Source organism: Sagittula salina (assembly GCF_017813235.1).
GTDB lineage: Bacteria > Pseudomonadota > Alphaproteobacteria > Rhodobacterales > Rhodobacteraceae > Sagittula > Sagittula salina.
The window spans coordinates 1-83171 of sequence record NZ_JAGISH010000016.1 but is presented as its reverse complement, the minus strand read 5'-3'; the positions used below and the strand labels follow the sequence as shown (position 1 = coordinate 83171).

At 65.2% G+C, this 83171-nt stretch carries 82 protein-coding genes; 34 read left to right on the top strand and 48 right to left on the bottom strand.

The genetic code is table 11. The features are described 5' to 3' along the window. Positions 1-60 precede the first annotated feature (60 nt). From gfa to J5474_RS20010, 11 genes are all read right to left on the bottom strand, one after another. Positions 61-696: an S-(hydroxymethyl)glutathione synthase gene (gene gfa / locus J5474_RS20060; protein ID WP_209363408.1), complete on the bottom strand. Its 636-nt coding sequence runs from the start codon at positions 694-696 to the stop codon at positions 61-63. Between the two features lie 114 nt (positions 697-810). After that, positions 811-2040, bottom strand: a complete 1230-nt coding sequence (locus tag J5474_RS20055; protein WP_209363407.1) for a BatD family protein — start codon at positions 2038-2040, stop codon at positions 811-813. Continuing rightward, on the bottom strand, positions 2037-2711 hold the full coding sequence (locus J5474_RS20050; protein ID WP_209363406.1) for a tetratricopeptide repeat protein: 675 nt from the start codon (positions 2709-2711) through the stop codon (positions 2037-2039). Before J5474_RS20050 ends, J5474_RS20055 begins: the two co-directional genes overlap by 4 nt. Further along, positions 2708-3586, bottom strand: a complete 879-nt coding sequence (locus J5474_RS20045; protein ID WP_209363404.1) for a vWA domain-containing protein — start codon at positions 3584-3586, stop codon at positions 2708-2710. Before J5474_RS20045 ends, J5474_RS20050 begins: the two co-directional genes overlap by 4 nt. Next, complete coding sequence (locus tag J5474_RS20040) at positions 3583-4542, bottom strand: VWA domain-containing protein (protein ID WP_209363432.1); 960 nt, start codon at positions 4540-4542, stop codon at positions 3583-3585. The genes J5474_RS20045 and J5474_RS20040 overlap by 4 nt, the downstream gene beginning before the upstream one ends. Beyond that, positions 4535-4879 (bottom strand): hypothetical protein, encoded by a 345-nt coding sequence (locus J5474_RS20035; RefSeq protein ID WP_209363402.1) that lies wholly within the window; start codon positions 4877-4879, stop codon positions 4535-4537. Before J5474_RS20035 ends, J5474_RS20040 begins: the two co-directional genes overlap by 8 nt. Beyond that, on the bottom strand, positions 4876-5778 hold the full coding sequence (locus J5474_RS20030) for a DUF58 domain-containing protein (RefSeq protein WP_342454073.1): 903 nt from the start codon (positions 5776-5778) through the stop codon (positions 4876-4878). The genes J5474_RS20035 and J5474_RS20030 overlap by 4 nt, the downstream gene beginning before the upstream one ends. Beyond that, entirely contained in the window at positions 5775-6725 is a 951-nt protein-coding gene (locus tag J5474_RS20025) for an AAA family ATPase (RefSeq protein ID WP_209363400.1), read from the bottom strand. The genes J5474_RS20030 and J5474_RS20025 overlap by 4 nt, the downstream gene beginning before the upstream one ends. Positions 6726-6833: 108 nt before the next feature. After that, entirely contained in the window at positions 6834-7790 is a 957-nt protein-coding gene (locus J5474_RS20020) for a hypothetical protein (RefSeq protein WP_342454072.1), read from the bottom strand. 184 nt (positions 7791-7974) lie between these two features. Further along, positions 7975-8658 (bottom strand): response regulator transcription factor, encoded by a 684-nt coding sequence (locus tag J5474_RS20015; protein WP_209363398.1) that lies wholly within the window; start codon positions 8656-8658, stop codon positions 7975-7977. A gap of 10 nt (positions 8659-8668) precedes the next feature. Further along, positions 8669-10228 (bottom strand): sensor histidine kinase, encoded by a 1560-nt coding sequence (locus J5474_RS20010; RefSeq protein WP_342454071.1) that lies wholly within the window; start codon positions 10226-10228, stop codon positions 8669-8671. A 169-nt stretch (positions 10229-10397) separates the two neighbouring features. Here J5474_RS20010 and J5474_RS20005 point away from each other — a divergent pair, with 169 nt between their 5' ends. From J5474_RS20005 to J5474_RS19975, 7 genes are all read left to right on the top strand, one after another. Further along, positions 10398-10610 (top strand): hypothetical protein, encoded by a 213-nt coding sequence (locus J5474_RS20005; RefSeq protein ID WP_209363396.1) that lies wholly within the window; start codon positions 10398-10400, stop codon positions 10608-10610. Between the two features lie 80 nt (positions 10611-10690). Then, positions 10691-11929: a lytic murein transglycosylase gene (locus tag J5474_RS20000; protein WP_209363394.1), complete on the top strand. Its 1239-nt coding sequence runs from the start codon at positions 10691-10693 to the stop codon at positions 11927-11929. A 54-nt stretch (positions 11930-11983) separates the two neighbouring features. Beyond that, a complete protein-coding gene (locus J5474_RS19995; protein ID WP_209363392.1) occupies positions 11984-12772 on the top strand; it encodes an oxepin-CoA hydrolase, alternative type in 789 nt (262 codons plus the stop codon). 151 nt (positions 12773-12923) lie between these two features. Further along, positions 12924-13634, top strand: coding sequence for an ABC transporter permease (locus J5474_RS19990; protein WP_209363390.1), 711 nt, complete (start codon positions 12924-12926; stop codon positions 13632-13634). Continuing rightward, the gene (locus J5474_RS19985; protein WP_209363388.1) at positions 13627-14364 is read left to right on the top strand and encodes an ABC transporter ATP-binding protein; all 738 of its coding nucleotides are present in this window, start codon (positions 13627-13629) and stop codon (positions 14362-14364) included. The genes J5474_RS19990 and J5474_RS19985 overlap by 8 nt, the downstream gene beginning before the upstream one ends. A 24-nt stretch (positions 14365-14388) precedes the next feature. Then, positions 14389-15201, top strand: a complete 813-nt coding sequence (locus J5474_RS19980; RefSeq protein ID WP_209363385.1) for an ABC transporter substrate-binding protein — start codon at positions 14389-14391, stop codon at positions 15199-15201. A gap of 43 nt (positions 15202-15244) precedes the next feature. Then, a complete protein-coding gene (locus J5474_RS19975; protein WP_209363383.1) occupies positions 15245-16114 on the top strand; it encodes a helix-turn-helix transcriptional regulator in 870 nt (289 codons plus the stop codon). A gap of 225 nt (positions 16115-16339) precedes the next feature. Here the strand turns inward: J5474_RS19975 and J5474_RS19970 are convergent, their stop codons facing one another. The 10 genes from J5474_RS19970 to J5474_RS19930 all read right to left on the bottom strand — a co-directional run bounded on the left by J5474_RS19970 (position 16340) and on the right by J5474_RS19930 (position 26358). Beyond that, on the bottom strand, positions 16340-17668 hold the full coding sequence (locus J5474_RS19970; RefSeq protein ID WP_209363380.1) for a sigma-54-dependent transcriptional regulator: 1329 nt from the start codon (positions 17666-17668) through the stop codon (positions 16340-16342). Further along, positions 17669-17797, bottom strand: coding sequence for a hypothetical protein (locus J5474_RS23020; RefSeq protein ID WP_280842534.1), 129 nt, complete (start codon positions 17795-17797; stop codon positions 17669-17671). After that, positions 17794-19047 carry a c-type cytochrome gene (locus J5474_RS19965; protein WP_209363378.1) on the bottom strand — a complete coding sequence of 418 codons (1254 nt, stop codon included), beginning with the start codon at positions 19045-19047 and terminating at the stop codon, positions 17794-17796. Before J5474_RS19965 ends, J5474_RS23020 begins: the two co-directional genes overlap by 4 nt. Beyond that, a complete protein-coding gene (locus J5474_RS19960) occupies positions 19047-20207 on the bottom strand; it encodes a formate dehydrogenase subunit gamma (protein ID WP_245216611.1) in 1161 nt (386 codons plus the stop codon). The genes J5474_RS19965 and J5474_RS19960 overlap by 1 nt, the downstream gene beginning before the upstream one ends. Positions 20208-20470: 263 nt before the next feature. Beyond that, positions 20471-21064, bottom strand: a complete 594-nt coding sequence (gene fdh3B, locus J5474_RS19955) for a formate dehydrogenase FDH3 subunit beta (protein WP_209363374.1) — start codon at positions 21062-21064, stop codon at positions 20471-20473. A gap of 13 nt (positions 21065-21077) precedes the next feature. Then, positions 21078-24056, bottom strand: a complete 2979-nt coding sequence (locus J5474_RS19950; RefSeq protein WP_209363372.1) for a formate dehydrogenase subunit alpha — start codon at positions 24054-24056, stop codon at positions 21078-21080. Positions 24057-24258: 202 nt separating this feature from the next. Next, the gene (locus tag J5474_RS19945; protein ID WP_209363370.1) at positions 24259-24444 is read right to left on the bottom strand and encodes a twin-arginine translocation signal domain-containing protein; all 186 of its coding nucleotides are present in this window, start codon (positions 24442-24444) and stop codon (positions 24259-24261) included. Between the two features lie 77 nt (positions 24445-24521). After that, positions 24522-25124, bottom strand: a complete 603-nt coding sequence (locus J5474_RS19940; RefSeq protein WP_425342903.1) for a TorD/DmsD family molecular chaperone — start codon at positions 25122-25124, stop codon at positions 24522-24524. Then, positions 25121-25825 carry a DUF3306 domain-containing protein gene (locus J5474_RS19935; RefSeq protein ID WP_209363368.1) on the bottom strand — a complete coding sequence of 235 codons (705 nt, stop codon included), beginning with the start codon at positions 25823-25825 and terminating at the stop codon, positions 25121-25123. The genes J5474_RS19940 and J5474_RS19935 overlap by 4 nt, the downstream gene beginning before the upstream one ends. Next, the gene (locus J5474_RS19930) at positions 25822-26358 is read right to left on the bottom strand and encodes a DUF3305 domain-containing protein (RefSeq protein WP_209363421.1); all 537 of its coding nucleotides are present in this window, start codon (positions 26356-26358) and stop codon (positions 25822-25824) included. Before J5474_RS19930 ends, J5474_RS19935 begins: the two co-directional genes overlap by 4 nt. A 371-nt stretch (positions 26359-26729) precedes the next feature. On the opposite strand from J5474_RS19930, the gene J5474_RS19925 reads away from it, so the two are divergent. Further along, the gene (locus J5474_RS19925; protein ID WP_209363366.1) at positions 26730-28667 is read left to right on the top strand and encodes a 4Fe-4S binding protein; all 1938 of its coding nucleotides are present in this window, start codon (positions 26730-26732) and stop codon (positions 28665-28667) included. A gap of 2 nt (positions 28668-28669) precedes the next feature. Here the strand turns inward: J5474_RS19925 and J5474_RS19920 are convergent, their stop codons facing one another. Then, positions 28670-29422, bottom strand: a complete 753-nt coding sequence (locus J5474_RS19920) for a cytochrome c family protein (protein WP_245216603.1) — start codon at positions 29420-29422, stop codon at positions 28670-28672. Positions 29423-29478: 56 nt separating this feature from the next. On the opposite strand from J5474_RS19920, the gene J5474_RS19915 reads away from it, so the two are divergent. From J5474_RS19915 to J5474_RS19890, 6 genes are read left to right on the top strand one after another with little or no spacing between them, the layout of a single operon-like run. After that, entirely contained in the window at positions 29479-29682 is a 204-nt protein-coding gene (locus J5474_RS19915) for a DUF6494 family protein (protein ID WP_209363364.1), read from the top strand. Then, positions 29683-30732: an Mrp/NBP35 family ATP-binding protein gene (locus J5474_RS19910; RefSeq protein ID WP_209363362.1), complete on the top strand. Its 1050-nt coding sequence runs from the start codon at positions 29683-29685 to the stop codon at positions 30730-30732. Beyond that, entirely contained in the window at positions 30729-31433 is a 705-nt protein-coding gene (locus tag J5474_RS19905; protein ID WP_209363360.1) for a biotin/lipoate--protein ligase family protein, read from the top strand. Before J5474_RS19910 ends, J5474_RS19905 begins: the two co-directional genes overlap by 4 nt. Further along, positions 31430-31999 (top strand): DUF6505 family protein, encoded by a 570-nt coding sequence (locus J5474_RS19900; RefSeq protein ID WP_209363358.1) that lies wholly within the window; start codon positions 31430-31432, stop codon positions 31997-31999. The genes J5474_RS19905 and J5474_RS19900 overlap by 4 nt, the downstream gene beginning before the upstream one ends. Before the next feature lie 20 nt (positions 32000-32019). Continuing rightward, on the top strand, positions 32020-34017 hold the full coding sequence (locus J5474_RS19895) for a sensor histidine kinase (protein ID WP_209363356.1): 1998 nt from the start codon (positions 32020-32022) through the stop codon (positions 34015-34017). A gap of 1 nt (position 34018) precedes the next feature. Further along, on the top strand, positions 34019-34555 hold the full coding sequence (locus J5474_RS19890) for a DUF2478 domain-containing protein (RefSeq protein ID WP_209363354.1): 537 nt from the start codon (positions 34019-34021) through the stop codon (positions 34553-34555). Here the strand turns inward: J5474_RS19890 and J5474_RS19885 are convergent. The 4 genes from J5474_RS19885 to J5474_RS19870 form a co-directional block, all read right to left on the bottom strand. Beyond that, positions 34500-35627: a helix-turn-helix domain-containing protein gene (locus J5474_RS19885; RefSeq protein ID WP_209363352.1), complete on the bottom strand. Its 1128-nt coding sequence runs from the start codon at positions 35625-35627 to the stop codon at positions 34500-34502. The two genes, J5474_RS19890 and J5474_RS19885, sit on opposite strands and share 56 nt — an antisense overlap. Positions 35628-35895: 268 nt before the next feature. After that, positions 35896-36843 carry a plasmid partitioning protein RepB gene (gene repB / locus J5474_RS19880; protein ID WP_209363350.1) on the bottom strand — a complete coding sequence of 316 codons (948 nt, stop codon included), beginning with the start codon at positions 36841-36843 and terminating at the stop codon, positions 35896-35898. A 1-nt stretch (position 36844) separates the two neighbouring features. Then, positions 36845-38026 carry a plasmid partitioning protein RepA gene (gene repA / locus J5474_RS19875; RefSeq protein WP_209363348.1) on the bottom strand — a complete coding sequence of 394 codons (1182 nt, stop codon included), beginning with the start codon at positions 38024-38026 and terminating at the stop codon, positions 36845-36847. Between the two features lie 385 nt (positions 38027-38411). Next, a complete protein-coding gene (locus J5474_RS19870; protein WP_209363346.1) occupies positions 38412-38927 on the bottom strand; it encodes a GNAT family N-acetyltransferase in 516 nt (171 codons plus the stop codon). A gap of 215 nt (positions 38928-39142) precedes the next feature. Between J5474_RS19870 and dctP the strand changes: the two genes are divergently transcribed. The 7 genes from dctP (at position 39143) to J5474_RS19835 (ending at position 46962) form a co-directional block, all read left to right on the top strand. Next, a complete protein-coding gene (dctP, locus tag J5474_RS19865; protein ID WP_209363345.1) occupies positions 39143-40141 on the top strand; it encodes a TRAP transporter substrate-binding protein DctP in 999 nt (332 codons plus the stop codon). Between the two features lie 54 nt (positions 40142-40195). After that, positions 40196-40795, top strand: coding sequence for a TRAP transporter small permease (locus tag J5474_RS19860; RefSeq protein WP_209363344.1), 600 nt, complete (start codon positions 40196-40198; stop codon positions 40793-40795). After that, positions 40792-42087, top strand: a complete 1296-nt coding sequence (locus tag J5474_RS19855; protein WP_209363343.1) for a TRAP transporter large permease — start codon at positions 40792-40794, stop codon at positions 42085-42087. Before J5474_RS19860 ends, J5474_RS19855 begins: the two co-directional genes overlap by 4 nt. A 25-nt stretch (positions 42088-42112) precedes the next feature. Then, the gene (locus tag J5474_RS19850) at positions 42113-42892 is read left to right on the top strand and encodes an HpcH/HpaI aldolase family protein (protein ID WP_209363342.1); all 780 of its coding nucleotides are present in this window, start codon (positions 42113-42115) and stop codon (positions 42890-42892) included. A gap of 207 nt (positions 42893-43099) precedes the next feature. Then, positions 43100-44788: an FAD-dependent oxidoreductase gene (locus J5474_RS19845; protein ID WP_209363341.1), complete on the top strand. Its 1689-nt coding sequence runs from the start codon at positions 43100-43102 to the stop codon at positions 44786-44788. Then, positions 44785-46560, top strand: coding sequence for a thiamine pyrophosphate-binding protein (locus J5474_RS19840; protein WP_209363340.1), 1776 nt, complete (start codon positions 44785-44787; stop codon positions 46558-46560). Before J5474_RS19845 ends, J5474_RS19840 begins: the two co-directional genes overlap by 4 nt. 36 nt (positions 46561-46596) lie before the next feature. Continuing rightward, positions 46597-46962, top strand: a complete 366-nt coding sequence (locus tag J5474_RS19835; protein WP_209363339.1) for a cupin domain-containing protein — start codon at positions 46597-46599, stop codon at positions 46960-46962. A 3-nt stretch (positions 46963-46965) separates the two neighbouring features. Here the strand turns inward: J5474_RS19835 and J5474_RS19830 are convergent, their stop codons facing one another. Continuing rightward, positions 46966-47925: a LysR substrate-binding domain-containing protein gene (locus J5474_RS19830; protein WP_209363337.1), complete on the bottom strand. Its 960-nt coding sequence runs from the start codon at positions 47923-47925 to the stop codon at positions 46966-46968. 134 nt (positions 47926-48059) lie between these two features. On the opposite strand from J5474_RS19830, the gene J5474_RS19825 reads away from it, so the two are divergent. The 5 genes from J5474_RS19825 to J5474_RS19805 all read left to right on the top strand — a co-directional run bounded on the left by J5474_RS19825 (position 48060) and on the right by J5474_RS19805 (position 54967). Further along, a complete protein-coding gene (locus tag J5474_RS19825) occupies positions 48060-49325 on the top strand; it encodes an ABC transporter substrate-binding protein (protein WP_209363335.1) in 1266 nt (421 codons plus the stop codon). Positions 49326-49394: 69 nt separating this feature from the next. Next, the gene (locus J5474_RS19820) at positions 49395-50273 is read left to right on the top strand and encodes a branched-chain amino acid ABC transporter permease (protein WP_209363333.1); all 879 of its coding nucleotides are present in this window, start codon (positions 49395-49397) and stop codon (positions 50271-50273) included. 1 nt (position 50274) lies between these two features. Then, a complete protein-coding gene (locus tag J5474_RS19815; protein ID WP_209363330.1) occupies positions 50275-52800 on the top strand; it encodes a branched-chain amino acid ABC transporter ATP-binding protein/permease in 2526 nt (841 codons plus the stop codon). Next, positions 52797-54227 (top strand): aldehyde dehydrogenase family protein, encoded by a 1431-nt coding sequence (locus J5474_RS19810; protein WP_342454070.1) that lies wholly within the window; start codon positions 52797-52799, stop codon positions 54225-54227. Before J5474_RS19815 ends, J5474_RS19810 begins: the two co-directional genes overlap by 4 nt. A gap of 23 nt (positions 54228-54250) precedes the next feature. After that, complete coding sequence (locus J5474_RS19805; RefSeq protein ID WP_209363328.1) at positions 54251-54967, top strand: SDR family NAD(P)-dependent oxidoreductase; 717 nt, start codon at positions 54251-54253, stop codon at positions 54965-54967. Positions 54968-55290: 323 nt separating this feature from the next. Here the strand turns inward: J5474_RS19805 and J5474_RS19800 are convergent, their stop codons facing one another. Next, the gene (locus J5474_RS19800; protein WP_209363326.1) at positions 55291-57495 is read right to left on the bottom strand and encodes an NADP-dependent isocitrate dehydrogenase; all 2205 of its coding nucleotides are present in this window, start codon (positions 57493-57495) and stop codon (positions 55291-55293) included. Positions 57496-57820: 325 nt separating this feature from the next. Between J5474_RS19800 and J5474_RS19795 the strand changes: the two genes are divergently transcribed. Next, the gene (locus J5474_RS19795; protein ID WP_245216602.1) at positions 57821-59224 is read left to right on the top strand and encodes a polysaccharide biosynthesis/export family protein; all 1404 of its coding nucleotides are present in this window, start codon (positions 57821-57823) and stop codon (positions 59222-59224) included. A gap of 63 nt (positions 59225-59287) precedes the next feature. Beyond that, positions 59288-60055, top strand: a complete 768-nt coding sequence (locus J5474_RS19790; RefSeq protein WP_209363324.1) for a metallophosphoesterase family protein — start codon at positions 59288-59290, stop codon at positions 60053-60055. 171 nt (positions 60056-60226) lie between these two features. Here J5474_RS19790 and J5474_RS19785 read toward each other — a convergent pair whose 3' ends face one another. From J5474_RS19785 to J5474_RS19755, 7 genes are all read right to left on the bottom strand, one after another. Next, entirely contained in the window at positions 60227-60820 is a 594-nt protein-coding gene (locus J5474_RS19785) for an ABC transporter ATP-binding protein (protein WP_209363322.1), read from the bottom strand. After that, positions 60817-61563, bottom strand: a complete 747-nt coding sequence (locus J5474_RS19780; RefSeq protein WP_209363412.1) for an ABC transporter permease — start codon at positions 61561-61563, stop codon at positions 60817-60819. The genes J5474_RS19785 and J5474_RS19780 overlap by 4 nt, the downstream gene beginning before the upstream one ends. Before the next feature lie 42 nt (positions 61564-61605). Continuing rightward, positions 61606-62571, bottom strand: coding sequence for an ABC transporter substrate-binding protein (locus J5474_RS19775; protein WP_209363320.1), 966 nt, complete (start codon positions 62569-62571; stop codon positions 61606-61608). Between the two features lie 99 nt (positions 62572-62670). Beyond that, on the bottom strand, positions 62671-62928 hold the full coding sequence (locus J5474_RS19770; protein ID WP_209363317.1) for a PepSY domain-containing protein: 258 nt from the start codon (positions 62926-62928) through the stop codon (positions 62671-62673). 32 nt (positions 62929-62960) lie between these two features. Next, entirely contained in the window at positions 62961-63395 is a 435-nt protein-coding gene (locus J5474_RS19765) for a hypothetical protein (protein WP_209363315.1), read from the bottom strand. A gap of 11 nt (positions 63396-63406) precedes the next feature. Further along, complete coding sequence (locus J5474_RS19760; protein WP_209363313.1) at positions 63407-64375, bottom strand: YVTN family beta-propeller repeat protein; 969 nt, start codon at positions 64373-64375, stop codon at positions 63407-63409. An 8-nt stretch (positions 64376-64383) separates the two neighbouring features. Further along, on the bottom strand, positions 64384-65571 hold the full coding sequence (locus tag J5474_RS19755; RefSeq protein ID WP_245216601.1) for an ABC transporter substrate-binding protein: 1188 nt from the start codon (positions 65569-65571) through the stop codon (positions 64384-64386). A 155-nt stretch (positions 65572-65726) separates the two neighbouring features. On the opposite strand from J5474_RS19755, the gene J5474_RS19750 reads away from it, so the two are divergent. Genes J5474_RS19750 through J5474_RS19735 form a run of 4 tightly spaced genes read left to right on the top strand, consistent with a single transcriptional unit; the run spans position 65727 to position 68518 of the window. Further along, positions 65727-66230, top strand: coding sequence for a DUF3280 domain-containing protein (locus J5474_RS19750; protein WP_209363311.1), 504 nt, complete (start codon positions 65727-65729; stop codon positions 66228-66230). Continuing rightward, the gene (locus J5474_RS19745; RefSeq protein ID WP_209363309.1) at positions 66227-66778 is read left to right on the top strand and encodes an SRPBCC family protein; all 552 of its coding nucleotides are present in this window, start codon (positions 66227-66229) and stop codon (positions 66776-66778) included. The genes J5474_RS19750 and J5474_RS19745 overlap by 4 nt, the downstream gene beginning before the upstream one ends. After that, positions 66741-67703: a YVTN family beta-propeller repeat protein gene (locus J5474_RS19740; protein WP_209363306.1), complete on the top strand. Its 963-nt coding sequence runs from the start codon at positions 66741-66743 to the stop codon at positions 67701-67703. The genes J5474_RS19745 and J5474_RS19740 overlap by 38 nt, the downstream gene beginning before the upstream one ends. Further along, a complete protein-coding gene (locus J5474_RS19735) occupies positions 67700-68518 on the top strand; it encodes a quinoprotein dehydrogenase-associated SoxYZ-like carrier (RefSeq protein ID WP_209363305.1) in 819 nt (272 codons plus the stop codon). Before J5474_RS19740 ends, J5474_RS19735 begins: the two co-directional genes overlap by 4 nt. Before the next feature lie 46 nt (positions 68519-68564). Here J5474_RS19735 and J5474_RS19730 read toward each other — a convergent pair whose 3' ends face one another. From J5474_RS19730 to J5474_RS19700, 7 genes are all read right to left on the bottom strand, one after another. Further along, positions 68565-69140, bottom strand: a complete 576-nt coding sequence (locus J5474_RS19730) for a PQQ-dependent catabolism-associated CXXCW motif protein (protein WP_209363303.1) — start codon at positions 69138-69140, stop codon at positions 68565-68567. Continuing rightward, on the bottom strand, positions 69137-69988 hold the full coding sequence (locus J5474_RS19725; protein ID WP_209363410.1) for a substrate-binding domain-containing protein: 852 nt from the start codon (positions 69986-69988) through the stop codon (positions 69137-69139). The genes J5474_RS19730 and J5474_RS19725 overlap by 4 nt, the downstream gene beginning before the upstream one ends. Beyond that, complete coding sequence (locus J5474_RS19720; protein WP_425342904.1) at positions 69972-70505, bottom strand: c-type cytochrome, methanol metabolism-related; 534 nt, start codon at positions 70503-70505, stop codon at positions 69972-69974. The genes J5474_RS19725 and J5474_RS19720 overlap by 17 nt, the downstream gene beginning before the upstream one ends. Before the next feature lie 126 nt (positions 70506-70631). Continuing rightward, a complete protein-coding gene (locus J5474_RS19715; protein ID WP_209363298.1) occupies positions 70632-72434 on the bottom strand; it encodes a methanol/ethanol family PQQ-dependent dehydrogenase in 1803 nt (600 codons plus the stop codon). Between the two features lie 123 nt (positions 72435-72557). Next, the gene (locus tag J5474_RS19710; RefSeq protein WP_209363296.1) at positions 72558-72953 is read right to left on the bottom strand and encodes a c-type cytochrome; all 396 of its coding nucleotides are present in this window, start codon (positions 72951-72953) and stop codon (positions 72558-72560) included. Between the two features lie 26 nt (positions 72954-72979). After that, the gene (gene fghA, locus J5474_RS19705; protein ID WP_209363294.1) at positions 72980-73807 is read right to left on the bottom strand and encodes an S-formylglutathione hydrolase; all 828 of its coding nucleotides are present in this window, start codon (positions 73805-73807) and stop codon (positions 72980-72982) included. A gap of 8 nt (positions 73808-73815) precedes the next feature. Continuing rightward, the gene (locus tag J5474_RS19700) at positions 73816-74943 is read right to left on the bottom strand and encodes an S-(hydroxymethyl)glutathione dehydrogenase/class III alcohol dehydrogenase (RefSeq protein WP_209363292.1); all 1128 of its coding nucleotides are present in this window, start codon (positions 74941-74943) and stop codon (positions 73816-73818) included. A 168-nt stretch (positions 74944-75111) separates the two neighbouring features. Between J5474_RS19700 and J5474_RS19695 the strand changes: the two genes are divergently transcribed. Next, positions 75112-75729 (top strand): hypothetical protein, encoded by a 618-nt coding sequence (locus J5474_RS19695; protein ID WP_209363290.1) that lies wholly within the window; start codon positions 75112-75114, stop codon positions 75727-75729. Here the strand turns inward: J5474_RS19695 and J5474_RS19690 are convergent, their stop codons facing one another. After that, the gene (locus tag J5474_RS19690; protein ID WP_209363287.1) at positions 75730-76761 is read right to left on the bottom strand and encodes a quinoprotein relay system zinc metallohydrolase 2; all 1032 of its coding nucleotides are present in this window, start codon (positions 76759-76761) and stop codon (positions 75730-75732) included. It lies immediately after the preceding gene. A gap of 125 nt (positions 76762-76886) precedes the next feature. Here J5474_RS19690 and J5474_RS19685 point away from each other — a divergent pair, with 125 nt between their 5' ends. Beyond that, positions 76887-77696 carry a quinoprotein dehydrogenase-associated SoxYZ-like carrier gene (locus tag J5474_RS19685; RefSeq protein WP_209363284.1) on the top strand — a complete coding sequence of 270 codons (810 nt, stop codon included), beginning with the start codon at positions 76887-76889 and terminating at the stop codon, positions 77694-77696. Positions 77697-77731: 35 nt separating this feature from the next. Here J5474_RS19685 and J5474_RS19680 read toward each other — a convergent pair whose 3' ends face one another. From J5474_RS19680 to J5474_RS19660, 5 genes are read right to left on the bottom strand one after another with little or no spacing between them, the layout of a single operon-like run. Continuing rightward, entirely contained in the window at positions 77732-78037 is a 306-nt protein-coding gene (locus J5474_RS19680; RefSeq protein WP_209363409.1) for a hypothetical protein, read from the bottom strand. Between the two features lie 56 nt (positions 78038-78093). Then, the gene (locus tag J5474_RS19675; RefSeq protein ID WP_209363282.1) at positions 78094-78768 is read right to left on the bottom strand and encodes a hypothetical protein; all 675 of its coding nucleotides are present in this window, start codon (positions 78766-78768) and stop codon (positions 78094-78096) included. Positions 78769-78783: 15 nt separating this feature from the next. Next, positions 78784-81081, bottom strand: coding sequence for a PAS-domain containing protein (locus J5474_RS19670; protein ID WP_209363280.1), 2298 nt, complete (start codon positions 81079-81081; stop codon positions 78784-78786). A gap of 13 nt (positions 81082-81094) precedes the next feature. Beyond that, positions 81095-82258: an FIST N-terminal domain-containing protein gene (locus J5474_RS19665; RefSeq protein ID WP_209363278.1), complete on the bottom strand. Its 1164-nt coding sequence runs from the start codon at positions 82256-82258 to the stop codon at positions 81095-81097. Positions 82259-82297: 39 nt separating this feature from the next. After that, on the bottom strand, positions 82298-83023 hold the full coding sequence (locus J5474_RS19660; protein WP_209363276.1) for a response regulator: 726 nt from the start codon (positions 83021-83023) through the stop codon (positions 82298-82300). Positions 83024-83171: the final 148 nt, after the last annotated feature.

Below are 83171 nucleotides of genomic sequence, written 5' to 3'. Positions count from 1 at the left end.
GGGAAGAACAAGGGTGAAATTGCGGGCAAGTGCCCGCAATCACGGCGTTTCATCAGGCTGTCAGGACAGCTTGCCGTTGGCCTTGGCGATATGGGTCGCAATCGCGTCCATCAGCGGCGGCGAGAGGCAGTCGTATGGAGTCAGGCCCAACTCGGTCAGGCGGCCGCGGATCTCGTCCATGCGCTCTGGCCGCACGCCCGATTCGATGATCGAGGAGACGAATGCCGCAAAGGTCGGCGCGGCCCAGCCGGTCTTGTCCGACAGTTCGGTATGTACGAAGTCGAGCCCGTGGAAGGGGTGCTCGGTGTTCTCGATCCGGCCGTACATGTGCACGCCGCACTCGCGGCAGGCGTGGCGCTGGATGGCCGCCGAGGCGTCGACGATGTCGAGCTTGTCGCCGTTTTCCGTCACCTTCACCTGGTCACGTGCCACCACAGCCACCTGGCTGAAGATCGCGCCCGCGGGTTTCCAGCACTTCGTGCAGCCACAGACGTGGTTATGCGCGGTCTGCGCGGTCAGCTGGACCACCACCGGGTTCGACTTGCACTTGCAGGTCAGCTTGCCACCGGCGAACCCCGGCGTTTCTGCCGGAATGCCGTTGTCCACCTGCGGGTGGATCTTTACATGCGTGTACTTCGGCGCGCTGGCAGCGGCGTTGTCCGCGCCGCCCCGGAAAAAGATGTCCAGCAGTCCCATATTCAATACCTCCCGTTTGGCCCGTCGCGCGGGCCGGTTCGGACGCTCCTCTCCCAAAGCGCCTCGCGTCAAGGGTGAGCAAAGGACCCGAGTCGCGCAACGCAGCTTTAGGTCTTAAGTCACCCGCCCGGTGACGGGACGGGCGACAGGCTCCGAAACACGAGTCGGAGCGCGCCGTCGCGCCCGCAAGAACGCGCTGGCAAAGCACCGGACACCGGGCGCCGCCCCGTCGCGCGCGAACACAGCCCGGTCGAGCCCATTCAGCACGTCCGCCTCGGCCCCGGTGATCCCGTCACGCAGCATCAGCGCGCGAGCCGCGGCGCGCGCTTCGGCCAGATCGCGCGCCCGCAACAATCGCCGCGCCAGCGGGTCCAGCAAGGGCACCCGTCGTGCCAGCGCCGGGAAATCTGCCTGCCGTCCGCGCAGCGCATGACCCAGCCCCCCCGCCACAGTCAGCGCCATCAGCACCGCCAGCGGCCAGCCCGGCAGCCGCGCGGGTGCCACTGGGGCGGGCACCGGCGGCAGGGCGGCTGCATCGTAGGCGATGCGCTGCGCCGTGATCGTCACGTCCCGCATCACGCGGTTCTCCGTATCGAAGTAACTGAAGCGGATCGGCTCCACGATTGCGGAACGATCGTTGGTCGGCTGGATCGTCCAGCGCCAGAAGGCATATGTCACTGGCCCTAGCGGCGTCAGTTCCGCCATCCGCCGTTCCGGATGGGCAAAAATCATCGCGGAGGGCGACTGCAGTTCCGGCATCGGTGGAATCATCTCCGGCGTGGCGCCGAGCGCTTCGATGCGGATGACCCGCAGCACGCCCTCCCCAGGCTTCAGCTGGTCGGGAGTGTTCGACCAGGTGTCCGCGATCTGCAACCGCCGCACCGGAAACCACCAGTCGCCGTCTTGTTGCACCGGGGCTGCGGCGACCTTCACCGTCACCGGCTCTGACGTGATGTCGTGGTCGAACCAGTCATCGCTTTCGTCGGTCAGCGTAAGGTGGTGGGTGAAGGCACCGATGGTCAGCGTGCCCGCCCGTTCAGGGTACAGCGCCATGCGCCGCTCCAGCACCTTGACCTTCTGGCCATTGATGCGTTCCTCATACCAGTAATCGGGGCCAAGTTGCGTCCAGTTGAAGCCCTCGAGCTTTGGTTGCTCCAGCGTTTCGCGGGTGACGTGACGGCGGTACACACCCCGGATCAGGATCATCACCATCTCACGCGTGTAGGGTATGGGGCCTTCGTTCTGAACCGTGACCGTCAGGGACAACTCATGCGGCGCGACGGTGCTGCTTTGGGCCTGCAGGGTTACGGGCCATAGGAAGAGGAGAAGGGCGAGCCATCTCATCGCGGATCCTCCGGGTCGGGCGGGGCAAGGCCTGCCGCCTCGCGCCGCTTGCGCTCCAGTGCGATGCGCGCCTTCATGTATTCGCCGGGCACATCGGAGAGCTGCTCCAGCCAGCGCTCGTCGGCCAGCATGAAGCGGTCGTCAAAGACTCGCCGAACGCCCTGCCGTCCACGGGTGTCCAACTCGACCAGCCCCAACATGGTGTTGTTGTTCGTGACCGCGTCGCCCTTGCCAGCGCCCCGCGCGTTGCCCTGTGCAATGGGGGCCGGGGCCACCGGGCCTTCGCCGCGCTCCGCAAACAGTCCCAGCGCGGCTGGGTCGATTCCAAGCCCCGCGTAATAGCCCGCGATAAGGTCGAAATTCGCCCGCGCATCGGCGTCGCCGCCGTGGATGACGCGGTCGTAGGCCTCCAAGGCCTCGGCGTAGCGGCCTTGGCGTGCAGCGGCGGTGCCCAGATTGTAAAAAGCCCGAGCCTGCACAAAGGCATCTTGCGACTCCGGGTAACGGCCCGCGCGGTACAGCGCCGCACCCTTCCACTCCGGGTCAGAGAAGGTGGCCGCCGCAAGCGCCGGGAGGCGCGCGGCAAGCAGGAGCCGCCCAAAGGGGGCGGTCCCGCCGACAATCAGCGCCAGCGCGAAGCAAAGCGCGGTCAGAAGCGCCAGAAGCCTCACGGCTGCGCCCTCCGGAACAGCCACAGCAACGGCACCAGCGCCAGCGCCAGTAGCCAGCGCCCCAGGTCGCGCCAGTATAGCAGCGGGTAGTCCTGTGCCATACGCTGGGCGCGCCCCTCATCGGCAAGGAAGGCGGCAAAGGCAGTCGTGTCTTCGGGAGAAAAGACGTGGCCCTGCCCCAACTGCGCCAGCGTCTCCAGGTCCGCCCCCCCCATCGGCACGACAGAAAGCCGCGCGCCCCGGTCCGCAATCCTCGCCGCGAGGCTCAGGGCCTCCGGTCCCACGCCTGCGCCATCGGAGAACAGGATCACATCGCCCTGCAGCACCTGGGCCTGTTCCAGCAAGCTCAGAGCCAGCGCCAGTCCGCGTTCCGGACGGCTGCCGGGGTCGGGCACCGTTTCGGCGTCAACAAGCGACAGCGTCTGCCCCAGTTGCCGCAGATCCCCCGTCACATCGGAAGCCACGTAAGCATCGCCCGCATAGACCACCAGTCCGCCGGGTCGTGTGCCTAGCGTGGAAAGCCCGTGCCGCCCCATGGCGACGATCTGCGTCCAGTCCGGGCTCTCGGTCGCGCTGGTCGACGCGTCGAGCACAAGGATCGCGGCATCGAGATTGCGGAAAGAGACCGCGTCGCGCCGCTCCACCGCCGGGCCAGCAAGGCCCAGCACCACCAGCCCGGCGGCGGCCAACACCGCCAGCGGACCCGTGTCGCGGCGGTCGCCCTCCACCTGCCCCATCGCGGCCAGCGCGCGCAGCAGGCGGGGGTCGGCGGCCTTCACCCAGTCGCCCAGCCCCAGCTCCCGCCGCAGCATCGCCCAGCCAAACGCCGCGAGTACCGGCAAGGCCAGCAGCCATTCGGGGCGCAACAGCGTCATGCGGCCCCCTCCCGCCACGCATGGAACAGCGCAAGGAGCGCGCCGAGCGCCGCCGGCCAGATCCAGAGCGCGCGCCAGACTTCGGCGGAGAGGCCATCGCTCTCCGTGGCTTCGAGCGCGTCCAACGCCTCCGCCACCTCGATGAGGTCATCGGTCGTCTTTACCCGGAAACTCTCACCGCCCGAAATATCACTGATGGAACGCAGGGTCGCCACATCCACCGCGCCGTTGTCATGCGCGGCGACCTCCGTCACATCCTTTGGCCCCAGCGCGATGGTATGCACCCGCACGCCCATGCGCGCCGCCAGTTGCGCCACGCCGCGCGGGTTGGTCGCGCCAGCGTTGCTCTTGCCGTCCGAAAGCAGGATGACGATCCGGGTCGCCGCATCGCTGTCGACCATGCGCTTCAGCGCCAGTCCCAGCCCATCGGAAACATTCGTTGCCCGGCCCGAGACGCCGATTTGCGCTTCTTCGATGCGAGCGGTGATGCCTTCGACGTCGTAGGTGAAGGGCGCGGCGTAATAGGCTTCGGACCCAAAGACGATCAGCGCCACGCGATCACCCGCCCGCCGCCGCGCGAAATCGGCACCGACGGTGGTGACGGCCTCGAGCCGCGTGACCGCACGGCCATCGAGGTCGAAATCGTCGCGTACCATGGAGCCGGAAAGGTCGAGCACGATGGCAAGGTCGCGGCCGGAAACCTTCAGCGCGGGAACCGGGTCCAGCAGGCGAGGCCCCGACAGCGCCAGGACCAACAGCGCCCATGCCGCCCACGCCAGCGCCTGCCGGGGGAGACGCGCAGGCGGGGTGGTACGGCCCGCAGCCATCAGGACCCGGGCGATTCCGTCCGGCACCACCAGTGCCGCGCCGCGTACCCCGGCAGGCGGTAACAGTCGCGCGGCCAGCCATGGCAAGGGCAGAAGCAGCAGCGCGAGTGGCGTGGCGAGGTCAATCATCTGCAAGCGCGGCCTCCAACGTCGCGTTGTCCGGCGCGTCGCGGGTATAAAGCCGGGCGCGAATGGCGTCGTAACGGTCCGGATGATCCGCTTTCAGGCGGCGGAGCAGGCAAATGCGGCGGGCACCTGCCTCATTCGGCAGGGTCAGCGTGGCGCGGGCAGGGCGGCGGGCCTGTGCCAGCCACCGCCAGAGTGCGGCAAGCACAAGCGACAGCAGTCCCGCCAGCGCCAGCGTGGCCAAGACTTCTGCCCACGGGCCGCCCGCTGCCGCACCGGGTAGACGAATGTCGCGCAGCCCGGACTGCAGGGTGGCCTCGGTGATGGTGCCTTCGTTCATGGTGCGCGGTCCGCCGGAAAGGCCGCCGCGATGCGCCGGGCCATGTCCTCCACCGGCCAGCCCGCGTCCAGCCGCAGTGCGGCGCGGCCCCCGATCCGCTCCACCTGCGGTAGCGGCGCGGCCTGCCCGCCCAGCGTCAGCCGCAGCCGCCGCCCGTTGGGCAGCCGGATCGGATAGCGGCCCTTCGGCAGGCCGGCGGGATCAGCGTCGGTGACTTGCAGCAGATGCACGGCCCGGTGCCGCGCGAGGGCAGAAAGCGCTTCCCCCAACCCCTCAGCCCGATCAAAGCCCGAGGCAAGAACGATTTCCCCGCCGCGCGGCGCCAGCCGGTCGGCGCGGTCCAGCGGCAAGGGCGCCTCCCCCGGCGCCTTCAGCGCCGCGGCGTGGGCCTGCACAAGGCCACCAATCACGTCCAGCATCCCGCGGACCCGCCCCCGTGGCCGCACGCCGAAAGGCCCCTGTCCGGTCAGCGCCAGAAGGCCGACCCGGCCGCCGTCTTCCACTGCCTGCCAGCCCAGCAGACACAGCGCCTCTGCCGCCGCGACAGAGCGGAAAGCGCGCGATACCCCCCAGAGCATCGGCGCCCGAAAGTCGGCTACAAGAAGCGTCACCCGGTCGCGTTCGTCCATGAACTGCCGGACGTGCAATTCGCCCGTGCGCGCGGTGGTGCCGCGATCAAGGTGGCGCAGGTCGTCGCCCGGAACGTAGCCGCGCACGTCGGCGACCTCCTGCCCGTGACCCTTGCGTTTGGTGACATAGCCGCCCGGCAGATCGGCCAGCACCGGCTCTGCCCGCGCCCGCAGCGCCACCTGCCGTAGGGCGATCAGCGACGGCGCATCCAATGTGACACCGGGCGTTTCCGCCAGCGCCGGGCCCGGAGACTGGCGGTGCGCGCTCACAACGGCTCTACCTCGCGCAGGATGCGGGCGACCACCTCGCGGGTAGTCAGCCCCTCGGCGGTGGCCCGCCACGACAGTACCATGCGATGCGCCAACGCATCCGGAGCGAGCGCCTCCACATCCTCCGGTAACGCATGATCGCGACCGCGCAGGTAGGCGCGGGCCTTCGCGCTTGCCGCCAAAGCCAGCGAGCCACGCGGCGAAACCGCATGGGCCAGCGTCTCCCGCGCGGGTCCGTCGCGCGTGGCCATCACAAGCCGCACGATGTAGTCGCGCAATTCGGGCGCGAGGTGCGTGGCCATGGCTTGCCGCCGTGCCTCGGCCAGCACCTGAAGCGTCAGTTGCGGCGACTGCGGCGCGGGACTGGCACCTTCGGCCTCCACCAGATCGAGAATGCGCCGTTCGGTTTCCGCATCGGGCAGCGTCAGCACGACATACAGCAGGAAACGGTCAAGCTGCGCCTCAGGCAGGGGGAAAGTTCCGTCCTGTTCGATGGGATTCTGCGTCGCCACCACGAGAAAGGGATCGGGCAGCGGGTGGGTTTCGTTGCCCGCAGTGACCTGATGCTCTGCCATGGCTTCGAGCAGGGCGGATTGCACCTTGGGCGGGGCGCGGTTCACCTCGTCCACCAGCACGAGGTTGTGAAATACCGGCCCTCGCACGAATTCGAAGGTGGCGGTCTGCGGGCGATAGACCGGGGTGCCCGTGAGATCCGAGGGCATCAGGTCCGGCGTGCATTGGATGCGGGCAAAGCTGCCCTCGATCGCCTCGCTAAGCCATTTTACCGCGCGGGTCTTGGCCAGCCCCGGCGGTCCTTCGATCAGGATGTGGCCGCCCGACAGCAGCGCGATCAACAGGCGTTCGATCAGCCGCTCGTGCCCGATCAACCCGTGGGAAAGATGTTCCCACAGAGGACGCAGCCCCGCAGGCGTGGTCTGAATGTCCATGAATCCTCCCTGCCACGCTTCGTTCTTCACCCCGCGCGGTCTGTCGCCAGTCTAGCGCGGGCGTACCGGTTCGACCTATTCACCCGATGGTCGTAATTTCCGCCGGGCTCACTCACTCCAGGCGCGGCACTCCGGATCGAGAACCTCGGAAAAACGCGGGTCGGCCAGTGTGTCGCGCGCTTGCGCGTCAAGCCGGTCGAACCGCGTTTCGATCCAGTCGAGAAAGGCCGGGTCGGTGGTCTGATCCACCGGCGCCTGCGCCACCGCGTACATCATGAACACGTCGAAGGCGCATAATCGTTGCGGGTTCGACCGCAAGAGCGCGCGCATGAAGGCAGCCGACCCCCACGGCAGGCGATGGATGTTCAGAGGCACTTCCTGAAGCTTTGACAGGAAGCGCGGGCTGCGATGAAAGGCAAGGACGTCCATCCCGAAGGTGAAGCTCTGGAACATTTCCTCGAGCAGGATAGAGCGGAAATAGCTGCGGGCCAGGGGGTCGTTCGCGGTGCCCTCGCCCCCCTGCTGGACAAGGATATGCGTGGCAGCACCACGCCTGCCAAAGAAGGTCTGCGCCTGCCCCGGCGAGGTCGCGGCATAGTCACGCCCGCGCGGCAGGCCAAGATCATAGGTCGCATTCAGCCAGTCCAGATCGGCGGACAACGCCCGGTTCGGCGGCCAGCCTGAATAGAGCCGCAGCACCACTGTGCGGCGCGGCCCGCACAACTGCGCCTCGGGCCCGGCGTAGCGCATCGGCAGCGGGCGCCCAAAGACCTGCCGGGCCAGCGCCGAGAACCCGCGCAGCGTCGCCAGCGTCTGCGGGTCGGGGCGTTCGCCCACGATACACAGCGCAGAGCCCGCAAAATCGCGTCCGTTGATGTGTACCGGAATCGACAGGTCGCGACGCGTCATCGCCGCGCGCAACTCGTAGATCCAGCCGGTGCGCGCCAGCGCGAGGTAGCCCGCGCGGTCGGCGGTTGCACTATCCGCCGCCCCTGCGGGCAGGGTCAGCGCGATCGTCAGAAGGATGGCCGACACGAAAGGCATGACGTGAAGGTAGCGCAGCACGCACGCGGGTCCAAATCACGTCCTCGAAAGACCTAGAGAAGATTCGATAGGCCAAGAGCAAGGTCTGCCGCCGTCAGGGGGGAGAAACAGCGGCAACCCACGGGAGGGTATCTGCCCGCAATCCTGCCGGGCTGCTTCGGAAAACGGAATTCTTATTTTCTGAGAACGTGTTCGACGATGACCCTCAGGCGTCTCCGACCTCTGGCGGCGTCCCCTCGAGGCAGAACCCGCGGTTGCGCAGGGTCCGGATGGAGAACCCGAAATCCGCCGCCGCCAGCTTTTTGCGAATGTAACCGATGTAGACGTCCACCACGTTCTCCGCCCCTGATCCTTCGGCCGCCCAGAGCGCATCAAAGATGGCACCGCGCGGCAGCGGTTCAGCGCCCGCCTCCAGAAGTAGAAGCAGCAGTTCCGATTCGCGTTCCGTCAGCACCGCTTCCGCGTCGGCCAGTCGCAGCGTGCGGTCGGCCGGGGTAAACCGCGCCGCGCGCGGGCGGCGCGTCTCGGCCCGCCGGGCCTGCACGCGCAGCCGAGCCACCAGTTCGGCAAAGTCGAAGGGCTTGACCACATAATCGTCGGCCCCCGCCTCCAACCCTTCGGCGCGGTGTTCCACGTCCGAGAGCGCCGAAAGCATCAGGATCGGCAGCATGGCGCCCTTTGCGCGCGCGGACCGCACCACGTCGATGCCGCTGTCCTGCCCCAGCATCACATCCACGATGGCAGCGTCGAAATCACCATCCGTCAGTCGGTCGAGCGCGCGGTCGGCGCGGTTCTCCGTCTCGGACTCGTAGCCGTGCAGGGTCATGCCACGCGCCAGCGCCGAAGCGATGCCGGGATCGTCGTCCACGATGAGAAGTCTGAGCGTCATGACAAGCGTCCTAGCGCGGATCGGCGGGCAGGCGAAGCACCACCTTCGTTCCGGGTGCGTCTCCGATCGGCTCCGCCACCGGGCTTTCGATGGCAACTGAACCGCCGTGTTCTTCAATCACCCATTTCGCCAACGCGAGCCCAAGGCCAAATCCCGCCCGGTTCGGCGTCCCTTGGGTGAACCGGTCGAACAATCGCTCCTGCGCGGCCGCCGGGATGCCGGGACCGTTATCGGTGACGCTGAGCATACCGTCCGGCTCCGCCGCGACCGTGACGGCACCGCCATCACGGGCGTGGCGCAGCGCGTTGCGGATCAGCCCCACCAGCACCTGCCGCAGCCAGTTGCGATCCGCCGTCACGGTGCCGTCCACCGCGTCGACGGTGAGCGCCACGCCGGCAGAGGCGCATTCGGCGCTTACCTCCTCCGCCGCCTCGGCCAGCAGCACGCCCAGCGGCACCGCCTCCGGCGAAAGCGCCAGCACACCGGAATCCGATCGGGCCACGCGCAGGAGATCGTCGATACGCCGGTTCAGCCGCGCGGCGCGGGTCTCGATGGTGTCAAAGACGTCGCGCGCGCCGGGCACCACCTGTCGGCCAAGCTGCGCCTCCATCAGGATGACGGTCAGCGGCGTGCGCAGTTCGTGGCTGATATCGGCAAACAGACGGCGGCGGCTTTCATCGATCTCCGACAGGCGGGCGTTGGCGGCGCTGAGAGCTTCGGTCCGCGCTTCGATGATCTCGTTCAGATGTGCGCGGTCGGCGGCCACTTCCGCCTGCCGGTCCGCCAACAGGCGGGCGGCTGCGTCGGTTTCGCGGTACAGCCTACCGATCTCGTCCGCCCGCGTATCGGGCAGCGACAACGCGAAATCCTGCGCCCCGATCCGCCGCGCCGCGTCGCGCAACAGGTCCAGACGGCGGAACTGCGGTTGGATCAACCCGGCGTAAAACGCCACCGCCATGGCGACCGACAACGCCGCCAGCCCCACCGCGATCCACGTCAGCCGTGCCCGCAGCGTTTCGATCCCCGCAAGCGTTTCGCGCCGGAACAGCACTTCGGTGTTGACCGCCTCGTTCAGCAGCGGGTCAAAGCGGGAGGCAAAGCTGTCCACCCACGCCCTGAGCGAAATCGGGTCCATGTCCCGCCCCAGCCCCCTCATCGTCTGGTCGACCGAGGCTGCCATGCGAGCAAGCAGCAGGCTCTGCGTGCCGAACCGGCTCTGTGTGTCGAGGTCAAGCCGCTCCGCATCGCTCACGGCCTGTTCGAGATCGCCGTTAAGCGCGGCAAAAGTTTCGCGGATACCCGCCGCCACCGGGTCCAGCCGGTCGGCACGGGTTTCAGGCGACAACCCGCGCTGCACCGCCTCTGTAGCGACGACAAGAAAGGTGGAGACCTGCGTCGATAACGTGGAATAGCGCGCCATCCGCGCCTCCGCCTGCAGTGCCGCCTGCATCCGCACGCCAACCTGCGCCATACCGATCAGCAGGACCAACGCGGTCAGAACCGTTGCAGCGGTCAGCGCCACCGCCCCGGCCGTCAGACGGGTTTTCAGCGACATCACGCGTTCGCTCACGCCTTCTCCAATTCTGCCCGTTTTCCGTGCATCTGCCAGTGGATTGCGAATTTCTGCATCGCAGCATAGCGACAATTCGTGGCACCGTTCGGTCTGTTAACCTGACCTTTCCTCAGGTTGCTGCAACGTGAAATTACGACCAAAGGATGTATTGGACGAGGAAACGCACATGATCGAACTGATTTTTGTGGCCTGCATGTTCGGGGCGCAGTCACAGTCGGCCAACTGCCAGGAACGCAGCCTGCTTTTCACCGATGTCACCCCGATGACCTGCATGATGGGCGCTCAGCCGCAACTGGCGCAATGGGTGAACGAACACCCCGGCCAACGCGTCAGAAGCTGGAAATGCCGCCTGGTCAATCTGGCCGAGCGCGAGGCCTGAGGTCGTCCATCGGCGCGCGCCGGGGTGGCAATCGCAGGACAAGGGGCTAGGCTCTTCGAAACCCTTCGGAGTGATGACCTTTGGCCCTTCGCGCGATCCTTCTGGCATTCCTCGTCTGCCTTCATGGCCTGCCCATCCGTGCGCAGGATCGTGCCGCTGTCGAGCATCAGTTCCGCGGCTGGCTGGAACAGACCATATGGCCGACCGCGCGCGGCAAGGGTGTAAGCCGCGCGACATTCGATTCTGCGTTCGACGGCGTCAGCCTCGACTGGGATCTGCCCGACCTTGTCCCCCCGGGGCAGAAGGCGTCCACCCAAAGGCAGCAACGACAGTCGGAATTCGGCAGTCCGGGCAAGTATTTCTCTCGCGGGGGGCTGGTCGCCGCGACGGAGCAAGGCCGCCGCATGGCAAGGATCCATGCCGCCGCCCTGACGCGGGCCGAGAAAGCCACCGGGGTGCCGGGGCGAATCGTCCTCGGCATCTGGGGGCGCGAATCAAACTATGGCCGTGCCGCGATCCCGCACAACGCCTTCCGCGTGCTGGGGACAAAGGGCTTCATGTCCACTCGCGCGCCTTATTTCACCGAGGAACTCATTGCGCTCCTGCAGATCGCGGAGGCGGGTCATGCGCCGGAAAGCGCCATGAAAAGCTCATGGGCTGGCGCGCTCGGCCAGCCGCAATTCATGCCGACGAATTTCCTGAAACACGCCGCAGATGGCGATGGCGACGGGCACGCCGATATCTGGCGGTCGGAGGCGGATACCATCGCCTCGATCGCGCGCTACCTTGCGGCGCATGGCTGGCAGGCCGGGCGCGATTGGGGTTTCGAGGTGCGCGTGCCCGAGAGCATCAGCTGCACCCTGGAGGGACCCGACCAGGGTCGCCGTATCGCCGATTGGGCCGATCGGGGGATCACCAGGGTTTCCGGCCGCCCCTTTCCGGCGCATGAAATGAAGGGTGCGGGTTTCCTGCTCATGCCCGCCGGGCGGCATGGTCCCGCCTTCATCGTGACGCCGAATTTCTATGTCCTGAAAGATTACAACATGAGCGATCTCTACGCGCTTTTCGTTGGCCATGTCGGCGACCGTGTCCAATATGGCGTGGGCGACTTTGCCGCGCCCTGGGGCGCTGTGGGCGGGCTGTATCGGTCCGATGTTGCACAGATGCAGCGCGCGCTGGAGCGTATGGGCCACGACGTCGGCGGCGCGGACGGACTGCCGGGGTTCAGGACACGGCGCTCTATCGGGCGCTGGCAGGAGGCCACGGGCCAGCTCGCCACGTGCTTTCCCGAGGCCGCCATGAAGCGCGCGCTACGCTGAGCTTGCCTTCCCCGCCTGCGGCGGGTCTTTTGCGCGCAAAAGGAGAGGGTTCACATGTCCGACACGCAGATCAGGGTAGACCGGCAGGGTGCCGTTCTTGTGCTGACCATTGACGGCGCGCGTAGCCGCAATTCCATATCGCGCCCGCAGTACGACGCCCTTCGCGCCGCAGTGATCGACGGCGTGGACGATGGCGCCCGGGCCATCGTGCTGACCGGGGCGAACGGCTACTTCTCTTCGGGCGGCAACATCAACGCGCTGAAGGACAGCGCCCAACGCCCACGAAGCGAAGCCTCCGGCAACACCGACGCGTTGAATGCGATGATTCAGGCCGTGGTCGCGGCGCCGGTCCCCGTGATCTGCGCCCTCGAAGGCGGGGCGGCTGGCGCGGGTGCGTCTCTGGCGCTGGCCTGCGACATGATCCTCGCGGCGGAGGGTGCGAGCCTTGTCATCGCCTACGTCAAGGTAGGGCTGACCCCTGACGGCGGCGCGACACATTTCCTGCGCAGCGCCCTGCCCCGCCAGATGGTAATGGAGATGTGTCTGCTGGGCCGCCCCATGCCGGTGGAGCGGCTGGAACAGGCAGGCGTGGTGAACGCGGTGGTTGCACCCGGTGCGGCACTGAATGAGGTGCTGGCCCTCGCACAGCGCCTTGCCAACGGCCCGGCGGCGGCCATGGCGATGATAAAACACGAGGTGAACACGGCCCCGACGCAGGGTCTGGCAGAGCACATGGCGCTGGAGGCCGAATGTATCAACCGCGCCCGCTTCGGTGCAGAGGCAGCGGAGGGGCTTGGGGCCTTCCTGGGCAAACGAAGGCCGGACTTTTCAGATCCTGCATAATTCTGCATAATTTACGGATTACCCTCAAGCCCCAGCCACATTGGCCGTACGAACAGGCCGACCATTTCTGTATATGCCCAAGGCTTCCCTTGCGATACTCCGGTCAAAAACCCTACTCTGGCACCGAAGACCAGAGAGGATTCCGAAAGATATGCAGGACTTCGGCGACGCCTTCGCGCTTGCCTTCGGGTTGGTTCTGAACCCGACTTCCGACCTGCTGGAGATCGTCGGCCTATCGCTGCGTGTCAGCCTGTCTGCCTGCCTGCTCTCCTGTCTGATCGGCCTGCCCTTGGGCGCGCTATTGGCCGTCACGCGGTTTCGCGGGCGCGGCGCGGTTCTGGTGTTGCTGAACGCGCTGATGGGGCTTCCGCCGGTGGTCGTGGGCTTGCTTGTCTACCTCGCTCTGTCGCGGGCCGGGCCGCTCGGCTTTCTCGGGCTGCTCTACACCCCGACGGCGATGATCCTCGCGCAGGCGGTCTTGATCACACCCATCGTCGCGGCGCTGTCGCGGCAGGTGCTGGAGGGGCTGAACGACGAATACGCGGACCAGTTCCGCTCTCTTTGCCTGACGCGCTGGCAAAGCATGGCGGCGCTCATTCGCGACGGGCGCACGGCGCTGGTCACGGTGGCGCTGGCCGGCTTTGGGCGCGCGGTGGCAGAGGTTGGCGCGGTGATGATCGTCGGCGGCAATATCGACCACCTGACGCGGGTGATGACCACGGCAATCGCGCTTGAAACCTCGAAGGGCGAACTGGCCCGCGCTCTGGCATTGGGGATTGTTCTGATGGTGATCGCGCTCGCGGTGAATGCCGCAGTGCAAGGCCTCAGGACGCGGACCGAGGCAGAGGCCGCCCATGCGTGACCATACCTTTGCCCCGCTGGATTGCACCACAGAGCCGATGCGGCTGAATATGGAAGATGTCCACCTTTCGCTTGGCGGGCAACCGGTGCTGGATGGGCTGACGCTTTGTCTCGACCGGCCCGGCATAACGGTGCTGATGGGGCCGAACGGCACGGGCAAGTCGCAGGCACTGCGATTGATGCACGGACTCGCGCGGCCCGACACGGGACAGATCCTGTGGAACGGGCACCCCGCGTCGGAGATGACGCAGACACAGGCGCTGGTTTTCCAGAAGCCGGTACTGCTGCGGCGGTCCGTGCTGGCCAATATCGACTTCGTGTTGAAGGCGCGTGGTGGCGACAGGTCCCGCGCGGCGGCGCTTCTGGCGCATGTCGGGCTGGCGGCCAAGGCCCAGCAGCCTGCCCGCGCGCTATCCGGCGGGGAGGCGCAGCGGCTGGCGCTGGCGCGGGCGCTGGCGCTCGACCCGAGGGTGCTTCTGCTGGACGAACCCACAGCGAGCCTCGACCCAGGATCGGTGCTGGCCATCGAGCGCATCGTGCTGGCCGCGCGAGACGCCGGTGTGAAGGTGGTGCTGGTCACCCATGATACCGGACAGGCGCGCCGGCTGGCGGACGAAGTGGTCTTTCTCCACCACGGCCGCGTGGTCGAACACGCCGAGGCTTCCGACTTCTTCCCCCGGCCGCAGACGGCTGCGGCGCGGGATTTCATCAACGGACGGATTGTCGTCTGACCATGTAACCAACCGGGAGATATCATGACTTTCAGAAACTTGACGCTGGCAGCGATGCTGGCGACGGCCCCGCTTTGCGCGCAGGCCGAAGAGAGCATCATCGTGCAGTCGACCACATCGACGGCAAATTCGGGACTGTACGATTACCTGCTGCCGCTCTTTACCGGCAAGACCGGGATCACAGTGAACGTGGTCGCCGTCGGCACCGGGCAGGCGATCAAGAACGCTGCAAACTGCGACGGCGATGTGCTGTTGGTACACGCGAAACCGGCAGAGGAAAAGTTCGTCGCCGAAGGCCGCGGAACGCAGCGCACCGACCTGATGTACAACGATTTTGTCGTTGTCGGCCCTGCGGCTGACCCCGCGGGCATCGCGGGGTCGCATGACATCGAGGCGGCGCTGAAGTCAATTGCCGACGCAGGCGCGGCCTTTGCTTCGCGCGGGGACGATTCCGGCACCCACAAGGCGGAAATGCGTTTGTGGCAGGCGGCGGGCGTGACGCCGGACGGCGACTGGTACCGGCCAACGGGGTCGGGCATGGGCGCCACGCTGAACACCGGCATCGGCATGGGCGCCTACGTGCTGACCGACCGCGCGACGTGGATCAACTTCGGCAACAAGCAGGATTACCAGATCGCCGTCGAAGGCGACGACGCGATGTTCAACCAGTACGGCGTCATCCCGGTGAATCCGGCACGCTGCCCGGCGGTAAAAGTCGACGCGGGGAAGGCCTTCTCCGACTGGCTGCTTTCGCCCGAGGGGCAGGAGGCCATCGCGGGATACAAGATCGACGGTCAGCAGCTGTTCTTTCCCAACGCACCCAAGGTTGCTAACTGAAGCCATGGCGGGCACTGCCCCGCGCGGGCCGTGGGGCAGTGCAATGACCGAACATGAATTCCTGACCGTTCCAGAGCTGGCCGATCTGCTGCGGCTGAAGGAGCGCAAGATCTACGACCTCGCCGCAACCGGCGAGGTTCCCTGCACGCGCGCCACGGGGAAACTGCTGTTTCCCGCCGCGGGCATTCGGGCATGGCTCGACGCCCATTCCGAGGGCGCGGTATCCAAGGCACCCCGCCCCGGCGTGGTGCTGGGCAGCCATGACCCGCTGCTTGACTGGGCGATCCGCGAGTCGCGTTGCGGGCTGGCGACATACTTCGACGGGTCATCAGACGGGCTTGCGCGTTTCCGGCGGCGCGAAGGGGTGGCGGCGGGCCTGCATCTGCTGGATCCCGACGGACGCGAGTGGAACGTGCCGCGAGTCGCAAGGGAGTGCTCCGGGCAGAACGCGGTTCTGGTCCGCTTCGCCGCGCGCGAACGCGGGCTGGTGCTGGGCCGCGACGTGACGGGGATCGCCGGGATGGCGGACCTCGCCGGGCGCCGCGTGGTGCCGCGCCAGCCGGAGAGTGGCAGTGATCTGCTGTTCGGCCTACTGGCGGCAAAGGCCGGGCTGGACATGGCGCGGGTAGACCTAACCGAGGTTACACGCACCGAGACCGAGGCCGTGCAGGCGGTGGCGCGCGGCGATGCCGAGGCAACGCTTGGGCTGCGGTCCGTGGCGCGCGACTTTGGCTTCAACTTCGTGCCGCTGATCGAGGAGAGATTCGACCTGGTGGTGAACCGCCGCGCGTGGTTCGATACGGGCATGCAGCGGCTGATGGTGTTCTGCCAGTCCGAGGCCATGGCAGAGCGCGCCGAGCGCATGGGCGGCTACGACCTCACCGGGCTCGGCACTGTGCGCTGGAACGCCTGAACGCGTGGGCGGAGGCCGCATCGCGCGAGCACGCCATTATCCCGGACATCGCAAGGATGCCGCGACCCGCAGTTTCCGGGTGTGGGGCGCGCCTTTCGCGGCGCGGGCGTTATCCCCGCAGATTTCGCGTTTGCCGCGCCTTGCGCGGCGGGGGCGCTGCCCCCGCACCCCCGGAGGTATTTGCGAAGCAAAGAAGCAGGGGGCGGGGTTGCCTGAAGCGCGCGATCATTCGTCCCAGGCGGTCACCTTGCGGTCGATGGTCTTGCGCGAGACGCCGAGGCGCCGGGCAGCCTCGGCGCGGTTGCCGTCGCAGAGGTCGAGCACGTGCAGGATGTGGCGCTGCATCACCTGGTCGAGGCTCTCGATGGCGCGCGGGCCGGTGACGCGGCTGTCGCCAGCGAACTCGGGCGGGAAGGCACCGAGGATCACCGAGCGCTCCACCGTGTTGCGAAGTTCGCGCACGTTGCCGGGCCAGTCGTAGCGCCGCATCTTCAGCAGCGTGTCGGCTGGCAGGTCGAGCGCGGGAAGGCCCAGCGTGGTGGAGAACTGCTGCATGAAGAGGGCGGCGAGTTCGGTGATATCTTCCGAGCGGTCCTTCAGCGGCGGCATGTGGATGCGTACCACGTTGATGCGGTGATAGAGATCGGCGCGGAATTTTCCCTCGCGCACGGCCTCTTCGAGGTCGGCATTGGTGGCGAAGGTCAGGCGCAAGTTCAGCGGGAAGTCGCGTTCGGCCCCGATCGGGCGCACGCGCTGGTCCTCCAGTACGCGCAGAAGCGCCGCCTGCACCTGTTCCGGCATCTGCGCCACCTCATCGAGGAAGAGCGTGCCGCTGTCGGCCAGCAGGAAGAGCCCCGGCTTCAGCGTGTCGCCGGGGCCATTGATGCCAAAGAGCTCCTGCGCGATGTGGTCCGGCGCGATGGCGGCGCAATTCACCGGCACGAAGGGGCGGTCGCGGCGGTCCGACAGGCGGTGCAGGGTGCGCGCGGCCAGTTCCTTCCCCGTGCCGGAGGCGCCGGTGAACAGCACCGGCGTGGGCAGCGGCGCGAGCTTGCGCAGGAGCGCCTTTACCTCTGTCAGAGCGGCGGAGGTGCCCAGCATCTTGCCGCTCTGCCCTTCGGCATTCAATTCGTGGCGCAAGAGTGTGTTGTCGCGCCGCAGGTACTTGCGATCAAGCGTGCGCGCCACAGCGCCAAGGATCTGGTTGGCGCGGAAGGGTTTCAGGATGAAGTCGCTCACCCCCGCCCGCAGCGCGGCGATGGCGGTTTCGAGGTCGGCGTAGGCGGTGATCAGGATGGTATCCGCCATGAAGCCAAGCTTGCGCTGTTCGCAGACCCATTCCAGCCCTGTCTTGCGCGGCATGACATTGTCCAGGATCACCAGGTCGAAGTGGCTTTCGTCGAGCTTCTGGGTGGCCTCATCGGGCGAGGCGGCCAGTTCGACCCGCTTGACGCGCGGGCCGAGGGTCTTGAACAAAAAGTTGCGCATCCCCGGTTCGTCGTCGATCACCAGGACCTGCGCCCCTGCAAGGTCGCTGCCGTAGTCCTCTGCCATTCAGTTCAGCCGGACGGAGGCGTCTTCTGCGTGGGTTTCGGCGGTGGAGAATTCCAATGTGTTGAGAACATACCACGCGCCAAAGCCGATCAGGGCGGAAGCGAGGATACCGAGGAACATGGCTTTCATGGGGTGCCTTTCGTTGTGGCCTGCCTGAGCCAGGCGATCAGGGCGGCGCGGTCGTCGCCGCCGGTTATCACCTGCATCGGCATCTTGGAACCGGGGATGTAGTGGTCGGGGCCGCTATCGAACAGGGCGTCGATGGTTTGGTCCGTCCAGATGATGTCGGACCCGGCAAGTGTATCCGAATAGGGGTAGCCCGGAACGCTGCCCGCCTGCCGGCCAAAGACGCCGTGTAGCGTCGGGCCCGCCTTGCGGCTGGGGCCGGGGGTGACGGCATGGCAGATGGAGCATTTGCGCATGAACTGCCGTTCGCCGTTGGGCATGGTATCGGCCGCCCGCAGAAAACTGCGTTCGCCCGAAATGCCGGGAGCGAAATCGTCGAGCGCCGCGACCGGCCAGCCGTAGGCCACATCATCGAGCCCACCGGCCCAGACTGTTTCGCCGTCGGGGGAGAAGGCCAGTGCCCAGACCGGGCCCTGCCGCGTGGCGCGGAAATCCTTTGTTATGGACCAGTCGCGGGTATCGAGGAGCATGATGTAGCCGTGCCCGTCACCCACCGCGATCCGGTGCGTGGTCTCATGGTAGGCCATGGCGAGGATCGGGCGGCGGTCAAGCGTGATATCGGCGATGTCTTCGCCCTCATGCGTGACGACGCGGGTGCCACCGTCGACCGCACCGTAGGCGATCCAGTCCCGCGTCACGATCACCTCGTTGATGCCGAAGCCGTGCGAGAGGATCTGCCGCTCTTCGCCGCTGCTCAGGTCATAGCGCATGAGCAGGCCATTGGAGGTGCCCGCAAGGAGCACTGTCGGCCCGTCGAACGCCACCGCGTTGACGCCGCCGGGGGCCTCCAGCAGGCGGCCCTCCCCCGTCGGGGACCAAAGCCCGATGGTGCCATCCCACGACGCGGCGGCGATCTGGTCGCCATTGGCGGCCAGCGCCGTGACCTTGCCCTTGTGCCGTCCCACGATCCGGGGCGTATCGCCCCAGAGCCGGACAGAGAAATCATCCCCGGCCGACACCGGACCGGCATCCGAGAAGAGCACCGTGTTGACCGCCGCCGCGTGCCCTTCGAGCCAGCGCGGTGCGCGCTCGGACCACAGGCCCACGGAGTTGTCGAAACTCGCTGTAGCCACCGCGCCTTCGGGTGACACGGCGATACCCATGATCGGGCCGCCGTGTCCCTTCAGCGTGGTGAACTCCTGCGCCTGCGCCGCCGAGGCGCAAAGCAGCAGGAGCGCGCTCACCCAGCGCATCACTCGGCGGGATGCGCCTTGCCGGGCGCCTCCGCCTCCTTCGCCTTTTTCTTGGCGTACCAGATGGAGTGGTGCTGCTCCGCCCAGTTTTCATCCACTTCGCCGGACCCCATCGCCTCGAAGGCACCTTCCATGCCGACGGAGCCGATGTAGATATGCGCGATGATGATTGCCATCAGGACGAAGGCCACGATCGCGTGCCACAGCTGGGTCAGCTGCATTTCCTCCTGCGGGGCCAGCGCCACCGGCAGCGGATCCCTCCCCAGCAGCGACGGCACGCCCAGGTCGTTGAGCAGCAGGAAAGTGCCGTTGAACAGCGGCATATCCATCGGGAAGAGCAGCGACAGCCCCGACAACGAGATCGAGCCGCCGAAGAGCACCACGGACCAGAAGATCATCTTCTGCCCGGCATTGAACTTCTTCGCTGGCGGGTGATTGTTGCCAACGATGCCACCGAACTGCTTGAACCAGATGATGTCCAGCTTGTCGGGGATGTTGTGCCAGACCCACAGCACGAAGATCAGCCCCACGCCGAGCATGAAGGCCCAGCCGACATTGTTGTGGATGTACTTCGACCCCAGCAGCAGGATCGAATTCGCCTCATGTCCCATGATCGGGATCAGGAACTTGCGCCCGAAGAGGGTGAAAATTCCGGTGAAGGCCAGCAGGATGAAGGACGCCGCCGTCATCCAGTGCACGAAGCGTTCGAAGCCCATGAAGCGGGTCACGGTCTTGCCCGTGCGACCACCCTCGATACGGACGCGGCCGCGCAGAAGGAAGAAGACCCCGAGCAGGCCGATGGTGCCGAGCAGGAGCCAGCCGCCCCAGGTGCGCAGAGGGCCTGCGCGGAATTCGAGCCAGCGCATACCGCCGGACTGGATCATCACCGCTCCCACCTCAGTGTGGGTGGAGACGGTCGGATCTTCGAGCCGGTCGTAGCGAATGGCGCGCCACAGATCGGGGTCCGAAGAGGTCCCCAGCGGCGCAAGGTTCGGCGGCGGTACGGCATCGCCACCGATGTTGTCCGAGCGGAAACTGTCATCGATGGGCAGCCCTTCCTGACGGCGCAGGATGTCCTCCAGCGTTTGCGCGCCGCCCGTTTCCTGTCGGGCGGCAATCAGACGGGCCTCTACCTCGTCGACGTCGCGCGCGGGCGTCATCCACCATGCGGTGAGGGCGATCACGAGGATCAGCAGGACGAAGACGAGTGCTTCTCCGGTGCGGGTTTTCATGCGTTTCCCCATAGGCGCGCGGTCCCATCCGACCGGTCTCACGCCATAAAGGGCGAAGTCCCGTAAGACCCCGCCGGTACGTTCACTTTGGCGATGCAGGCCGGGGATTTCCCCGGCCCACCTGGACGGTCTGGGCCGTCATTTCGTTTGTCCGGCGGCAGTATCGGCCACCGCCGGACACGCGGGCGGGATCAGCCGCCCTTCTGGTCGTAGGCCGTGCCCCAGCCCCACGCGCCCGAGCCGAAGCCGCGGGCCACGACACGCTCGCGGTAGATGGCCGACACGACGTCGCCATCGCCCGCCAGCAGGGCCTTGGTGGAACACATCTCTGCGCAGATGGGCAGCTTGCCCTCGGCGATCCGGTTGCGGCCGTACTTCTGGAACTCCGCCTTGGAGTTGTTTTCCTCCGGGCCACCGGCGCAGAAGGTACACTTGTCCATCTTGCCACGGGACCCGAAGTTGCCTGCCTGCGGATACTGCGGCGCGCCGAAGGGACACGCGTAGAAGCAGTAGCCGCAGCCGATGCACAGATCCTTGGAGTGCAGCACCACACCGTCATCGGTCTGGTAGAAGCAGTCCACCGGGCAGACGGCCATGCAGGGCGCGTCGGAACAGTGCATGCAAGCGACCGAAATCGACCGCTCACCCGGCTTGCCGTCCTGGATCGTAACCACGCGGCGGCGGTTGATCCCCCAGGGAACCTCGTGCTCGTTCTTGCAGGCGGTGACGCAGGCGTTGCATTCGATGCAGCGCTCGGCGTCGCAGAGGAACTTTGCTCTTGCCATGTTTCTCTACTCCTTATGCCGGCATGATCTTGCAGAGAGTGGCTTTGGTCTCCTGCATCTGGGTGACAACGTCATAGCCATAGGTCTGTGCCGTGTTGGTGGATTCCCCCAGAACGTAGGGGTCTGCGCCTTCCGGGTACTTGGACCGCAGGTCTTCGCCCTGGAACCAGCCGCCGAAGTGGAAGGGCATGAAGGCCACGCCTTCGCCCACACGTTCGGTCAGCATCGCCTTGACCTTGACCTTGCCGCCTTCCGGACCTTCGACCCAGCACATCGCCCCGTCACGCACGCCGAGATTGTTCCCGTCGCGCGGGTTGATCTCGACGAACATGTCCTGCTGGAGTTCAGCAAGCCAGGGGTTCGAACGGGTCTCGTCGCCGCCACCCTCGTATTCCACCAGTCGCCCGGAGGTGAGGATGATCGGATAGTCCTTCGAGAAGTCGTTCTTCTGGATCGACGCGTAGAGCGTCGGCAGACGGTAGAACTTGCGGTCCTCGTAGGTCGGGTAGTCTGCAACCAGATCGCGCCGGTTGGAGTAGAGCGGCTCGCGGTGGAGCGGCACGGGGTCGGGATATTCCCAGACCACGCAGCGCGCCTTGGCGTTGCCGTAGGGGGCGCAGCCGTGCTTGATCGCGACGCGCTGGATACCGCCGGAAAGGTCGGTCTTCCAGTTCACCTTGCCGATGGCCGACTTCTGGTCGTCCGACATGCCGGCAAGCGCGGAAGTGGTGCCGTCGTCGCTGGTGCCAATGTCGCCCTCGACACCCACGACGGAGGCGATCACCTTCACCTCGTCAGCGGTCAGGTCGCCGTCCCAGCCAAGGTCCATCAGCATCTGCATGGTGAACTCGGGGTAGCCGTCCTGAATTTCCGAACCGGGGTTGTAGACCCCTTCGGCCAGCAGGTTCTGACCCTCACGCTCGACACCGTAGCGGGCGCGGAACGGCAGGCCGCCATCCTTCACCGGCGTGTCGATGTCGTAAAGGTTCGGCGAACCGGGGTGGTTCATCTCTGCCGTGCCCCAGCAAGGCCAGGGCAGACCGTAGAAGTCGCCGTCCGCCGGGCCACCCAACGCCTTCAGGGTCGTCTTGTCGAAGGTGTGCTGGTTCGCCATGTGGGTCTTCAGGCGCTCCGGCGACTGGCCGGTATAGCCCACGGTCCACATCCCCTTGTTGATCTCGCGGAGCGTGTCCTCGATGTTCGGGGTGATGCCGTCGTCCTCGATTGCGATGTTACGGAACAACCGGTCGTGGAAGCCGAACTTCTTGGCGAACATGCCCATGATCGTGTGATCGGGCTTCGATTCGAAGATCGGTGCAACAATGCGGTCGCGCCACTGGATCGAACGGTTCGACGCGGTGACAGACCCGTAGGTTTCGAACTGCGAGGCCGCCGGCAGCAGGTAAACGCCATCCGTCCGGTCGTGCAGCACGGCCGAGACCGTCGGATAGGGGTCGACAACCACCAGCAGGTCCAGCAGCTCCATCGCCTTCTTCATCTCGACCATGCGGGTCTGAGAGTTCGGCGCGTGGCCCCAGAAGACCATGCCACGGACCTTGTTCGGCTGGTCCATGTTCTCGGCGTCTTCAAGCACACCATCGATCCAGCGCGAAACCGGGATGCCGGTCTCGTACATCAGATCCTTGTCCTTGCCGTCGGCGCCCTTCATCTTGCCGAACTGGCCGTTCAGCCAGTCGAAGTCCTCGTCCCAGACGCGCGCCCAGTGCTGCCAGGACCCCTTTGCCAGGCCGTAGTAGCCCGCCAGCGTGTGCGAGAGCACACCGAGGTCGGTCGCGCCCTGCACGTTGTCGTGGCCGCGGAAGATGTTGGTGCCGCCACCGGACACGCCCATGTTACCCAGAGCGAGCTGCAGGATGCAGTAGGCACGGGTGTTGGACGATCCGTTGGTGTGCTGCGTGCCGCCCATGCACCAGATCACGGTGCCGGGACGGTTGTTCGCCATGGTACGCGCGACGCGCTCCAACTGGCTGCCGGGGACGCCGGTAACGCGCTCGACCTCTTCGGGGCTCCACTTTGCCACCTCGGCACGGATCTGGTCCATGCCCCAGACGCGGGTGCGGATGAACTCGCGGTCTTCCCAGGAGTTTTCGAAGATATGCCACAGCAGGCCCCAGACCAGAGCCACGTCGGAACCGGGACGGAAGCGGACGTATTCATCCGCATGCGCCGCCGTCCTGGTAAAACGCGGGTCGCAGACGATCAGCGGGGCGTTGTTCTGCTCCTTCGCCTTCAGCACGTGCTGCAGCGAAACCGGGTGTGCCTCGGCCGGGTTGCCGCCAATGATAAAGATCGCGCGGCTGTTGTGGATGTCGTTGTAGGAGTTCGTCATCGCGCCGTAGCCCCAGGTGTTCGCAACACCCGCGACCGTGGTCGAGTGACAGATCCGCGCCTGGTGGTCGACGTTGTTCGTCCCCCAGTAGCGCGCGAACTTCTGGAACAGGTAGGCCTGTTCGTTGTTGTGCTTGGCGGAGCCGAGCCAGTAGACCGAATCCGGGCCGCTTTCTTCGCGGATCTGCATCATCTGGTCGCCGATCTCGTTGATCGCGTCCTCCCAGCTGATGCGGACCCACTCGCCGCCGACCTTCTTCATCGGATACTTCAGGCGGCGCTCACCGTGGGTGTGTTCCCGAACCGAGGCGCCCTTGGCGCAATGCGCACCGAGGTTGAAGGGGCTATCCCAGCCGGGCTCCTGCCCGATCCAGACGCCATCCTGCACTTCGGCAACGACGGTACAGCCCACCGAACAGTGGGTGCAGACGGATTTCACCACGTCGACCTTGCCGGTGGCGGCGGTCGCAGCGCTGGCCTGCTGGACGCTGCCGCCCGTGGCCGCAATGGCAGCAAGGCCACCAATCGCAAGACCGGAACCGCGGAGGAATCCGCGCCGGTCGACCGAGGTTTTCGCCACCTCGGAAAGGATCGAAGTCCGCTGGGGGCGTCGCGCTACCCCGTTGGTCTTTTTCCTGAGCATGTTTCTATCTCCCATAGCGTGGCTATGCGCCACGCAGGACACTAAGGGGCGGAACAGTCGGGCCTCACGCTACCAGTCGTTCCACCGGCGGGATGCGTCGTCCGGGATGGGTCCGGGCGCAGCCTTCGTCTTGTTTGGCGCGCAGCGGCTCCGGCTTGCGGGGCTGCACGCGGTGCGGGGTCTGGCGCCCCGCTCGCCACGCTCAGAAGCGCGCGGCGGCGTAGTAGGCGCGGGTATGCGCGGTGTCCTGCATCGTGTCCGATGCCAGATCGACCGGCTGTGCCGCTTCGGCTTCCGTGCCTGCAGTGGCGACAGCCACGGCGGCAGCGGGCGCGGCCGAGCCTGCCAGCTTGAGAAAATCGCGGCGCGAAGCCTCTTTTTCCTTCATCTTTCCCTCCATTCTGGTTCCGGTGCCCTGGCCTTCCTCCCCTGGCACCGCTCGTTGCGCGTGGGTCTCCCCACGCATTATCCGAGGCGGAAGGCCTCTGCCTCGATCTCCATGAAGATGCGTCCGACGGTGCCGACCGGGGTGTAGAAGACCGACCCCTTTGCCCCTTCGAGGTCGCCAAAGAAATGTCCCGCCCACGACGCGATGTGGCGGTTGAAGAACTCTTTCTGCTGCGCCAGCGACGCGGGCGACCCAAAGCGGCCGACGATAAGGGCGCCCATCATCTCCATCAGCGACGCGATGTTGTCTTCGGGTTCAAAGACATTCTCCGCCCGTGCCAGCCCGTGCCGGGTCATATCCTGCCGCAGCGCGGCTAGCGGCTTCTCGTTCAGAAAGCCGGTCATGTAGTAAGAAGCGTAGGGCAGCAGCTCGCCACGCCCGAGGCCAATGAACAGACGGTTGTATTCCGACGTCACGCTCTTGGGCTTCGTCACCCTCGCCATCTTCGACAGCGTGGCGATGGCCTGGCCCAGCGGGCTGTCGTCGCCCTCCAACTGCGCAGTCTGCACCAGCAGCATCTCGTCCGGCGGACCGGAAAGGATCAGGCCAAGGAAGTTGTAGAGATCCGCGCGCAAGCGGTCCTCTTCGGCGATCACGGGGGCGGTTGCGGTCATCGTCATCCTCTGGTCTCCTCCGCATCAAAGCGGAAGCGCATCCGGCGCGGGGCCGGAGCGGGCGTTGTGTCGTCGGCCTCGGCGACCTGGGCCGCGGGCTGATATGTCTGCTGATGAGGCTGCGGTTTCGGAGCGGTACGGGCCGACGGGGGGGCGGGGGGGCGCACGGAAACCAGCTCCGGTTCAGCCACTGCGGCATCCCCCTGCCCTGCCGCCTCGGTCTCGACAGCTTCGGTACCTTCTTCTACGGTCTCGGGATCGGTCGCGGTTTCTGCTTCGGCAGCCTTCGCAGCGGCCTCGGCTTTTGCCTTCGCGGCCGCCTCGGCTTCGGCCACCTTGTCGAACATGCCCTTGCCGACCTGATAAAGCGTCTTCATGTCCGGTACGCAGCGCGCGGCGTCGGTGTAGTCCTCGCCGTATTCCAGCAGACCGTCGAGGTTTGCCAGCACCGGGTTGGACCCCCAGTGATGGCGCAGGGCGCGGGTCTTCAGCCTCTGCGGCAGGGCAGATTTCAGAAAGGCCTGCAACTGGTCGATGGACTCGATCTTTTCCGGCTCCGGCAGGCCCGCCTCTTCCAGAAGCTTTGCGTCGGGCGTCTCCGCCAGCGCGTCCTCGGCGGCCTGACGTTCTGCCGCCTCTCGGGCCTCGGCCTCAGCACGATTTTCGGCGGCCACGGCGGCCTTGCGACGCTCCCAGAAACTACTCATTGCAGCCTCCGCCGTTTCAACGCGGGCGAGGCGTAGATATCCGCGGCCTTGCCGATGCGCGGGTCGCCGATGCCGTCCTGCTTCAGGTCGATGCGGGTCTTGTCCCGCTTGCGCTTGATAAAGGCTTCTTCCTGGTGGAATTCCTCGACGAAGTCGCGCACCCAAGCCACGAGTCCGTGCGGCATCGGCACCTTCTCGACCTGCTCTTCGCCGCTGTCGGTGAAATCCTGCGCCTCGTAGGGCGAGGCAGTGATGCGCAGCACTTCGAAGGGCGGCTCCTCCACCCCGGTGCGGCGCAGCACGACATAAAGGCTGGGCAGTTCGGATGCGAGGGTAGCGAGGTAGGCCTCCGTCTCGGCGCCGTGCAGTTCGAGAACCGGGGTCGCCGCATGATATTCCACCGCGTCGCCCTCGCGGCGCATTTCCTTCCACTCGGCGGGACCGGCCCCCGGCAGGACGGCGGCAGCGGTCCAGGCATGACGCACCCAACGGGTAACACCGGGCGTCCGTCGCAGGACGACCCCCACCGGCATGGTGCGATAAGCGTTCGGGTTGTGGATCAAGATCAGTCTCCCTCGGAGCCAAACCGTGGCGCAGGATGTCCGGCCACGAAAGGCTTTTCGTACGCCATGGTATTCCGAATGGCGTTTCGGGTCATTTTGTCCAGCGCCCGGACGGGGTGTCGGGGCGTTCGGTCAACCTGTCCAATCCGACTATTTTGCTCAGAAATCGGGCGGTCTGCGAACCGCGCGAATCACCCAGCCCCATGCCAGGCCGGGCGGCCCGATTCGGGACCGTGGGGACCGTGGAATCCGGTTGTTACTATGGACGAATCATGTGTAGCTAGCCGCTGCACGGCGGGGTCCATAGGCCCCGAAGAGCGCCTGCCCGAAGGAGAAAAACCGTGGTCAAGACTTTGATAACATGTGATTGTCTGGGGTCGCAGAGCATCGATGCCGGAGCCCTGTCACGCACCACGGGACTGGACGTTCGCCCCCCCTGTTCAGCGCTGTGCACACGCGAGGTCGCGGTGGCTGCAGAGGGATTGACGCAGGGGGATGTCGTTTTCGCCTGCACCCAGGAAAGCGCGGTATTCGAGGCCTTGGCAGATGAACTGGGTGTCGCCCCCCCTGCCCTCGTGGATCTGCGGGACCGGGCAGGCTGGAGCGCGGACGAGGCCCCGAAACTGCCCAAAATGTCCGCGCTGGTGGCAGAGGCCATGCTGCCCGCCGCCCCGGAAAAGAGCCTCGACGTCGTATCGGAAGGGTTGTGCCTGATCGTCGGGGCGCCCGAGGTTGCACTGGCAGCGGCCGAAAGCCTGAAGGACCACCTTGGCGTAACGGTGTTGCTGCCGGAGGGCGCCGAGGTTCCCGACACGCGGGACTATGACATAGTCACCGGGCGGATGCGGCGGGCAACCGGCGCGCTGGGACGGTTCGATCTTGTGATTGACGCGCTACGGACAGTGGAACCGGGCGGGCGCGGGTCTTACGCACTGACCGCGCCAAAGGACGGTGCGCGGTCGGACTGCGACATCCTTTTGGACCTGCGGGGCGAGGCGCCGCTTTTCCCGGCTCATGAAAAACGCGACGGCTACCTGCGCGCCGACCCAAAGCGCCCGGAGGCGGTTTCGGCGGCGGTGCTGGCGGCCTCGCATATGGTCGGCACCTTCGAAAAGGTTCTGCACGTCCGGACGGAGCCGCTGCTGTGCGCGCATTCCCGCGCGGGTCAGGTGGGGTGCACGCGGTGCCTTGATCTGTGTCCGACGGGGGCGATCACGCCGAACGGCGAACACGTGACGGTCGACCCGCTGATCTGCGCCGGTTGCGGCGCCTGTTCGGCGGCCTGCCCGTCGGGCGCGATCAGCTACGACGCGCCGCCGGTGGATCTGGTCATGCGGCGTGTGCAGGTGCTGGCGACGGCCTACCGCGACGCCGGGGGCCACGCGCCGCGACTGCTGGTGCACGAACGACATGGGGCAGAGATGATCCGGCTTTCGGCGCGGCATGGGCGCGGGCTGCCCTCTGACGTGATCCCCATGGAGGTGCCGAAGGTCGGCGTCTTCGGCCACGCCGAAATGGTGGCGGCGTTGGGGGCCGGTTTCGCCTCTGTCGCACTGCTGCCGGGGCCGGGCGCGGATATGGCGGCGATCACCGCTCAGGTTACGATGGCACGCGCAATCCGCGATGCGGTGACAGTGATCGACACGCCGGACCCGGATGTGCTGTCGGACGCATTGTATGCGGCGCAGGCCCCTGCCCCGCTCGCCACACCGGTGCGCCCGATGGGTACCCGGCGGCAGATCACCCGGCAGGCGGCGCGGGCACTGCACCCGGAGGGCGGCGCACTGGCGCTGCCGGTGGGCGCGCCCTACGGCGCAGTTCTTGTGGATCAGGACGCCTGCACCCTGTGCCTGTCCTGCGTCTCGCTCTGCCCTTCGGGGGCACTGGGGGACAACCCGGACCGGCCCGAGCTGCGTTTTCAGGAGGATGCCTGCCTGCAGTGCGGGATCTGCGCCACCGCCTGCCCGGAGAACGCCATCACGCTGGAACCCCGGCTGGACCTGTCGGAGGCCGCGCTGCGGCAGCGCGTGCTGAAGGAAGAGGAACCCTTTGCCTGTGTCGAATGCGGCGGGCTTTTCGGGGTGAAATCCACGGTAGAGCGGATCACGCAGAAACTGTCATCGCACGCCATGTTCAGCGGCGAGAAGCTGCGCATGATCCAGATGTGCGACGATTGCCGGGTGAACGCGCAGTTCCATTCCGACGACAGCCCCTTTGCGGGCAAGCAGCGGCCGCGACCGCGCACCACCGAGGATTACCTCAAGCGCCGGGATAACTGATGTCACTGCTGGGCCAGCGGCGCGCCGAGATCGGCGGCGGCGAGGGTCGCCACGTAGGCGAGGACGTGGTCAACCTCTTCCAGCGTCATGTGGATCGGCACGATCGGGCTGGGGCGGGCCTCGTCGAAGGGCGGCGTGACCTCCGCCACCTGAGTAAAGGCCGGATGCGGGTTCAGCACGTAGAAGCCGACGAAACGGTCCGCCCAGCCGGGCAGGGCACGCAGCACGGCAAAGCTCGGGGTGGAGCCGATGGAAGTCATGCGCGTCGCCTCGTCGACGGAATGGCACCGGGCGCATTTCGCCCGCGATACGCGATAACCTTCGGCGACGTCCCCGGTCAGCTCCAGCACCGGTGCGGCCTCGGCCGCCCGTTCGGCAGCGGCATAAAGCGGCGCGCCCTCGGGGGCATAAGCCAGCACGGTTTTCAAGCCGATTTCGCCGGTAAGCCAGTCCTCGAAGCGCGCCGTGGCATCCGTCGTATTGCTGATCGTCAAGCCCCAAGGCCCCCCTGCCCCGTCCGCGCCCAGAAACAGCGGCGCAGCGGTGGTGTCGAGCGTGGCATCGGTGGGCGGTTCGGTGAGGTTCACACGGACCTGCGTCTTCAGGGTGAAACGCGGCAGCAGGTATTTGATAAGACCGCTCTCGATCAGTTCGGGCGCAGCGTGGAGGGTCAGCAGACGCTCTTCGGCGGCCGCCTTGAACGGGACGGCGGCAAGGGCCAGAATGGCCAGCAAGATCAACGAACTCGCGCGCATGAAGATCAGCCTAGACGGTTGCTCCAGCGCGCGTCAACTCTCATGGGAGAAACGGGATGAGCGACGCGTTCAACATGTCGATGCGGAAATTCCTCAAGCAGGTCGGCGTCACCTCGCAGCAGGCCATCGAGGAAGCGATGCGCGAGGCGGATACCGCCGGAAAGCGCTACAAGGTGAAGGCGGTGGTGACCATCGAAGAACTGGACATGACCCACGAGGTCGAAGGCGAGATCGAAGGCATGAACGGGGAGCAGGCGTAAGTGGCAACGCGCGAAGAAGTACTGGACATCCTCAAGCGGATCGAAGCACCGGCGGGAGGCGATATCGTCGCAGCCGGCGTGGTGCGGGCCCTCGGCGTGGCCGATACCGGTGTGCGCTTTGTGCTGGAAGTGCCGCCAGGACAGGCGGAGGCCTGGCAGCCCGTGAAGGAAAAGGCGGAGGCGGCCCTGCAGGCTGCGGGTGTCGGCAGCGTGACCGTCGGGCTGACCGCGGATGCGCCGCCGCCCGGGCTGAAGCAGCCCGCGCGTGCGGCGCCGCAGGGACCGCAAAAGATACCCGGTGTTGCGCATCTGATCGCCGTGGCCTCCGGCAAGGGCGGGGTCGGCAAGTCGACGGTATCGGCCAACCTTGCCTGCGCACTGGCACAGTTGGGACGGCGTGTTGGCCTGCTGGACGCCGACGTGTACGGGCCGTCACAGCCACGGATGCTGGGTGTTTCGGGACGGCCCGCTTCGCCTGATGGTAAAACGATTTTACCGCTGCGCAACCATGGCGTGACAATGATGTCCATCGGTCTGATGACCAACGAGGATCAGGCGGTGGTCTGGCGCGGTCCGATGCTGATGGGCGCGTTGCAGCAGATGATGATGCAGGTGCAGTGGGGCGCACTCGACGTTCTGATCGTTGACCTGCCGCCGGGTACCGGTGACGTCCAGATGACGCTGGCTCAGAAGGCGCAGGTCGACGGGGCGGTGATCGTCTCCACGCCACAGGACGTGGCGCTGCTGGATGCCCGCAAGGGGTTGGACATGTTCAAGCAATTGAATGTTCCGATTCTCGGTATGATCGAGAACATGTCGACCCATATCTGCTCCAATTGCGGACATGAGGAGCACGTCTTTGGTCACGGCGGCGTTGCTGCGGAAGCCGAGAAGCTGGGCGTGCCGCTGCTGGCGGAGATCCCGCTTGACCTGTCGATCCGGCTGGCGGCCGATGGCGGCGCACCGATCGTGGTCAGCCAGCCGGACGGGCCCCAGGCGCAGGCCTTTCGCGCGGTGGCCGAGGCGCTGGTGGCGCAGGGGGTGGCATGAGCGAGCTGAGCTTTCCTCCGGCGATGACCGGCGAGGCCGTCGAGGCACTCCCCGAAGAGGTCGCGGTGGCAAAGGCGATCTCGGGCGTGGACGCGGGGCTAGTGACATGGCGCGCGGCCGCAGACCGGGTCGGCGCAGCGCTGGTCCTCGCGCCGGAGGTCCCGCTGCGCCGGGCCATGGCGATGCTGCCGCTGGCAGGCGTGGGGTTCCAGAATGCTCTGGGCGCACTGGCGCCCCCGGAGGTGGCGGTGCATCTGGAATGGGGCGGCGCGATCCGGGTGAATGGCGCGCGTTGCGGCATGATGCGGGCCTTTGCCGCAACGCGCGATCCAGAGGCGGTGCCGGACTGGCTGGTGATCAGCTGGTCGCTGGACCTGCTGCCGGTGAGCATGGAAACGGGCCATGACCCGGACCGAACCGCGCTATTCGTCGAGGGCTGCGCCGACGTGGACCCTGCCCTGCTGGTCGAAGCCTGGGCGCGCCACACACTGGCGTGGATCGCCCGCTGGGAAGATCCCGACGGTCTGCGCGCACTGGCGTCCGAATGGCGTGGTCTGGTGCATGGAGTGGGCGAAGACGTCACTCGGGGCGACGTCACGGGCACGTTCCTTGGCGTGGACGAGGAATTCGGGATGCTCTTGCGGTTGCCCGAGGGCACGCAGGTGCACCCGCTGACGGAACTTCTGGAGGAAACGCCATGAAACTCGCGCGTGCGGTACATATCGACGAGAGCGACATGCAGGTCTTCGCCTCCCCGGCGCGTACGGGAGAATGGTGTGTGGCGGGGGGGTTCGAGTTCTCCGACTGGACCGAGGACGACCTCGTCGGGAAGGCGCGGCAGGCCTTTGCCAACGGATGGCTGGGGATGGAAACCGGCGGACGGGTCACGTTGGTCGCCGTGACATCCATCGAAGCGGGTGAGTTGGCGGATCTGGAGGGCACCCTGGCGCGGCATTTCGTGACCTATTACGGCGCGCCTTCGGAGGATGCGGCGCGACCGGCTGCGCGGGAAGAGCTGTTTCACATGGCCGATCTCTGCGAAGATCAGGAGCCCAACACGCTGCTGATGGTATCGCGGGAGCTGACCGATGCCGGGGTCCGCGAGGTCTTTCGCGTGATCGCACCGGAGGAAGCGGACCTGGGGCAGTTCGCAGTGCATGGCGACATGGACGGCCCCCATGACCACGGTCATGGGCACGATCACGGCCACGGGCACCCGCATGACCATGGGCACGGCGGGCACGGCGACGGCGAGCCGAATTCGTGAAACCGGGAGGCAGCGGCTGAATGCGGACGATCCGGGTCAGGCTGCTGTTCCTCGCGTTGGCGCCGCTGGTTGTGCTGGCGCCCGTGCTTTTGCTGGTCGGCATGGCGCGCTGGACGGCGGACTATGACCGCATCCTGATCGCCAATGTCGATTCCGACCTCCGTATCGCAGAGCAATATCTGGCCCGGATCATGGGGGCCACGGGTGAGGAACTCTCCGCCGTGGCAGAGTCGGTCGACTTTGCGGAGGCTATGGCGCGGGAAGCGGCGGGCCGGGAGGCATACTTCGTCCGCAAGAAGAACGACCTGAACCTCGATTTCCTCTACTTTGTCTCCGGGCCTGCGGCCGTGGCCGAGGGCCGCGCATGGCCGGTGGTCGCCCGCGCACTTAAGGGCGAGGCGTCGACCGCCATCGACATCCTCAGCCCGGAGCAGCTGGCCGCCCTGCCCGGCAATCTCCATGACCGCGCCCGGATCGAATTACGCCCGACACGCGCAGCGGTGCCCAGCGACCGGACCGTGGAGGATCGCGGGATGGTCATCCACTCCGCAACGCCAGTGGACGCAGGCGGGACGCAAGGCGTTCTGGTGGGTGGCGTGCTGTTGAACCGAAACCTGCAATTCATCGATACGATCAACCGTCTTGTCTACCTCAACGCCGTGACCGGGGGCGAGCGGCAGGGAACGGCGACCCTGTTCCTCGGCGATGTGCGGATTTCTACCAACGTACGGTTGTTCGAGGACGTGCGGGCGCTGGGAACCCGCGTTTCGGCGGTGGTCCGGGAGGCGGTTCTTGACCGCGGGCAAACGTGGCTCGACCGGGCCTTTGTCGTCAACGACTGGTATATCTCCGGCTACCTGCCCCTGCGCGACAGCTTTGGTGATCCCGTCGGGATGCTATATGTCGGCTTCCTGGAGGCACCTTTTTCTGCCGCCAAGCGCAATGCCTACCTGATGATGCTTGCGGTCTTCATGCTCGTTCTGGCGCTGTCGGCCCCCCTCTTCCTGCGACTGGCAAAGGGGGTCTTTGCACCGCTTGAAAAGATGACGGAAACCATGCAGCGCGTGGCCCATGGTGACCTGTCCGCGCGCAACGATCTGCCGCGATCCGCGGACGAGATCGGGCAGGTGGCCATGCACCTCGACGACCTGCTGGATCAGGTGCAGGACCGCGACGCCAAGCTGCGCGCATGGGCGGAGGAACTGAACAACCGGGTAGAGGCGCGTACCGCTGAGCTGAAGGAGGCCAACAGCAAGTTGGAGGACACCTGGCGACAGTTGGTGATGAGCGAGAAGCTGGCCTCCATCGGGGAGATTTCCGCCGGGGTGGCGCATGAGATCAACAACCCGGTAGCGGTGATTCAGGGCAACCTGGACGTCATGCGGGAGGTGCTGGGGGAGCACGCCGCAGGCGTGCAGACGGAGATCGATCTGATTGACGCCCAGATCGGGCGGATCACCAGCATCGTTGGAAAGCTGCTGCAATTCGCGCGGCCCGACGATCACTCTGGTGTCGCGGCGCAGACCGAGGTCCGGCAGGTAGTTCGCGACTGTCTGGTTCTGGTGGACCACGTACTGGCGACGGCGGATATCGACGTGGTGACAAAGCTGGAGGAGACCCCGCCTGTGGCAATTCCCGTGGGAGAGTTGCAGCAGGTTGTGGTGAACCTTCTGGTTAATGCGGTCCACGCCATGGAGGACAGCGGTACCATCTGTCTGATCTCCGCGCGGGAGGCGCGCAACGGCCGTTCTGGCGTTACCCTCCTGGTTCAGGACACAGGTCCGGGCATCCCCGAAACCTTGCTGAAGACGGTGTTCGATCCGTTTTTCACAACGAAACCGGGTGAAGGCACCGGGCTGGGGCTTTCGATTTCGCAGACTTTGGTGCAAAGGGCCGGGGGACTTATCAGCTACCGCAATCTGACCGGCCCTGCGGGTGTGGCTGGGGCGGAGTTCACCGTCTGGCTGCCACTGGCAGGGAACGGGGACCGGACCGACACCTTGAAGGAAGGGAACTAGCGTGCTGGGATTTGTCAGCTTCGAGGAACGCGGGGCGGGGGATGTTGTGCTCGCCTCGGTGGCGGAGATACTGCAGGGACGGGGGCTGAACCTCGCTGGAGCGGTGCAGGTCAATTCGGAACGCGAGGGCGCGCACAGATGTGACATGGATCTGCACGTGCTGTCCGGCCGGGACGTCATTCGCATCAGCCAGCGGCTGGGGGCTTTTGCCCGCGGGTGCCGTCTGGATCCGGCGGGATTGGAGCAGGCGGTTGGTCTTGTTACCGCCGCGCTGGAGAACGGGCCGGATCTTCTGGTGGCGAACAAGTTCGGCAAACAGGAGATCGACGGACGCGGCTTCCGCCCTGTCATCGCAGAAGCTTTGGGACGCGACATCCCGGTGCTCATTGCGGTAAAAACCGGAAACGTGGCTGCTTTCCTCGAGTTCGCTGGCGAGTTTGCCGAAGAACTCTCGCCAGAGCGGGATGCCATATTGTCGTGGGTCATGGCGCAATTGCCCGAGGACCATCCGAGAGCGGTTCAGAGCACGTACCAGTAGACGCTGTGCGTTCTGCGACGAGCCGTGCGAAGTATTCGTTCGGCGTGCGGATCTGCAAACCATTCCTTGCCATGTGGTCCAGCGCTTCGAAGGTGCGTTGCCAGCCAAGCCGTGTCAGGGCATTGGCAACGATTTGCGTACGCAGGCCAAGGAATGCGGCGCATGTCTTCAATGCCTCTTTTGCCTCATTCAATGTTTGTGGCGGGTGAGGGAGGAGGCCGCGGAGTTCGGTGCATTCGTCGATGCAAATTCGAGTTTTGCGGGAATCGATATCTTTTTTCAGGGACTCTTTGTGCCGGACATTCTGCCCGTCGCCGGCGGGCATTTCTGCCGTCCGGATGGAGGCAGGAAGCACTGAGTTTTCCTCGGGCAATTGCTTATCGGCAGGCAGTTGCTCCTCGATTTCGTCGAACCGCAAGGCAATGGATTGAAGGTCCTCCAACGCCAGCTTTCGCCGAAAGATACGTGTCAGGTGGGTGAGCCAGTCATGGATGGTGGCGGGAAGGTGCTGCAGCCCTTCCATCAAGGCCCGGCGACGGGCCTGCAGCATGGCACGGAGGCTGCGCAGAGCCTCCGCCTCGGCACGCTGCTCGGATACGAGATCGGCTAGCAACGGAACAGAGGCGAAAGCGGGCGCAAGGTCCAGCCCGAAGGCGGCGATGATACGGCCCCCGCGGCGGAGCGGAAAACGCTTGCCGTTGGCGCTGTCGCGGCGCAGCAGCAGACCGGCGCGTGACAGTCGTTCGAAAGCGCGGCGTAGGACACGTTCATCGAGACCTGCGGCACGTTTGGCGATCTCTGCATTGGAGGCAAAGACCACCGTTTGCACCCGTGGTGTCACAGGGGCTTGCTCTTTTACCGGAAGGAACGACAGCAGCGCCCGCAGAACGGCGATGTCGTTGGCTGTCAGACCAAGGGCACGGCGCCCCTCGGCCACCATGTCCAGCAATTGCCAGCGCGGGAAGGGGGCAAACTCTATCCGTTCGGCAGGGCAGGGGGCCTCGCCGGGTTGTGTTTCGGCACGGGGGGACCGTGCCGCGGCGCAGGGCGCCGTAGCGGTGGTGTTTGTCATGCTTGTTTCAGACGGGCAGACCCCATCGTTCACCGAAGTTCGGTGTTGATTGTGATTCGACTGTGGGGTATCCAGAGAGTGCTAAATCTGACGGAGACCCTTCGAGACTTCGGTTTCGGGGGGTTTCTTTTTGCCTTGCGTCTGCCTCCTTTCTCTCTTGCGGGTTGCGATCGACTTGCCCGGTGGGCAAACCGTTTGATTTCAATACCTTAAGATTTTTCCCTCATTGCCCGGCGGGCAACTGAAGCAATATCAAGAGCTTGCCGCATCAGTCGCCCTTTTCCGACCATTCGGCATAAAGATCGTCCAGCCGTCCATCGAGCCAGCCGAGGAACCCTTGGGCCCGCCGATCCTTCGCCTGAAGGGTCAGCCGCCGCTCGTCCACTGCGAGTTGCAGGCGCTTTCCGGCAAGGTTGCGAATATCCGGTGCCTTGCGGGGGGCGGCGGACTTCGCGGCGTGCCCGCGCTCCAGAGCCGAAACCAGTCCCGTGAGCCGTACATCGCTTTCGCCCTCAGGTATCATGCGGCGCAGGTCGCGCCCGGCGGTCAGCGCTGCGGGGGCGAGTTCGGCCAGCCGCATCCAGGGCCGTCGGCCGGACTGGTGCGCCGGGCCAATGGCAAGGATCACATCGTCGGGCAGGGCGCGCGTCACCGCCCGCATCCGGCTCAGACCCGAGGGATCGACACTCAGCGTCTCGCAGATATCGGCGCTGGGGTAGCCGGCGGCATCCATCTGGGCCGCGAACCGCGCCCGCTCGATAAAGCTGTTCTCAAGCCGCGCGGCGTTCTCCAGACCCTGAGCCACAAGCGCCTGCCGGTCGTCGAACTCCGCGATATGGGCACGCACGCTTCGACCCAACTGCCGACAGGCGGCGATACGACGGCGGCCATAGACCACCTCGTAACGGATTCCGGGCGGCACCCCGGCAGGCGCCTTGCGCAGCAGGACAGGCAACTGCTGACCCGACCGCTCGATCGAGGCCACCAGATCCTCCAGCCCCTCGGTCACGTCGATCCGGTCCGAGAACCGCGAGTCGATGATTTCCGACGGGGCCACATCCCGCGGGGCGGAAGCCCCGAGCGTCCGGATGCTGTCCGCCACGGTGTTGACAGCAGGCGACCGCAGAGCGCGCGGCTCCTCTGTTTCGCCTGTCTCCCGTGCGGCGCGGTGCGCCTCCAGAGCTTTCAGGCTTCCGGCCAGCTTGTCCCGTTTCATATTACCTCCCCCACGCGGCCTGAATGCGCCGTTCAAGGTCGTTGCATACACCAATGGCCGATTGCAGCGCGCGGTCGTACGTCCGTCGATTTGCACCGGTCACCTCGGCTTCGAAGACCGACCTCTGCTGCAGACCCGCATCGCTGATCGCGGAACTTTTCAGGAACGGCGTTTCCAGAACCTGTTCCGCGAACAGCGCGCGCAGGTACTCCGACAAATCCTGCTGCGCGCTGATCGAGGTATCAAAGCGCGTCAACAGGAACAGGAAATTGTCGTAATCGGTAATGCCGCCGCTTTCCGAAAGAACCTCTACCAGTCCTGACGCCATTTTCAGGAACTGCGCGGCAGAGGCGATGTCGATCCGGTCCGGGATTACCGTCATCAGCAACGAGGTCGAGGCGCAGACCGCCGACAACGTGACGTAGCCCAGCTGTGGCGGGCAGTCGATCAGCACGATGTCATACTCCGCCTCCACATCGTCCAGCGCATGGGCGATGCGCTGAAAGAATACCGGTTGCTCCACCCGGCTCAGGGCGGCGGGTGTTTCGTGTTCGAACTCCGACAGCATGATGCCGCCGGGGACCAGATCGAGGTTGTGGAAGTAGCTCTTGCGTACCAGTTCGCGCAGGGGGCGGGGGCCTTCCTCGCCGTTGCGGTAGCGGATCGCGTCGTACAACGTTCCGCCTTCGAAAAAATCGATTTCCGGCTGGTAGCCGAAGAAGGTCGTCAGGGATGCCTGCGGATCGGCATCCACGCAGAGTACCCGGTAGCCACGCAAGGCCAGCCGATGGGCGAGGGTGATTGTCGTGGTGGTCTTGGCCGAGCCGCCCTTGAAATTCACCGTTGACCAGACCTGCAACCGGTCGCCTTCCTTGCGCCCGGGCAGCATGTGATGTGGGTTCTTTGATCCCTTCGCCAGCATCTGCCGCAGGTCCCAGACCTGCGCCGCAGTGTAGCGTCGCCGTCCGCCGGGGCCGGGTTCGCTGTCGGGAATGCGTCCTTCATGACGGGCCTTGCGCAGGTAGCTCTCCGAGACTCCAAGCAGTTCCGTCACCTCGGAAGAGGAGAAGTCGCGCAACGTCTTCGTATCCTCCGGAGCAAAGAAGGACTTCGACATCTCGGTGAGCGCAAATGTCAGATCATCCGCGTTCCGGCTCAGGGTCTGGTGTAGAGACTGTTTCATCCCGTCCGCTCGTATTATCGTTGTCCTGTCGGGTCCGGTTTTTCGCTGGCAGCCTCAGTAACGCCAATTCACCGGTTATCCCGCAGTCTTTGCGTTACAGCTATGGTCCCATTCCGCCCCTCATTCAAGAATTTTCCACATCAGATATGGTGCTCTGGATGGGGCGCAGCGCTAATCTTCCGAAAGCATCGCGCGAGGGAAATTGTTTAAATATATGATAATAAAGGATAATAATGAATTCTTCATGTGGCTCGTCTGGTTCCCTGCGCCCGGAAGTGCGGCCCTCCCCAGTACGGCTATTTGCGCATCAGCGGCGGAAGAAAGCGTTCCGACCGCCCGCCGCTTCCGACTCGCACCCGTCCCAGGCGCTGCCGAGTCGCCCGGTCTACAGGTCGGTCATGTAGGAATGCGGCGCACGCAGCCGTGCCATGCAGAGCGCGTCGATCAGGATCCCTCCCCGCAGGATGTCGCAGCGACTGATCCCCTCTCGTTCGAACCCGAAGACTTCGTAAAGCGCGATGGCGCCGTGGTTGTCGGTGTTCACCGTCAGCTCTACCCGCAAGAGTCCCAGCCAGTTGTCGGCCAGGTCGAGGATCGCCGTCATCAACGCCCGGCCGATACCCTGCCGATGGTGCGCGTCGTGCACCGTAATGGCGAGGCTCCCGACGTGCGCCCGCCGGTCGCGGCCCCGGTTCAGCGTGGCCCAGCCCACTGCCACGCCGTCTTTTTCCGCGACGATGGCGTGAACGCCCTCACCGGGTCGTAGAACGCGCTCGGCCACCCAGTCGGTCGACTGATAGGGCAGGCGGCCCGTGCCCCATTGCACTGCGGGGCGCAGGATCATTGTGTGCAGGGCGGGGATGTCGCGCTCCTCCGGGGTGCGCAGGAAAATCTGGGTCATTCGGTCTCCATCATGCTCCACCTGATTAGGCTGGCTTTGCCCCCATGCGGCTGGCCGGGCCTTCCGCCACCATTGCCCCGACGGACGGGAAAGTCGAACGCGACGCGGGGCAGGGGGAGCACCCGCATTCGGGATAGACGCACCTCCGGCGAATGGTATACCAAATACTGCGTAGTGGCCCCACGCAAGCGGGCCGCCGATTGGGAGGAGAAACCATGACTTTTGCGATGACCCGCCGCGCACTTCTGGCGTCGGCTGCCGCCCTGACCCTTGCCGGGCCGGCGCTGGCGGAGGACAAGATCACCCTGCGCATGTCCACGCCCGCGTCCGAGACCGACCAGCGCTCCGTCGCTCTGGCAGAGGTCTTTGCCCCCGCCGTGGCGGATTTTGCAAGCTACGAGCCGCATTATAACGCCTCGCTGATCGCGCAGGGCTCCGAGCTTGAGGCTATCGCCTCGGGCGACCTCGAAATGTCGATTGCCTCCGCGCAGGAACTGGCGACCTTCTTCCCGGAATTCTCCATCTTTGCTACCGGCTACGTGCACCAGTCAGCCGAGCATCAGGTGCGCGTCTTCAACGATCCGTTGATGGAACCCTTCAAGCAGAAGGTCGAAGACGAACTGGGGGTGAAGCTGCTGTCGGTCATGTATCTCGGCAAGCGGCATGTGAACCTGCGTTTCCCGCGTTCCGAGAAGGACGTGCAGACCCCCGCCGACCTCTCCGGTGTGAATCTGCGGATGCCCGGCTCTGATGCCTGGCAGTTCCTTGGCCGCGCGCTTGGCGCGAATCCGACACCGATGGCCTTCACCGAAGTCTATACCGCGCTATCGACCGGTTCCGTGGATGGGCAGGACAACCCGTTGCCCACCGTGGTCGATGCGAAATTCTACGAGGTGACCAAGCAGGTCGCCCTGACCGCGCATCTTGTGGACCTCAACTACGTCGCGTTTTCCAAAGCCGTTTGGGATCAGCTGACACCCGATCAGCAGGCCACCGTGCAGCAGGCCGCCGACGAGGCTGCCGATTCCGGCCGCCAGAAGCAGCTCGCCAAGGAAGAGGAGCTGGTTTCCTTCCTGAAAGATCAGGGACTCGACATCTACGAGCCGGACCTCGACGCCTTCCGCAGCCACGTTCAGGAACAGTACAAGGGCAGCGAATTCGCCGCCTCCTGGCCCGAGGGCGTGCTCGACGCAATCAACGCGCTCGGCGATTGACCCTGATGCGTCCCCGGGGTCATCCCCGGGGCGCAACGTCGCCGGAGGTATCCCATGTTCGACACGATCCGTCGGTTCGCCCAGGGCCTGAAACACGGTGCGGAATTCATCGCGGCAATGATGATGTTCGCGATGTTCCTTACCTTCATCCTGCAGGTGGTGATCCGCTACACCGCGCGTCTCGAATGGCTGGCGCAGGCGGCGCCGCTGCTCGACCCCTCGCGTTATGGATGGACGCTGGAATTCTGCCTCGCGCTCTGGGTGTGGATCGTCTTCTTTGGCTGCGCCACCATCGTGCGCGAACGGGATCATGTCACCTTTGACATCCTCTATTCCGCCGTGCGCCCCGGCACGCGCAAGGTCTTTGCCATCGTGACCTGTGTGCTGATCGCGGGCGCGCTGCTCTACTCGCTCGAACCGACATGGGCAAAGTTCAGAATCCTGCGCCTGAAACAGACCGCCACGCTGAAACAGCTGATGGGGGACTGGATCAGGATGCGCGATATCTATTCCGTCTATGCCTTCTTCCTCGTGGCCGTTTCGCTGCGCTATGCGTGGCGGGCGGCACAGGTCTTCCGTTTCGGGGCGGAGCAGGACATCCATCACTTCGACGACCTCGCCACCCCGGTGCAGGACCCGGAGGGCCGCCCGTGAGTATCGAATTCACGCTCTGTCTGGTCTCGCTCTTTGTCACGGCGGCGATCGGGATGCCCATCGCGTATGCCATCCTGCTCGCGTCGTTTGTCTATCTCGCGGCGGGCGGGCAGGGGGTTGGGCTGGCCGGAAAGGTGCTGCTCGATGGTATGTATTCCAGCTTTATCCTGCTGGCGGTGCCGCTGTTCATCGTTGCCGCCAACATCATGAACGCGGGCACGATTTCCGACCGGCTGCTGCGGTTCTGCGTCGCGATCGTGGGCCGGTTCAAGGGCGGGTTGGGGCATGTCAACGTTGTCGCCTCGCTGATTTTTTCCGGCATGTCGGGGTCGGCGGTCGCGGATGCGGCGGGCATCGGCAAGATCATCATCGGGATGATGACCAAATCCGGCCACTACACGCGTGGCTATGCCGCCGCGATCACCGCCGCCTCCGCCACCATCGGGCCGATCATCCCGCCGTCGATCCCGATGGTTCTGTATGCGCTGGTGTCGAACACCTCCATTGGCTACCTGTTCCTGGGCGGCATCGGGCCAGGGCTGCTGATGGGCCTCGTCCTGATGGTTCAGAACTGGATCATCTCGCACCGCCGAGATTTTGGGACCGAGGCGCCCGTGCCGCTTTCCGATCTGCCGCACCTGACGTTCGAGGCGTTCCCGGCGCTGCTCATGCCCGCGATCCTGCTTTACGGCATCTATGGCGGCGTCACCACGCCAACCGAGGCCGCCGCAGTCGCGGCCTTCTATGCGCTGATCCTGGCCGCAGTCTTCTACCGGGCGCTCAGCCTGCGGGCCTTCTACCACATCCTCGTGGAATCCGCCCGGTCCTCGGCGGCGGTGGGGTTGGTGATCGGCGGGGCGCTGATCCTCAACTACATCGTCGCCGCCGAGAATATTCCCGACATGGTGGCGGGCGCGTTGACCGGGCTGGAGGTGTCGCCGCTGGCGTTCCTGATCGGGGTGAACGTTCTGCTGCTGCTGCTGGGCTGCGTTCTGGATGCCTCGACCATCATCCTCGTCATCATCCCGTTGTTTCTGCCCGCCTGCCGCGAAATGGGCATCGACCTCGTGCATTTCGGTGTGGTGGCGGTGGTGAACTGCATGATCGGCCTCATCACGCCGCCTTATGGCATCCTGCTTTTCGTCATCAACGCCGTCACCCGCATTCCGCTGGCCGAGATCATCCGCGAGGTCATTCCCTTTCTGATCGTCCTCGTTCTGGCCCTGCTGGCCATGATCCTCCTTCCCGGCATCGTCCTCTTTCTGCCGCGCCTGATGGGCTACCCCGGATGACGCGGCCCCCAACCGGAGACCTTTTATGAATACCCTGAAATCCCGCCTCCTGCGGGGCGAGTTCGTCACTGCCGCATGGGCCGAACTGGGCAGCGCCGACATCGCGGAGATCCTCGTCCGCCACGGCTGGCCGATCGTGCTGATCGACGGCGAACATGGCATCGGAGATCTGGAAACGTGGGTCGGCATTGCCCGCGCGGTCGAAGCGGCTGGTGGGGAATCGCTCCTGCGCGTCCCGGACGGCAGCGACACGACGCTGAAGAAGGTGCTCGACCGGGGCTTTCGGTCCCTCGTCGTGCCCATGGTGAACTCCGTGGCACAAGCGCAGGCCATCGCGCGGTCCTGCCGCTACCCGGTGCGCGGGACGGGCGGCGTCGGGCGCGGCTATGCGGCACCCATCGTGCGCGGATCGGATTACCACTCTCGGCCCGACTACGCCGTGAGGACGGCGAACGAGGACCTGCTGCTGTTCGTCCAGTGCGAGACGCCTGAAAGCATCGCGTCCCTGCCGGAGATCTGCGCGGTCGAGGGCGTCGACGGCATCTTCCTCGGGCCGAACGACCTTGCCGCGACGCTGGGTCACATGGAGGACATGGAGCACGCCATCCCACAGGCCGCCTTTGCGGAGGTCGAGGCAAAGGTCACGGCGGCCGGCAAGCTTTTGGCCACCGTGCCGGGCGGCGGACGCGACTGGGGGGAACTGCGGGCAAAGGGCTATCACCTCGTGGCCGGGGTGAACGACGTCTCCTTCCTCATGGGCGCCGCGCGCGACGCGGCAGAGGCGCGGGACGAAGCGTTGCGATAAGCGACACGGCGCCTGATCGTGCCTGGCGGCCCTGGCTTCCGGCGGAGACATTCCACCTCTGCACGAGTTTGGCGGGCGCAGGGGGCGCAAAGGCCGATAAGGGGATAAGCGGGCCTTATACCCCCATTGCTATTTTGTTTTTCCGTCGCCGGGTCCACTGGCATATCACCGTGACGGGAGGACAGGGATGCGCCGCAGTAGCTGGAAATGGCTGGCGTCAGAGCCGGGGGGTCGCGCGTGACGCCCCGGATTGCTTCGGTCGATATGGTGGTGCTGGGCAGTGGCGCGGCGGGGCTGACGGCGGCCCTGACCGGATCGCTGGACGGGCTGCGCGTGCTTGTTCTGGAGCACGAAGAACAGGTCGGCGGCACCTCCGCGCGGTCCTCGGGGAGCGTCTGGATCCCCGGCAACGGCTTTGCCCGCGCCGCCCGGCCCGAGGACGCGGCAGAGGCGGCGGTCTACCTCGACGCGCTGGTCGGCGAACGCGCCCCGCACGCGCTGCGTCGGGCTTTCCTCGCTGCCGGGCCACGGATGCTGGAGGATCTCGAAACCCGCGCGGGGATCGCGTTTCGCGCCATGCCCGCGTCGCCCGATTACCGTCAGGATATACCCGGCGCCGCCCCCGGCTGGCGGCCGCTTGACCCTGTCCCCTTTGACGGTCGCTCCTTGGGCGACTGGTTCGCCCGTCTTGCGCCGCCGCTGCCGGAATTGACCGTGCTTGGCGGAATGATGGTCACCCGTCCCGAGGCCGCGGCGCTTCTGCGTGCCGACCGCGACGCGGGGGCGGCGGCCATCCGGCTCGGGTTGAGGCATGCGCGGGACAGGCTGCGCCATGCGCGCGGCACCCGGCTGGTGCTGGGCAACGCGCTGGTGGCACGATTGCTCCACGCCTGTCTTGTGCATGGGGTGGATATTCGCACCGGCGTGGTTGCCTCCCGGATCGCGCCGGGCGTCGTGCACCTGCCCGGCGAATCCATCCGGGCAAAGGCCATCATCCTTGCGGGCGGCGGCTTTCCCGCCTCGGAGGCGAAGCGCGCCGAACACCTGCCCGATCCGACCCCGCGCATCACCCCCGCCGCCCCCGGCGCACGGGGCACGACGCTGGACCTCGGGCTGGCGGCGGGGGCGCAACTGGGGCCTTCGGGGCTGGACAACGCGCTGTGGTTCCCGTGCTCCACCATGGTGCGACCGGACAGGTCTACCGCGATCTGGCCGCATATCGTGCTCGACCGTGCCAAGCCCGGTTCGCTTTGCGTCGGACGCGACGGACGCCGGTTCGTGAACGAAGCGGTATCCTATCACGAATTCGTCCGCGCGATGTACCGGCACCGCGACACCGCGCTGCCCTGTTGGCTGATCGCAGACCGCGCCTTTGTACGGCGCTACGGGCTGGGGCTGATCCGTCCGCGCACGCCATCGCTGCGGCGCTATATCCGCGCGGGCTACCTGACGGCCGCACGTGACCTGCCCACGCTCGCCCGCGCGCTGGGGATGCCGGCAACGGCGCTGTGCCACACGATCGAGCGCTTCAACGGCTTTTGCACGCCTGGGATCGACGAGGACTTCGGCCGCGGCGAAACTCTCTACGATCGCGCCAACGGCGACCCGGGACACGGGCCGAACCCTTGCCTCGGGCGGCTGGGAGACGGTCCCTATTACGCCGTCCGGATGGAGCCGGCCCCCCTGGGCACAAGCCGGGGGCTGGCGACGGATGCCAGGGCACGTGTGCTGGACGCGGAGGGCGCGCCGATCGACGGGCTCTATGCCTGCGGCAACGACATGCACTCCGCCTTTGGCGGCGAATACCCGGGTGCGGGGGCGCAACTCGGGCAGGCAATGACCTTCGGCTGGCTGGCGGCACGCCACGCGGCCGGGATCGAAAGGGAGGATCCATGACCACCACCAAAGGCGGCGACCTGATCGCCGACACGCTTATCGAGGAAGGCATTACCCATGTCTTTGGCATCTGCGGGCACGGCAACGTTGGCCTGCTGGACCCGCTGTACGAACGGCGCGACCAGATCCGGCTGGTGTCGCCACGGCACGAACAGACCGCCGTGCACATGGCGGACGGGTTCTTTCGCGTCTCGCACAAGCCCGCCGCGACGCTGACCTCCACCGGGCCGGGATCGTGCAACCAGATCATGGCGCTGGCGGTGGCGCAGACCGACAGTTCGGCAGTCTACTCGATCACCGCCAACGTGCCGACCGGGCAGTTCAACCGGGCGCCCTTTCAGGAGTTGTCGATGCACCACCACGCGGATTTCAACAGTGTGATCAAGCCGGTGGTAAAGCGGTCGTTCCAGCCCTCGCGCGTCGAGATGCTGCCGCTGGCCATGCGGCAGGCGGCGGCGGCGATGACCACGGGACGACCCGGGCCGGTCAACCTCGACATCCCCTACAACCTCTTTCAGGAGGAGGCGGACGTGACGCGCGAACCGAAGGGATCGGCCTTTGGCCAGCGCCGCAGCGGGGCCAGCGCAGAGGACATCGCGACGACTGCCGACATGCTGACGGCCGCCGTGCGCCCGGTGATCTTCATCGGCCATGGCGTTGCCCTGTCGGAGGCGGGGACAGAACTGACCGCGCTCGCAGAGGCGCGTGGCATCCCGGTCATCTCCTCGCCCAACGGCATGGGCTGCATCGATATGGAGAGCCCGCTCAGCCTTGGCTTCATCGGGCGGAACGGCGACTACGCGGCCAACCAGGCCGGGCGGCACGCGGACCTCGTTCTGGCGATCGGGGGGCGGTTCGACGACCGCTCGGCCTCGTCGTGGAAGCCCGGTTATTCGTGGAACTTCCCCACGACAAAGCTGATTCACGTCGATCTCGACCACGCGGAACTGGGGCGCAACTACACGCCCGATCTGGCCATTTTGGCCGATGCGCGCGCCTTTCTGCGGCAACTTCTGGCAGAACTGGAAAACCGCGACGCCCTGCGCCGTGAAACCGCCGCGTGGCTGTCGGACATCGAGGGCTGGCGCAAGGAATGGACCGATTTCATCGCGCCCAACTGGAACGGGCATTCCGACCCGATCTCCCCCTTCCGCATCGTGAAGGATTGTCAGCGCGTGCTGCCCGAAGACGTGATCCTTTCACTTGACTCGGGCGTGCACCACAACTGGTACATGCAGTTCTGGAAGGCCCGCCGCCCGCAATCGATGCTGAACACCTGGGGCTACTCGGGCATGGGCTTCGGTCCGTCCTCGATCCTCGGCGCGAAACTCGCAGCCCCCCACCGGCCCTGCGTGTCGATCTGTGGCGACGGCGGATTCACCATGGTCCCGCACGTGCTGTGCACGGCGGTGGAATACGACATTCCCGTGGTCTGGGTTGTCTGGAACAACTTCGCCTGGGGCGCGATCCGGGACCTGCAATACGGCTATTTTGGCGGGCGTGAGTATGGCACCGCCTTCCGCGCGGGCGAGAACCGGGAGCCTTACAATCCCGACTTTGCCGCCTGGGCACGGGCGGCGGGGGTGGACGGCTACACCGTCACCGACAGCCGCCAGTTTGCCGCCACGCTGGAAGCGGCCGTCGCCTCCAACCGTCCGGCGTTGATCGACGTCCATGTGGACGCGGACGTCCGCCCACCCGCGACCGGCACCTGGGAACTGCCGCCACTGCAACCGAAAGAGCCTGCCTTCGGCAGGCCCTGGCGCCCTTGAACAGCCTCCGTGACCGGCCTTTTGAAAGGACATGACATGACCGAGAGAAATACCGTGATCCGCAACATCGCAGAGGAACCCTGGCAGCAGTATCCGGGCCACTTCGGATCGGCGCTGTCAAAGGCGCTGGTGGCGCCGGAGACAACCGGATCGCAGCTGATCGACTACCGTATCTCCTCGTACCAGCCGATGGCCTATGTCGAGCGCCACGTCCACAAGGTTCAGGAGCAGGTCTATCATGTGCTCGACGGCGAAGGGCTGATGGAGATTGGTGACGAACGCCGCGTGGTGCGCAAGAACGACGTGATCTTCATTGCGCCGGGGACCTGGCATTCGATCCAGAATTCGGGGCTTGGGGATCTGACCTTTATCGTGGTGACGACGCCTGTCACCGACGACTGAAGGTTAGGCGGGCACCAGCGCGGGAACCTCGGGAGGTGCGAGAAACCCGCGCCACTCCCTTGCCTCCACCAGTTCCGCCACCACCTGGCGCAGGACGTGGGCCACGGCGCTGGCGGCGCTGCTTTGCGCGTCGGGTGGCAGGGAATACAGGTAATTGGTGCGTCGCAGGCTCGCATCCGAGACGCTGAGACAGCGGAAGGCCCGGCCCCGGCGACATTCCTGCATGATGGCGCCCATGGGTTTGATCGTGCCGCCCATGCCGTCGAAGACGCAGTTCATCACCAGAGACAGCGAGTCGATCTCTGCCGCGACGCGCGGCACCAGGGCGCGGCTCTCGAACTCCGCCTCGATGCGGCGGCGCAACCCGTGGTCGGAGGTCGGCAACACCAGCGGCACCTGCGCGACCTCGGTCATTGTCACCGTCTCGCGCCCGGTCAAAAGGGGCGAGTCGCCGGGCAGTATCAGGAAAAGCTCTTCGAGCATGAGGGGTTCGACCGCGAGGTCGTCGGGCATGTCGCGGGAGAACAGCACCGCGAGATCTAGCCGGTTCTGCCGGATCAGATGGCCGACATGACCGCTCATGGCCTCCACCACGTTGATGGAAATGTTGGGATATTTCTCCCGCACCCGGCGGACCAGCGGCAGACCCAGCGCAGCGACGGTGGTCGCGGGCAGGCCCAGCGAACAGACGCCGGTGATCTCCCCATCGTCGGAACGCGCGATGGTCAGCGCCTGTTCGAACTGGCGCAGGATCAGCCGGGCATGGTGATAGAGCGCCTGGCCCGTTTCGTTCGGCGTCACACCACGGGGCGAGCGCACGAGCAGCGGCTTGCCGACCTCGTCCTCCAACTTTGCGATCTGCTGGCTGAGTGCGGGTTGCGCGATATTGAGCACCTGGGACGCCTTTGAGAGGCTGCCCATTTCGACGATGCGGACGAAATATCTCAGTTGCCGGATGTCCATGGCGCAAAGCTTACTCCGTCGAAGCCATATGGCAAACTTATATCCGCTTCCGAAAACGGTATTATCCGCGTCCCCGCCCGGCCCGCTACCCTGCCCCCACGAGGCTGCAAAAGCCCGATCTGGGAGGAGAGACGATGACCTACACGACCCGAAAGAGCGGGCTTCTGACCCGCAGGCACGCGTTGACGCTGGGCACCGGCGCGGCGGCGGCGGCGATGCTGGGGGCGCCCGTGATCGTGCGCGCACAGTCCGGCCCGGTAAAGATCGGCCACCTGACACCGATGACCGGCTTCCTCGGCACACTGGGCGGCTGGGCCGTCGAGGGGGCCTCCCTTGCAGTCGAGGAGATCAACGCCGGCGGCGGCGCTGGCGGCCGGATGCTGGAACTGATGAGCGAGGATTCGATCAACCCGGAGAACGGCGCGACCAAGGCGCAACGGATGCTGGAGCAGGACGGCGCCGATTTCCTGCTGGGCGAGATCAGCTCGGCCACGGCGCTGGCCATTTCCGAGGTCGCTGCCCGCAACGAAAAGCTGTTCATGGCCGTGGGTCCGCGGTCGGACGTGCTGCGCGGCGAGCGGTGTTCGCGCACGATGTTCTGCACCGACATCCCCAACACCGCCATGGTGAACGCCGTCGGCACCGCGCTGAAGCAGCAGGACGACATCGCCGGCAAGAAGTTCTTTACCCTCACCGCAGATTACGTGTTCGGCCACGATCTGTTGTCGGCGGCCAAGGCCTTCTTTGACCGCAACGACGCGGAGCTGATCGGGGATGAGCTGATCGCCACCGACGTCACCGACTTCAGCCCCTTCATCCTGAAGCTGCGGCAGGCCAATCCCGATTACGTCTGCCTCAACCTCGCGGGCAATCAGGTGACCAACTTCGTCAAGCAATACGCGGAGTTCGGCCTGCCTTATCCGATGATCGGCTTCAACCTGAACACCGCTGACGCCTGGGCGGCGGGCGCGGGCAACCTCTCGGGCACGTGGCCGACGGTCTGGCTGCACACGCTCGACACGCCGGAATCGAAGGCCTTCGTCGAGCGATTCCAGGCGAAGTACGGCAAGCTGCCGGAGAACCATTCCTGGATTTCCTACATCGCCGTGCAGATCATGGCCAAGGCCATCGCGGAGACGGGTTCGGCGGCCACGCCTGATCTGATCGACTACCTCGAAAGCGGCGCCAAGTTCGACGTCATGAAGTCGCGCCCCGCGCATTTCCGTGCAGAGGATCACCAGCTTATCCAGGAGGCCTACGCCTTTACCGTGAAGGACGATGGCAGCTACGAGGACGTGCACGACATGCTGGAGCTGTCGGCGACCGTGCCGGGCGCGGAGGAGGCGCTCGAGTCGATCTATCCCTCGACCGAGGGCGGCGCCTGCAAACTGTCCCTGTAGCCCCGTGACACAAATCACTTGAAATGACCGCGCCCGGCTCTGCGCCGGGCGCCCTTCGGGACGGACCCCATGCAACTCTTCTTTCTGCTCGAGCAGGTCGTCAACGGCCTGGTCCTCGGCGGCTATTACCTGCTGATCGCGCTCGGCCTGTCGCTGATCTTCAGCGTCGGCGGCATCGTCAACCTGGCGCATGGCGCCTTCTACGCGCTGGGGGCCTATGCCTTCGTCACGCTGTCGGGCACCTTCGGGTTCTTCGGCGGCGTGCTGGTGTCGCCCATCGTGGTTGCGTTGCTCGGCATCGCCTTCGAGCGGTTCATCCTGCGCCGTTTCTACCGCGAGGACCCGATCCTGTCGCTACTCGTCACCTTCGGGCTGGCGCTGGTGGCCGAACAGGCGATCCGCATGATCTGGGGGTCGGCGCCGCTGGCGGCCTCTCTCCCGCGCGAATTGCGGGGGTCGGTGATCCTCGGGCCGCTGTTGTTCTCGAAATACCGGCTGATGATGCTTGCGGTGATTGCGGTGCTGCTGGCGGGCGTGTGGGTGCTTCTGAACCGCACGTCCTTTGGCCGCGTGGTGCGGGCGGGCATCCAGGACCCCGACATGGTCGCCGCGCTCGGCATCCGCCTGCAACCTTACATGACCACCGTGGTGATGCTGGGCGTCGGCCTTGCCGCGCTTGGCGGTGCAATGTTCGCGCCGATCACAACCGTGCACCCGGCGATGGGGGCAGAGATCCTCACCATCGCCTTCGTGGTGGTGGTCATCGGCGGGCTCGGCAGCTTCTGGGGCGTGGTCTGCGCCGCGCTGCTGGTGGGCGTGGTGCGGGGCGTGACCGTCTTCTTCGTCCCCGCCGCCTCCGAAGCCTCCATGTACGCGCTCATGCTGGTTGTCCTGCTGCTGCGGCCGCGCGGACTTCTCGGCGAAACCATTCGAAAATTCGAAAGCTGACATGACCCAAACGATCCGCACCCTCTGCGGCGCCGCCATTGTCCTGCTGGCCCTGCCTTTCGTCATGCCGCTGCTCGGCCTGACCAGTTCCACCGCGACGCAGGTCGTCGTCCTCATCATTTCGGCGATGGGTCTGAACCTCATGGTGGGCGTCACCGGGCTGGTTTCCTTCGGGCACGCCGCGTGGTTCGGGCTGGCCGCCTATGCCGCCGCCCTGACGCAGAAGCACCTGCTGCCCGGCCAAATCATCCTGCCGATCCTCGCGGGGCTCGCCTTCGTCGCGGTGCTTTCGCTGGTGCTGGGCGCGCTGATGCTGCGGCGGCGGGGGGTCTATTTCTCTCTCATGACGCTGGCGCTGGCGGCGCTGACCTTTTCCATCGCCTTCCGCTGGACCGCCGTGACGGGGGGCGAGGACGGCCTCGGCGGGCTCAGCCGCAATACGGCTCTGCCCATCGACCTGTCGGACAATCTGACGTATTATTGCTTCTCAGCCGTGATGGGCCTTGTGACGCTCTACGGGCTGATGCGGGTGATACGATCGCCATTTGGCCATGTGCTGCGCGCCATCCGCGAGAACCAGGAGCGGGCGGAGTTCCAGGGCTACGCGGTGAACCGCTACAAGCTGGGGGCTTTCGTCCTCTCGGCCACGGTTACCGGGCTGGGCGGCATTCTGTCGGGCTTTCAGCACTACATCGTCACCGCCGAAAGCACGTCCATCGAGTTCTCGGGCGAGCTGCTGGCCATGGTGGTCATCGGAGGCATGCGCAGCGCCGTGGTCGGCCCCGCCGTAGGGGTGCTGTTCTTTGTGCTCTTTCGCGAGGTGCTGTCGACATGGACCAGCGACTGGCTGTTCTGGTTCGGACTGATCTTTGTCGGGTTTGTGATGTACCTGCCCGGCGGCATCGTGGGGATCGTTGAGAAAATCCGCCACCGGCTGAATCCTCCGCCCGCGACCAACGCCGCCATGTCCAACCGCAAGATATACGAGGGCCTTGATTTGCCGGAGGCGCTTCGGCCCGCGCCCTCCACCCGCGCCGAGGTCCTGACCGCGCATGATGTGTCCAAACGTTTCGGCGGCATACGGGCGGTTCGGGGGGCGTCGCTGATGGTCGCGCCGGGGCAGATCCACGCGCTGATCGGTCCCAACGGGGCGGGAAAGACGACCCTCTTCAACCTGATCTCCGGCAAGTACGTGCCCGATACCGGCGAGATCACCCTGGATGGCCAGAGCATCGCGGGCCTGCCACCGCACCTGATCAGCCAGGCGGGGCTGGCGCGGTCATTCCAGATCACCTCCCTGTTCGAAGGGCTGACGATCCGCGAGAACCTGCGCCTGTCGGTGCAGTCACGCCATGCCGCGCGGCACAACGCGTGGTCCGACATCGACAGCCTGCAAGGGATCAACAACGAGACGGCGGAACTGATCCGCTTTCTCGGGCTGGAGGGCATCGAGGATACGCTGGCCGCCGATCTTTCCTACGGCGGGCAACGGCTGGTGGATCTTGGCATCGCGCTGGCGACACGGCCCCGGATGCTGCTGCTGGATGAACCGCTGGCCGGGCTTGCGGCGGCAGAGCGGGAGCGTGTCTCGCGGCTTGTCACCACGATGGCGAAATACATCCCCGTCCTGATCGTGGAGCACGATATCGACCGGGTGCTGGGCATTTCGCACACCGTCACGGTCATGAATGACGGCGCGGTTCTGGTCGCAGGTTCACCCGCCAGGATCCGCGCAGATACCCGCGTGCAGGAGGTCTACACCGGCACCGGCACGCCGGGTGTCACTGGCACTCGCGCGGCGCATGATGCCCCCGGCGCGCCGGTTCTGACGGTGGAGAACCTGCACAGCTTCTACGGCAAGAGCCACATCCTGAACGGCGCCGCACTTGAGGTCCGGGAGGGTGAGATCGTCGCTCTTCTGGGTCGCAATGGCGCAGGCAAATCGACCTGTCTGAAGACCATCGCCGGCCTCGTCCGGCCGCGCGAGGGGCGCATCGCCTTCTCCGGGGCGGAGATCGCGGGGCAGGCCACCCCCGACATCGCCCGCGCCGGGGTCGGCTATGTGCCGCAGGGGCGCGGCCTGTTCTCCGGAATGAGTGTACGCGACAACCTCGCGCTCGGTCACCTCGCGCGACCAAAGGGGCAGGGGGGTGTGTACTGGACGGAGAAGCACATTTTCGAGTTCTTCCCGAGACTGAAGGAGCGCATCGACAGCCCCGCCGATTTCCTGTCGGGCGGCGAACAGCAGATGCTCGCCATCGCGCGCGCGCTTTCCGCCGACGTGAAACTCCTGCTGCTGGACGAGCCCTTCGAAGGGCTGGCTCCGGCGGTGGTCGAAGACCTCTTTCGTGTGCTCGACCGCTTGCGCCGCGAGGTTCCCGTCATCATCGTCGAGCATAACCTCGACATCGTTCTGGCACTGGCGGACCGCGTCTATGCCATGGAACAGGGCAAGGTTTTTCACGAAGGCCCGGCCCGCGACCTGCTCACCGATCTCGATTACCGCAAGGAGGTCCTCTGGCTGTGACCAATAGCACCTTTCCCCTGACCTGCCTGCATGATGGCACCGAGAACGCCGGTCAGGGTCGCCCCCTGACCGTGCTGGACAAATACACGCTTACCCCCGTGGCGGAGGGCGCGGAGGCGAGCGTGGACCAGATGACCGCCATGATCGACAGCGCGCAGCGGGCCTTTACCGGCGGAGCGCCCGGCGCTTACGAACGGGGCGAGATCCTCGACCGCGCGGCGCATCTGCTGGCGCAGCGGGCCGAGGAGATGATGACCACCATCATGGCCGAAAGCGGCTTTACCGCGTCCGATGCCAGGGGCGAGGTCACGCGCTGCCAGCAGACGTTGCGGCTTTCGGCGGAGGAGGCGCGCAACCTGCGAGGCGAGGTCGTGCCGCTGGCGGGCGCGCCGGGGCAGGGGCGCCGGATGGGGTTCACCCTCCGCGTGCCGCTGGGCGTGGTGCTGGCGGTAACGCCCTTCAACTCGCCGCTCAATACCGTCTGTCACAAGGTCGCCCCTGCTTTTGCCGCCGGCAATGCGGTGGTGCTGAAACCGGCCTCTGCCACGCCGCTGACGGCCCTGGCGCTGGGACGTGTACTCTTGGAGGCCGGGATGCCGCCGGGGTTCCTGTCGGTCATGCCGGGGGGGGCCGAGGTCACTCAGGCGGCCATCGCCGATTCGCGCGTGCGGTTCATCGCTTTCACCGGATCGACCGGCGTGGGCCGTGCCATCCAACAGGCCGCAGGGCTGCGACGCACACAGATGGAACTGGGCTCCATCGCCTTCACCATCCTGGCCGATGACGCCGATCTCGACCGTGCGCTCCCGAAGATAACCGGCGCGGGCTACCGCAAGGCCGGACAGGTCTGCACCTCCGTCCAGGTGGTGCTGGTGCAGCGTGTCCGGCTGGAGGAAGCCACCGACCGGCTGACAGCGGCCGTGCACGCCGTCCACTACGGCGATCCGCGCATGGCGGGCACGGTCACGGGGCCGCTGATCTCCGAACGGGAGGCGGCGCGGGTTGATACCTGGATCGAGGAGGCCCTGTCCCAGGGGGCGACCCGTTTGGCCGGCGGTAAGCGCAAGGGGGCAGTGGTGCCGCCTACGCTGCTCACGGACATCACCCCGGACATGCGCGTTCTGTCAGAGGAGGTCTTTGGCCCTGTCGTCTCCCTCCTGCCGTTCGACACGATCGAAGAGGCCGTTTCCCGCGTCAACGCCACCCCCTACGGCCTGGCCACGGGGGTGTTCACCAACCGGCTGGATTCGGCCTTTGACCTCGCGCGCAGTCTGGAGGTGGGCGGGGTGCACATCAACGAAACCTCATCCTCCCGCGTGGACCTGATGCCCTACGGCGGGTCGAAGGACAGCGGTTTTGGCCGCGAAGGCCCGCGCTACGCGGTGGAGGAAATGACCGAACAACGCATCGTCACGATCACACCGTGACGTCTGAACAGGGAGATATGCACATGACAGGCAAGACAGCACTCGTCTTTGGAGGGTCGCGGGGAATTGGCGCGGCGGTGGTCACGGCGCTGGCGCGCGACGGGTTCGACGTTGCGTTCACCCACGCAGGCAGCGCCCCCGATGTGCCACAGGCGGCCACGAGTATCACGGTCCACAAGTGCGATATACGCGACGCGGCCCAAGTGGCGGCGACTTTCGCGGAGGTGACGGCGCAGCACGGTGGCGCCCCCGCCTGTGTCGTCGCCAACGCCGGTATCAACGTGCCCGGCGGCCCGCTGGCGCAGTTCCCGGACGACGCATTCCGCGATCTGCTGGAGGTCAACATCCTCGGCGCCTTCCACGTCCTGCGCGAAGCAGCGCGGCAGGTTCGCGATGGCGGCACGATTATCGGCCTGACCACCTCGATGGTACGCGTGGCCGTGCCCGGCGGCGGGCCCTACACGGCGTCGAAAGCGGCTGTGGAATCGCTCCTGCGGTCGATGTCAAAGGAACTGGCCCCGCGCGGCATTCGTGTGAATGGCGTAGCGCCGGGGCCGGTGGACACGGACCTGTTCCGCGCGGGTAAGGACGAAGCCGCCGTGGCGCGCTCCGCTGGCATGTCGCCTTTCAACCGCGTTGGCCAACCGGCAGAGGTCGCAGAGGTCGTGGCCTTCCTCGCCTCCGACCGCGCCAGCTGGGTGCACGGACAGATCGTGCAACCGAACGGCGGGATGGTCTGAGGCCCAACCGCAGACATGGAACTGACAGGCCGGGATAGCAGCCGCGGCCTGTCTGCTGTTGGATGTCTGTTGTTGCCTGACTGCGCCGTCCCAGCCCGTCCGGGATTTGCACCGCCGCCATCGCGGCCGCGCGGCAGTCGATTTTTTGCGCTGCATTCGCGTCCTGCCGTCCTTGTGCCGGTTTGCGCGGCGCAGTCGCCGGTGCGACCTTGCATCGCGTCAGGCAGTGCACTCGTAATCAGGGTTATGTAAATTATTTTGAAGGTAAAAAGGCCCGCCGTGTCGGCGGGACCTTCCAGTTCGTGTTCAGGGCTGCCAGTCGATCAGCCGATTATTGCGTTCAAGGTCTTGGACGGACGCATCACCGCCGCGACCTTTGCTGCGTCGGGGTGGTAATAGCCGCCCAGATCGGCGGGATTGCCCTGTGCGGTCGCCAATTCCGCGACAATGGCTGCTTCGCCCTCGGCCAACGCTTTCGCGAGAGGCTCGAAATGCGCAGCCAGACCGGCATCGGCGGTCTGGGCGGCGAGCGCTTCGGCCCAGTAGCGGGCGAACCAGTAGTGGCTATCGCGGTTGTCCGGCTCACCCGCCTTGCGCGACGGCGAACGGTCGTTGTCGAGAATGCCCTGCGTCGCCGCGTCAACCGCGTCGCCAAGCACCCGCGCCTTGGCGTTGCCCTTCTGGTCCGCGAGGAAGCGGAACGATTCCCCCAGAGCGCAGAATTCGCCCAAGCTATCCCAGCGCAGGTGGTTTTCCTCCTGCAGCTGCTGCACGTGTTTGGGTGCCGAACCGCCGGCGCCGGTCTCGAACAGGCCGCCGCCCTGCATCAGCTTCACGATCGACAGCATCTTGGCCGAGGTCGCCAACTCGAGGATCGGGAACAAGTCCGTCAGGTAGTCGCGCAGGACGTTGCCGGTGATCGCGATGGTGTTCTCGCCCTTCGTGATCGTCTCGAGGCTCGCAATGGTCGCCTCGTGCGGGGCCATGATCTCGAACTTGCCGGAAACGCCTTTCGCCTCAAGCATGGGCTTTACGACCTTGATCAACTCCGCGTCATGCGCGCGAGTCTCGTCCAGCCAGAAGATCGCCCGGTAGCCGGTCGCTTTCTGACGGTCGATGGCGAGCGTCACCCAGTCCTCGATCGGCGCCTTGCGGGCCGAGGCCGACCGCCAGATGTCGCCCGCTTCGACGCCGTGCTGGTGCAGCACCGTGCCGTCCGTCAGGACCATTTTCACGGTGCCCGCCTCGGGGATCTCGAAGGTGGTCGGGTGGGAGCCGTATTCCTCCGCCTTCTGCGCCATCAGACCGATATTCTGCACGGTGCCGGCCGTGGCCGGGTTCAGCTTGCCATTGGCCTTGAAGAATTCGATGGCCGCGTCATAGACCGGCGCGTAGGAATTGTCGGGGATCACGCAATTGGTGTCGTGCTCCTTGCCGTCCGGGCCCCAGCCCTTGCCGCCGGCGCGGATCAGCGCGGGCATCGATGCGTCGATAATGACATCAGACGGCACGTGCAGGTTGGTTATGCCCTTGTCGGAGTTCACCATGTACATCGGCGGACGCTTCGCCGTCACGGCATCGATGGCGGCCATGATCTCCGCGTCGTCCTTCACCCGCTCCAGCAGGTCGCCGAGGCCCGAGTTCGGGTTGACGCCAAGCGCCTTCATCTTCTCGCCGTGCTGCTCGAACACCGGGGCGAGCCATGCCTTCACGGCGTGGCCGAAGATGATCGGGTCGGAGACCTTCATCATCGTGGCTTTCATGTGCAGCGAGAACAGCGTGCCCTCGGCTTTTGTCTTTTCTATCTCTGCGGCGAGGAAAGCATCCAGAGCGGCGGCCGACATGAACGTGGCGTCGACAACAGTGCCCGCCGGATAGGATACGCCGTCCTTCAGAACGGTTTCACCCTTGGCCGTTTCCAGCACAATCTTTGCTGTTGCCGCGCTGTCCAGCGTCGCCGATTTCTCGTTCGAAAAGAAGTCGTTGCCGTCCATCGAGGCGACGCGCGTCTTCGATGCGGCCGTCCACTCGCCCATACGGTGCGGGTTGTTCTGAGCAAAGGTCTTTACTGCGGCGGCTGCGCGGCGGTCGGAGTTGCCCTCGCGCAGGACCGGGTTCACGGCAGAGCCCTTGATGGTGTCGTACTTCGCACGAACGGCCTTTTCGGCGGCGGTGCTCGGCGTTTCGGGGTAGTCGGGCAGCGCGTAACCCTGCGCCTGCAGCTCCTTCACCGCCGCGACCAACTGCGGCACGGAAGCCGAGATGTTCGGCAGCTTGATCACGTTGGCATCGGCGGTCTTCACCAGTTCACCCAGCGCGGCGAGGTCGTCGTCCTGCCGCTGTGCGTCCGTCAGGGCCTCCGGGAAGGTGGCGATGATGCGACCCGCGAGGCTGATATCCTTCGTGCCGACAGAAACCCCCGCCGCCGAAGCAAAGGCCCGGATGATCGGCAGAAGCGAGGCCGAGGCCAGTTCCGGCGCTTCGTCGACCTTTGTGTAGATGATGTCGGGTGTGGTCTGTTCGGACATGGGATTCCCCCGTTGCTGCGCCCGTCTCCGGGCCCGTTACCAAGATTGCGCCCTCTCTAGGCGAATCTTCCGCCGACGTCCACAGTATGCGGCGGTATACATTGTCGCGTCGCAGGGCCGCCTCCGTCCCGCTTTGTGGCGTGGTGTCCGAAGCCGGGTGACCGCAATTGTTGCACATTTGACCCGGTTTCGGCGTTCGAATCTTGGTCTGTTTACCCCGCAGTCGCCTGACAGCTGCATTTGGGTTATTGGATTGCAAACAGCAGCACGATGGCATTCGCACGTCCAAGGCCGTGCGGGCGCAAAATCTTGGGAAGAGCAGAACATGAACGTCACGATCCGGTCAGAGATTACCCCGGTCAAATCCGCCTTGGTTCCGCGCTTTCGTAACAAGGTGTTGGCGGGGGTCATGGCCGCGACGCTCTCGGCTTGCGGAATCACCTATCACAGCCCCTCGGTCGACGAGAAGGCCGAGGACGTGACCGTGCTGGAGCTTTCGCCGCAGGTGATCGCCACGGCGAACAGCTCTGCCTATATGCCGCGCAGTCTGCCCGCTGTATTCTTCTCCAACGCCGGGTCGGGCGGAGCTGCGCAGGGCGTCGGAGCCCTGCCCGCCGAACCGTACCTGCCCGAGGAGACTCGCCAGCAATTGCAGTACCGCCCCCTGCCCGACATCCCGTCGCAGCCTTACCGCATTGGTCCGGGCGACGAATTGCTGCTGGCAACGAAAGGTTCGGCTAGCACGGTTGAGCAGCTCACTGGCCTTCTGGCAGCCGCGAACAGCCGACAGGGCTATGTCGTGCGCGAGGACGGCACCATCGCAATTCCCGATGTTGGCGGTGTCGATGTTGGCGGGCTGACAATCGAGGAGGCGGAAAACAGCTTGTTTCAGGCGCTGGTGAACAACCAGATCGACCCGACCTTCAGCTTGGAGATTTCCAAATTCAACTCGCAGCGTGTCGCAATCGGCGGTGCGGTGAAGACGTCAACCGTGGTGGCCATCACCCCCAGCGGCCTGACGCTGGGCGAGGCGTTGATCGCGGCGGGCGGCGTGACTGTCAAGGATCGCGAATTCGCTTCGATTCGCATCTATCGCGACGGCACTCTCTACCAGATCCCGCTGAATACCTACGTCGAGAACCCCGGCCTGAAGGACAAGCTGCTGCGCGGCGGCGACGCGATCTTTGTGGACACGACCTATGACCTTGACCGCGCCCTGGCCTTCTATCAGGCGCGTATCGATGTCATCGCGCTGCGTACCAGCGCGCGCAGCTCCGCAATGACCATCCTGCAAGGGGAGATCGCCTTGCGGAGGTCTGCCCTCGAGGAAGAGCGCAGCAACTATGAACGCCGCCGAAGCCTGGGGGAGGAGACCCGCGACTACGTCTACCTGACCGGGGAAGTCACGAAGCAGAGCCGCGTCCCCCTGCCCTATGGGCGCCGCGCGACGTTGGCCGATGTTCTGTTCGGCGAGGGTGGCTACGTCAACACGACCGGCGATCCCAGCCAGATCTACGTGCTGCGCGGCGCCGATTCGCTGGCGCCGGGGGCGACGGTGGTTGCCTATCACCTTGATGCGGAAAACATCGCCAACGTGGTCATGGCGACCCGTTTCGAGATGCGGCCCAACGACGTCGTCTTCATCGAAGAGCAGCCGATCACAAAGTGGAACCGCGCCTTCCAGCAGTTCTTCCCGCTGCTTGTCCAGTCCGCTCAGGACGCGATCTGACGGCCACGATGAACGTTGCGTCGGGACTTGCGGGTTCCGGCCAGCCGTCACATATAGAGCGCCATGAAGCTGCTTGAGAAACTGCTCGGGAAGCCTGCTCGGACCGCGCGGGATCTCTACTCTGTCCCGGAGTTCGATGCGCCCGTCGCACCGGACGAATCGTTTTTTGTGATCGGGGATGTCCACGGCTGTCTGCAGAAACTGGCGGACTTGTTGCTCGAAATCGAGAAGATCGAGGAGACCCCGCGCGTTATTGTCGTCGGGGATATGGTCGATCGTGGCGAACATTCCGGCCCGGTCCTGAGCCTCCTGAGACGGCTGTCCAGGGAGTTCGGCGACTACGTCATCTGTCTGGCGGGCAATCACGAAGAAATGCTGCTGAACTTTCTCGACGACCCGGAAACCGCCGGAAACCGCTGGCTGCGAAACGGTGGACTGCAGACTTTGGCAAGCTACAAGATCGGCCGTCAGCCATCCGAGACGATGGCCGACCTCGCGTTGCGCCTGCGCGAGGCAATGGGCGAGGACATCATCGCATGGCTGCGCGCGCTGCCCGACAGCTGGCAGTCAGGAAATGTCGCAGTTGTTCACGCTGGCGCCGATCCGGCATTGCCCCTGGACTGCCAAACCCGCGACGTCCTGACCTGGGGTCACAGCGAATTTGGCCGTCGCGACAGGACGGACGGCATCTGGATCGTCCATGGCCATACCATCGTACGGCAACCCAAGGCAGAGCGCGGGCGGATTTCCGTCGATACCGGCGCCTATGCGACAGGGCGGCTTACAGCGGCCCATATTCGGCCCGGCGAGGTCACTTTTCTCGAAGTCTGAGATGGGCGGGGATCTGCGTCCGCTTTTTTGCACGCATGGACTGACGGGTCCGGAGACTAGTCAAGGAAACCGATCCCGACGGTCTGAAAATTTGGAGTTGCGGTCCTCTTACGCGTCACGCCCGCGCCCGCGTCCAGCCACAAGCCCGGAGCCCGCCCCGCCCCACGGCCCTCAGGCGCGCAGCGTGGCGGGGCGGCCTTCGAGGTGCAGGATACGCGTCGCCAGCCGCTCCGCTTCCGCTGTGGCGTGGGTGACGAACAGCGTGGCGGGCCGGGCTTCAGCGATCAGGGTTTCGGTCAGGCCCATCATCTGTTCCGCCATCTCCGGGTCGAGCGAGACGAATGGTTCGTCCATGATCAACAACTCTGGCTTACCTGCGAAGGCCCGCGCCAGCGACAGCCGCCTTTGCTGCCCCAGCGACAGCTGCAAGGGAAATGCTTCGCCACGACCTTCCAGCCCGACCTTGGCCAAGGCTCGGTCGGCGCCTTCGGGCGTCAGGCCCGGTTGAGTCAGCAGGAGGTTGTCCCGCGCCGATCGCCAGGCCAGCAGCGTCGGTTCCTGAAAGACGATGGCCATGGCCTCAGGCCGCTCCACGTGGCCCTGAAACCGCGTGTCGATCCCGGCGACGATGCGCAGCACGGTGGATTTACCGATGCCCGACGGCCCGACCAGCGCCACCGTTTCGCCCGATGCGATGTCGAACCGCACGCGCCCCAGCACCTGCACATCGCCAAAATGTTTCCCTGCGATGTCGACCCGGATCATTCCTGCCTCCAGCGGCGGGTATGCCGTTCCCAGGGTTGCAGCACCAGCCATTCCACGGCCAGCATCACAACAATGAAGGAGAAAGCGTAGACCAACACCATGGTCACGTCGAAAAGTTGGAAATAGAGGTGGATCTGAAAGCCGACCCCGGACGACCGCCCGAGGAATTCGACCACCAGCACGATCTTCCAGATCACCGCGATGCCGGACCGTGCGGCGGCGGTGATGAAGGGGGCGAGCTGCGGCAGGGTGACGTGCCGCAGCCTTGCCCAGGCGCTCATCCGGTAGACTCGCGCCATGGCGTCGACGGCCGGGTCCAGCGCACGCGCTCCTTCGCGGATCACCGTGGCGACGTTGGGGATCTTGTTGAAGACCACAGCGGCTATGGCGGCAGTCTCGTTCAGACCGATCCACAGGTAGCACAGCACGATCAGCACCAGGGCGGGCAAGTTGAGGAAGATTACCAGCCACGGGTCCAGCCAGCGGTTCAGAACCGGGTTACGCCCCATGACAAGCCCGAGCGCGCCTCCCGCCAGCATCGCCAGCGCAAAGGCCCATGCCACCCGCACCAGCGTCTCGCCAAGATGATAGGGTAGCTCTCCGTTCATGACCTCGCGGCGGAATGGTCCGACCAACGCCCATGGTTGGGGCAGGATTGTCGCGTCCGCCGTCAGCCATGCGGCCATCACCCAGAGCGCCAGCAGCAACCCAATGGACATGGCCCCAACGGCGGCAGGAGGCATCCCCGGCCGCGCGCTGTCCTTCTGCGTCTCGCTCAGGGCCACTTACTTGACGTCGGCAAAGAGCCCCTCGGGCACCTTGGTGGCTTTGCCCACCAGCTCCGCGCCGCCAAGCTCGTTCATCAGCGTCAGCATCTTGTCGGCACCCTCCACGTCGACCGGCCCGCGCGACGGGGAGCCCGCCAGCCAGTCGGCTTTCAGCGCCTCGAACTGGCCGTCGTTGCTGGCGTTCATCGCGGGGCGGATCGCCTCCCATGCTGCAGTGTCGGCGGCCAAAAGGTCCTTTGCGTCGCGCGAAGCGTCATAGAGCGCCTGCGCCATCCCCGGATGCTCGTCGAGAAAGCTTTGCTTGAAGTAATACCCCAGCAGCGGTGTGTCCGGGTTCAGCCCCAGCGCCTCGCCGGCTTCGGCGACAGAGATCACCTCGACCATGCCCGACGCCTTCATCTTGGCGAGGAAGTGCCAGAAGTTGATGGAGCCGGTGGTCTCTCCGCCAAGGCCCGCCTTGAAGATCAGCGGCGGTGCGCCAAAGACCTGTTCCGTCTCGGCCTTCAGATCCATGCCGTATTCCTGCTGCGCGTAGGCCCGCAGGATCAGCCAGGACTTGTCCAGCGGTCCTCCGGCGATGCCGACCTTGGTGCCCGCGAGATCCTTCAGCGAATTTACCCCGGCGTCGGGCTTTGCCACCAGCCCGCCGACGGCCTTCGAGTAGGGGACAAAGACGTAATCCTTGCCCTCGGCGTTCTGCCGCGCCACCCAGATCCAGTCTGCCACCGCGATATCCGCCTCGCCACCCTCGACGGCGACGCGGGTCGCGCCGTTGTCGGCGTAGGGCTGCATCTCGAGATGGAAGCCGTGCTTCTCGTCGAAACCGTTGTCGATGATGGTCTGCATTTCCCAGTTCACCGTGCCGATCTTCAGCGTGGCGGCGCGGATGGTGGGCAGGTCATCGGCCCAAGCGGGTGCGGCCAGCGCGATGGCCGCCACGGTGCCCTTGATGAAATCGAACATTGTCTTTTCCTCCCCTCACGCGGCGAAGGGGGCATCCGCCCCCTTGCCCTTGATCCGATGATAGAAGCCGCGCGCGACAACGCATCCGCTGCTTAAGTCTCATTCCGCCCGGCGGCTGACCTCGTTGAGGTCGGCATCGAGCCGGATGTCATATTGCTGACCGCCCTTGCAGATCACGTCGTCAAGGTCAAAGCCGCCGTCGTCCTCCATTTCGATGTCGCCGGCATCCATCTGGCATTCCATGTCGGTCAGCATCGACATGATCGCGTCGACGGTTTCCTGCGGGATGCTGTGGCTTTCGGCGTGGACCGGCGCGGCGAGGCCGAGCGCGACAAGGGCCAATACGGTGTATTTCATGATCGTCTCTCCCAAGGTTGCAGTTAATCGGGTCACTGTATGGAAATCTTCACCTCCTGGCTGGCCCCGGTCGATCCGGGGATCTTCAGAACGTGGGTGCCGGGCTTGATGGCGATGAAGGACAGTTCCACCACGCCCGCCTTGTCGAATTCGATCGAGTCGACCGCCATGGGGCGGACCTCGATCTGGTTTATGACGATTTCGTTCATCCAGATCGCCCGGAAGAACGAAGAACCCTCGACCGCCAGTTCGGCCGATCCGTCCGCCTCGATCACCAGCGTGTAATAGGCCCCTGACTGCAGCGCGACATCTTCTCCCAGCGGCTGACCGGAGGCCAGCGTCAGGTGGATGTCCTCACCCCGGTTGCACGACGCGAGCAGCCCGGCGAAACCCAGGTTGTCACAGAGTGGCGCGGCTGCGGCGGGCGATGCCAGCATGAGCGCCATCAGGGTCGCAAACGTCTTCATAATATTCCCCCTCACTCGATCACTGCCACGCCCCAGGGCTGCTGCCCCACGGGAATGGACTTGATCGCCTTTTCCTTTGCCACCTCGATCACGGTGATGTCGTTGGAATTGCCGTTCGTGGTCAGCAGATACTGAAAGTCCGGCGTGAACTGCAGTTGCCAGACGCGCTGACCCACCATGATGTATTTTTCGACCTCGAGAGTCTCGCCGTCGATCACCGCCACCCGGTTCGCAGGTCCCAGTGCGACGAAGATCCGACTGCCGTCAGGCGTGACCTTGACCCCGACCGGCTGCAACCATTCGGGCAACACGCCCGGCACCTCGAAGCCGATCTTCTTTACCAGCGTCGGTTCGCCGCTCTCGGCGATGTCCATGACTGACACGGTGCCACCGATCTCCGACGAGACGAACAGCCGCTTGCCGTCGTCGGTGTAGCGGGCGTAGCGCGGGCGCTGGTCCACCAGCACGTTGTACTTGATCTCATAATCCTCGGTAGAGATGAAATGCGCCATGTTGGTGGTTTCAGAGGTGTTCACCACGAATTTGCCATCGGGTGAAATCGCCATGCCTTCCGGTTCGACGCCTACCGGGACCTCCGCGAGGATGACGTGCTTCTCCGTGTCAGTGACGGTCACAAGGTTGTCGTCCTCATTCGCAATGAACAGCGGATTGCCGGAATGATCGAGCACGAAGAGCTCCGGATCGGGGCCGGAGGGCAGCGTGAAGACCTCCTTGTGGGTAGCGGTGTCGAAGACCCGAACGAGGCTGTCGTCGGAGGCCGCCACATACAGCAGCGCACCATCCGGAGAGACCGTCACCCCGCGCGGTCGGTTTCCGGCGAAGAACTCGTCCGTGACTTCCCAGCTGTCGGTGTCGATGACCGTCACGGTATTGCCGCGCTCATTGGTGACAAAGGCCTTCCCGGCCAGCGCCGGAAGCGCGCAACAGGCCAGCGCGGTGGTCAGCAGAAGTGTCTTCATGGCGATCCTCATTCAAAGGCCTTGCAGGCGGATTCCGGTCGATCCAGCCCCAGCGAGTCCAATGCCGATGTCTGGTGCAGGAACCCGTCCTGCGGCGAGACGGAAACGGTGATCATCCCATCGTACAGGATCACGGGTTGGCGCAGCTGACCATTCCACGGGCGGAAGGTCACCGCCTGCCCCTTGAAGGCGGCAAGCTCGAAAGCGGGCGACAGCGCATAGTCGCGGATCTCCAGCGCGTCGGTGGTCGCGGCGCGGGTGACGGCTTCACCGATGACACGCAGGGCGAGCCAGACGTTGTAATCCTCCGGCTTGACGTAGCGGCCAGTGAGCGCCTCGAAACGGGTCTGGTACTGCGTTGCGCCCCATGCTTCGTGTGCGGCGTGGAAGGTGACAGGGCGCAGTCCTCCTGAGCCCAAGACCGGGCGCGGATCCCACAGGTTGTAGCTCAGGTAGCGGGCGAAATAATCCGTGGCATCAGCGGCGATCACCACATCATGGCGGGAGGCCCCCTGCGTATCCACAGGCAGTTGACGCTGCACCAGAACGTGGCCGGTATCGGTGCGCCGGGTGCCGCCGGGATCGGCAAAGCTGCGGTCCTCGGTGATCTTCGCGCCAAACTTCTTCGCCGACCTGCGATAGGCCTCTGCCAGCGCGATGTCGGCGGGGTTGGAGCCGGAAATCAGGAACCAGCGGGTCCACTTCTTCCAGACGGCGAATTGCGCGACGGCGTCAGTCATCATCTGGTTCGACGGCGAGATATGCAGCAGATTCGCGTTGCAGGCCTGATCACGCAGGTCGGTTCCGGCGGCGGTGGCATTCAGGACGAGCGCGTCGGCGCTTGCCGCCTTTGCTGTCAGGCGTAGAAGGTCTTCGTCCTCCGCCATCACCACGATCATCCGGATTCCGTCCGCCAGCAACTGATTCATCGCGGCATCAGCCTCTTCGGGCGGGACGGCAACGGTACGCGTTTCGAATGTGTTGCCGAGGAACCTGCCGGTGGTGTTGTTGTCCTCATCCGCCAGGACGGCCCCGGCGAAACCGGCATCCTCCGTCCGCAGATCATAGCGCGATATCGGCAGCAGCTTCTGGTAGTCCACCCGCAGGACGGCGGCCCGCACATCCAGCGCAGCGCCCTGCCCGGCGGCAATCATGGTGATAAGAACCGCCAGGAGCGGTGCCAGCAAACGTTTCAAATCTTCCTCCCGTGGCCCTTGTTCGCGAACCGGACCCCCTTCGGCGGAGCCTTGCAGAACGCGCATAGCCTGCAACCGATACCTTTGATCGTGTTGCGCATTTCAGCGTAACCCAGCCACGATGTTCAACGAGTCTTAATTTCTAAGAAGGGTTCATGCGCCTCGTTCTTGCCTTTGCTTTCGCCACCTTGGCCGCGCCTTTCGCCGCCGGGGCGGAACCGCTGGGAACGGTGGCCTTCTTCGGGCTGCACCTGCTGGACGATTCCCTGCAGACCACAACGCAGGGGCAGGATCCGGCGGAACTGGAGCGTCTGCGCCGATTGGAGGCAATGGTACGCGAGCGGTTCGTGGAGGGCGGCTATACGCTGGTTGGCCTCGCCCCGGTGCAGGCGGAGCTTGACCGCGTGGTGAACCCGGCCAAATGTTACGGATGCGACACCCGCATGGCGACAAAGCTGGGCGCGGACTACGCGCTGGTTGGCGAAGTGCAGAAGATCTCGAACCTGATCCTGACCATGAACCTGCAATTGCGTGATGCCGCGACCGGCGAAACCGTGAAGGGCCGCGTGGTCGATATCCGGTCGAACACCGATGAGGCCTGGACGCGCGGCATGCGCTACATCCTGAAAACAGCCTTTTTCAATGGGGAGAAACCATGAGAAGACGCGAATTCCTGATACTGGCCGGGGCGGCCCTGGCCTTGCCCAGCGTCGCGCTGGCGCACGGTCCGTCGCGCCAGAAGGTGACGCTGACCACCGAACTTGCCGCCGAGCCTGCCGATGTCTGGGCCGCCGTAGGCGATTTCCAGGACATGTCATGGCACCCGGCGGTGATCTCCTCCACCGGCGAGAACGGCAACGAGATCGACGCCACGCGTGACCTCTACCTGTCCGACAAGGGCGCCGAGGGACCGCTGCTGAAGGAAGTGCTGTACAAGTACAGCGCCGACAAGATGACCTATTCCTACCGCATCCGCGAAGACAATGTGGAGGTGTTGCCGGTCACCAACTATTCGTCGCACCTGACGGTCAAGCCGCGCGACGGCGGCGGATCCATCGTGGAATGGCGGGGCGCCTTCTACCGTGGCTACCCGAACAACGACCCGCCGCCCGAACTGAACGACGAGACGGCCATCGCCGCTGTTACCGACGTTTATCAGGCGGGCCTTGATGCGCTGGTCGAGAAGTTCGGTGCGCCGGGCGCGTGATCTTCTCCTGACACTCTGTCTCGCCGCCGGACCGCTGGCGGCGGGGGACCTTCCGCTCGCTTACGTCACTTGCCAGAATGGCAACGCGCTGAGCGTACTGGACTTGTCGAGCGGGCAGGAAACCGCCCGCTGGGACGTCCCCGGAAACCCCGCTGGCGTTGCCTGGACGAGGGCGGGCGTCTACACGGTCTCGCCCGAGGACAAGACAGTACGCCGCTTTGACCCAGACGGAACTGTGGCGGCTCAGGTTACGCTGGACGGCGGACCAATCGGTATCGTCGTGGACGAGATGCGCGGGCGGGTCTACGTCTCCGACTGGTTCAACCATCGCATCTGGGCGCTGAGTGTCGATCTGGAGCCGGTGAAGTCGATGGAAACCGGCGCTACCCCCGCCGGGTTGGCGCTGTCGGATGATGGTAGATGGCTTGCCTCCGCCGACAAGGATGCGGATCAGATCAGCCTTTTTCATGCCGAAACCGCCACCCTTGCCGCGCGTATTCCGGTGGGGGAGCGTCCCTTTGGTCTGCAATTCGCCCCCGATGGCCGATTGTTCGTCGGTAACGTCGGATCGAACGATGTCTCGGTCATCGACACCGAAGCAGCGCACGTCACCGCCACCATCCGGGTGGGCGAACGCCCCTATGGCGTGGCCTTCGCGCAAGGCCGGGCTTTCGTCACCAACCAGTATGCCAACACCGTCTCTGTCATCGATCTGGCTACGCTAAACCCTCTGACGACAATCGAGGTCGGTGAATACCCCGAAGGCATCGACGTCACACCTGACGGCACGACCGTGGTCGTCGCCAACTGGTTCGAGAACAGCGTCACCCTGATTGACCCCCTGGCCTTGACGGTTACGGGCATCATCGAGACCGCCGACGGCCCCCGCGCCTTCGGTCCATTCATCGCCGGAGGACTGCCATGAAACACCTCTGCCTGCTACTCTGCACCACCGCCCTGCCCGCCCTCGCGGGTGAAACCTGGGACGAACTCGTTCCCCAGATCTGGCCCGACCGCGCGCTGCTCGATGGTAGCCAGGTCATCGCCATCGACGCGCCCTATCGGACGCAGAACGATTCGCGCACCCAGGTGGCCGCCATGGTCCGCGCACCGGACGGGCTGACGCTCGGCGAAGTGACACTTGTGCTCGACGAGAACCCGATGCCGGTCTCCGCGATCTTCACGCTGGAAAATCCGCAGCGGTCCTTCTTCTTTGACGTGACGATGCGTGTGAACGGCCCGACGCCACTGCATGTCGTGGCCGAAACGACCGACGGGCGGCTCTGGATGGCAGAAGGGTTTGTGAAGACCTCCGGTCAGGGCGCGTGCGCGGCGCCCCCCGGAACCGACCCGGCGGAGGCACTGGCCAGCTTGGGGCGGATAGCGCTGGAAGTCACCGACTTGCTTCCCGGCACGGCGCCGGGTCCCGGCTCCGCCTCGGGCAGGCTCGCCGCGCTGGCCGACCGGCACCGCAGGCTGGACGTGGACATACAGCATCCCTCGCACTCCGGGATGCAGATGGACCAGATCACGCTGCTATACATCCCCATGCGCTATGTGGGGGACGTTCAGATCGACCTGGATGGCGCTGGATACGTGGGTGTGACCGGCTCCATTTCGCTGTCGGAAAACCCTCGTCTGGGCATGTCCGTACCGGGCAGTACGCGCTCCGTCGATGTGACGATGACCGACACGGACGGCACGGTGACGACCGCGCATCAGGATGTCGCAGGATTCTGATGCTCCGGAGTCGGTGCCTTCGCAGGCAAAAAGCGGCCAGCGCGCCCTACTCGGCCTGAGGCTGGCCGGTCATCGGGGTGACGCGTGCCAGCGGGTAGTCCCACAGCATCCATCCGTCGGTCCCTTCGGGCAGCCAGTAGACCGTATCGTAGCCCCATTCGGCGGCGCGTTTGGCGGCGTTCCAGCTCATCCAGCAATCCTCAAGACAGAAGAAGACCACCGGGTGCGAGGGATCGTCTTTCGTGGCCTGCCTCAGTCCGCGCCGGAAATACTCCGCCGTGACCTCTGCGATTGCACCGTAGCCGACGTTCGGCAGCCAAAGGGCACCTGGAATCGAATCGCGCGGCTTGTCTCGCCAGATGGTGCCCTCGGGAAGGTCCGCTGGCTTCGGCGCCTGCGGCATAACGTCGATAAAGGCGGCGCCGCCCTGCCAGAGCCGGTACGCCTCCTCGGGGCCAACCACCGTGCCACCCTTGACGGTAGCGGGCACAAGGCCACGGTATTCGTCCATGCGGTAGCCGTCGGGTTCAGGTGCCTGCGCAGACAGCGGTACGGCAAAGGAAAAAAATGCGTAGATCAGCGCGGCCACTCGGCCTCCCCTCCGGAGGCCGGGCCGGCTCATTGCCCGAGGTCCAACATGGCATCGCCCATGTCGTTGACCAGAGGCACACCCGCCTCCGACAGGATGGCGTTGATCTCGTCCTGGTTGCGACGGATGAGCGAATTCAGTTTGCGCTGCCAGACTTTCTCGCCCTGCCGCACGCCCATGGTGATACGATAGAACATCTTCGGCGGCAGGCCATCGCCCAGCAACGGAATGACCGTCAGATCCGGATGCGACTGTTTGACCAGCGGGCCGCCGATCGGGCCCCAGAGAACGGCGGCGTCGATCTCGCCTTTGTCCAGGTCGTCGAGCATGTTCAGCGCCGGGCTTTCATAGCGGCGGTCGACAACCAGCGCGTAGGCCTTGGCCTTTCCGATCAGCCCGTTGCGTGCCATGTGCGTCGCCGGGGGTGATCCCGCGATGATGCCGAGGCGCTTGCCCTTCAGAGCCGGATCGCCAAGATCCGCAACGCCAGCCAGATCGCCATCCGCCGGAACGATCAGCACATAAGTCGAAGTCATGTAGTGGTTCGTGTTGAGCACCAGCTCATGACCCTGCGCATATCCGATGACCAGATCGCATTTCTTGGCCTTCAGAGTGTTGCGGATAAAGCCGGTGGCCATCGGGTACCAGGTGTACTGCACAGGCAGTCCGAGCTTGTCCGCCACCAGCTCGGCCAGCTTGTTCTCGTATCCCGTGCCGTCCTTGGAGGACATCGGGAGATTGGCCGGGTCCATGCACACCCGTAGTGCATGGGTGGAAACGAGGTCCGAGGTCTGTGCCCCCGCCGCGAGCGGCAGCAGGCCCAGGAGCAGTGCTCCCAGACCCGCGGTCAGCCCTCGGGTCTTTTCACCCCATGCAGGCATCTTCGCGCTCGCGCTCGGCATCGGACTTGGCCTCCTTCTTGGCGGGGCGGCCGCGCGCAATCGCGTCCATGCCGCGCGCCTCGAGGTACACATAGATATCGTCGAGGTAACACATGACGTTCTTGTTCTCGCCGAAGTGCGGCATGACGGAATTGCCGTTCTGGCGACCGTTCACCACCACGTCGAAGAAGTCGTAGTAGCCCATGTGCACAGCGGAGTTCTTGATCTTCGGCGCGTAAGTGGAGCCTTCGCCGTCGGGGCCGTGGCAGACGTGGCATTCGGAATGGTAGCGGCGGAAACCGGAGAAGGTCAGCCAGTCAACGGTGCCGTCCTCGGCAACGTTGAATGTCACGACATCGTCGGCATTGTAGTAGCGACCGTCCTCTTCATAGGCGACGGCGGTCTGTTCTTCATACTGGGCGGGGTCGACGGGCTGGTCGCTCCAGGCCTGCGCCATGGCTGTGGCGGGCAGGACGGCGACGGCGGCGGCGACGAAAAAACGGGATGCGGTGCGCATCATGGGCGTTCACCTTCTTCGGAGAGCAGTGGAGGGAGAGGGTCCGACGCACCCTGCACGCGCGCATCGGACCCGAGTTTTCCGGCAATCCGAGGCCCCCGGCAGGGGGCCTCGGCCGTCGTCCGCTCAGTTCGGGAGCGAGAAGACGGTCAGCTGACCGCCGAGCGCGGTGTAGTCGCTCAGGGCCGCGTAGCCGCCCACGGCGCCCAGACCGTCGTTCGGGTTGGTCAGGCCAGCCGCGAGGCCGATACCAGCCCAGCCGCCGATACCCGACAGGATACCGATGTACTGCTTGTCTTCATGCTGGTAGGTCATGACGTTGCCGATGATGCCCGAGGGGGTCTTGAACTTGTACAGTTCATCGCCGGTCTCGGAGTCGACTGCCTTCAGGTAGCCTTCGAGCGTGCCGTAGAACACGATGTCGCCCGCGGTTGCCAGCGCGCCGGACCACACGGAGAACTGCTCCGGGATGGACCACTTGATTTCGCCGGCAATGTTGTCCCAGGCAATGAAGTTACCCATGCCACCATGGCTGTCCGGTGCCGGGTACATCGCGAGGGTCGCGCCGACGTAGGGCTGACCGGCGGTGTAGGACACGCGGAACGGTTCGTAGTCCATGCAGACGTGGTTGGTCGGGACGTAGAACATCTCCGTCTTCGGGCTGTAGGCCGCCGGCTGCTGGTCCTTGGAACCAAGCGCCGCCGGGCAGATGCCGGTGGAGTTCACGTCTTCGCCGTTCTGCTCGGTGGAGTACTCCGCGACGACGGCGGGACGGCCGTAGTTTTCGGAGTTCGGGTCCATGTCGACGCCGGTGGTCCAGTTCACCGCCGGATCGTACTTGTCCGCCACCAGAAGTTCGCCGGTCACGCGGTCGAGGGTGTAGCCCAGACCGTTACGGTCGAAGTGGGTGAGCAGCTTGCGCGGCTGGCCGTCGATCTCCTGATCGGTCAGGATCATCTCGTTGATGCCGTCGTAGTCCCACTCATCGTGCGGCGTCATCTGGTAGAACCACTTGGCCTCGCCGGTGTCGATGTCACGCGCCATGATGGTCATGGACCAACGGTTGTCGCCGGGACGCTGCGCCGGGTTCCAGGTCGAAGGGTTACCCGTGCCGTAGTACATCAGGTTCTCTTCGAGATCCGCCGAGTACCAGCCCCAGGTGGTGCCGCCGCCGATCATCCACTGATCACCTTCCCAGGTGTTGGTGCCGGAGTCAGCGCCAACGGGGGTGCCGAGGTGCGTGGTGTTCTCCGGGTCCACGAGGATGTCCTCGTCCGGGCCCATGGAGTAGGCGCGCCACGCCAGCGAACCGTCCGCGATGTTGTAGGCGGTCACGGAACCGCGCACACCAAATTCACCACCCGAGATGCCGACGATGACCTTGTCCTTCACCGGAAGAACGGTGGCGGTGTTGGTTTCGCCCTTGGCCGGATCGCCGTTCACGACTTCCCACGCCACTTCGCCGGTCATTGCGTCGAGCGCGACGACCTTCGTGTCGGCCTGATGCAGGAAGATCTTGCCATCGGCATAGGCCACGCCGCGGTTCACGGTATCGCAGCACATCACCGGAATGACGTCCGGATCCTGCTTCGGCTCGTATTTCCAGATGATCTTGCCATCGTCATTCAGATCGAGGGCGTAGACGATGTTCGGAAACGGCGTATGGACATACATGATGTCGCCGATCACCAGCGGCGAACCTTCGTGGCCGCGCAGGACGCCGGTCGAGAAGGTCCATGCAACCTGCAGGTCCTTCACGTTGTCCTTGTTGATCTGGTCGAGTTCCGAGTAGCGCTGGTTGGCGTAGTCGCCGGTCTGGATCACCCACTGTGCGGGGTCGTCCATCTTTGACGTAAGGTCGTCGTTCGCCCATGCCGTGCTAGCGACACAGAGAGCGAGACCCGAGGTCATCAGTTTGATCGATCGCATGATCTTCCTCCCGTTGATCGCGGCTTGCGCCGCTTGCTGGCTGGCCCCGCTTCGTGCGGGGCCTTGCCGGTTCTCGCCGCGGTGTCGGGTCTCCCTCCCGGCTCCGCGGCAATCCTTGTGGCCTTATTCCTCGAAGGTAGCGAGGTACGCGATCACATCCGCGCGGTCCTCATCCTTGCGCAGGCCGGCAAAGGCCATTTTCGTGCCCTTTGCAAAATCCTTCGGCTTCTTCAGGAAAGCATCGAGGTGCTCCGGCGTCCAGGTGTCGCCGGCCTCGCCCATTTCCTGCAGAGTCTTGGAATACTTGAAATCCTCGTGGCCGCCGATAACCCGGCCCACGACGCCGTTCAGCGCCGGACCGGTCTTGTTCTCGGCGCCTTCGCCGACCTGGTGGCAGGCCTTGCACTTGCGGAAGACCTTCTCTCCCGCCTCTGCGTCACCTGCCATGCTGTGGCTCTCGGCTGCCGCCATCACGGGCAGCAGGGTCACAAGTGCGGTGGCGAGTGTTTTCTTGAGCATGTCAGAACCTTCTGATTTCGAGTTTGCTACTGGAGCCGCTCGGCGTGCCAGGCAACGTGATCTCCGGCGAACGAATTCACAAAGAAGTACGAGTGGTCGTATCCCTTCTGCATCCGGAACGTTCCGGGCTGGCGGCGGCGGGTCATCATCCCCGCCAGGGCGTCGGGCTTCAACAGCTCAAGGAACTGATCGGCCCCTCCCTGATCCACCAAGATATCTCCTTTCCAGCCCCTGTCCTCTAGTAACAAGGTCGCATCATGGTCCGACCACGCGCTTTCGTCGTCGCCGAGGTAGGCGGAAAGCTGCTTGCGGCCCCAATCGGATTGCGTCGGGTTGGCGATCGGCGCGAATGCCGAAAGGCTGGCAAAGAGGTCCGGGTTGCGCATCGCGATGGTCAGGGCACCGTGCCCGCCCATCGAATGGCCGGTGATGCCGTGCCGGTCGGTTTGAACCGGCATGGCCTTTTCCACAATGTCGCGCAACTCGCTCACCACATAGTCGTACATGCGGTAATGCGGCTTCCACGGTGCGCGGGTGGCGTTGACGTAGAACCCCGCCCCCTTGCCAAGGTCGTAGGCCTCGTCGTCCGCGACGCCCTCGCCGCGCGGCGAGGTGTCGGGATAGACAATAGCCAGCCCGTGGCGGGCGGCGTGCTCCTGGAGACCGGCCTTCGTCATGGCGTTCTCGTGGGTGCAGGTCAGGCCCGACAGATACCACAGCACCGGCACGGGGCCGTCCTCCGCCTGCGGGGGCGTGTAGACCGCAAAGGTCATCTCGCAACCGCAGGTGTTGGAGTCGTGCTTGTAGACCCCCTGCACTCCGCCGAAACAGCGATTTTCGGAAACCGTCTCCATCACGCGCCTCAGAACTCGACGACTGCGCGGATCGACTTGCCTTCGTGCATCAGGTCGAAGCCGTGGTTGATCTCCTCGAGCTTCAGCTTGTGCGTGATCATCGAGTCGATTTCGATCTTGCCGTCCATGTACCACTCGACGAATTTCGGCACGTCGGTGCGGCCCTTGGCGCCGCCGAACGCGGTGCCCTTCCAGACACGGCCCGTGACCAGCTGGAACGGGCGGGTGGAGATTTCCGCCCCCGCCGGCGCCACGCCGATGATGACCGACACGCCCCAGCCACGGTGCGAGCACTCCAGCGCATCGCGCATGACCTTAACGTTGCCCGTGGCGTCAAAGGAATAGTCCACGCCACCGATCTGGTCGGCGCCCCGCTTGGTCAGGTTCACGATCTCCTGGACTGTGTTCTCGACCTTCGAGGGGTTGACGAAATGGGTCATGCCGAACTTCTTCGCCATCTCGGCCTTGTCGTCATTCAGGTCGACACCGATGATCATGTCGCAGCCCGCCATGCGCAGACCCTGGATCACGTTCAGGCCGATGCCGCCGAGGCCGAAGACCGCCGCCGTCGATCCGATCTCCACGCCCGCAGTGTTGATCACGGCGCCGATCCCGGTGGTCACGCCGCAGCCGATGTAGCAGATCTTGTCGAAGGGCGCGTCCTCGCGCACCTTGGCCAGCGCGATTTCCGGCAGCACCGTGTGGTTGGCGAAGGTCGAGCAGCCCATGTAGTGGTAAATCGGCGTACCATCGAGCATGTGAAAACGCGTGGTGCCGTCGGGCATCAGGCCCTGGCCCTGGGTATTGCGGATCGCGGTGCAGAGGTTGGTCTTGCCCGACAGGCAGGACGGACACTCGCGGCACTCGGGGGTGTAGAGCGGGATGACGTGGTCGCCCGGCTTCAGGGTGGTGACGCCTTCTCCGACCTTCACGACGACGCCAGCGCCTTCATGACCGAGGATACAGGGAAAAAGCCCCTCCGGGTCGGCGCCTGAACGGGTGAATTCGTCGGTGTGGCACAGGCCCGTGGCCTTGATCTCCACAAGGACTTCTCCGGCCTTCGGATCGTCCAGTTCGACTTCCATGATTTCAAGGGGTTTGCCGGCCTCGAGGGCCACGGCGGCACGTGTACGCATAGTAAATGTCCTCCCTCGGCCCCTGTTGCAGGGCCTGCGTTTGCGGTGAGTATGAAAGCCTGCGACCTCTTGGCACAATGCAGACCATCGGATGCATTCGGAGGTATACCATCACCGTGGACAGGCGCGACCCCCTCCGCCATCCTGCGAAAAACGGGAGGAAAATTCATGACAACGCGCAAGCCTCTTGCCTGTTTGGCAGCGCTTTTCATTGCCGGGCTGGCTCCTGCCGCCATGGCCGCCGATTACGCCGACCCGACCTGGCCCTGCATCCAGCGCAAGGTGGAAAACCTGTCCGCCGGGCTGATGTGGCCCACGCCGATCCCCCAGTCCCGGCCGGAGGACGAATCAACCCGCCGCGCCGTCACTACGCTGGCGGAGACCCTGGCCATCCGACGCCTGACGCTGGAGGAGCTGGAACCCGAGGTCGCCGCCTTTGCCGAAGCGCACGCTGGCGACGCGGACCTCATGGGGCTGGTCTTCGACGGTGTGTTCCACAGCCTCGCCACCCGGCGGTCACGGATCATGGAAGGGATCGGGGACTTCTCCCTTTCGCAGATCGCACTGTCGGAGAAGATCGAGGGCGCCCGTGTCGAGATGGATGCCGAGATGGCGAAAGAAGACCCCGATTTCGACAAGGTCGATACGCTGGAAGAGCAGCTGGACTGGGACCAGACAATCTATACCGACCGGCAACAGTCCATTCAGTACCTTTGTGAAACGCCTGTGCTGCTGGAAAAGCGGCTCTATGCCATTGCACAGATGCTGCAGGCCCACACGGAATGACTATTCCCACTCCAGCTCGGTAAAGGCCACGGTGGCGTTGCGCGGATTGTAGGCGTCGAACAACACCCAATACGGGCGCTCGCTTTCTGCGATTTGCTCCACTGCCGCGCCCAGCCGTTCGCCCGCGTCGATGGCGGCGCGCGTGTCGTGTGCAAGCGCATCGAGATACCGCGTCAGGGCCTCCGCGCCCTCCGGCCACGGTAGGGACGCGGCGCCATGACCCGGCACCACGCGGGTAAAGGGTTCGTCGGTCAATCCCGCAATCTCCCGCTGCCAGCCCCGGATCGACCCGTCCAGCGCGGGTGTATGGCGGTGGAAAAGCAGGTCGCCCGCGATCAGAGTGCCGGTGGCCTCGTCCACCACGCTCAGGTCCACTCCGGTATGCGCCGGGCCGTGTGGCACCAGCCGCATAACGCGCCCGCCAAGGTCGATCGTCGTCTCCTGCGCCACCGTACTGTCGATTCGCGGCGGCATGGTCCCGGCAAAGGCCTCATCGCCCAGCAGGCGGCGCAGGCTCTCTAGGTAGTTTTGCTCCCGGTCCAGCAGCGCACGTGGCAGGCCCGCGTGCCCCATGACCCGCGCGCCCGCCTCCGCCAGAACGGAGGCGCCAAAGACGTGATCGGGGTGCATGTGGGTCAGGATGACATGACTCACCGGCAGATCGGTGCGCGCCCGGATCGCCCGCCAAAGCGATTCTCCGATCCAGCGTGCGGAACCGCTGTCGATAACGGCCACGGACCGCTCTCCGATCACGAATGCGAGATTGGAAACATCGCCGCGATTCGCCTGGTCCGGCTCCTCGATGCGGCCTTCGTGGACGAACAGTCCGGGCGCGACCTCCTGCACGGTCAGCGTCCCGCCGACCTCCCGACAGAACGGCGCCCCCACCGGCGTGCCGGCCAGAAACGCCGGGATCACGGGGGTTTGCGCACCGCACGCGGCCTCTGTCGCGGACTCGAAACCGGGCAGCAGCGCCTCCCGGCAGGTAACCTCGCCCGCGCCCATGCAGAGCGCCACAACCATCTCGAACATGCTTGCTCCTCCCCGCCCCCAGCTTCGCAGAAGCCCGACGTCGCGCCACACCGACTTATGACGCATGTGGACGCGTGGCTCTTTCATGGCATTCTCCCGCCACACCCGTGCGAGGAGGAGCAAGCATGGCCCACACCCTGAGTGCCGTGGCGGTAATCGCCCTGCTGGGCGTCACGTCCGCCCTTGCGGCGGAGCAGAACCCCCTGACCCCAAGCCCAACCTGGGAAGACCTGCGTTTCGACGTCGTGGGAGAGCGGACGATTTCGGACGTCGGCAGCCCGCTGGCCGTCGAAGCGCCCTATCGCGCTCATGACGCCGCCACCGTTCCGGTGATCCTGCGCCAGACGGACGCCGACGCGACGATCAAGAAGGCCACCGTCATCATCGACGAGAACCCCGCCCCGGTCGCCGCCGACCTGACCTTCGGACCCGGCATGGCCCCGGTTGATATCGAACTGCGCGTGCGCGTGAACCAGTATTCCAACGTGCGGGTGCTGACTGAAACACCCGCCGGTTTGTTCATGACGGGCCGCTATGTGAAGGCGTCGGGCGGCTGTTCCGCCCCAGCCTCCCGCGACCCGGAACAGGCGCTGGCAGGGTTGGGCCAGATGAAGCTCCGCCTGTTCGGAGAAGCAGAGCCGCAACAGTCCATGGCACGCCGCGAGGCGCAGATCATGCTGCGGCATCCCAACTATTCAGGCCTGCAACGCAATCAGGTCACGCAGCTGTTCATCCCGGCGCATTTCATCGACCACATGGAGGTCTGGCAGGGCGACGAGATGCTGTTCACCATGGATGGCGGCATTTCCATTTCGGAAAACCCCGTGTTCCGCTTCGGCTACACCGACAACGGCGCGCCCTCGCTGCGGGTGGTGGCGACGGACACCGAAGGCAACCGATTCGAACAGGTTCTCGCAAAAACCGCAGGCGGATGAGCGGCCCGGGGTCGTTTGCGACCTCGGGGCCGTCGTCAGAAACAGACCACCTCGGCCTCGGCCTGCGCGCGGCGCAGGTCGGCGACAAAGGCCTCCGCAGCGGCAGCGGAGTTGAAGACCGCCATGCGTTCACCGCCCACCCGGCGCATCGACAGCACGGTTTCCGCCTCGAGATACTTCTCGTAGGGCAGGATGGCCGCGATTTCGTCGATGGAGCAGCTGCATTTCTCCAGCACCTGCCGCGAGCGCCCGTTGGTGGCCATGCAGGCAAAGACGTAATCCGCCCGTGCCGAGGTCGGGTAGTCGTTGTAACGTTGCGCCGCGTCCTGCGCGACCCCCATGCCGGGAAAGCAGAATGGCAACGCCAGCGCCGCGCAAAGTATTGCCGGGAGCCGACTCACTGCGCCGCCTCCAGCGCGCGGAAATCGATTTCTGACAGGTAAGTGGGTGCTTTGCCTTCGCCGGGGACGCTGGCGGTGAGACTGACGTACCAGCCGGGCACCTCGTCGGACATGACCACCTCAAGCTCCAGTTCGTCGAAGCCTTTCATCCGGTCGGCATTGGGGTCGTTTTCGAAGGGGCGGAGGGTGACGCTCTGGGTCGGTATGACCTTGCCATCGACTTCCGCCTCGCCCGCAATGACCTCCGAGGATTTGACCAGAGAGTCCTTTACGCGGTTGCGGATGTAAAAGGGGCTGCCGCCCGCCGATTCGGCCATGTCGCGCACGACGCTTTCGTAGAAGAACATGATCATCGGGTTGCCGACACTTGCCGGGAACCTGCCCAGGCCCCGGTGCTTGTCGTCCTCGCGTTTCAGCTCCAGAACGGCCATCAAGGCGCGTTCCTTGTCAAAGCTCATCTCGATCTGGCCGCTGTCGCGTTCGGCGGCCGCAGGATTCAGCGTGTTCGAAACGGCCCGCGTGTAGGTCAGCGTCTGCCCCGGCTCCACGTCGTCGAGCGTGTGCTCTCGGAAAAGCAGGTCATAAGTCGCTTTGCCGTCCAACTGTTCCGCCGCCAGTGCCGGGGTCAGCGGAATGGCTAGGAAAAGGGCTGCGATCAGGGTGTTGCGCATGGTGATGGTCCTCCCTCAGCCGAGACTAGCGACCGGCCCGGGACTGTCACCAAAGACTTTCGGCGCAGGTCCAGATCCTGGCCCTGAGTTCGGCCCCGACTTCTGCCCAGACTCCTGCCGCGCCCGCAGTTTCCATTCGATCAGCGGGCGCAGGCGGGAAACCTGCACCGGCTTCGTCATGACGGCGAAATCCTGCTCGGCCCCCGCCCGCAGCAGACGTTCGCGCCGGTCAGCGGTGATCATGATGGCGGGGACGTGGGTCGCGCTGTCGCGCCGGATCGCTTCGATGGTGCGCAGACCGGTGTCGTCGCCGTTCAGCTGGTAGTCAACCAGCAGGATATCGGGCGGCATTCCCATGTCCGCCATGTGGGCCAGCGCCTCTTGCGTCGACTTCGCCGCCAACACCGAGGCACCCCATGTCTCCAGCGTCTGGCAGGTGGCATAAAGCACGTCCTCGTCGTTCTCCACCACCAGCGCGATGCAGTTCTCCAGCGATTCGCCCGCCTGCGGCAGCGCAGGGGCGGTGTCGAGCGGCAGCTCCTGCTGTACCTCGTCGAACTCGATGCAGAAAACGGAGCCGACGCCGATCTCGGACGACATCCAGAGCCGGTGCCCGAGATGGCGGCAGGTGCGTTCCACAATGGACAGGCCAAGACCCACACCCGAGCCCGGCGTCACATTTCCGGCACGGGCGAACTCCTCGAAAATGCGGGTCTGATCCTCCGCACCGATGCCGATGCCGGTGTCCCATACCTGCAGCACGATGCGGCCTGCCTTGCGGCGGCACCCGAGCAGTACCCGCCCGCCCCCGGGCGTATACTGGATCGCATTCACCACCAGGTTCTGCACGGAGCGCAGCAGGTACACCGGGTCCGACCGCACGAAGGCCGAGCAGGGCGAAACCTGCAGACGCACGCCGCGTTCCTCCGCCAGCGGCGTCTGATCCTCGTAGACGCTGCGCATGATGGCCCCCAACGAGAGCGTGGAGGGGCTGACCGTATCGCGGTCTGCCGAATCCAGCCGCGAGATATCCAGAAGAGCGTGCAGCAGTTGCTCGATGGAGGTGAAGGCGCCCTTCAGCCGCCCCACCATCGGCGCGTGCTCCGTTTGCGCGGCGTTGGTCTGCAAAGTGGCAAGCAGCAGTTTTGCCGCGTTGATCGGTTGCAGCAGGTCGTGGCTGGCGGCAGCGAGGAAACGGGTCTTGGATGACACCGCCGCTTCCGCACGTTCCTTGGCGACACGCAGCTCTTCCTCCACCCGTGCCTTTTCCTCGTATTGCTCGGTCAGCCGGGCGTTGGCGTCTGTCAGTTCGGAGGTGCGCTCTTTCACCCGTTTTTCCAGCGTCTCTGTGGCCCGGATCTCCAGCGTGACGTCCTTCAGTTCCACAAGGAATCCGCCGTCCGGCATCCGGTTCGCTTGCAGGTCGATGACCTGTTCCGCCCGCGACCGCACCTGCCGCCGGAGCCGACCTTGCCGCATCAGTTCCCGGCGCCACTCGTCCACTTCCAGCAGCGTATGATCAGAAATGAAGCCGCGGATGGTCATCAGGTGCAAAAGCCGCGTCAGCGTCATGCCCTTTTGCAGCGCCGTCATCGGCAAACCGGTCAGCTGCCGGAACTGCTGGTTGTGCATCACCAGATCGCCGTCGCCGGAGAACGAGCAGACCCCGGAGGTCATGTTGTCAAATACCGCCTGCAGATAATCCGCCTGCCGGTCGATCAGATGCTCCTTTTCGGAGCGGTTCTGCCGCACGATGGCAGTGATGTCAGTCAGCAGCAGCACCGTGTTGTCGAGCGAGGTGCGCTGCAACGATAGCTGATACCAGCGGTCCTCCGTCAGTTCGATCACCGAGGATGCCGAAGGTGCCCCCCGCGCCCCCGCGCTGATCTGCCGGTCGGTCGAGATCACGTGGCGAGAACGCCCCATGAGATCGAAATAATCGGGCAATGGCAGCCCCTGCACCACCTCGCCCGCCACGTCCGGCAAAAGATGCTGAAAGAGGTCGTTGCAGATGTCCAGCTGCCCCTCGGTAAAGAGCGCGAAGCCCTCTCCCATCACCGCCATCGCCTCGTCGAGGTTCTTGCGCGTGCGTTCGCGTTCGGTGCGGATACTCTTCAGTTCGTCGGCGGCGCGTTCGAGGTCGCGGGTCTTTGCCGCCACCTGGCTTTGCAGTTCGATGGCCGACTGGAATGCGGAATAGGCGGTCTGGCCGACCTCGTTCTGCCGGGTGGCGCGGCGCACCAGCGCCTCGATGATACGGGTCTGGCGCAAAAGTTGCAGTTCGGGCGGTTCCAGCGGGTCGATCAGGTTCATTGCGCCTCGCCTTTCAGTAGAGACCGCCGCGCGGTCGGGTGTAGAAGGCCACGCCGACAAAGGTCTGGTTCATATGCAGGCCGCAGTGCTGTTCGCCGTAGGTGTTGAAACCCAGAACGCGGCGGCGGCGAAAAATATCGGAGACCTGCGCGCCGAGGTTCTTCTCCTCGATCTCCAGTTTGCGCAGCACACAGTCGAAACCGAGGATGAAATCGGGCCGCGCGCCGGTGACGTCGCGGGTGTTCAGTTCGGCCTCAAGCGTTTCGATAATCGCCTTGCCGCGCCCCAGCACCATGATCAGCCCGTCGTCGATGGCGGCGAGAAACCCCAGAGTATGCGGCGGTTTGAGCTCTGACACGGCGCGGACGTAGTGGTTTTGCTTGTGGCAGACCAGCATGGGGTTCTCGGCGAAGACCTGCGGGGTCAGATCCGCCACGGTGCAGCCGACGAGGCGGGCGTATTCCTTTGCCGCCGGTGCGCCGTTGATCTCCGTGACCTCGCGTTCTTCGGTATTGGCCTCCGTCACGACCAGTTCGTGCCCCTCCGGCAGGAAGTGGTCAAAACTCAGGCCCTCGAAATACAGGTCGGTTTCGATCAGCAGCACCAGCGCCACATTGTCGTGAAACGTGCCGTTGTGCAGGATCAGCGTACGCTCGAACGCCAGCCCGTCGCCCGCGGACCCGCCAAAGACCGGCACCCCCTCCAGCACGGATTCCAGAACAGAGGCCAGCAGGTCCTCCTGTTTCGACAGCCCGTCGGCAAAGACCAGCGCCAATCGGTTCCAGCCTGCGGTATGGATGAAGCGGCTATTGGCGCGTGCCATGGTGTCGGCGATCCCCGCGATACCCATCGGCTTCAACGGCGCGATCAGGGTGGAGGCACAGCGGAAATGCTCGCGGCGAAAGGCGATCAGCAGCAGCGCGTCGGTCTCGTAGCCGTTGGGCGTGATCTGCCCCGCCGTGGTGCAACCAAAGACGGGCACAGTGTCGAGCATTTCCGAAAAGACCCGCGCCACCGTGCCGGGGTCAAGAGCGGCAGGCAGGAGCGCCAGAATAAAACATGTGTCGTCCAGCTGGATGCCCGCCGCCGCCTCCCGTGCGGCCGTTTCGCTGTCAGGGTCGGCGGAAAAGGCCACCGACACACAGGTCGGCAGTCCGTTTTCCAGATCGTCACGCATTGGACCGGCCCTTGGCTGCGAGAGGCGGGGATGAAGGGTTCAATGGCACAGGAAGCTGTGCGCCTCGGGCTCGTCCATGCCGGCGGGCGTCCGGGCGTTGGCTGCTTCGATCATCAGCGCCGCCTGGGTACGGTTCTGCGCCCCAAGCCGCCGCAACAGCGCTGTGATATGCGCCTTCACCGTGGCCTCCGCCAATTGCAATTCGTAGGCGATCTGTTTGTTGGGCTTGCCCGCGCATATCAGTTTGACCACCTTCTTCTGCTGCGGCGTGAGCGCAGCGAGCTTGTGGTTGATATCGTCCTGCGCCGCGTCCGGCGTGCACTGCGGGCCGTTCTGCTGGTACTCCGTCGGCACGAACTTTCGACCGCGCACGATCTGGGCCAGCACCTCGCGCAGGTCCTCCACCGGTGTGTCCTTTGTCACGAAGCCCGATGCGCCCTCGTCCATCAGCGCGTGCACCAGCGCGCGCGAGGTCAGCGAGGAAATCACGAGGATCGGCGTGTCAGGCAATCGGGCCTTCATGGTGACAAAGCCGGAAATGCCCTGCACGTCGGGCAGCTTCAGGTCGAACATCACCAGATCGGGCTGGAAGCCATCGTCCAGAGCTTTCAGAGAATCCTTCAGCGAGCGTGCCTTCTGGACGGCGGCATCGGGGTACATGCCCTCAAGCGCGGAAGCGAGAGCGTCACTGAACAGCGGGTGATCATCGACGATCAATACCGAAGTGATCGCGTCAGCACGCGGCACAACCTTGAAGTGTTGCATTGGTAGTCCTCCCTGTCGCAGAGGCTAGCGCAACTGCGTCATTTTGCAACACCTGCGCGGAAAATTGCAGCGGGAAGAACAAGGGTGAAATTGCGGGCAAGTGCCCGCAATCACGGCGTTTCATCAGGCTGTCAGGACAGCTTGCCGT

Bases quoted from the DNA above. Each gene is read 5' to 3' on its own strand.
- gfa (WP_209363408.1), bottom strand. From the start codon at position 696: ATGGGACTGCTGGACATCTTTTTCCGGGGCGGCGCGGACAACGCCGCT.
- J5474_RS20055 (WP_209363407.1), bottom strand. From the start codon at position 2,040: ATGAGATGGCTCGCCCTTCTCCTCTTCCTATGGCCCGTAACCCTGCAG.
- J5474_RS20045 (WP_209363404.1), bottom strand. From the start codon at position 3,586: ATGACGCTGTTGCGCCCCGAATGGCTGCTGGCCTTGCCGGTACTCGCG.
- J5474_RS20040 (WP_209363432.1), bottom strand. From the start codon at position 4,542: ATGATTGACCTCGCCACGCCACTCGCGCTGCTGCTTCTGCCCTTGCCA.
- J5474_RS20035 (WP_209363402.1), bottom strand. From the start codon at position 4,879: ATGAACGAAGGCACCATCACCGAGGCCACCCTGCAGTCCGGGCTGCGC.
- J5474_RS20025 (WP_209363400.1), bottom strand. From the start codon at position 6,725: ATGGACATTCAGACCACGCCTGCGGGGCTGCGTCCTCTGTGGGAACAT.
- J5474_RS20015 (WP_209363398.1), bottom strand. From the start codon at position 8,658: ATGACGCTCAGACTTCTCATCGTGGACGACGATCCCGGCATCGCTTCG.
- J5474_RS20005 (WP_209363396.1), top strand. From the start codon at position 10,398: ATGATCGAACTGATTTTTGTGGCCTGCATGTTCGGGGCGCAGTCACAG.
- J5474_RS19995 (WP_209363392.1), top strand. From the start codon at position 11,984: ATGTCCGACACGCAGATCAGGGTAGACCGGCAGGGTGCCGTTCTTGTG.
- J5474_RS19990 (WP_209363390.1), top strand. From the start codon at position 12,924: ATGCAGGACTTCGGCGACGCCTTCGCGCTTGCCTTCGGGTTGGTTCTG.
- J5474_RS19985 (WP_209363388.1), top strand. From the start codon at position 13,627: ATGCGTGACCATACCTTTGCCCCGCTGGATTGCACCACAGAGCCGATG.
- J5474_RS19980 (WP_209363385.1), top strand. From the start codon at position 14,389: ATGACTTTCAGAAACTTGACGCTGGCAGCGATGCTGGCGACGGCCCCG.
- J5474_RS19975 (WP_209363383.1), top strand. From the start codon at position 15,245: ATGACCGAACATGAATTCCTGACCGTTCCAGAGCTGGCCGATCTGCTG.
- J5474_RS19970 (WP_209363380.1), bottom strand. From the start codon at position 17,668: ATGGCAGAGGACTACGGCAGCGACCTTGCAGGGGCGCAGGTCCTGGTG.
- J5474_RS23020 (WP_280842534.1), bottom strand. From the start codon at position 17,797: ATGAAAGCCATGTTCCTCGGTATCCTCGCTTCCGCCCTGATCGGCTTT.
- J5474_RS19965 (WP_209363378.1), bottom strand. From the start codon at position 19,047: ATGCGCTGGGTGAGCGCGCTCCTGCTGCTTTGCGCCTCGGCGGCGCAG.
- J5474_RS19960 (WP_245216611.1), bottom strand. From the start codon at position 20,207: ATGACGCCCGCGCGCGACGTCGACGAGGTAGAGGCCCGTCTGATTGCC.
- fdh3B (WP_209363374.1), bottom strand. From the start codon at position 21,064: ATGGCAAGAGCAAAGTTCCTCTGCGACGCCGAGCGCTGCATCGAATGC.
- J5474_RS19950 (WP_209363372.1), bottom strand. From the start codon at position 24,056: ATGCTCAGGAAAAAGACCAACGGGGTAGCGCGACGCCCCCAGCGGACT.
- J5474_RS19945 (WP_209363370.1), bottom strand. From the start codon at position 24,444: ATGAAGGAAAAAGAGGCTTCGCGCCGCGATTTTCTCAAGCTGGCAGGC.
- J5474_RS19940 (WP_425342903.1), bottom strand. From the start codon at position 25,124: ATGACGATGACCGCAACCGCCCCCGTGATCGCCGAAGAGGACCGCTTG.
- J5474_RS19935 (WP_209363368.1), bottom strand. From the start codon at position 25,825: ATGAGTAGTTTCTGGGAGCGTCGCAAGGCCGCCGTGGCCGCCGAAAAT.
- J5474_RS19930 (WP_209363421.1), bottom strand. From the start codon at position 26,358: ATGCCGGTGGGGGTCGTCCTGCGACGGACGCCCGGTGTTACCCGTTGG.
- J5474_RS19920 (WP_245216603.1), bottom strand. From the start codon at position 29,422: ATGCGCGCGAGTTCGTTGATCTTGCTGGCCATTCTGGCCCTTGCCGCC.
- J5474_RS19915 (WP_209363364.1), top strand. From the start codon at position 29,479: ATGAGCGACGCGTTCAACATGTCGATGCGGAAATTCCTCAAGCAGGTC.
- J5474_RS19905 (WP_209363360.1), top strand. From the start codon at position 30,729: ATGAGCGAGCTGAGCTTTCCTCCGGCGATGACCGGCGAGGCCGTCGAG.
- J5474_RS19900 (WP_209363358.1), top strand. From the start codon at position 31,430: ATGAAACTCGCGCGTGCGGTACATATCGACGAGAGCGACATGCAGGTC.
- J5474_RS19895 (WP_209363356.1), top strand. From the start codon at position 32,020: ATGCGGACGATCCGGGTCAGGCTGCTGTTCCTCGCGTTGGCGCCGCTG.
- J5474_RS19885 (WP_209363352.1), bottom strand. From the start codon at position 35,627: ATGACAAACACCACCGCTACGGCGCCCTGCGCCGCGGCACGGTCCCCC.
- repB (WP_209363350.1), bottom strand. From the start codon at position 36,843: ATGAAACGGGACAAGCTGGCCGGAAGCCTGAAAGCTCTGGAGGCGCAC.
- repA (WP_209363348.1), bottom strand. From the start codon at position 38,026: ATGAAACAGTCTCTACACCAGACCCTGAGCCGGAACGCGGATGATCTG.
- J5474_RS19870 (WP_209363346.1), bottom strand. From the start codon at position 38,927: ATGACCCAGATTTTCCTGCGCACCCCGGAGGAGCGCGACATCCCCGCC.
- dctP (WP_209363345.1), top strand. From the start codon at position 39,143: ATGACTTTTGCGATGACCCGCCGCGCACTTCTGGCGTCGGCTGCCGCC.
- J5474_RS19860 (WP_209363344.1), top strand. From the start codon at position 40,196: ATGTTCGACACGATCCGTCGGTTCGCCCAGGGCCTGAAACACGGTGCG.
- J5474_RS19850 (WP_209363342.1), top strand. From the start codon at position 42,113: ATGAATACCCTGAAATCCCGCCTCCTGCGGGGCGAGTTCGTCACTGCC.
- J5474_RS19845 (WP_209363341.1), top strand. From the start codon at position 43,100: ATGGCTGGCGTCAGAGCCGGGGGGTCGCGCGTGACGCCCCGGATTGCT.
- J5474_RS19840 (WP_209363340.1), top strand. From the start codon at position 44,785: ATGACCACCACCAAAGGCGGCGACCTGATCGCCGACACGCTTATCGAG.
- J5474_RS19835 (WP_209363339.1), top strand. From the start codon at position 46,597: ATGACCGAGAGAAATACCGTGATCCGCAACATCGCAGAGGAACCCTGG.
- J5474_RS19830 (WP_209363337.1), bottom strand. From the start codon at position 47,925: ATGGACATCCGGCAACTGAGATATTTCGTCCGCATCGTCGAAATGGGC.
- J5474_RS19825 (WP_209363335.1), top strand. From the start codon at position 48,060: ATGACCTACACGACCCGAAAGAGCGGGCTTCTGACCCGCAGGCACGCG.
- J5474_RS19820 (WP_209363333.1), top strand. From the start codon at position 49,395: ATGCAACTCTTCTTTCTGCTCGAGCAGGTCGTCAACGGCCTGGTCCTC.
- J5474_RS19815 (WP_209363330.1), top strand. From the start codon at position 50,275: ATGACCCAAACGATCCGCACCCTCTGCGGCGCCGCCATTGTCCTGCTG.
- J5474_RS19805 (WP_209363328.1), top strand. From the start codon at position 54,251: ATGACAGGCAAGACAGCACTCGTCTTTGGAGGGTCGCGGGGAATTGGC.
- J5474_RS19800 (WP_209363326.1), bottom strand. From the start codon at position 57,495: ATGTCCGAACAGACCACACCCGACATCATCTACACAAAGGTCGACGAA.
- J5474_RS19795 (WP_245216602.1), top strand. From the start codon at position 57,821: ATGAACGTCACGATCCGGTCAGAGATTACCCCGGTCAAATCCGCCTTG.
- J5474_RS19790 (WP_209363324.1), top strand. From the start codon at position 59,288: ATGAAGCTGCTTGAGAAACTGCTCGGGAAGCCTGCTCGGACCGCGCGG.
- J5474_RS19785 (WP_209363322.1), bottom strand. From the start codon at position 60,820: ATGATCCGGGTCGACATCGCAGGGAAACATTTTGGCGATGTGCAGGTG.
- J5474_RS19780 (WP_209363412.1), bottom strand. From the start codon at position 61,563: ATGCCTCCTGCCGCCGTTGGGGCCATGTCCATTGGGTTGCTGCTGGCG.
- J5474_RS19775 (WP_209363320.1), bottom strand. From the start codon at position 62,571: ATGTTCGATTTCATCAAGGGCACCGTGGCGGCCATCGCGCTGGCCGCA.
- J5474_RS19770 (WP_209363317.1), bottom strand. From the start codon at position 62,928: ATGAAATACACCGTATTGGCCCTTGTCGCGCTCGGCCTCGCCGCGCCG.
- J5474_RS19765 (WP_209363315.1), bottom strand. From the start codon at position 63,395: ATGAAGACGTTTGCGACCCTGATGGCGCTCATGCTGGCATCGCCCGCC.
- J5474_RS19760 (WP_209363313.1), bottom strand. From the start codon at position 64,375: ATGAAGACACTTCTGCTGACCACCGCGCTGGCCTGTTGCGCGCTTCCG.
- J5474_RS19750 (WP_209363311.1), top strand. From the start codon at position 65,727: ATGCGCCTCGTTCTTGCCTTTGCTTTCGCCACCTTGGCCGCGCCTTTC.
- J5474_RS19745 (WP_209363309.1), top strand. From the start codon at position 66,227: ATGAGAAGACGCGAATTCCTGATACTGGCCGGGGCGGCCCTGGCCTTG.
- J5474_RS19740 (WP_209363306.1), top strand. From the start codon at position 66,741: ATGCGCTGGTCGAGAAGTTCGGTGCGCCGGGCGCGTGATCTTCTCCTG.
- J5474_RS19735 (WP_209363305.1), top strand. From the start codon at position 67,700: ATGAAACACCTCTGCCTGCTACTCTGCACCACCGCCCTGCCCGCCCTC.
- J5474_RS19730 (WP_209363303.1), bottom strand. From the start codon at position 69,140: ATGAGCCGGCCCGGCCTCCGGAGGGGAGGCCGAGTGGCCGCGCTGATC.
- J5474_RS19725 (WP_209363410.1), bottom strand. From the start codon at position 69,988: ATGCCTGCATGGGGTGAAAAGACCCGAGGGCTGACCGCGGGTCTGGGA.
- J5474_RS19720 (WP_425342904.1), bottom strand. From the start codon at position 70,505: ATGCGCACCGCATCCCGTTTTTTCGTCGCCGCCGCCGTCGCCGTCCTG.
- J5474_RS19715 (WP_209363298.1), bottom strand. From the start codon at position 72,434: ATGCGATCGATCAAACTGATGACCTCGGGTCTCGCTCTCTGTGTCGCT.
- J5474_RS19710 (WP_209363296.1), bottom strand. From the start codon at position 72,953: ATGCTCAAGAAAACACTCGCCACCGCACTTGTGACCCTGCTGCCCGTG.
- fghA (WP_209363294.1), bottom strand. From the start codon at position 73,807: ATGGAGACGGTTTCCGAAAATCGCTGTTTCGGCGGAGTGCAGGGGGTC.
- J5474_RS19700 (WP_209363292.1), bottom strand. From the start codon at position 74,943: ATGCGTACACGTGCCGCCGTGGCCCTCGAGGCCGGCAAACCCCTTGAA.
- J5474_RS19695 (WP_209363290.1), top strand. From the start codon at position 75,112: ATGACAACGCGCAAGCCTCTTGCCTGTTTGGCAGCGCTTTTCATTGCC.
- J5474_RS19690 (WP_209363287.1), bottom strand. From the start codon at position 76,761: ATGTTCGAGATGGTTGTGGCGCTCTGCATGGGCGCGGGCGAGGTTACC.
- J5474_RS19685 (WP_209363284.1), top strand. From the start codon at position 76,887: ATGGCCCACACCCTGAGTGCCGTGGCGGTAATCGCCCTGCTGGGCGTC.
- J5474_RS19680 (WP_209363409.1), bottom strand. From the start codon at position 78,037: ATGGGGGTCGCGCAGGACGCGGCGCAACGTTACAACGACTACCCGACC.
- J5474_RS19675 (WP_209363282.1), bottom strand. From the start codon at position 78,768: ATGCGCAACACCCTGATCGCAGCCCTTTTCCTAGCCATTCCGCTGACC.
- J5474_RS19670 (WP_209363280.1), bottom strand. From the start codon at position 81,081: ATGAACCTGATCGACCCGCTGGAACCGCCCGAACTGCAACTTTTGCGC.
- J5474_RS19665 (WP_209363278.1), bottom strand. From the start codon at position 82,258: ATGCGTGACGATCTGGAAAACGGACTGCCGACCTGTGTGTCGGTGGCC.
- J5474_RS19660 (WP_209363276.1), bottom strand. From the start codon at position 83,023: ATGCAACACTTCAAGGTTGTGCCGCGTGCTGACGCGATCACTTCGGTA.